The 115343-nt window shown below is 60.3% G+C and carries 105 protein-coding genes, 1 other RNA gene, 2 pseudogenes and 1 riboswitch (1 of these 109 running past the window's edge); of the genes and pseudogenes, 39 read left to right on the top strand and 69 right to left on the bottom strand.

Features of this window, described 5'->3' with window-relative positions; all coding sequences use genetic code 11:
• A protein-coding gene (gene purL, locus F8N80_RS12755) for a phosphoribosylformylglycinamidine synthase (RefSeq protein ID WP_150783971.1) crosses the window boundary here: on the bottom strand, positions 1-1351 show its 5' portion. It extends 2546 nt beyond the left edge of the window; the window shows 1351 of its 3897 coding nt (coding positions 1-1351); it begins with the start codon at positions 1349-1351; the stop codon falls past the left edge of the window.
• 286 nt (positions 1352-1637) lie between these two features.
• Here purL and mltF point away from each other — a divergent pair, with 286 nt between their 5' ends.
• Positions 1638-3098, top strand: a complete 1461-nt coding sequence (gene mltF / locus F8N80_RS12750) for a membrane-bound lytic murein transglycosylase MltF (protein ID WP_150746882.1) — start codon at positions 1638-1640, stop codon at positions 3096-3098.
• Between the two features lie 105 nt (positions 3099-3203).
• On the opposite strand, the gene pdxJ is transcribed toward mltF, so the two are convergent.
• From pdxJ to lptF, 8 genes are all read right to left on the bottom strand, one after another.
• Positions 3204-3950, bottom strand: a complete 747-nt coding sequence (gene pdxJ / locus F8N80_RS12745) for a pyridoxine 5'-phosphate synthase (RefSeq protein WP_150746883.1) — start codon at positions 3948-3950, stop codon at positions 3204-3206.
• An 81-nt stretch (positions 3951-4031) separates the two neighbouring features.
• Positions 4032-4721: a DNA repair protein RecO gene (recO, locus tag F8N80_RS12740; protein WP_150746884.1), complete on the bottom strand. Its 690-nt coding sequence runs from the start codon at positions 4719-4721 to the stop codon at positions 4032-4034.
• 174 nt (positions 4722-4895) lie between these two features.
• Positions 4896-5798 carry a GTPase Era gene (gene era / locus F8N80_RS12735; protein WP_150746885.1) on the bottom strand — a complete coding sequence of 301 codons (903 nt, stop codon included), beginning with the start codon at positions 5796-5798 and terminating at the stop codon, positions 4896-4898.
• A complete protein-coding gene (gene rnc / locus F8N80_RS12730) occupies positions 5791-6480 on the bottom strand; it encodes a ribonuclease III (RefSeq protein ID WP_150746886.1) in 690 nt (229 codons plus the stop codon). Before rnc ends, era begins: the two co-directional genes overlap by 8 nt.
• Before the next feature lie 184 nt (positions 6481-6664).
• Complete coding sequence (gene lepB / locus F8N80_RS12725; protein ID WP_150746887.1) at positions 6665-7519, bottom strand: signal peptidase I; 855 nt, start codon at positions 7517-7519, stop codon at positions 6665-6667.
• A 5-nt stretch (positions 7520-7524) separates the two neighbouring features.
• Entirely contained in the window at positions 7525-9324 is a 1800-nt protein-coding gene (gene lepA, locus F8N80_RS12720) for a translation elongation factor 4 (RefSeq protein WP_150746888.1), read from the bottom strand.
• Between the two features lie 171 nt (positions 9325-9495).
• Positions 9496-10557 carry an LPS export ABC transporter permease LptG gene (gene lptG, locus F8N80_RS12715; RefSeq protein WP_150746889.1) on the bottom strand — a complete coding sequence of 354 codons (1062 nt, stop codon included), beginning with the start codon at positions 10555-10557 and terminating at the stop codon, positions 9496-9498.
• Positions 10550-11671, bottom strand: a complete 1122-nt coding sequence (lptF, locus tag F8N80_RS12710; protein ID WP_150746890.1) for an LPS export ABC transporter permease LptF — start codon at positions 11669-11671, stop codon at positions 10550-10552. The genes lptG and lptF overlap by 8 nt, the downstream gene beginning before the upstream one ends.
• 390 nt (positions 11672-12061) lie before the next feature.
• Here lptF and F8N80_RS12700 point away from each other — a divergent pair, with 390 nt between their 5' ends.
• The 5 genes from F8N80_RS12700 (at position 12062) to rlmF (ending at position 18892) form a co-directional block, all read left to right on the top strand.
• The gene (locus F8N80_RS12700) at positions 12062-13552 is read left to right on the top strand and encodes a leucyl aminopeptidase (protein ID WP_150746892.1); all 1491 of its coding nucleotides are present in this window, start codon (positions 12062-12064) and stop codon (positions 13550-13552) included.
• A 160-nt stretch (positions 13553-13712) separates the two neighbouring features.
• On the top strand, positions 13713-14141 hold the full coding sequence (locus F8N80_RS12695; RefSeq protein WP_150746893.1) for a DNA polymerase III subunit chi: 429 nt from the start codon (positions 13713-13715) through the stop codon (positions 14139-14141).
• Positions 14142-14149: 8 nt separating this feature from the next.
• Complete coding sequence (locus F8N80_RS12690; RefSeq protein ID WP_150783970.1) at positions 14150-14533, top strand: DNA polymerase III subunit chi; 384 nt, start codon at positions 14150-14152, stop codon at positions 14531-14533.
• 222 nt (positions 14534-14755) lie between these two features.
• Positions 14756-17602, top strand: coding sequence for a valine--tRNA ligase (locus F8N80_RS12680; RefSeq protein WP_150783969.1), 2847 nt, complete (start codon positions 14756-14758; stop codon positions 17600-17602).
• A 267-nt stretch (positions 17603-17869) separates the two neighbouring features.
• Complete coding sequence (gene rlmF / locus F8N80_RS12670; RefSeq protein ID WP_150746895.1) at positions 17870-18892, top strand: 23S rRNA (adenine(1618)-N(6))-methyltransferase RlmF; 1023 nt, start codon at positions 17870-17872, stop codon at positions 18890-18892.
• Between the two features lie 193 nt (positions 18893-19085).
• Here rlmF and F8N80_RS12665 read toward each other — a convergent pair whose 3' ends face one another.
• Positions 19086-19367, bottom strand: coding sequence for an HU family DNA-binding protein (locus F8N80_RS12665; protein WP_007905514.1), 282 nt, complete (start codon positions 19365-19367; stop codon positions 19086-19088).
• 394 nt (positions 19368-19761) lie between these two features.
• Between F8N80_RS12665 and yejK the strand changes: the two genes are divergently transcribed.
• Entirely contained in the window at positions 19762-20766 is a 1005-nt protein-coding gene (gene yejK / locus F8N80_RS12660) for a nucleoid-associated protein YejK (protein WP_150746896.1), read from the top strand.
• A 153-nt stretch (positions 20767-20919) separates the two neighbouring features.
• Here yejK and F8N80_RS12650 read toward each other — a convergent pair whose 3' ends face one another.
• The 9 genes from F8N80_RS12650 to F8N80_RS12610 all read right to left on the bottom strand — a co-directional run bounded on the left by F8N80_RS12650 (position 20920) and on the right by F8N80_RS12610 (position 29321).
• Entirely contained in the window at positions 20920-21855 is a 936-nt protein-coding gene (locus tag F8N80_RS12650) for a glutathione S-transferase family protein (protein WP_150783968.1), read from the bottom strand.
• Positions 21856-21943: 88 nt separating this feature from the next.
• Positions 21944-22255 carry a GIY-YIG nuclease family protein gene (locus F8N80_RS12645; RefSeq protein WP_150746898.1) on the bottom strand — a complete coding sequence of 104 codons (312 nt, stop codon included), beginning with the start codon at positions 22253-22255 and terminating at the stop codon, positions 21944-21946.
• Positions 22256-22295: 40 nt separating this feature from the next.
• A complete protein-coding gene (locus F8N80_RS12640; protein ID WP_150746899.1) occupies positions 22296-22766 on the bottom strand; it encodes a nuclear transport factor 2 family protein in 471 nt (156 codons plus the stop codon).
• Positions 22767-23006: 240 nt separating this feature from the next.
• Positions 23007-24323 (bottom strand): CynX/NimT family MFS transporter, encoded by a 1317-nt coding sequence (locus F8N80_RS12635; protein WP_150783967.1) that lies wholly within the window; start codon positions 24321-24323, stop codon positions 23007-23009.
• Entirely contained in the window at positions 24313-24972 is a 660-nt protein-coding gene (locus tag F8N80_RS12630) for a FadR/GntR family transcriptional regulator (RefSeq protein ID WP_150783966.1), read from the bottom strand. Before F8N80_RS12630 ends, F8N80_RS12635 begins: the two co-directional genes overlap by 11 nt.
• 190 nt (positions 24973-25162) lie before the next feature.
• On the bottom strand, positions 25163-25927 hold the full coding sequence (locus tag F8N80_RS12625; RefSeq protein WP_150746902.1) for an amino acid ABC transporter ATP-binding protein: 765 nt from the start codon (positions 25925-25927) through the stop codon (positions 25163-25165).
• 10 nt (positions 25928-25937) lie between these two features.
• Positions 25938-27035, bottom strand: a complete 1098-nt coding sequence (locus tag F8N80_RS12620) for an amino acid ABC transporter permease (protein WP_150783965.1) — start codon at positions 27033-27035, stop codon at positions 25938-25940.
• A 10-nt stretch (positions 27036-27045) separates the two neighbouring features.
• Entirely contained in the window at positions 27046-28227 is a 1182-nt protein-coding gene (locus F8N80_RS12615; RefSeq protein WP_150746904.1) for an amino acid ABC transporter permease, read from the bottom strand.
• A gap of 65 nt (positions 28228-28292) precedes the next feature.
• Positions 28293-29321: an amino acid ABC transporter substrate-binding protein gene (locus tag F8N80_RS12610; RefSeq protein WP_150746905.1), complete on the bottom strand. Its 1029-nt coding sequence runs from the start codon at positions 29319-29321 to the stop codon at positions 28293-28295.
• A gap of 467 nt (positions 29322-29788) precedes the next feature.
• On the opposite strand from F8N80_RS12610, the gene F8N80_RS12605 reads away from it, so the two are divergent.
• From F8N80_RS12605 to F8N80_RS12585, 5 genes are all read left to right on the top strand, one after another.
• Complete coding sequence (locus F8N80_RS12605; RefSeq protein WP_150746906.1) at positions 29789-30445, top strand: alpha/beta hydrolase; 657 nt, start codon at positions 29789-29791, stop codon at positions 30443-30445.
• 98 nt (positions 30446-30543) lie between these two features.
• Positions 30544-32031: an ATP-dependent RNA helicase RhlB gene (rhlB, locus tag F8N80_RS12600; protein WP_150783964.1), complete on the top strand. Its 1488-nt coding sequence runs from the start codon at positions 30544-30546 to the stop codon at positions 32029-32031.
• A gap of 126 nt (positions 32032-32157) precedes the next feature.
• Positions 32158-33105, top strand: a complete 948-nt coding sequence (locus F8N80_RS12595) for an ornithine cyclodeaminase family protein (protein WP_191632916.1) — start codon at positions 32158-32160, stop codon at positions 33103-33105.
• A 151-nt stretch (positions 33106-33256) separates the two neighbouring features.
• A complete protein-coding gene (locus F8N80_RS12590) occupies positions 33257-34384 on the top strand; it encodes an NAD(P)/FAD-dependent oxidoreductase (RefSeq protein ID WP_150746909.1) in 1128 nt (375 codons plus the stop codon).
• A gap of 90 nt (positions 34385-34474) precedes the next feature.
• Positions 34475-35131, top strand: coding sequence for a helix-turn-helix transcriptional regulator (locus F8N80_RS12585; protein ID WP_150746910.1), 657 nt, complete (start codon positions 34475-34477; stop codon positions 35129-35131).
• Positions 35132-35492: 361 nt separating this feature from the next.
• Here the strand turns inward: F8N80_RS12585 and hmpA are convergent, their stop codons facing one another.
• A complete protein-coding gene (gene hmpA, locus F8N80_RS12580) occupies positions 35493-36674 on the bottom strand; it encodes an NO-inducible flavohemoprotein (RefSeq protein WP_150783962.1) in 1182 nt (393 codons plus the stop codon).
• Between the two features lie 154 nt (positions 36675-36828).
• On the opposite strand from hmpA, the gene norR reads away from it, so the two are divergent.
• From norR to F8N80_RS12555, 5 genes and pseudogenes are all read left to right on the top strand, one after another.
• Positions 36829-38379 carry a nitric oxide reductase transcriptional regulator NorR gene (gene norR / locus F8N80_RS12575; RefSeq protein WP_150746912.1) on the top strand — a complete coding sequence of 517 codons (1551 nt, stop codon included), beginning with the start codon at positions 36829-36831 and terminating at the stop codon, positions 38377-38379.
• Between the two features lie 73 nt (positions 38380-38452).
• Positions 38453-38611 (top strand): annotated as a pseudogene (locus tag F8N80_RS12570) (chemotaxis protein CheV); the annotation flags it as partial.
• Positions 38612-38638: 27 nt separating this feature from the next.
• Positions 38639-39097 carry a GNAT family N-acetyltransferase gene (locus tag F8N80_RS12565; RefSeq protein ID WP_150784002.1) on the top strand — a complete coding sequence of 153 codons (459 nt, stop codon included), beginning with the start codon at positions 38639-38641 and terminating at the stop codon, positions 39095-39097.
• Between the two features lie 174 nt (positions 39098-39271).
• Positions 39272-39598 (top strand): hypothetical protein, encoded by a 327-nt coding sequence (locus F8N80_RS12560; RefSeq protein WP_150746913.1) that lies wholly within the window; start codon positions 39272-39274, stop codon positions 39596-39598.
• A gap of 83 nt (positions 39599-39681) precedes the next feature.
• Positions 39682-40431, top strand: a complete 750-nt coding sequence (locus F8N80_RS12555; protein WP_150746917.1) for a YkgJ family cysteine cluster protein — start codon at positions 39682-39684, stop codon at positions 40429-40431.
• A 157-nt stretch (positions 40432-40588) separates the two neighbouring features.
• Here F8N80_RS12555 and F8N80_RS12550 read toward each other — a convergent pair whose 3' ends face one another.
• Entirely contained in the window at positions 40589-40846 is a 258-nt protein-coding gene (locus F8N80_RS12550; protein ID WP_150746914.1) for a hypothetical protein, read from the bottom strand.
• Between the two features lie 368 nt (positions 40847-41214).
• On the opposite strand from F8N80_RS12550, the gene F8N80_RS12545 reads away from it, so the two are divergent.
• The 6 genes and pseudogenes from F8N80_RS12545 (at position 41215) to F8N80_RS12520 (ending at position 49768) form a co-directional block, all read left to right on the top strand.
• Positions 41215-42375: an efflux RND transporter periplasmic adaptor subunit gene (locus F8N80_RS12545; RefSeq protein WP_150746172.1), complete on the top strand. Its 1161-nt coding sequence runs from the start codon at positions 41215-41217 to the stop codon at positions 42373-42375.
• A pseudogene (locus F8N80_RS12540) lies at positions 42372-45472 on the top strand (multidrug efflux RND transporter permease subunit). The gene F8N80_RS12545 and the pseudogene F8N80_RS12540 overlap by 4 nt, the downstream one beginning before the upstream one ends.
• A 9-nt stretch (positions 45473-45481) precedes the next feature.
• Positions 45482-46159, top strand: coding sequence for a heavy metal response regulator transcription factor (locus tag F8N80_RS12535; protein ID WP_150783961.1), 678 nt, complete (start codon positions 45482-45484; stop codon positions 46157-46159).
• Positions 46149-47513: a heavy metal sensor histidine kinase gene (locus F8N80_RS12530; protein ID WP_150746175.1), complete on the top strand. Its 1365-nt coding sequence runs from the start codon at positions 46149-46151 to the stop codon at positions 47511-47513. Before F8N80_RS12535 ends, F8N80_RS12530 begins: the two co-directional genes overlap by 11 nt.
• A gap of 226 nt (positions 47514-47739) precedes the next feature.
• Positions 47740-47964: a hypothetical protein gene (locus F8N80_RS12525; protein WP_150746176.1), complete on the top strand. Its 225-nt coding sequence runs from the start codon at positions 47740-47742 to the stop codon at positions 47962-47964.
• 307 nt (positions 47965-48271) lie between these two features.
• A complete protein-coding gene (locus F8N80_RS12520; RefSeq protein WP_150746177.1) occupies positions 48272-49768 on the top strand; it encodes a GGDEF domain-containing protein in 1497 nt (498 codons plus the stop codon).
• A gap of 204 nt (positions 49769-49972) precedes the next feature.
• On the opposite strand, the gene lpxC is transcribed toward F8N80_RS12520, so the two are convergent.
• The 18 genes from lpxC to rsmI all read right to left on the bottom strand — a co-directional run bounded on the left by lpxC (position 49973) and on the right by rsmI (position 69490).
• Positions 49973-50884: a UDP-3-O-acyl-N-acetylglucosamine deacetylase gene (gene lpxC / locus F8N80_RS12515; RefSeq protein WP_095079844.1), complete on the bottom strand. Its 912-nt coding sequence runs from the start codon at positions 50882-50884 to the stop codon at positions 49973-49975.
• A 112-nt stretch (positions 50885-50996) separates the two neighbouring features.
• Positions 50997-52190 (bottom strand): cell division protein FtsZ, encoded by a 1194-nt coding sequence (ftsZ, locus tag F8N80_RS12510; RefSeq protein WP_150746178.1) that lies wholly within the window; start codon positions 52188-52190, stop codon positions 50997-50999.
• A gap of 71 nt (positions 52191-52261) precedes the next feature.
• Positions 52262-53521 carry a cell division protein FtsA gene (gene ftsA, locus F8N80_RS12505; protein WP_128873758.1) on the bottom strand — a complete coding sequence of 420 codons (1260 nt, stop codon included), beginning with the start codon at positions 53519-53521 and terminating at the stop codon, positions 52262-52264.
• Positions 53522-53536: 15 nt separating this feature from the next.
• Positions 53537-54406, bottom strand: a complete 870-nt coding sequence (locus F8N80_RS12500; protein ID WP_150746179.1) for a cell division protein FtsQ/DivIB — start codon at positions 54404-54406, stop codon at positions 53537-53539.
• 4 nt (positions 54407-54410) lie between these two features.
• Positions 54411-55391, bottom strand: a complete 981-nt coding sequence (locus F8N80_RS12495) for a D-alanine--D-alanine ligase (RefSeq protein ID WP_150746180.1) — start codon at positions 55389-55391, stop codon at positions 54411-54413.
• Positions 55388-56848: a UDP-N-acetylmuramate--L-alanine ligase gene (gene murC / locus F8N80_RS12490; protein WP_150746181.1), complete on the bottom strand. Its 1461-nt coding sequence runs from the start codon at positions 56846-56848 to the stop codon at positions 55388-55390. The genes F8N80_RS12495 and murC overlap by 4 nt, the downstream gene beginning before the upstream one ends.
• Positions 56841-57911 (bottom strand): undecaprenyldiphospho-muramoylpentapeptide beta-N-acetylglucosaminyltransferase, encoded by a 1071-nt coding sequence (murG, locus tag F8N80_RS12485; protein WP_150746182.1) that lies wholly within the window; start codon positions 57909-57911, stop codon positions 56841-56843. Before murG ends, murC begins: the two co-directional genes overlap by 8 nt.
• The gene (ftsW, locus tag F8N80_RS12480; RefSeq protein WP_150746183.1) at positions 57901-59118 is read right to left on the bottom strand and encodes a putative lipid II flippase FtsW; all 1218 of its coding nucleotides are present in this window, start codon (positions 59116-59118) and stop codon (positions 57901-57903) included. The genes murG and ftsW overlap by 11 nt, the downstream gene beginning before the upstream one ends.
• Positions 59115-60461 (bottom strand): UDP-N-acetylmuramoyl-L-alanine--D-glutamate ligase, encoded by a 1347-nt coding sequence (gene murD / locus F8N80_RS12475; RefSeq protein ID WP_150746184.1) that lies wholly within the window; start codon positions 60459-60461, stop codon positions 59115-59117. Before murD ends, ftsW begins: the two co-directional genes overlap by 4 nt.
• A gap of 5 nt (positions 60462-60466) precedes the next feature.
• Positions 60467-61549 carry a phospho-N-acetylmuramoyl-pentapeptide-transferase gene (gene mraY / locus F8N80_RS12470; protein WP_128873751.1) on the bottom strand — a complete coding sequence of 361 codons (1083 nt, stop codon included), beginning with the start codon at positions 61547-61549 and terminating at the stop codon, positions 60467-60469.
• Complete coding sequence (locus F8N80_RS12465) at positions 61549-62916, bottom strand: UDP-N-acetylmuramoyl-tripeptide--D-alanyl-D-alanine ligase (protein WP_150783960.1); 1368 nt, start codon at positions 62914-62916, stop codon at positions 61549-61551. The genes mraY and F8N80_RS12465 overlap by 1 nt, the downstream gene beginning before the upstream one ends.
• A complete protein-coding gene (locus F8N80_RS12460) occupies positions 62909-64372 on the bottom strand; it encodes a UDP-N-acetylmuramoyl-L-alanyl-D-glutamate--2,6-diaminopimelate ligase (RefSeq protein WP_150783959.1) in 1464 nt (487 codons plus the stop codon). The genes F8N80_RS12465 and F8N80_RS12460 overlap by 8 nt, the downstream gene beginning before the upstream one ends.
• Positions 64372-66111 carry a peptidoglycan D,D-transpeptidase FtsI family protein gene (locus tag F8N80_RS12455; protein ID WP_191632914.1) on the bottom strand — a complete coding sequence of 580 codons (1740 nt, stop codon included), beginning with the start codon at positions 66109-66111 and terminating at the stop codon, positions 64372-64374. Before F8N80_RS12455 ends, F8N80_RS12460 begins: the two co-directional genes overlap by 1 nt.
• The gene (gene ftsL, locus F8N80_RS12450) at positions 66111-66404 is read right to left on the bottom strand and encodes a cell division protein FtsL (protein WP_150746188.1); all 294 of its coding nucleotides are present in this window, start codon (positions 66402-66404) and stop codon (positions 66111-66113) included. Before ftsL ends, F8N80_RS12455 begins: the two co-directional genes overlap by 1 nt.
• The gene (gene rsmH / locus F8N80_RS12445) at positions 66401-67348 is read right to left on the bottom strand and encodes a 16S rRNA (cytosine(1402)-N(4))-methyltransferase RsmH (RefSeq protein ID WP_440131185.1); all 948 of its coding nucleotides are present in this window, start codon (positions 67346-67348) and stop codon (positions 66401-66403) included. The genes ftsL and rsmH overlap by 4 nt, the downstream gene beginning before the upstream one ends.
• Entirely contained in the window at positions 67345-67800 is a 456-nt protein-coding gene (mraZ, locus tag F8N80_RS12440; RefSeq protein WP_150746189.1) for a division/cell wall cluster transcriptional repressor MraZ, read from the bottom strand. Before mraZ ends, rsmH begins: the two co-directional genes overlap by 4 nt.
• 355 nt (positions 67801-68155) lie before the next feature.
• An RNA gene (gene rnpB, locus F8N80_RS12435) (RNase P RNA component class A) lies at positions 68156-68509 on the bottom strand.
• Between the two features lie 75 nt (positions 68510-68584).
• Complete coding sequence (gene rsmI, locus F8N80_RS12430) at positions 68585-69490, bottom strand: 16S rRNA (cytidine(1402)-2'-O)-methyltransferase (RefSeq protein WP_191632910.1); 906 nt, start codon at positions 69488-69490, stop codon at positions 68585-68587.
• A gap of 175 nt (positions 69491-69665) precedes the next feature.
• Between rsmI and F8N80_RS12425 the strand changes: the two genes are divergently transcribed.
• The 4 genes from F8N80_RS12425 (at position 69666) to F8N80_RS12410 (ending at position 73112) form a co-directional block, all read left to right on the top strand.
• Positions 69666-71477 (top strand): penicillin-binding protein activator, encoded by a 1812-nt coding sequence (locus F8N80_RS12425; RefSeq protein WP_150746191.1) that lies wholly within the window; start codon positions 69666-69668, stop codon positions 71475-71477.
• Positions 71477-71839, top strand: a complete 363-nt coding sequence (locus F8N80_RS12420) for a YraN family protein (RefSeq protein ID WP_150746192.1) — start codon at positions 71477-71479, stop codon at positions 71837-71839. The genes F8N80_RS12425 and F8N80_RS12420 overlap by 1 nt, the downstream gene beginning before the upstream one ends.
• Before the next feature lie 104 nt (positions 71840-71943).
• Positions 71944-72537, top strand: a complete 594-nt coding sequence (locus F8N80_RS12415; RefSeq protein ID WP_007972584.1) for a phosphoheptose isomerase — start codon at positions 71944-71946, stop codon at positions 72535-72537.
• Positions 72534-73112 (top strand): BON domain-containing protein, encoded by a 579-nt coding sequence (locus F8N80_RS12410; RefSeq protein ID WP_150746193.1) that lies wholly within the window; start codon positions 72534-72536, stop codon positions 73110-73112. The genes F8N80_RS12415 and F8N80_RS12410 overlap by 4 nt, the downstream gene beginning before the upstream one ends.
• A 231-nt stretch (positions 73113-73343) precedes the next feature.
• Here the strand turns inward: F8N80_RS12410 and F8N80_RS12405 are convergent, their stop codons facing one another.
• The 7 genes from F8N80_RS12405 to rplM form a co-directional block, all read right to left on the bottom strand.
• Positions 73344-73757, bottom strand: a complete 414-nt coding sequence (locus F8N80_RS12405) for a ClpXP protease specificity-enhancing factor (RefSeq protein WP_128873741.1) — start codon at positions 73755-73757, stop codon at positions 73344-73346.
• Between the two features lie 16 nt (positions 73758-73773).
• Complete coding sequence (locus F8N80_RS12400) at positions 73774-74391, bottom strand: glutathione S-transferase N-terminal domain-containing protein (protein WP_007905304.1); 618 nt, start codon at positions 74389-74391, stop codon at positions 73774-73776.
• A gap of 150 nt (positions 74392-74541) precedes the next feature.
• A complete protein-coding gene (locus tag F8N80_RS12395; RefSeq protein ID WP_150746194.1) occupies positions 74542-75324 on the bottom strand; it encodes a cytochrome c1 in 783 nt (260 codons plus the stop codon).
• Positions 75324-76535 carry a cytochrome b gene (locus F8N80_RS12390; protein ID WP_150746195.1) on the bottom strand — a complete coding sequence of 404 codons (1212 nt, stop codon included), beginning with the start codon at positions 76533-76535 and terminating at the stop codon, positions 75324-75326. The genes F8N80_RS12395 and F8N80_RS12390 overlap by 1 nt, the downstream gene beginning before the upstream one ends.
• The gene (gene petA / locus F8N80_RS12385; RefSeq protein WP_150746196.1) at positions 76535-77128 is read right to left on the bottom strand and encodes a ubiquinol-cytochrome c reductase iron-sulfur subunit; all 594 of its coding nucleotides are present in this window, start codon (positions 77126-77128) and stop codon (positions 76535-76537) included. Before petA ends, F8N80_RS12390 begins: the two co-directional genes overlap by 1 nt.
• 266 nt (positions 77129-77394) lie before the next feature.
• Positions 77395-77787, bottom strand: a complete 393-nt coding sequence (gene rpsI, locus F8N80_RS12380; protein WP_003205364.1) for a 30S ribosomal protein S9 — start codon at positions 77785-77787, stop codon at positions 77395-77397.
• Positions 77788-77801: 14 nt separating this feature from the next.
• Positions 77802-78230, bottom strand: coding sequence for a 50S ribosomal protein L13 (gene rplM, locus F8N80_RS12375; protein WP_007905295.1), 429 nt, complete (start codon positions 78228-78230; stop codon positions 77802-77804).
• Positions 78231-78475: 245 nt separating this feature from the next.
• On the opposite strand from rplM, the gene F8N80_RS12370 reads away from it, so the two are divergent.
• Positions 78476-79516 carry an NADP(H)-dependent aldo-keto reductase gene (locus tag F8N80_RS12370; RefSeq protein WP_150746197.1) on the top strand — a complete coding sequence of 347 codons (1041 nt, stop codon included), beginning with the start codon at positions 78476-78478 and terminating at the stop codon, positions 79514-79516.
• Between the two features lie 164 nt (positions 79517-79680).
• Here the strand turns inward: F8N80_RS12370 and F8N80_RS12365 are convergent, their stop codons facing one another.
• On the bottom strand, positions 79681-80817 hold the full coding sequence (locus F8N80_RS12365) for an acyl-CoA dehydrogenase family protein (RefSeq protein ID WP_150746198.1): 1137 nt from the start codon (positions 80815-80817) through the stop codon (positions 79681-79683).
• Between the two features lie 244 nt (positions 80818-81061).
• On the opposite strand from F8N80_RS12365, the gene F8N80_RS12360 reads away from it, so the two are divergent.
• Complete coding sequence (locus tag F8N80_RS12360; protein ID WP_191632913.1) at positions 81062-81958, top strand: GlxA family transcriptional regulator; 897 nt, start codon at positions 81062-81064, stop codon at positions 81956-81958.
• A 250-nt stretch (positions 81959-82208) separates the two neighbouring features.
• Here the strand turns inward: F8N80_RS12360 and zapE are convergent, their stop codons facing one another.
• The 3 genes from zapE to F8N80_RS12345 form a co-directional block, all read right to left on the bottom strand.
• On the bottom strand, positions 82209-83303 hold the full coding sequence (gene zapE / locus F8N80_RS12355) for a cell division protein ZapE (protein WP_150746200.1): 1095 nt from the start codon (positions 83301-83303) through the stop codon (positions 82209-82211).
• Between the two features lie 90 nt (positions 83304-83393).
• Positions 83394-84749, bottom strand: a complete 1356-nt coding sequence (locus tag F8N80_RS12350; RefSeq protein WP_150783958.1) for a tryptophan--tRNA ligase — start codon at positions 84747-84749, stop codon at positions 83394-83396.
• A 24-nt stretch (positions 84750-84773) separates the two neighbouring features.
• Positions 84774-85418, bottom strand: coding sequence for an alpha/beta hydrolase (locus F8N80_RS12345; RefSeq protein ID WP_150746229.1), 645 nt, complete (start codon positions 85416-85418; stop codon positions 84774-84776).
• A gap of 144 nt (positions 85419-85562) precedes the next feature.
• Here F8N80_RS12345 and F8N80_RS12340 point away from each other — a divergent pair, with 144 nt between their 5' ends.
• Positions 85563-85997: a YhcB family protein gene (locus F8N80_RS12340; protein ID WP_150746202.1), complete on the top strand. Its 435-nt coding sequence runs from the start codon at positions 85563-85565 to the stop codon at positions 85995-85997.
• Between the two features lie 136 nt (positions 85998-86133).
• On the opposite strand, the gene F8N80_RS12335 is transcribed toward F8N80_RS12340, so the two are convergent.
• From F8N80_RS12335 to F8N80_RS12305, 7 genes are all read right to left on the bottom strand, one after another.
• Positions 86134-86862 (bottom strand): OmpA family protein, encoded by a 729-nt coding sequence (locus F8N80_RS12335; protein ID WP_150746203.1) that lies wholly within the window; start codon positions 86860-86862, stop codon positions 86134-86136.
• A gap of 114 nt (positions 86863-86976) precedes the next feature.
• Positions 86977-87618, bottom strand: a complete 642-nt coding sequence (locus F8N80_RS12330; RefSeq protein ID WP_128873716.1) for an MBL fold metallo-hydrolase — start codon at positions 87616-87618, stop codon at positions 86977-86979.
• A gap of 86 nt (positions 87619-87704) precedes the next feature.
• Complete coding sequence (locus tag F8N80_RS12325) at positions 87705-90443, bottom strand: LuxR C-terminal-related transcriptional regulator (protein ID WP_150783957.1); 2739 nt, start codon at positions 90441-90443, stop codon at positions 87705-87707.
• Positions 90444-90702: 259 nt separating this feature from the next.
• Positions 90703-92067 (bottom strand): DUF1329 domain-containing protein, encoded by a 1365-nt coding sequence (locus tag F8N80_RS12320; protein ID WP_150746205.1) that lies wholly within the window; start codon positions 92065-92067, stop codon positions 90703-90705.
• 28 nt (positions 92068-92095) lie between these two features.
• The gene (locus F8N80_RS12315; RefSeq protein ID WP_150746206.1) at positions 92096-94033 is read right to left on the bottom strand and encodes a DUF1302 domain-containing protein; all 1938 of its coding nucleotides are present in this window, start codon (positions 94031-94033) and stop codon (positions 92096-92098) included.
• A 336-nt stretch (positions 94034-94369) separates the two neighbouring features.
• Complete coding sequence (locus F8N80_RS12310; protein ID WP_150746207.1) at positions 94370-96052, bottom strand: fatty acid--CoA ligase; 1683 nt, start codon at positions 96050-96052, stop codon at positions 94370-94372.
• 247 nt (positions 96053-96299) lie between these two features.
• Positions 96300-96929 carry a LysE family translocator gene (locus F8N80_RS12305; RefSeq protein WP_150746208.1) on the bottom strand — a complete coding sequence of 210 codons (630 nt, stop codon included), beginning with the start codon at positions 96927-96929 and terminating at the stop codon, positions 96300-96302.
• Between the two features lie 91 nt (positions 96930-97020).
• Here F8N80_RS12305 and F8N80_RS12300 point away from each other — a divergent pair, with 91 nt between their 5' ends.
• The 3 genes from F8N80_RS12300 (at position 97021) to F8N80_RS12290 (ending at position 99970) form a co-directional block, all read left to right on the top strand.
• The gene (locus F8N80_RS12300; RefSeq protein ID WP_150746209.1) at positions 97021-97986 is read left to right on the top strand and encodes a 2-hydroxyacid dehydrogenase; all 966 of its coding nucleotides are present in this window, start codon (positions 97021-97023) and stop codon (positions 97984-97986) included.
• A 33-nt stretch (positions 97987-98019) separates the two neighbouring features.
• Complete coding sequence (locus F8N80_RS12295; RefSeq protein ID WP_150746210.1) at positions 98020-99018, top strand: class I SAM-dependent methyltransferase; 999 nt, start codon at positions 98020-98022, stop codon at positions 99016-99018.
• A gap of 154 nt (positions 99019-99172) precedes the next feature.
• Positions 99173-99297, top strand: a riboswitch (yybP-ykoY riboswitch).
• An 88-nt stretch (positions 99298-99385) separates the two neighbouring features.
• A complete protein-coding gene (locus F8N80_RS12290) occupies positions 99386-99970 on the top strand; it encodes a TMEM165/GDT1 family protein (protein ID WP_150746211.1) in 585 nt (194 codons plus the stop codon).
• 174 nt (positions 99971-100144) lie between these two features.
• On the opposite strand, the gene F8N80_RS12285 is transcribed toward F8N80_RS12290, so the two are convergent.
• The 4 genes from F8N80_RS12285 to F8N80_RS12270 form a co-directional block, all read right to left on the bottom strand.
• Positions 100145-100963, bottom strand: a complete 819-nt coding sequence (locus tag F8N80_RS12285; protein ID WP_150746212.1) for a M48 family metallopeptidase — start codon at positions 100961-100963, stop codon at positions 100145-100147.
• Between the two features lie 280 nt (positions 100964-101243).
• Positions 101244-101867, bottom strand: a complete 624-nt coding sequence (locus F8N80_RS12280) for an SOS response-associated peptidase (protein WP_150746213.1) — start codon at positions 101865-101867, stop codon at positions 101244-101246.
• Between the two features lie 35 nt (positions 101868-101902).
• Entirely contained in the window at positions 101903-102163 is a 261-nt protein-coding gene (locus tag F8N80_RS12275) for a putative signal transducing protein (RefSeq protein WP_150746214.1), read from the bottom strand.
• 13 nt (positions 102164-102176) lie between these two features.
• Complete coding sequence (locus F8N80_RS12270; protein ID WP_008153387.1) at positions 102177-102359, bottom strand: CPXCG motif-containing cysteine-rich protein; 183 nt, start codon at positions 102357-102359, stop codon at positions 102177-102179.
• Positions 102360-102498: 139 nt separating this feature from the next.
• On the opposite strand from F8N80_RS12270, the gene F8N80_RS12265 reads away from it, so the two are divergent.
• Positions 102499-103665, top strand: a complete 1167-nt coding sequence (locus F8N80_RS12265) for a 1-acyl-sn-glycerol-3-phosphate acyltransferase (protein WP_150746215.1) — start codon at positions 102499-102501, stop codon at positions 103663-103665.
• Positions 103666-103710: 45 nt separating this feature from the next.
• Here the strand turns inward: F8N80_RS12265 and F8N80_RS12260 are convergent, their stop codons facing one another.
• Positions 103711-103989: a hypothetical protein gene (locus F8N80_RS12260; protein ID WP_150746216.1), complete on the bottom strand. Its 279-nt coding sequence runs from the start codon at positions 103987-103989 to the stop codon at positions 103711-103713.
• Between the two features lie 293 nt (positions 103990-104282).
• A complete protein-coding gene (locus F8N80_RS12255; protein ID WP_150746217.1) occupies positions 104283-104867 on the bottom strand; it encodes a YajG family lipoprotein in 585 nt (194 codons plus the stop codon).
• A gap of 200 nt (positions 104868-105067) precedes the next feature.
• Between F8N80_RS12255 and F8N80_RS12250 the strand changes: the two genes are divergently transcribed.
• A complete protein-coding gene (locus F8N80_RS12250) occupies positions 105068-105301 on the top strand; it encodes a hypothetical protein (protein WP_150746218.1) in 234 nt (77 codons plus the stop codon).
• Positions 105302-106040: 739 nt separating this feature from the next.
• A complete protein-coding gene (gene mqo, locus F8N80_RS12245) occupies positions 106041-107549 on the top strand; it encodes a malate dehydrogenase (quinone) (RefSeq protein ID WP_150746219.1) in 1509 nt (502 codons plus the stop codon).
• A 204-nt stretch (positions 107550-107753) separates the two neighbouring features.
• Here the strand turns inward: mqo and F8N80_RS12240 are convergent, their stop codons facing one another.
• The 4 genes from F8N80_RS12240 to F8N80_RS12225 form a co-directional block, all read right to left on the bottom strand.
• On the bottom strand, positions 107754-108041 hold the full coding sequence (locus F8N80_RS12240) for a PA4642 family protein (protein WP_150746220.1): 288 nt from the start codon (positions 108039-108041) through the stop codon (positions 107754-107756).
• Between the two features lie 63 nt (positions 108042-108104).
• Complete coding sequence (locus F8N80_RS12235) at positions 108105-108590, bottom strand: hypothetical protein (RefSeq protein WP_150746221.1); 486 nt, start codon at positions 108588-108590, stop codon at positions 108105-108107.
• Between the two features lie 173 nt (positions 108591-108763).
• Entirely contained in the window at positions 108764-109237 is a 474-nt protein-coding gene (locus F8N80_RS12230; protein WP_150746222.1) for a WbuC family cupin fold metalloprotein, read from the bottom strand.
• Positions 109238-109241: 4 nt separating this feature from the next.
• Positions 109242-109799, bottom strand: a complete 558-nt coding sequence (locus F8N80_RS12225) for a hypoxanthine-guanine phosphoribosyltransferase (protein WP_150746223.1) — start codon at positions 109797-109799, stop codon at positions 109242-109244.
• A gap of 163 nt (positions 109800-109962) precedes the next feature.
• Here F8N80_RS12225 and upp point away from each other — a divergent pair, with 163 nt between their 5' ends.
• On the top strand, positions 109963-110601 hold the full coding sequence (gene upp / locus F8N80_RS12220; protein ID WP_064675925.1) for a uracil phosphoribosyltransferase: 639 nt from the start codon (positions 109963-109965) through the stop codon (positions 110599-110601).
• A gap of 2 nt (positions 110602-110603) precedes the next feature.
• Positions 110604-111878, top strand: coding sequence for a uracil-xanthine permease family protein (locus tag F8N80_RS12215; RefSeq protein WP_150746224.1), 1275 nt, complete (start codon positions 110604-110606; stop codon positions 111876-111878).
• 104 nt (positions 111879-111982) lie between these two features.
• Here F8N80_RS12215 and hemH read toward each other — a convergent pair whose 3' ends face one another.
• Both hemH and F8N80_RS12205 read right to left on the bottom strand, forming a co-directional pair.
• Complete coding sequence (hemH, locus tag F8N80_RS12210) at positions 111983-113005, bottom strand: ferrochelatase (protein ID WP_150783956.1); 1023 nt, start codon at positions 113003-113005, stop codon at positions 111983-111985.
• 13 nt (positions 113006-113018) lie between these two features.
• Positions 113019-113921 carry a TIGR01777 family oxidoreductase gene (locus F8N80_RS12205; RefSeq protein ID WP_150746226.1) on the bottom strand — a complete coding sequence of 301 codons (903 nt, stop codon included), beginning with the start codon at positions 113919-113921 and terminating at the stop codon, positions 113019-113021.
• 197 nt (positions 113922-114118) lie between these two features.
• Here F8N80_RS12205 and F8N80_RS12200 point away from each other — a divergent pair, with 197 nt between their 5' ends.
• Entirely contained in the window at positions 114119-115105 is a 987-nt protein-coding gene (locus tag F8N80_RS12200; RefSeq protein ID WP_150783955.1) for an NAD(P)/FAD-dependent oxidoreductase, read from the top strand.
• Positions 115106-115343: the final 238 nt, after the last annotated feature.

Genomic DNA, 115343 nt, shown 5'->3' with positions numbered 1-115343 from the left:
CCGCGCCGCCGCCCAGGCCGATCAACATCGCCGGGCCGCCGAGCACGATCAGCTTGGAACCGACGGTGATCTCGCCCTTCTGCACGTGTTCGGCACGGATGTTACCCATGCCGCCGGCCAGCATGATCGGCTTGTGGTAACCGCGAACTTCGTCGCCACGGGGGGTGGTGATCGACTGTTCGAAGGTACGGAAATAACCGGTCAGGGCCGGACGACCGAATTCGTTGTTGAACGCGGCGCCTCCCAGTGGGCCTTCGATCATGATGTCCAGCGCGGTCACGATGCGCTCAGGCTTGCCGTACGGCACTTCCCACGGCTGTTCGAAGCCCGGGATCTGCAAGTTGGATACGGTGAAACCGGTCAGGCCGGCCTTTGGCTTGGCGCCACGACCGGTGGCACCTTCGTCGCGAATCTCGCCACCGGAACCGGTGGATGCGCCCGGGAACGGGGCAATCGCGGTCGGGTGGTTGTGGGTCTCGACTTTCATCAGGATGTGCACCGGCTCCTGCACCGCGCCGTACTGGCGGGTTTCAGGGTCCGGGAAGAATCGGCCGGCGACGTTGCCGACGATCACCGAAGCGTTGTCCTTGTAAGCCGACAGCACGCCTTCGCTGTGCATCACGTAGGTGTTCTTGATCATGCCGAACAGGCTTTTTTCCTGGCTCTGACCGTCGATGTCCCAACTGGCGTTGAAGATCTTGTGACGGCAGTGCTCGGAGTTCGCCTGGGCGAACATCATCAGTTCGATGTCATGCGGGTTGCGCTTCAAGCCGACGAAGGCGTTGACCAGGTAGTCGATCTCGTCTTCGGCCAGGGCCAGGCCCAGCTCGGTGTTGGCTTTTTCCAACGCGGCGCGGCCTCCACCCAGCACGTCGATCGCGGTCAGCGGCTTGGGCTCGGCGTGGCGGAACAGACCGGCAGCCTGTTCGAGGCTATCGAGGACGATCTGGGTCATGCGATCGTGCAGGGCATCGCAGATCAGCTGCGCTTCGGCGTCGCTGAACTGGCCGGCGACGTAGAACGCGATGCCGCGCTCCAGACGCTGGATCTTCGTCAGGCCGCAGTTGCGAGCGATGTCGCTGGCCTTGCTCGACCATGGCGAAATGGTGCCGAAACGCGGCAATACCAGAAACAGACGACCGGTCGGCTCTTGTACCGGAACACTTGGGCCGTACTTCAGAAGGCGCGCAAGCACCTGCTGTTCGTCGCCGGTCAGGACGCCGGTAACTTCGGCGAAGTGAGCGAATTCAGCATACAAGCCGCTGACAGCCGGGACCTTCTGGCTCAGTTGCTCAAGGAGTTTGCTGTGGCGAAAGGCAGAAAGGGCAGGAGCGCCGCGCAGGATCAACATCTTCGGGACAGCCTCGGGAAGGGGTGTGCTTTGAGGCCGTGCATTCTAGCCTAAACAGGCCGCGACATCACTCGAAACGGTACGCACGGCCGTACCCGGACGTCGGAGCGCCTGCGCAGTGCCGTAACACAAGCTCTGCGGGAAGCGCGCCAAGGGTTATTTTTTGTGTCATGAAGTGCCGTGCAAGCCCATTCCTGCGGGCGCCGGACGAGTTTTTCACCCTCTAGCAGACAAGCCCTTCGCTGTCGAGATATGGCGCTCGTGGTCCTTTGCGTATACTGCGCAGATGTTTTCCCCAACGGCTTTGCGTCCGCGGTACGCCAAATGGCTGATCGCAACCGGACTCTTCCTGATGCTCAGTGGCTGTGTTGATAAACCCAACACACTCGAGCGCGTAAAGGAGGATGGCGTGCTGCGGGTGGTTACCCGAAACAGCCCGGCCACCTACTTTCAGGATCGCAACGGTGAAACCGGCTTCGAATACGAGCTGGTGAAGCGCTTCGCCGACGATCTGGGGGTCGAGCTCAAGATCGAAACCGCCGACAACCTCGACGACCTGTTCAACCAGGTGGGCAAGCCCAACGGCCCGGTGCTGGCTGCCGCCGGCCTGGTCGCCAGCGAGCAGCGCAAGAAGCAGGTGCGGTTTTCCCACTCCTACCTGGAGGTCACCCCTCAGATCATCTATCGCAACGGCCAATCGCGGCCGACCGGCGCGAAGGATTTGGTGGGCAAGAAGATCATGGTGCTCAAGGGGAGCATCCACGCCGAGCAGCTGGCGGAACTGAAAAAGAAATATCCGGGCATTCAATACGAAGAGTCCGACGCGGTGGAAGTCGTCGACCTGCTGCGCATGGTCGATGAAGATCAGATCGACCTGACCCTGGTCGACTCCAACGAAGTCGCGATGAACCAGGTCTACTTCCCCAACGTGCGAGTGGCCTTCGATCTCGGCAATGCCAGCAATCAGAGCTGGGCCGTAGCGCTTGGCGACGACAACAGCCTGCTGAACGAGATCAACAGCTACCTCGACAAGGTCAAGAAGAACGGCACCCTGCAACGTCTCAAGGACCGTTATTACGGGCACGTCGATGTGCTCGGCTACATGGGCGCCTACACCTTCGCCCAGCACTTGCAGCAACGGCTGCCCAAGTACGAGAAGCACTTCAAGGCCTACGCCAAGGTAGAGAAAGTCGATTGGCGCCTGCTGGCCGCGGTCGGTTATCAGGAATCCCTGTGGCAAGCGGCCGTCACCTCCAAGACCGGTGTGCGCGGGCTGATGATGTTGACCCAGAACACCGCACAGGCCATGGGCGTGTCCAATCGCCTCGACCCCAAGCAGAGCATCATGGGCGGCGCCAAGTACCTGGCCTACATGAAGGAACAGCTGGACGACTCGATCCAGGAACCGGATCGCACCTGGTTTGCCCTGGCGGCCTACAACGTTGGCAGCGGTCACCTGGATGACGCGCGCAAACTGGCGGCCAAGGAAGGGCTTAACCCGGACAAGTGGCTGGACGTGAAGAAGATCCTGCCGCGGCTGTCCGAGAAGAAGTGGTACAGCAAAACCCGCTACGGCTACGCCCGGGGTGGCGAGCCGGTGCACTTTGTGGCCAACATCCGTCGTTACTACGACATCTTGACCTGGGTCACGCAGCCGCAGCTTGAAGGCAATCAGGTGGCTGAAGGCAACCTGCATGTGCCGGGGGTCGACAAGACCAAGCCCAGCCAGGAAACCCCGCAGCTCTAGATTTTTGGTGTAGTCGAGGACGCCTTCGCGGGCAAGCCTCGCTCCTACAGGATCTGCGTCGGCCCTGTAGGAGCGAGGCTTGCCCGCGAAGGCAGCACCGCCGATCTAACCCTTCAACGCGGCGGCCAGGATCAGCGCTTTCATCTCGGAAACAGCCGACTTGAACCCGACAAACAACGCATGGGCCACCAGCGCATGGCCGATGTTCAGTTCGTTAATGCCCTTGATTGCGGCAACCGCTTCCACGTTGTGATAGTGCAGACCGTGACCGGCATTGACGATCAGGCCCTGGGCCAGGCCAAACGCCACGCCATCGGCGACACGCTTGAGCTCTTCAGCCACTTGCGTCGGCGTCTCGGCGTCTGCATAACGGCCAGTGTGCAATTCAATCGCCGGCGCACCCACACGACGGGACGCTTCGATCTGCCGCTCGTCAGCATCGATGAACAGCGACACCTCACAGCCGATCTGCGCCAGGCGATCCACCGCCGCCTTGATCCGCGCTTCCTGCCCCGCTACGTCGAGGCCACCTTCGGTGGTCAGTTCCTGGCGGGTTTCCGGGACCAGGCAAATGTGCGCCGGGCGGATGCGCTCGGCGAACGCCATCATTTCTTCGGTGACGCCCATTTCGAAGTTCATGCGGGTTTGCAGTACATCCTTGAGCAGCAACACGTCGCGCTCCTGGATGTGCCGGCGGTCTTCACGCAGGTGCACGGTGATGCCGTCAGCGCCCGCCTCTTCGGCGTCGAGTGCTGCCTTGACCGGATCCGGGTAACGAGTGCCCCGGGCCTGACGCAGGGTGGCAACGTGGTCGATGTTCACGCCAAGAAGAATGCGATTGCTGGTGGTCACGGAAGCGCTCCTGAAGAAGGGAAAGTTCGGTGCACAGCATACACGGGGAGCCAGGATCTGTTGACGTTTGGTCAACAGATCCTACGGCTTGCGAAACAACTCGCGACTGACCAGCGGACGACCGCCCAGGTGTACGGCCAGCGCCTGGCGCATCAGACGCTTGGCGGCGGACAACGCGCCGGGCGCGGACCAGTCGGCGTCCGCCATGGCCAGCAGTTCGATGCCATTGAACAGACCGGGTTGCAGCAGATAGACCCGCTCCAGGCCCGCATCGACCTGCAAGCGATAGAGACCGTCCGGTGCGATGGGTTCGCCGTGGATGTCGCAGGTGAGCGTAAAACCGTAGCCGAGATCGTCCAACAGCCGCCATTCGAAGGAGCGCAGTAGCGGCTCCAGCGGACGGCCTTCAGCCAGGGCGAGCAAGGTGGCGGCATAGTGATCGAAGACGGCGGGATGCGGGTCTTCGGCGGGCAACAGGCGAATCAACAGTTCGTTGAGGTAGAGACCACTGAACAACGCCTCACCATTGAGCCAGGTGGAAACGCCGGCACTTTCCATGCGCCCGACGTTCTTCAGCTCGCCACGCCCCCGGAATTCGACTTCCAGTGGCACGAACGGCCGCGCCAGTGTCCCCGCCTTGCCCCGTGCACTGCGCAATACCGCCCGCAGCCGACCTTGCGGCGTGAGGAAGTCCACCAGCGCGCTGTTTTCGCGGTAGGCGCGGGAGTGGAGGACGTAGGCGGGTTGGCCGGTGGGTGGGGTTGGGGACATGGGCGTCGAGTATCTCTAAAGGGAGAACACAGCCAGTGAAAACAGCGCCATCCAATGTGGGAGCGGGCTTGCTCGCGAAAGCGGTATGACAGTCAACAAATAGGTTGAATGTTAAGCCGCCTTCGCGAGCAAGCCCGCTCCCACATTGGATCTTTGTGCATCCAGGTCAAGCGATTACAGGTCGCCGTAACCCAGCGAACGCAGGGCGCGTTCGTCGTCGGACCAGCCACCTTTAACCTTGACCCAGAGGTTGAGCATGATCTTGGAGTCGAACAGCAGCTCCATGTCCTTGCGCGCTTCGGTGCCGATGCGCTTGATGCGCTCGCCCTTGTCGCCAATGATGATCTTCTTCTGGCCGTCACGTTCGACGAGGATCAACGCATGAATGTGCAGGGTTTTCCCCTGCTGCTTGAACTCTTCGATTTCCACGGTGATCTGGTACGGCAGCTCGGCGCCGAGCTGGCGCATGATCTTCTCGCGCACCAGCTCAGCAGCGAGGAAGCGGCTGCTGCGGTCGGTGATCTGGTCTTCCGGGAAGAAGTGATCGTTTTCCGGCAGGTGCTCGGCGATCACCCGCTCCAGCGTGTCCAGGTTGTGTCCGTGCTGAGCCGAGATCGGCATGATCTGCGCGTTCGGCAGCTGTTCCTGCAACCAGGTCAGGTGCGGCATCAGCTCGGATTTGTCTTCGATGCGGTCGGTCTTGTTCAACGCGACGATCAGCGGACCGGTGACGTACTGGACGCGCTCGAGGACCATCTGGTCTTCGTCGGTCCACTTGGTGCGGTCAACCACGAAGATCACCACGTCGACGTCTTTCAACGCCGCCGAAGCGGTCTTGTTCATGTAGCGGTTCAGCGCCTTCTCGCCACCTTTGTGCATGCCGGGGGTGTCGACGTAGATCGCCTGAACGGCGCCTTCGGTCTTGATGCCCAGCATGTTGTGACGGGTGGTCTGCGGCTTGCGCGAGGTGATCGCGAGCTTCTGGCCAAGGATGTGGTTCAGCAGCGTGGACTTGCCCACGTTGGGACGGCCGACGATGGCAACATAGCCACAGCGTGTTGCGGTTGAATCAGTCATTGCCATTCTCCACACCCAGGGCAATCAGTGCTGCGGCGGCCGCTACCTGTTCGGCAATACGACGACTCACACCCTGACCTCGGCTTTTTTCATTCAGTAAGGTGATTTCACATTCGACGAAGAACGTCCGGCAATGCGGTTCACCCTGGATATCCACCACTTCGTAACGCGGCAGCTCACAACCCCGGGACTGCAGGAATTCCTGCAGGCGGGTTTTTGGATCTTTGTTGGTGTCGACCAGCGTCAGCCCTTCGAACTCCCCGGCCAGCCAGGCCAACACGCGTTCGCGCGCCATTTCCATGCCGGCGTCCAGGTAGATCGCGCCAATCAGTGCTTCCAGGGCATCGGCCAGAATCGACTCGCGACGGAAGCCGCCGCTTTTCAACTCGCCGGAACCCAGGCGCAGGTATTCGCCCAGATCGAAACCACGGGCCAATACGGCCAGGGTCTCACCTTTCACCAGGCGTGCGCGCAATCGCGACAACTGGCCTTCGCGGGCCAGCGGGAAGCGATCGAACAGCGCCTCACCGGCGACGAAGTTGAGGATGGCATCACCGAGGAATTCCAGGCGTTCGTTGTTGCGCCCGGCAAAGCTGCGGTGAGTCAGGGCCAGGACCATCAGTTCCTGGTCCTTGAAGGTGTAACCGAGCTGACGCTCGAGACGGCTTAAGGAGACGCTCACGGTTTACCCACGCTGAGTTCGTGGCTGGATTCCACCGCCATCGCCGTGGTGCGGCGCAGGCTTGGGACAATTAACGCTGTGTTCAAAAATTACGTCCTGAATTTCATTGTTTTCATGCATCTGGCACCGATTGTACCGGTTCCAGAAATGCATTCGGCGCTGTGTTCAACAGCGCCGTGCGTGATTACTTGATCAGGCCAACCCGCGAGAAATTCGGCAGGTGACTGAGTTTGGGTTCCGGCCAGCTCATCCAGACTGCGAAGGCCTTGCCGACGATATTCTTGTCGGGAACCATGCCCAGCAGATCCTTGGGAATGCTCGGATCATCCCAGAAGCGACTGTCGTTCGAGTTGTCGCGGTTGTCGCCCATCATGAAGTAGTGCCCGGCGGGCACGGTCCACGAATGGTCCGGTGCAGCGCGGTAGCGGCTCATCTCCTTGCGGATCAGGTGCTCGGCAATGCCGAGTTTTTCCTTGTAGAGCTCGGCGCTGCCCAGCGTGCCCGGTTCGGAACCGACCAATTGCTCGGCAATCGACTCACCGTTGACGAACAGACGCTTGTCGGCGGTGTAACGAATCTGGTCACCCGGCAGGCCCACTACACGCTTGATGTAGTTGACGTTCGGATCGCTCGGGTAGCGGAACACCATCACATCGCCCCGCTGCGGCTCACCCACTGCGATGACCTTCTTATCGATCACCGGCAGGCGGATCCCGTAAGAAAACTTGTTCACCAGAATGAAGTCGCCAACGTCCAGGGTCGGTTTCATCGAGCCGGAAGGAATCTGGAACGGTTCCACCAGGAACGAACGCAGCACCAGCACGATGAACAACACCGGGAAAAACGACTTGCCGTATTCGACCAGCAGCGGCTCTTTGTTCAGTTTCTCGACCACCACCCCGTCAGGCTGGCTGACGCTGCCCTGATAGGAGGCAATGGCAGCACGCCGACGCGGCGCCAGGAAAACCAGGTCGAGCAACGCCAACAGGCCGCAGACGAATACGGCGATGACCAGCAACAGCGGGAAATTTAGTGACATAGGACCTAACTATCCAACCTGAGCACTGCAAGGAAGGCTTCCTGTGGAATTTCCACGTTGCCGACTTGCTTCATGCGTTTCTTACCGGCCTTCTGCTTTTCCAACAGCTTGCGCTTACGGCTAACGTCACCGCCGTAGCATTTGGCCAATACGTTCTTTCTGAGTGCCTTGACCGAGGTCCGCGCAATGATCTGCCCGCCAATGGCGGCCTGGATCGCGACGTCGAACATCTGGCGCGGAATCAGTTCTTTCATCTTCTCGGTCAACTGGCGACCTTTGTAATGCGCGTTATCCTTGTGCACGATCAGCGCCAGGGCGTCGACCTTGTCACCGTTGATCAGCACATCCAGTTTCACCAGATTAGCCGATTGATAACGATCGAAATGGTAGTCCAGCGAAGCATAGCCGCGGCTGGTGGATTTCAGACGATCGAAGAAGTCCAGCACCACTTCGTTCATCGGCAAATCGTAGGTCACCTGGACCTGGGTACCGAGGAACAGCATGTCGTGCTGCACGCCACGCTTCTCGATACACAGGGTAATGACGTTACCCAGGTGCTCTTGCGGCACAAGAATGTTGGCCCGCACGATCGGCTCACGCATGTCTTCGATCGAGGACAGGTCCGGAAGCTTCGATGGGTTGTCGACGTAAATCGTTTCACCGGTTTTCAGCAACAGCTCGAAAATCACCGTCGGCGCCGTAGTGATCAGGTCCAGGTCGTACTCGCGCTCCAGGCGCTCCTGGATGATTTCCATGTGCAGCATGCCGAGGAACCCGCAACGGAAGCCGAAGCCCAGGGCGTCGGAGCTTTCCGGGGTGTACTGCAGGGACGAGTCGTTGAGCGTGAGCTTTTGCAGGGCTTCACGGAAATCTTCGAAGTCGTCGGAGCTGACCGGGAACAGGCCGGCGTAAACCTGCGGCTGGATGCGCTTGAAGCCGGGCAGCACGTCAACGTCGGGGGTGGAGCTCAAGGTCAGGGTGTCACCGACCGGCGCACCGTGAATGTCCTTGATGCCGGCGATGATGAAGCCCACTTCGCCGGCCTTCAGGTCAACGGTGGCAGTGTGTTTCGGGTTGAACACACCGACGCTGTCCACCAGGTGGATCTTGCCGGTGGATTTGACCAGGATCTTGTCGCCCTTCTTCACACGACCGTGACGCACGCGTACCAGGGACACAACGCCCAGGTAGTTGTCGAACCAGGAATCGATGATCAACGCTTGCAGCGGATCTTCGTAGTTGCCGGTCGGTGCAGGAATGGTCTGAACCAGACGTTCGAGCACTTCGTCGACGCCCAGGCCGGTCTTGGCACTGCACTCGACCGCATCGGTCGCGTCGATGCCGATGATCTTTTCGATTTCTTCCTTGACGCGGTCCGGATCGGCCTGCGGCAGGTCGATCTTGTTCAGGACGGGCATGACTTCCAGGCCCTGCTCGATCGCCGTGTAGCAGTTGGCAACCGACTGCGCTTCAACACCCTGACCGGCATCGACCACCAGCAACGCACCTTCACAGGCCGCCAGCGAGCGGCTGACTTCGTAGGTGAAGTCGACGTGGCCGGGGGTGTCAATGAAGTTCAGCTGGTACTTGATGCCATCGCGAGCGGTGTAATACAGGGTGACGCTGTGGGCCTTGATGGTGATCCCGCGTTCACGTTCCAGGTCCATGGAGTCCAGGACCTGGGCTTCCATTTCGCGCTCGGCAAGGCCGCCACACATCTGGATGAAGCGATCGGCCAGCGTCGACTTGCCATGGTCAATGTGGGCGATGATGGAGAAATTGCGGATATGACTCAAATCACTCACGGATCAACACTCAAAAAGGCTGCAGGCATAGCCCGCCGAAAAATAGCCGGGAATTGTACCTGATCCACGGCGCAAGCGTCACGTTTGCAGGTCAGACGGCATGTACAAAAACGCCCCGGCCGTGCGGCAGGGGCGTTTCTTTGTCATCGACTGAACGGGAAATACCCGGGTTCAACCGGCCCGGCGCAGCAACCAGAGCCCGGCCAGGGCGCAGATACCGGCCGGTAACAGCACCGCAAGTAGCGGCGGAAAACCGAACACCAGGCTCGAAGGCCCCAGCAGATCCTGGACAATGCGGAAGGTAAAGCCCACCAGCACGCCCGTGAACACCCGCTGGCCGAGGGTCACCGAACGCAACGGACCGAAGATGAAGGAAATCGCCATCAGCACCAGGGCAGCGGTAACCAGTGGCTGCAACACCTTGACCCAAAATGCCAGCCAATAACGACCATTGCTCAGGCCCTGGTCACCCAGGTAGTGGATGTAACCCCACAGGCCGGTGATCGACAGCGAATCGGGGGACATCACCACAGTACTGAGCAATTGCGGGCTCAGCGCCACGTTCCAGCGCTCGACCGGGGCAGTCACCACTTCCGTGCTTTTTTCATGGAATACCGTGGTCGTGACCTCGCTCAACTGCCAGTGATCCTTGTCGAACTCCGCGCGCTTGGCGAAGCTCGAAGACAGCATGTGGCGTTGATCATCGAAGCGATAACGGGTCACGCCATACAGCAGGCCGTTGGGCTGCACCGAGTTGACATGGATGAACTCGTCACCCTGGCGGTGCCACAGACCGTGCTTGGCGCTTTGCGCATCGCCACTGCCCTGAGCCAGGGAGCGATTGGCCTGGGCAGTGACTTCCGTAGCCGGGGCGACGTACTCGCCAATCAGCAGTCCCACGACCATCAGCACCAGCATCGGCTTCATGACCGCCCAGACGATCCGTCCGACCGACACACCTGCCGCGCGCATGATGGTCAGCTCGCTGTGGCTGGCCAGGCTGCCGAGACCGATCAGGCAACCGATCAGCGCCGCCATCGGCAACATGTCGTAAAGACGGCGCGGCGCGGTCAGCAGCACGTAACTCAACACATCGACCAGGGTGTAGGTATCGCTGACGTCCCCCATCTCGTCGATAAAGGCAAACAGCGTCGCCAGACCGAGGATGATCCCCAGTACGGCCAGGATCGCCATGAACACACTGCTGCCGATGTAGCGATCGAGCTTAACCACGGGCCACCTCCAGCGCGCTGCGGCGACTCGCCATCTTCAAGCGCAATGGCTCCCAATAGAGCAGGCCCAGGCCGATCACCAGGAAGATCCCATGCACCCACCACAACCCCAGCGCCGGCGGGATCTTGCCCTTCTCGAGGGCGCCGCGAGCGGCAATCAGGATCGACAGGTAAGCCATATAAAGAAGAATCGCCGGCAACAGCTTGAGGAAACGGCCCTGGCGCGGATTGACCCGCGACAGCGGCACGGCCATCAGGGTCACGATGAATACCAGCAACGGCAATGACAGGCGCCACTGCAATTCGGTGCGGGAACGGATATCGTCACTGCCCAGCAGGGAGCTGGTGGGCATCGCGTCACGGTCGGTGACTTCGTCGCTGACGTCCGGCTTGGGCAGCAACACGCCGTACTCGCCGTACTTGATCGCCCGGTAGTCGGCCTGGCCCGGATTGCCGTCATAGCGATAGCCGTTCTCGAGAATCAGGTAGCGGTTGCCATCGGGACGGATTTCCTGACGCCCCTTCTCGGCCACCAGCACGGAAATCCCGCGATCCTTCTTGTCGTCCGTCGAGACGTTCTTCTGCGAAATGAATACGCCGCCGAGGTTGACGCGGTCATCCGACAGCGTTTCGGTGTAGGTCACCCGCGTCCCGTCACGCAGGGCTTGGAAGCGACCCGGCTCAAGGGTGTCGAACTCAGTCAGGGCGTCCTGTTTGTTCAGCAGCAGCTGGAACTGATTGGCCCCTTGTGGCGCCAGGCTCAGGCTCAACCACGCCACCACCAATGCCACCAGGGTGGCCGGAAACAACGTCATGGCCAGCAGCCGCTGCTGGCTCATGCCGGTGGCCGACAGAACGGTCATTTCGCTTTCAAGGTACAAGCGACCGTAGGCCAGCAGGATGCCGAGAAACAACCCGAGGGGCAGGATCAGTTGCAAGAAACCCGGCAAACGAAAACCCATGATCAGAAACAGTGAGCCAGGGTCCAGGAGACCGGCAGCCGCCTGGGCGAGGTATTTGATGAAGCGTCCACTCATGATGATGACCAGCAGCACCGCACTGACGGCGCTCAAGGTCAACAGGACTTCTCGGGACAGATAACGAAAGACAATCAAACCAGACACTCCAGGGCTGTCAGGCTAAAGCGGCCAAACAAGCAAACGTATCAGACAGCCCGCAGGGCGGAGCCGCCGAAAAAGTTGGCGCATTATCCTGTGATTGGGTGCGCCTGTCACTGCGCAATGGCGCGGGGGGTGTAGGAGCGCGCTTGCTTGCGATGGTCGTCAACGATAACGCGGGAAGCCTGACACTCCGCGGCGCTCTCAGGTTTTTCGTCGGAACGCCGCCCGGAGCAAGCTTGCTCCTACGATCGTACAACCGAGGGTTGTCAGGCGCCGGTAGCGAGGTTCAAACTGCGGCCTTTGTCGCAGACCGCGTCTTGCGTCTTTCTATTTATAAGCAAGTTCATAAGCTTGCGTGTTGACCATTCATTCAGGGACCCGGACATGGAACTGGTTGTAAAAAGCGTTAGCCCAGAAACGTTGAAGACCGCCACTCTGGTGGTCGCCGTCGGCGAAGGCCGCAAGCTCGGCGCCACCGCCCTCCAACTCGACGAACTGTGCGGCGGCGCCATCAGCGCGGTGCTCAAGCGCGGCGACCTGGCCGGCAAGGTCGGCCAGAGCCTGTTGCTGCACAGCCTGCCGAACCTCAAGGCCGAGCGGGTATTGCTGGTGGGCGTGGGCAAGGACGAAGAGCTGGGCGACCGTCCGTTCCGTAAAATCATTGCCGGGGTGCTCAACACCCTCAAAGGCCTGGGCGGCAGCGATGCCGTACTGGCCCTGGACGAAGTCGTGATCAAAGGCCGCGACAGCTACGGCAAGACCCGCCTGCTGGCCGAAACCCTGGTGGACGGCGAATACACCTTCGACCAGTTCAAGAGCCAGAAAGCCGAGCCTCGCACCCTGAAGAAAGTCACCCTGGTGACCATCAAGGCAGCACAGGCCGAAGTCGAGCGCGCCGTGGCCCATGCCACCGCCATCGCCAATGGCATGGCGTTTACCCGCAACCTGGGCAACCTGCCGCCAAACATTTGCCACCCGACCTTCCTTGGCGAACAGGCGAAGAGCCTGGGTAAAGAGTTCAAGAGCCTGAAAGTCGAAGTCCTCGACGAGAAGAAGATCAAGGACCTGGGCATGGGCTCGTTCTATGCCGTTGGCCAGGGCAGCGCCCAGCCACCGCGCCTGATCGTCATGCAGTACAACGGCGGCAAGAAATCCGAGAAGCCGTACGCACTGGTCGGCAAAGGCATTACCTTCGACACCGGCGGCATCAGCCTCAAGCCTGGCGCCGGCATGGATGAAATGAAGTACGACATGGGCGGCGCCGCCAGCGTCTTCGGCACCCTGCGTGCCGTGCTCGAACTGAAGCTGCCGATCAACCTGGTGTGCATCCTGGCCTGCGCCGAGAACATGCCGAGCGGCAACGCTGCGCGCCCTGGCGATATCGTCACTACCATGAGCGGCCAGACCGTGGAAATCCTCAACACCGACGCCGAAGGCCGTCTGGTGCTGTGCGATGCCCTGACCTACTCCGAGCGCTTCAAGCCGCAAGCGGTGATCGACATCGCCACCCTGACCGGCGCTTGCGTCGTCGCACTGGGCTCCCATACCTCGGGCCTGCTGGGCAACAACGACGAACTGATCGGCCAACTGTTGAGCGCCGGCCAATCCGCCGACGACCGCGCCTGGCAATTGCCGTTGTTCGATGAGTACCAGGAACAGCTGGACAGCCCGTTCGCCGACATCGCCAACATTGGGGGCCCGAAAGCCGGCGCTATCACTGCGGCCTGCTTCCTGTCGCGCTTCACCCAGAACCTGAATTGGGCGCACCTGGACATCGCCGGCACGGCCTGGACCAGCGGCGGCAAGGACAAGGGCGCCACTGGCCGTCCGGTTCCACTGCTGACCCAATACCTGCTGGACCGCGCCAAAGCCTAACCCTGCAACCCTGTGGGAGCGAGACCGGCTTGCTCGCGAAGGTGGTTAACGATAACGCGGGAAACCAGAATAACCGCGGCGTCTTTGAGTTTTTCGCGAGCAAGCTCGCTCCTACAATTCCCGGGTCAGTTCTTTGGCTGACTCGGGCTCAGGAACCGCAATGACCAAAGTCGACTTCTACGTCCTGCCCAGCGCCGATCCGTCGGCGCGGCTGGATTTCGCCTGCAAGCTCACCGAGAAGGCCTGGCGCATGGGCCACCGCATCTACCTGCATTGCAGCGATGCCGCCCAGCGTGACGATCTCGATGCGCGCCTGTGGGCTTTCAAGGGCGAAAGCTTCGTGCCTCACGGTCCCGCCGAGAGCGAGCCCGAGGGGGTGATCGTACTGGGCCTTGGCGCTGACTGCGGTCTACACCAGGATCTGCTGATCAACCTCGACCTGAAAGTCCCGACTTTCGCCGGGCAATTCGCCCGCGTGGCGGAAGTGGTGGTTGAAGATCCGACGATTCGCCAGGCCGCGCGGGAGAGTTTCCGCTTTTACCGCGAACAGGGCTATCCTCTGCAAGATCACCGTCTACAGCGACTCTGAGCATTCCGATGGACACTCCAAAACAGCAACAGTCCGCGCACCTGCTGAACGACCTCGAGTCGATCCGGCAACTGCTCGGCGACGACAACCTGCAACCGCCCCTGCTAACCGATACGGTCGAGGACGATGATCAGGAACAAATTCCGATGTTGTACGATACGGTCGGCGCTTCCCAGCCTACCGTCGAACCGACACCGCCCACCCCTGCCGCCAAGCCTTCACCGGCTACCGGTAAAGGCTCGGACGCCCTGCTGCATCTGGACGGCGAACTGCGCTCCGCCGCCATGCTGATCATGCAAGACGTGATCGACGACTTCGCCCCGCACATCGAGACCGAAGTCAAACGCCGGCTCGCCGCGCGGATGGATCGGTTGCTCAGCCAATACGAATAAACACCACCATTCTAATGTGGGAGCGGGCTTGCTCGCGAAGAGGCCGTAACATTCAACATTAGTGTTGGATGACATGCCGCCTTCGCGAGCAAGCCCGCTCCCACATTGTTTTTGTGCAATGGCTGATGGTCAGCTCATCCCGCGATCAACTCGCCCTGCGCCCCATGCCCCGCTATACTTGCCGGCTTTTCCTGAATAAATGCCAATAGGGTCCCGCCGCGCATGGATAAGACCTACCAGCCGCACGCCATTGAAACTTCCTGGTACAACACCTGGGAGTCAGAGAATTACTTCGCCCCGCAAGGCGCGGGCGAGTCCTACACCATCATGATCCCGCCGCCGAACGTTACCGGCAGCCTGCACATGGGGCACGGCTTCAACAACGCGATCATGGATGCCCTGATCCGTTTCCGCCGCATGCAGGGTCGCAACACCCTGTGGCAGCCGGGCACCGACCACGCCGGTATCGCCACGCAAATGCTGGTGGAGCGTCAACTCGAAGCCCAGGGCCAGAACCGCCATGACCTGGGCCGCGAAAAATTCCTCGAGAAAGTCTGGGAGTGGAAGGATCAGTCCGGCGGCAACATCAGCCGTCAGATCCGCCGCCTCGGCTCGTCCGTGGACTGGGGCCGCGAGCGCTTCACCATGGACGACGGCCTCTCGGAAGCCGTAAAAGAAGCGTTCGTGCGCCTGCACGAAGACGGCCTGATCTATCGCGGCAAGCGCCTGGTCAACTGGGACACCAAGTTGCACACGGCGATTTCCGACCTCGAAGTGGAAAACCACGACGAGAAAGGCTTCCTGTGGAACCTGAAGTACCCGCTGGCCGACGGCGCCAAAACCGCTGAAGGCAACAACTACCTGATCGTCGCGACCACTCGCCCGGAAACCATGCTCGGCGATGCCGCCGTGGCCGTTAACCCGAACGATGAACGCTACAAAGCCCTGATCGGCAAATTCGTCGAGCTGCCGCTGGTCGGCCGCCGCATCCCGATCATTGCCGACGATTACTGCGATCCCGAATTCGGCACCGGCTGCGTGAAAATCACCCCGGCCCACGATTTCAACGACTACGAAGTCGGCAAGCGCCACAACCTGCCGTTGCTGAACATTTTCGACAAAAACGCCGAAGTGCTGGCAGCAGCTCAGGTATTCAACCTCGATGGCAGCGTCAACGAAGAGATCGACGGCACACTGCCGGCTGAATACGCCGGCCTCAACCGTTTCCAGGCCCGTAAGGAAATCGTTGAAGCGTTTGAAGCAGCAGGCCTGCTGGTCAGCGTCGACGATCACGCCCTGAAAGTACCGAAAGGCGATCGCTCCGGCACCATCATCGAGCCTTGGCTGACCGACCAGTGGTACGTATCGACCAAACCATTGGCCGAACCTGCGATTGCCGCCGTTGAAGACGGTCGCATTCAGTTCGTGCCCAAGCAGTACGAAAACATGTATTTCTCGTGGATGCGCGACATCCAGGATTGGTGCATCAGCCGTCAGCTGTGGTGGGGCCACCGGATTCCGGCCTGGTACGACGAGTCGGGCAAGGTCTATGTCGGTCGCGACGAAGCCGAAGTACGGGCCAAGCACAACCTCGGCCCGGACGTTGCGCTGCAACAGGACAACGACGTACTCGACACCTGGTTCAGTTCGGGGCTGTGGACTTTCTCCACCCTCGGCTGGCCCGAGCAGACCGAATTCCTGAAGAAATTCCACTCCACCGACGTGCTGGTGACTGGCTTCGACATCATTTTCTTCTGGGTTGCCCGGATGATCATGCTCACCATGCACCTGGTGAAAAACGAAGACGGCACGCCGCAGGTTCCGTTCAAGACCGTTTATGTGCACGGCCTGGTACGCGATGGCCAGGGCCAGAAGATGTCCAAATCCAAGGGCAACGTCCTGGACCCACTGGACATCATCGACGGCATTGAACTCGAAGACCTGGTGCAGAAACGCACCTCCGGCATGATGCAGCCGAAACTGGCGAAGAAGATCGAAAAGCAGACCCGCGACGAGTTCGCCGACGGCATCGCCAGCTACGGCACCGACGCCCTGCGTTTCACCTTCTGCTCGCTGGCCTCCACCGGCCGCGACATCAAGTTCGACATGGGCCGCGTCGAAGGCTATCGCAACTTCTGCAACAAGATCTGGAACGCCGCGCGCTACGTGCTGGACAAGGGCGAAGACTGCGGCCAGAACGGCGAAACCTACGAGCTCTCGCTGGCCGATCGCTGGATCATTTCGCAGCTGCAACGCACTGAAGCCGAAGTGACCCGTCAGCTCGACCAGTTCCGCTTCGACCTGGCGGCACAAGCCTTGTACGAGTTCATCTGGAACCAGTATTGCGACTGGTACCTGGAACTGTCCAAGCCTGTGCTGTGGGACGAAAACGCACCGGTAGAGCGTCAGCGCGGTACACGTCGCACGCTGGTTCGGGTGCTGGAAGTCGCGTTGCGCCTGGCGCACCCGTTCATGCCATTCATCACCGAAGAAATCTGGCAGCGCGTTGCGCCGCTGGCTGGCATCGAAGGCAAGACGATCATGCTGCAACCTTGGCCAGTGGCCAACGAAGCACGCATCGATCAGGGCGCCGAAGATGACATCGAGTGGCTGAAGACGCTGATGCTCGGCACGCGCAACATTCGCGCCGAAATGAACATAGGTCCAGGCAAGCCGCTGAACCTGTTCCTGAAAAACGTCAGTGCCGAAGATCAGCGTCGCCTCACCGAGAACGAAGCCTTGCTGAAAAAGCTGGCCCGCCTGGAGTCGATCACCGTATTGGCGGCCGGCGAAGAAGCGCCACTGTCCGCTACCGCGCTGGTTGGCGAGATGGAAGTGCTGGTGCCGATGGCCGGCCTGATCGACAAAGATGCTGAGCTGGCGCGCCTGGACAAGGAAATCCTGCGTCTGCAGGGCGAAGTTCAGCGCGTGGGCGGTAAGCTGTCTAACGCCGGTTTCGTCGACAAGGCCCCGGCCGAAGTCATCGAGAAGGAACGCGCCAAACTGGCTGAAGCTGAACAGGCTTTGGGCAAGCTGGCGGAGCAGCATGCGCGGATTGCCAGTCTGTAACGGCTAATCGCACTGAAAAAGGGAGGCCCGAAACGGCCTCCCTTTTTTGTGCCCGACGCTTTCTCCCAAACACCTCAAACCTAATGTGGGAGCGGGCTTGCTCGCGAAAGCGGAGTGTCAGCCAATATCCATGCTGAATGTTAAACCGTCTTCGCGAGCAAGCCCGCTCCCACATTGGCCTCTCATCGGTCATCAGATCGCAGGCAACACCGACCAAGTGTGGGACAATACCCGCCACTTTCAGCCATACCCGAATCGACAACGCCCATGAACGCCCCCCGCACCCCCAGACCTGCGCGCAAGAAGCCCGAATCCGCGTCCCCGGCCAAAGCCGTGGAACCACGCGAAAAGGCCAGCCTGCATCCGCGCAACCGCCATCAGGGTCGCTACGACTTCCCGGCACTGATCAAAACCACGCCGGAACTGGCGAAGTTCGTGATCCTCAACCCGTATGGCAAGGAAAGCATCGACTTCGCCAGCCCCGACGCGGTGCGTGTGTTCAACCGGGCCTTGCTCAAGTCGTTCTATGGCATCGCCCATTGGGACATCCCGGCCGATTACCTCTGCCCGCCGGTTCCGGGCCGCGCCGACTACGTGCACTTCCTGGCCGACCTGCTGGCCAGCGTCAACGACGGTGAGATCCCTCGCGGCGCGCCGGTCAAGGTGCTCGATATCGGCATGGGCGCCAACTGCGTCTATCCGTTGATCGGCTACAGCGACTACCGCTGGCACTTCCTCGGTTCGGAAATCGACCCGACGGCCGTGGCCGCCGCCAAGGCCATCGTGCAATCCAACGGGCTGAACAAAGCGATCCAGTTGCGCCAGCAGACTAATCCCAAGCACATCCTGCTGGGCCTGCTCGAACCCGGCGAACGCTTTGACCTGACCATGTGCAACCCGCCATTCCACGCGTCGATGGATGAGGCCACCAAGGGCAGCGAGCGTAAATGGCGCGCGCTGGGCCGTGCCGACCCAAAACGCAAACTGCCGGTGCTGAACTTTGGCGGTCAGTCGGCGGAATTGTGGTGTGAAGGTGGCGAAGCCCGCTTCGTGACGCAACTGATCGCCGAAAGCGCGCATTTTCAACACAAGGTCCTGTGGTTCAGCACCCTGGTGTCGAAAGCCTCCAACCTGCCAGCCATCCAGACAGCCCTGAAAAAGGCCGGTGTACTGGAAAGCCAGGTGGTGGAAATGTCCCAAGGTCAGAAGCAAAGCCGTTTCGTCGCCTGGACCTTCCAGACCAAATCCGAGCAACAGACCTGGCGCGAACGCTGGGTTCGCAAGGGCTAACGCAGGTCAACTGTGGGAGCGGGCTTGCTCGCGAAAGCGGAGTGTCAGTCACTATATAATCGACTGATAGACCGCCTTCGCGAGCAAGCCCGCTCCCACATTGGTTTTTGCGGTGTTCTTGGCAATCGCCAAATCGCAGACACAAAAAAACCGTGCCCGGATCGCTCCGCTGCACGGTTTTTTTCAACAAGTCTTACTTGTTGACAGCGTCGGTCAGGCCTTTGGCCACAACCAGCTTGATCACTTTCTTGGCAGCGATTTCGATGGCAGCGCCAGTCGACGGGTTACGGCCAGTACGGGCAGGACGCTCAGTCACTTTCAGCTTGCCGATACCTGGCAGGGTGATTTCGCCGCCGTTTTCCAGCTGATCGGCAACGATTTGGCCCAGTTGGTCCAGAGCGTTACGCGCGGTGGTTTTCGGCGCGTCGATAGCTTCAGCGATGTCGGCGATCAGTTGGTCTTTAGTAAGAGCCATGTAGTGTTCCTTCCCTATCAAATTCATATGGATTGCAGAGTGCAGTGTCAGCCATCGAGCCCGATCTTCTGGATCTGGCACCCTCGGCCAATAACCACGGGATCGGGGTTATAGATACCGAAATCAGGGTTTGGTTCGACCTGACAAATGCTGAATGCACGCTTAACGCAGTGACTTCGCGCAAGACCGGGCAAAACTAGCACAGAGACGGGGAAATATCCGCCTCTTGCTACCCATTTGGTCAGCTTTATTACACTAAAACTGCAAAAAACTGCATAAGCCCTGTCGCAGGGCCTGGAATTGCCCTTCATGCCGCGCCATAACCAGTGGTTGCGGTACACTGAGCGCTTTTTCGGGGAGCACGCCCTCCTCTCTTCAACCAGCCGAGAAGCCCATGCCGATCCGTCATTGCATCGTCCACCTGATCGACAAAAAACCCGACGGCACACCTGCAGTTCTCCACGCCCGCAACGAAGAACTGCCCGAGTCGAGCGCCATCGAGAACATGCTTGCCGACCTCAACGAGAGCTACAACGCCAAACAAGGCAAGGCCTGGGGTTTCTTCCATGCCGAGTCCGGGGCACATCCGTTCAGCGGCTGGCTGAAGGAATACCTCGATGGCGGCAAGGATTTCACGGCGTTCAGCCGGGTGGCGGTGGAACATCTGCAGAAGCTGATGGAAGAGTCCAACCTCTCTGTGGGCGGCCACGTGCTGTTTGCGCATTATCAGCAAGGCATGACCGATTACCTGGCCATCGCGCTGCTGCACCACAGTGAAGGCGTCGCAGTGACCGAACAGCTGGACGTGACACCGTCGCGGCACCTGGACTTGGGTCAGTTGCACCTGGCGGCGCGGATCAACGTTTCCGAGTGGCAGAACAACAAGCAGTCCAGGCAGTACATTTCGTTCATCAAAGGCAAGAACGGGAAAAAGGTTTCGGAGTATTTCCGCGACTTCATCGGCTGCCAGGAAGGCGTCGACGGTCCGGGCGAAACCCGCACCTTGCTCAAGGCATTCAGCGACTTCGTCGAAAGCGAAGACCTGCCGGAAGAGTCTGCCCGCGAGAAAACCAAAACCCTGGTCGACTATGCCAGCAGCCAGGCCAAAATGGGCGAGCCCATGGGACTGGAAGAGCTCTCGGAGCTGATCGATGAAGAAAGGCCGAAAGCCTTCTACGATCACATCCGCAACAAGGACTACGGTCTGTCACCGGAGATACCGGCGGATAAACGCACCTTGAACCAGTTCCGCCGCTTCACGGGCCGCGCCGAAGGCCTGTCGATCAGCTTCGAAGCACACCTGCTGGGCTCGAAGATCGAATATGACGAAGAAGCCGGCACGCTGATCATCAAAGGCCTGCCGACCCAACTCACCGACCAGCTCAAGCGCCGCAACTGATGCAGCCCCCCCTGTAGGAGCGAGGCTTGCCCGCGAAGAACGATGACACGGTTTAACAGACATGCTGCGTCATCGTTCTTCGCGGGCAAGTCGGATCGCCGCACCGCTCGCTCCTACAGGGGTCGGTGTATGACTGGGGATTCGTGATGGCGCTTATTGCGCTTCGATACGGAATCCGAACCGCGGAAAATGCACATGCACCACGCCGGCCCGCTCGTCTTCGCGACGCACGATCAATTCTTCGCAGCCTGCAAACAGCAATTCACCGGCCACCGGGTCAACGCCGTAATCGGTTGCGGCAATCACGACCTGTTGACCAGCCTCGAATCCATTCGGCTCCTCAAACTGCTCATCCGGCAATGCGGCCGCTGTGGCATTGCGCGCGACCTCCAGCGCCTCACCGGAGGTCATCTCGCTGAACGCACCATGACCGAAGCCCATCACGCGCCCCAACCACGCCGAAACCGCCGGATAGGCGTCGACCAAGGGTGAAGTCACCGGCGCCGCCTTGAGGAACCACAACGGATGTGCCAGGGCAAAGTCGGCTAGCGATGGCTCACCAAACAGGAAGTCGCCCTGCTCACGCTGAAGCTGCTGCTCCAGGCGTGCCATGATCGTTGGCCATTGATGCCGGGCCTGCTCGGCCGACAAGCGTGTGGCGCTGCCACCGCTGAACAACCCGGCCCGATCGGCAATGAATGCCTTTATCGCTTCCGGCGGCATAGTGCCGAAGCGTACGGCGATCGATTCCGGCTGAAACACCAGGCTCACCGCATGCTGGAACACCACCGAGTCAGCCCAGGCCGCAAATGCCGCGACGATCATTTCCTGACCTTCCGGAAAGAACGCCGGCAAGGCTTTTTCCTGTTCCAGACGACGGGCGATCAGTGCAGTGTCGCAATAAACATCAGCGCCGATCTGCAACACCGGCGTCTTGCGATAGCCGCCGGTCAATGCCGTCAGATCGGGTTTTGGCATCACCGGCGAAATCTTCACCGAGCGCCAGGACAGCCCCTTGAAGCCCAATAGCAAGCGGGCCTTTTCAGCAAAAGGGGACGTCGGGTAATGATGAAGAATCAACTCGGACATGCTCGGCTCCGCCGCACGGGTAAGGAGTCCGCAGCTTAGCGCGCAATCCACACGCAGCCCACCCATCTGCCTGATGGGCACTTATCAGTCAGATTGATAAGCCCGCCGTCGCACTCGCCACCAGGCACTCCTTGGCGCTTTTTTTCAGTTTTTTGATCAGCCGCTCCTGCCGCAGGGCCTCGCTTTTGTCGCGGCAGACTTCGGTATACACCAATGCCACGGCCGGGCTGGACAGGAAAAACCGCGCGCCTTTGCCACGCTGGTGAGCGGCAAAGCGGCGGACCGGATCGTCGCTGACCCCGCAGTAGAGCGAACCGTTGGCCGCGCGCACGAGGTAGACGAACCAGGATTTGCTCGCCGGAGTATCGGCGACGACAGGATTTTCGCTGAGGCTGGTCACGTAACGATCAAGGCTGGAAAGTAAACAAGCGCTGATCTTATCAGCGACTGGCCTGGAATGCCTTCAGCCCCTTCAAGGCCTGCGCGCGAACGGCGTGTCTCACCGCGGGTGTCCAGCCCAGCAGCAGCCCCTTGAAACCCAGCGCCTGTCGGGACCAGGCCCACAGATCGAAGCTGTCATGATGCTCGCAAATCTTGCCGTCGCGAAAAACGAAACGCGCCTGAATGTCATTGACCACGGTGTTGCCGGTCTGGCTGAACAGGTAGGTCGCCACCCAGTGCGCACCGCCAGTGCGCTCATCACTGCGGACATTATCGAATGTCAGGGAGAAATCCTTGGCCCGGGTGGTGAGCATGCGCCACATGTCACCGGCATCACGGCCGCGCAATTCACCGAACGCCGGATCACTGAACACCACATCGTCGGTGTAGCACGCAGCCATGGCCTCGGCATCAAGGCGCTGGAAGGCTTGGTAGAACCGGTTGATCAATGCAGCGTGGGCGTCACTCATGGGCAAACTCCAAAAAATGGACAGATTGCCAGCACGATAATCTGCAAACTGTGGAAACTCTATCGGCATTCGAATTCCAAATACCACGCAAATCTACGGCAGCCACAAAACCTGTGGGAGCGAGCTTGCTCGCGAATAGGCCGGCACATTCAACATCGTCTGAGCCTGAACCACCGTCTTCGCGAGCAAGCTCGCTCCCACATTGATTTTCGCTTAATCAATAGAGTGAGGGTTTCAGCCTCAGATCTTTTCGCTTTGCACTTGCACATAAAGCGAACGCCCGGCACCGAGACCGGCAATGATCGCGCCGAGGCCGATCACGCCGAAAATCCAGCCCAGGGCCGTCCAGCCGCCAGTCCAGTCATGCACGATACCGACCGCGAACGGTCCCATGGACGCCAGGGTGTAACCGAAGCCCTGGGCCATGCTCGACAGGTTGGCTGCGACATGGGCGTCCCGCGAGCGCAGCACGATCAGGGTCAATGCCAGGCTGAACGTACCGCCCTGCCCCAGACCCAGCAGGATCGCCCAGCCCCACAGACCTTCGATCGGTGCATAGAGGCAACCGAACAGACCACCGAGGGTCAGCGCCATGACGATCACGATGGCCAGGCGCTGGTCCTTGCCACGCGTCGCCAGCCAGGGGGCGGCAAGCGAGCTGGCCAACTGGACGATTACCGAACCGGACAGCACCAGGCCCGCCTGGGTCGGTGTCAGGCCGCGACCGATCAGGATCGACGGCAACCAGCCAAACACGATGTAGGCCAGGGACGATTGCAGGCCCATGTACAGGGTTACTTGCCAGGCCAACGGGTCGCGCAACAGACCGCGCACCCGGTAGGCAACGTGGTGCGCGCCCTGTTTCTGGCCGACTTGCGGCAACCAGAACATCGCGGCCCCCAGCGCCGGAACCACCCAGAAACCAAGGCCCAATGCCCAGCTCTTGTCGAAATGCTCGCTCAATGGCACGGTGGCGCCGGCCGCCATCGCGGCGCCCAGGCACAGGGCCATGGTGTAGACGCCGGTCATGGTACCGGCCTGTTTCGGGAAGTCGCGTTTGACGATGCCTGGCAGCAATACGCCGATCACCCCGATGCTGGCGCCTGCCAGCACGCTGCCGGCAAACAGACCGATCTCGCCGAACGAGCTGCGCAAAATGATCCCGCCGGCCAGTATCAGAAGAATCCCCAACACCACTCGCTCGGCACCAAAACGTCGTGCCAGCACCGGCGCCAATGGTGCGAACAGACCGAGGCAAAGTACTGGCAAGGTCGTCAATAATCCGGCCTGCGCCGCGGACAACCCGAGCGTCTTCGAGACCTCGCTGAGCATCGGCGCCATGCTCGACAATGCGGGACGTAAATTCAGCGCCACCAGAATCAGGCCGAGCAACAACAACCCTGGCCGCCGCAGGACCGGGTGCGCTTGCTGAACCTGTTCATCATCGGCCTCGGCGTCGATCAACAGCTCTTCGAGATCCCCCGTACGCTTGCGCTCGGTTTTACCGCTGTTGCTGGCCTGCTGGGTGGACATGGGGTTCTCGGTTTCAAGGTTCATTGATCAACTGCCTCGACAGGGCTTTGGCCCGTTCCGGGTCGCGTTGCTCGACGGCATCGAGCAGTTCGACATGAAGGTCGAACACCGCTTGGCGTCGGGGTGAGATGTTCAGGGTCTGGCGCAAATGCGCACCGACGATGCTGGAAAAATAGCGATACAACTCGCTGAGGGTCGGATTGTGCGCGGCCTCCACCAGACGCCGGTGGAACACCAGATCGCAGGCGATGTAAGTGTCGAGATCACCGTGGTAGTGACTGCCACTGACGCCCAACGCTTCGCGCAATGCCACCAGGTCTTCATCGGTCCGGCGCAACGCCGCCAGGCCGATGGCTTCGACTTCCAGGATGTGCCGGGTCTCCCGCGCCTGCTCATGGGAGCAGCGGGACAAGGCTTTCATCGTGTCCAGCGGGTCAAATGCCGCCCGCAGGTAACTGCCGTCGCCCTGGCGGATTTCGATCAAACCGGAAAACGCCAACACGCGCATGGCTTCGCGCACGGTGTTGCGGCTGATGCCCAGCTCGGCGGACAGCTCAGGCTCGGTGGGCAAGCGTTGGCCGATGGTCCAGACGCCTTGGGTGATACGCAGGCGCAACTGATCGAGGGCCTGATCGACCAAGGAACGTTTAATTAATGGAGAAATATCTGACATGGGATTCGCCCTTTTCATCCAATCATAGGATGAATTTTTTGACATGTTAGTCAGCTTTGTCCGTGCGGGCAACCCGGATTCTGCGAAAGACACTTGTAGGAGCGAGCTTGCTCCTACAGGGGAATGCGCGTTTCTTCAGGCAAAAATAAACCCGGAACAGGTCCGGGTTTATTTCACTGCCAGGCGTCGATCAATGCAGAATCTGGCTCAAGAACAGCTTGGTCCGCTCATTCTGCGGGTTATCGAAGAAGTCGTTCGGCGCCGCCTGTTCGACGATTTCGCCCTTGTCCATGAAGATCACCCGGTTGGCCACGGTGCGGGCGAAGCCCATTTCGTGGGTCACGCAGAGCATGGTCATGCCGTCTTCGGCCAGGCCGATCATGGTGTCCAGTACCTCTTTCACCATTTCCGGGTCGAGTGCCGAGGTCGGCTCGTCGAACAACATGATTTTTGGTTTCATGCACAGCGCACGGGCAATTGCCACCCGCTGTTGCTGGCCGCCGGACAGTTGCCCCGGGAATTTATGCGCCTGCTCCGGAATGCGTACACGCTCCAGATAGTGCATGGCGATTTCCTCGGCCTTGCGCTTGGGCATCTTGCGCACCCACATCGGCGCCAGGGTGCAGTTCTGCAGGATGGTCAGGTGCGGGAACAGGTTGAAATGCTGGAACACCATGCCGACTTCACGGCGGACCGATTCGATCTGCTTGAGGTCGTTGGTCAGTTCCACGCCATCGACCACGATGCGGCCCTGCTGGTGTTCTTCCAGACGGTTGAGGCAGCGAATGGTGGTGGATTTGCCGGAACCCGACGGGCCGCACAGCACGATACGCTCGCCCTGCTTGACGTTGAGGTTGATGTCCTTCAACACGTGGAACTGGCCATACCACTTGTTCACGCCCTGCATCTGAATGATGCCTTCAGGGCTCGCTGGCTGTTTGATTGCTTCGCTCATGACAGAACTCCTAACGCTTGTGGCCAGTGTCGAGCTTGCGTTCCAAATGCATGGAATAGCGCGACATGCCAAAACAGAAAATCCAGAACACCAGGGCCGCGAACACATAGCCTTCAGTGGCCATGCCCAGCCATTTCGGGTCGGCGGCGGCTTGTTTGACGCTGTTGAGCAGGTCGAACAGACCGATGATGATCACCAGGCTGGTGTCCTTGAACAACGCAATGAAGGTGTTGACGATGCCGGGGATCACCAGCTTCAGGGCTTGCGGCAGGATCACCAGGCCCATGCTGCGCCAGTAACCCAGGCCCATCGCTGCAGCCGCTTCGTACTGGCCTTTGGGAATCGCCTGCAGACCGCCACGCACCACTTCGGCCACGTACGCCGACTGGAACAGGATCACGCCGATCAGGGCCCGCAGCAGTTTGTCGAAGTTCATGCCTTCAGGCAGGAACAGCGGCAGCATCACCGAGGACATGAACAGCACCGTGATCAACGGCACGCCGCGCCAGAATTCGATGAAGGTCACGCAGACCACTCGAATCGCCGGCATGTTCGAACGCCGTCCCAGCGCCAGGACAATCCCCAGCGGCAAGGCACCGGCAATGCCGACGGTGGCGATCACCAGGGTCAGCATCAGGCCGCCCCACTGGCTGGTCGCCACGGTGGTCAGGCCGAAGACGCCGCCATGCAACAGGAAGTAGGCAATGATCGGGTACAGCACCAGGAAACTCAGGCCGTACACCGCTTTATGGTGAAAACGCGAGATGAACAACGGTGCCACGCCGATCACCGCCAGCCACACGGTCAGGTCCACGCGCCAGCGCAATTCCGGCGGGTAGTAGCCATACATGAATTGGCCGAAGCGCTGCTGGATGAACACCCAGCAGGCGCCGTCCCTGGTGCAGTCGGCCTGGCTGGTGCCGACCCAGTTGGCGTCGAGGATCGCCCAGCCCAGGATCGGCGGGACCACCAGGTAGATCAGGTAGAACGCGAACAGGGTCAACAGGGTGTTGAGCCAACTGGAGAACATGTTGGCGCGCATCCACGCCACCACGCCAATGCTGCGGTTCGGCGGCGGCATGTCAGGTTTGAAAGTATGAGTACTCATGCGCTTTTCCTTACCGCTCGATCAGCGCAATGCGCTTGTTGTACCAGTTCATCAGCAGGGAAATGCTGATACTGATCGCCAGGTACACGCTCATGGTGATGGCAATCACCTCGATCGCCTGCCCGGTCTGGTTCAGCACCGTACCGGCAAACAGCGAGACCATTTCCGGATAACCGATACCGGCCGCCAGCGAGGAGTTCTTCGCCAGGTTCAGGTATTGGCTGGTCAGCGGCGGGATGATCACGCGCAAGGCTTGCGGGATGATCACCTTGCGCAGGGTCGGACCGTTGCGCAGCCCCAGCGAATGCGCCGCTTCGGTCTGGCCGTGGCTGACCGACTTGATGCCCGAACGCACGATCTCGGCGATGAACGCCGCGGTGTACACCGTCAGGGCCAGGGTCAGCGCCAGCAGTTCCGGGATCAGCACCCAGCCGCCGACGAAGTTGAAGCCTTGCAGCTTCGGCATTTCCCAATGCACCGGCGCGCCAAAGATCAATGCGCACAGCGCCGGGATCAGCAGAAACAGCGCCAGGCTGGCCCAGAACTTGCGGAACGGCACGCCGGTCGCTTCGAAGCGCTTGGTGGCCCAGCGGTTCATCAGCACGATGGCGACAATGGCCACGACAATGCTCGCCACAAACGGCCAGAAACCGTCCGAGGTCAACGCGGCCGGCATGTTCAGGCCACGGCTGCTGACGAAGAAGGTGTCGCCGAAGTTATGGCTGTTGCGCGGCCCCGGCATGGTCAGGAACACCGCGAAGTACCAGAACAGGATCTGCAGCAGCGGCGGAATGTTGCGGAAAACTTCTACATACACCGTCGCCAGCTTGGAGATGATCCAGTTTTTCGACAGCCGTGACACACCGACGATGAACCCGAGGATCGTCGCCAGGATCACGCCGATGAAGGTCACCAGCAGCGTGTTGAGCAGGCCGATGACAAACACCCGGGCATAGCTGTCCGATTCGGTGTAGTCGATCAGGTGTTGGGCGATGCCGAAACCGGCACTGCGCTCCAGAAAGTCGAAACCGGAGGTAATGCCCCGGTGCTGAAGGTTGGTCTGCGTGTTGTCGAACAGGTACCAGCCCATCGAGACCACCGCGACAATGGTGATGATCTGAAATAGCCACGCACGCACTTTGGGATCGCTGAGGCTGAGCCTCTGCTTGGGTGCGCCGATTGAATTTTGCATGAAGTGCCCCGCAAATAATGGAACAGAACATCACCCGGCGGTTGGCCCACCGGGTGATAGAACCATCAGCGCACTGGTGGTGCGTATTGAATGCCGCCGTTGTTCCACAGGCCGTTCAGCCCGCGGTCAATGGCCAGCGGAGTGCTCTTGCCGAGGTTTCTCTCAAACACTTCACCGTAGTTGCCCACTTGCTTGACGATCTGCACGACCCAGTCTTTCTTCACTTTCAGGTCCTTGCCATATTCACCGTCAGCGCCCAGCAGACGAGCAACGTCCGGGTTCTTGGTGGATTTGGCTTCAGCTTCGACGTTTTTCTGGGTGATGCCCATTTCTTCGGCGTTGAGCATGGCAAACAGGGTCCACTTCACGATGCTGAACCACTCTTCGTCGCCTTTACGCACGACCGGGCCCAGGGGCTCCTTGGAGATGGTTTCCGGCAGAACGACGTAGTCGGTCGGGGTCCCGAGCTTGCTGCGCTGTGCGTAGAGCTGGGATTTGTCGGAGGTCAGCACGTCGCAACGACCGGATTCGAGCGACTTGGCGCTTTCATCGGAGGTGTCGAAGGTGATCGGGGTGTATTTCAGACCGTTGCCGCGGAAGTAGTCGGAAACGTTGAGTTCGGTGGTGGTACCGGCTTGAATGCAGATGGTGGCGCCGTCGAGTTCTTTAGCGCTCTTCACGCCCAGCTTGTTATTCACCAGGAAGCCGATGCCGTCGTAGTAAGTCACGCCGGCAAACACCAGGCCCATGCCCGAATCGCGGGAGCTGGTCCAGGTGGTGTTACGCGACAGCACGTCGATTTCCCCGGACTGCAGCGCGGTGAAGCGTTCTTTGGCGTTCAACTGGCTGAATTTGACCTTGGTCGCGTCGCCGAAAACGGCAGCGGCCACAGCGCGGCAGACGTCGGCGTCGATACCGATGATCTTGCCAGTGGAGTCCGGAACCGAGAAGCCCGGCAGACCGTCACTGACACCGCACTGTACGAAACCTTTCTTCTGCACTGCATCCAGGGTTGCACCCGCCTGAGCGAACCCACTGACGCCGAGCACTGCGGCTGCAGTCACGACGGCCAGGGTGGATTTCAACATCTTCATTCAAACCTCCAGTTTTGCTCTTGTTGTGTCGGAGCGTAGGTCCTGTCGCACCCTTATGAGGCGTTGTAGACCCGTGTTGGCTTTTTTTAGGGTCAACCGACGTCGGACCTGCGCTATGAGTCTAGTAGGAGAAAATCCACATCATGGACCTCTCACTTCTCACCAATCGGCCGAACGGGCTGTAGCCCTTTCACGTTCGCGAAGCCCGTGGCGGCCACTGGCGAACTTCCATCACCGGATTTTTTGCTATCCCACAGCCAGCAGTACACTGATAGTGTTACCGCCAGGCGCGGGATCGGTTGTACCGATTCCCCATAGCAAAGCCCGTACCAGAGCGCTCAAGAAAGCGCTTGAGCGACAGGTCAATAGCAAAACTTGTAGCCTTGCGACATCTTCTTAACTGATCAACCAGACGCGCCCCCAGATCTCGCACTTAATGGGAGCGCACGCACATATATGGAGCACCCATGACCGAGCCCTTGATTCTTCAACCCGTCAAGCCCGCAGACGCGTGCGTTATCTGGCTGCACGGCCTGGGCGCCGACCGCTACGACTTCCTGCCGGTGGCCGAAGCGCTGCAGGAAACACTGCTGACCACCCGCGTTGTCCTTCCCCAGGCACCGACTCGCGCCGTCACCATCAATGGTGGCTACGAGATGCCGAGCTGGTACGACATATTGGCCATGAGCCCGGCGCGTGCGATCAGCCGCGAGCAGCTGGAAGCGTCCGCGCAAAGGGTCTTTGATTTGATCGAAGAACAGCGCGCTAGCGGGATAGACGCCTCGCGTATCTTTCTGGCCGGTTTTTCCCAGGGCGGTGCCGTGGTGTTGCACACCGCGTTTGTGAAATGGCAGGGGCCGTTGGGTGGCGTACTTGCCCTGTCGACTTATGCACCGACCTTCAGCGACGAACTGGAGCTTTCCGCCAGCCAGCAGCGCATTCCCGTGCTGTCCTTGCACGGCCAGTACGATGACGTGGTGCAAAATTCCATGGGCCGGACCGCCTACGAGTATTTAAAGCAGCGTGGTGTCACCGCGACATGGCAGGAATACCCAATGGGTCACGAAGTGTTACCCGAGGAGATTCGCGACATCAGTGCCTGGCTCGCCGAGCGTTTGCGTTAACTGTTTGGCCGAAAAGCCGCCCATTGATCCATCCCCCTACGCCGCGTCCGATTCTTGCATTACACTGGCCGGCGTATATTCCTTAATCAATTGATGAGATGACCGTGCTCAAAGCACTCAAGAAAATGTTCGGTAAAAGCGAGACTGAGCAACTCGCGCCAGTCTCCAGCGCTCCGTCTCACCTCCCCAGTCACCGCACCGACGGTAATCAGTCTGGCCGGACCGCAACCGTCGCGGCATCGAAGCACGAGCCGATGACCCCATCGGCCACCCCCTCTGCCCCGGCCATCGCCTGCGAACAGCCGCACAGCGAAGCACCGAAACCGGCAAAACCGCGTCGCGAACCCAAACCGAAGGCGCCGGTCATTCCCTGGAAACTCGAAGACTTCGCCGTCGAACCCCAGGAAGGCAAGACCCGTTTCCACGATTTCAAACTCGCCCCGGAACTGATGCACGCCATCCAGGACCTGGGCTTCCCGTATTGCACGCCGATCCAGGCGCAGGTGCTCGGCTTTACCCTCGCCGGCAAAGACGCCATCGGTCGCGCCCAGACCGGCACCGGCAAAACCGCCGCGTTCCTGATCTCGATCATCACCCAGTTGCTGCAAACCCCGCCGCCGAAAGAGCGCTACATGGGTGAACCGCGGGCACTGATCATCGCGCCGACCCGGGAACTGGTGGTGCAAATCGCCAAGGACGCGGCCGACCTGACCAAGTACACCGGCCTCAACGTCATGACGTTCGTTGGCGGCATGGACTTCGACAAGCAGCTCAAGCACCTCGAAGCCCGTCATTGCGACATCCTCGTCGCCACTCCGGGCCGCTTGCTGGACTTCAACCAGCGCGGCGACGTGCACCTGGACATGGTCGAAGTCATGGTCCTGGATGAAGCCGACCGGATGCTCGACATGGGTTTCATCCCACAAGTGCGTCAGATCATTCGCCAGACTCCGCCGAAGAACGAGCGTCAGACGCTGCTGTTCTCCGCGACCTTCACCGAAGACGTGATGAACCTGGCCAAGCAATGGACCACCGACCCGTCGATCGTCGAGATCGAGTCGCAGAACGTGGCCAGCGAAAACGTCGAACAGCATATCTACGCCGTGGCCGGTGCCGACAAATACAAACTGCTCTACAACCTGGTCAACGACAACGGTTGGGAGCGGGTGATAGTGTTCGCCAACCGCAAGGATGAAGTGCGACGCATCGAAGAGCGTCTGGTGCGTGATGGCGTCAATGCCGCGCAGCTGTCCGGCGATGTGCCGCAGCACAAACGCATCAAGACCCTGGAAGGTTTCCGCGAAGGCAAGATCCGCGTGCTGGTCGCCACCGACGTGGCCGGTCGCGGCATTCACATCGACGGCATCAGCCATGTGATCAACTTCACCTTGCCGGAAGTCCCGGACGACTATGTGCACCGCATCGGCCGTACCGGTCGGGCCGGCGCCGATGGCGTGTCCATCAGTTTTGCCGGTGAAGACGACTCCTACCAGCTACCGTCCATCGAGGCGCTGCTGGGCCGCAAGATCAGCTGTGAAACGCCGCCAACGCATCTATTGCGGGCAGTTGAGCGCAAGCGTCCGTAACGGGTCCCTTGCAGAAAGAGGCGCAGCCGGAAACGGACTGCGCTTTTTTTTCGCCCGGAGATTGCCAGAGATGACTAAAAGTCCATAATGGACAAATTAGTTTACTTCCAGTTCCCGGAGCCGACCATGCCCAGTACGCCTTACGTGATCACCCAACATCAGGCCCACGAACTGCTGACCCAGGTTGATGTGCCGCAGATCCTGCGCAAGCTGTTCCGCGACCTGGCTGCCGGGCAAGCGGTGCAACCGGCGCAGCAACTGGTGGAATTTCCGCAGGGTGCCGGGGACTTCATCAACTACCTGGGCGTGCTGGCGGAAGAGGGTGTTTACGGGGTCAAGACCTCGCCTTACATCGTGCGCGAAGAAGGCCCGCTGGTGACGGCCTGGACGCTGTTGATGTCGATGCAGACCGGCCAGCCGCTGGTGCTGTGCGATGCCGGCGAACTGACCACCGCCCGCACTGCGGCGACGACGGCGGTGGCGGTCGATGCTCTTGCGCCGTTGAACGCGCAGCGCCTGGCGATTATCGGCAGCGGCAAGGTGGCTCAGGCGCACCTGCATTACGTCAAGGGATTGCGCGACTGGCAGAGCATCAGCCTCTACTCGCCGAGCCTGAGCGGCAAGAATGCCCAGGCACTGGCTGCGCTGCGTGCGCTCGACCCACGCCTGACCATCGTTGACAGTCGCGAAGCGGCCGTTCAAGACGCCGACGTGATCATGCTCTGCACCTCGTCAGCAGGCCCGGTGATCGACCCTTCTGACTTGAGCAAGCCGGCGCTGATCACCTCGATCAGTACCAACGCCCCGCGTGCCCACGAAGTGCCGCCGCAGAGCCTCAATGACATGCAGGTGTTCTGCGACTATCGTCTGACCACACCGGGCTCGGCTGGCGAAATGCTGATTGCCGGCGAACAGCATGGCTGGGACAAGAGCGCCATTGTCGGCGACCTGCCCGATCTGCTCAGCGAAAAAATCCAGCGTCCCGGTTACGACCGTCACGTGTTCTTCCGCTCCATCGGCCTGGGCCTGGAAGACATTGCGCTGGCCAATGCCATCTACCACCTGCAGCACTAACCCCATCCCCCCTGTAGGAGCGAGGCTTGCCCGCGAAGAACGATAACGCGGTAGGCCTGACAGACCGCGGCGTTCCTTTTCGCGGGCAAGTCGGATCGCCGCACCGCTCGCTCCTACAGGAAACTCGATTTGCGCACTAGAGGAGACGTTCATGAACCAGGCAGACTTCATCATCATCGGCGGCGGGATCGCCGGCGCTTCCACCGGTTTCTGGCTGTCCCGGCACGCCCGGGTGATTGTGCTCGAACGCGAATCCCATCCGGCCTACCATTCCACCGGACGTTCGGCCGCGTTGTACACCGCAGCCTATGGCACACCGCAGGTTCGGGCGCTGACCCAGGCCAGCCGTGATTTCTTCGACGCCCCACCCGCCGGTTTCTGCGAGCATCCGCTGCTGACCCCGCGCGGCGAGATGACCGTGGACTTCACCGGTGATCTGGCCGAGTTGAACAATCAATACCTGAGCGCCAAAGCCACAGTGCCCGAGATGCAACGGCTCAGCGCCGACGAAGCCTGTGCGCGCCTGCCGATCCTGCGCCGGGAAAAAGTCCACGGCGCGATCTACGACCCGACCGCCAGCGATATCGATACCGATGCCTTGCACCAGGGTTACCTGCGCGGTATCCGCCGCAACCAGGGTGAAGTGCATACCGACAGCGAAGTCCTGAGCCTGACCCGTGATGCCGAAGGCGTGTGGCAGGTGCAAACCAACGGCCAGACCTTCAGCGCGCCGATCATCATCAACGCCGCAGGCGCCTGGGCCGACAAGATCGGTGAACTGGCAGGTGCCCAGCCACTGGGGCTGCAACCGAAGCGGCGCGCGGCCTTCATCTTCGCCGGCCCCGAAGGCGTGGACATCCACCACTGGCCGATGCTGGTCAGCCTCGACGAGTCGTTCTACATGAAACCCGACGCCGGCATGTTCCTCGGTTCGCCAGCCAACGCCGACCCGGTGGAACCTCATGACGTGCAGCCCGAAGAGCTGGACATCGCGATGGGCATCTATCAGATCGAAGAAGCCACCACCCTGACCATCCGCCGTCCGACGCGTACCTGGGCCGGCCTGCGCAGCTTCGTTCCTGACGGTGATTTGCTGTCCGGCTTCGATCCGCAGGTGCCGGGGCTGTTCTGGGTCGCGGCACAAGGCGGCTACGGCATCCAGACTTCGCCCGCCATGGGCCAGGCGAGCGCCGCACTGGTTCGCGGTGAAGCCTTGCCCGAGCAACTCACTCGCTTCGGCCTGAGCGCCGGGATGCTCTCCCCCGCTCGCCTGGGCTGATTTTCGTCCTCAGGTGACGTGTCGATACGATTGCGGCAAACTTCCAGCACCCTTTTTCACAGGGTGCCGATGCTGCCTGGAGCTCCACTTATGAACGCCCACGAACAAGATCCGGCCCTGGATGCCTCTGCGCTGGCGAGTTCGCCGCTGGACAACTTCCGGGCGATTGCCGATGCCATCGCCACGCTGTTCTTCCCTCACGCCGAGGTGGTGTTGCACGATCTGCGCACGCAAAAAGTCGACTACATCGCCAACAACCTGTCGAAACGGGCAATCGGTGACGATTCGGCACTGGAGGACATGCTCAGCGACGACATCAGCGAACGAAACATCGGGCCGTATGAAAAACTCAATTGGGATGGCCAGAAAATTCGCAGCCTGAGCAGCGTGTTGCGCGACAGCGCAGGTCATCCGCTGGCCGTGCTGTGCATCAATCTGAATATTTCGCTGTTCGAGAATGCCAAGGCGGCGCTGGATCTGTTCCTGTCGCCGAGCAAGTTGATTCCGCAGCCGGATTCACTGTTTCGCGATGACTGGCAGGAGCGGATCAATACCTTCCTCCACACCTGGCTGCGCGAGCGCCAGCTGAGCCTGAACCTGCTGACCCGCGACCACAAGCGCGAACTGGTGCTGGCCCTGCACGCCGAGGGTGCCTTCAAAGGCAAAAGCGCCGCCAATTATGTGGCGAACGTGCTGAACATGGGGCGAGCGACGGTGTACAAGCACTTGAAGGAATTGAAGGGCTGAAAACCAATACGCATCCGTAGGAGCCAGGCTTGCCGGCGAAGGCGCCTCAAGATCGACACCCACCTGTAGGAGCCAGGCTTGCCGGCGAAGGCGCCCTCAAGATCGACACCCACCTGTAGGAGCCAGGCTTGCCGGCGAAGGCGTCCTCAAGATCGACACCTATCTGTAGGAGCCAGGCTTGCCGGCGAAGGCGCCTCAAGATCGACACCCACCTGTAGGAGCCAGGCTTGCCGGCGAAGGCGTCCTCAAGATCGACACCCACCTGTAGGAGCCAGGCTTGCCGGCGAAGGCGTCCTCAAGATCGCCTTCGCCGGCAAGCCTGGCTCCTACGAGAGATCGTACGATCTCTTGGTGTCAGTGGTTATTCCAGTGCCGAAGCCGGCCCGAAGAACTCGTAACGGCTTTGTTTCTCCGGTACACCCAAGGCCTTGAGGTGACGCTTGACCGCCGTCATGAAACCTTTAGGTCCAAGGAAATAAGCGTCCAGGTCGCGCTGCTGCGGCAACCACTCGCCCAGTTGCTCCTGGCTCAACAACCCGACCTTGTCCGCCGCCGGGCTGACCCCGTCATCTTCGTCGTAGCAATAGAAGCGCTTGAGCTGCGGATGACGCTCGACCAAGCCGTCGATCCAGTCGCGGAAGGCGTGGACGCTACCGTTGCGGGCGCAGTGGATAAAGTGCACCGGGCGTTCGGTTGCCAGCGCGGCTTCGAGCATCGGCAGGGTCGGGGTGATGCCCACGCCGCCGCTGATCAGTACCAACGGCTTGTCGCTGGCCGTCAGGGTGAACTCGCCCGATGGCGGAAACAGCTGGATGGCGGAGCCGACATGCAGCTGATCGTGCAGGTGGTTGGAAGCGCGGCCGCCCTCTTCGCGCTTGACGCTGATGCGGTATTGGCCTGTGTTGGTCAGGGCCGACAGCGAATAGTTACGGCGAATCTCTTCGCCATCGAGGATCAGCTTCATGCCGATGTACTGGCCTGGTTCTGCCGCCAGAATCGCGCCTTTGTCAGCCGGTTCGAAATAGAACGAGGTGATTTGCGCGCTCTCTTCAACCTTGGCCGCCACGATGAATTCCCGCGCGCCACGCCAGCCACCGGGTGCCTGTTCTTTCTGATCGTAAATGCTGGTTTCGGCACCGATCAGGATGTCGGCCAATTGACCGTAGGCCGCGCCCCAGGCCGCCATCACTTGCGGCGTGGCGATCTCGTCACCCAGCACTTCGGAAATGGCGCGCAGCAGGCAGCTGCCGACGATCGGATAGTGCTCCGGCAAAATTTGCAGGGCCACGTGCTTGTTGATGATCTTGGCCACCAGGTCGCCCAGTTGGTCGAGCTGGTCGATGTGTCGCGCATACATCAAGACGCCGTTCGCCAGGGCGCGGGGCTGATCGCCGCTGGCCTGGTGAGCCTGGTTGAACAGCGGGCGTACTTCCGGGTATTCGGAGAGCATCATGCGGTAGAAGTGAGTGATCAAGGCTTCGCCGCCGCTTTCCAGCAACGGCACGGTAGATTTGACGATTGCACGGTCTTGAACGCTAAGCATTAAGTGACTCCTGAGCTACGGGTTTCTAACTGGATAGCCTAGACATATCAGTTTTCATGCCAACAATTAAAACCTTACAAATCAATAAGTTAAAAAGTATATAGTCATAACGACACAGTCTGACTTATAGTCATATCGACTACACGGAGTCACTATGACTGCAAAATCCCTGCTGACCGCCCTGCTGCCACTGGTCTCCGACCTGTCCCGCGAACTGCCCGAAGGCGAGCGCTATCGGCGCCTGCTCGAAGCCATGCGTGCCCTGCTGCCTTGCGATGCTGCCGCCCTGCTGCGCATCGATGGCGGATGGCTGGTGCCGCTGGCCGTCGACGGGTTGAGCACCGACACCCTCGGTCGACGTTTCAAGATCAGCGAGCACCCGCGATTCGAAGCCTTGCTCAGCAGCCCGGGGCCGACCCGGTTTGCCGCCGACAGCGACTTGCCCGACCCCTACGACGGGCTGGTCGATGGCCTCGAGGAGCATCTGGAAGTCCACGATTGCATCGGCTGCCCGCTGTTTATCGACGAGCGTCCATGGGGCTTGCTGACCCTGGATGCCCTCGACCCCGAGCGCTTCGAACCGATCGAACTGGATGCCCTGCAAGCCTTCGCCAGCCTCGCCGCCGCCACGGTCAACGCCGCCGAACGCATCGAGCGCCTGGCCAATCGTGTCGAAGACGAACATCAGCGCGCCGAGGTTTATCGCCAGGCCAGCGGCCTGCAGAACCGCGAAATGATCGGCCAGAGCAAGGCCCACAAACGGTTGGTGGAAGAGATCGATCTGGTGGGCGGCAGCGATCTGACCGTGCTGATCACCGGCGAAACAGGAGTCGGCAAGGAGCTGGTAGCCCAAGCCATCCACGCCGCCTCGCCCCGGGCCGACAAGCCGATCATCAGCCTCAACTGCGCCGCGCTGCCGGAGACGCTGGTGGAGAGTGAACTGTTTGGCCATGTCCGCGGGGCCTTTACCGGGGCGATGAACGATCGGCGCGGCAAGTTCGAGCTGGCCAATGGCGGCACGCTGTTTCTCGATGAAGTCGGCGAACTGTCCCTGACGGTGCAGGCCAAATTGCTGCGCGTCTTGCAAAGCGGTCAGCTGCAGCGCCTGGGTTCGGACAAAGAGCATCAGGTCGACGTGCGATTGATTGCCGCGACCAACCGCGATCTGGCCGAGGAAGTGCGCAACGGTCGCTACCGCGCCGACTTTTACCATCGACTGAGTGTCTACCCCTTGCGGGTGCCGGCATTGCGCGATCGCGGGCGCGATGTACTGCTGCTCAGCGGGTTTTTTCTGGAACAGAACCGCTCACGCATGGGGCTCAACAGCCTGCGCCTGAGCAACGATGCCCAGGCTGCACTGCTGGCGTATGCGTGGCCAGGGAACGTGCGGGAGCTGGAGCACTTGATCGGCCGCAGCGCGCTGAAGGCTTTGGGTAACTGCAAGGAGCGGCCGAAGATCCTCAGCTTGAGTGCGGCGGACCTGGATTTGCCCAATGGCAGCGTTGAAGTCGCCTCCGAGCGACCGACCGCCGCCCCCCTGGTATTGGTGTCGGGGGATTTGCGTGAGGCCACCGAAAATTATCAGCGCCAATTGATCAGTGCTTGCCTGGACCGCCACCATGACAACTGGGCGAGTGCGGCCCGAGAGCTGGGCCTGGACCGGGCGAACCTTGGAAGGATGGCCAAGCGATTGGGCATGAAGTGAGTGCCCCCGACAAGTCGATAACCCGGCTGCCGGAATCGCACCCCCACGTCAAAGGCATCGCCACCCTGCGCGGTACCTTTATGTGCTGCTGCACACCTCACTGGACAGTGCCATGAACAGCGAAAAAGCCCGACTGGCCGGAGCCAATGCGGTACTGACCAAATTCTCCTCGCCAGAACTGACCCAATGCCTGATCGAAGCGGCCAAGGCCGTAGCCGAACAAGGTCATTGAGCCTTGGCCGAGCAATTTTGCTTTCTGCTGCGGCGCAACCTCGCTGAAGTTGTGCCTGCGATCACGTGGCCTCAGGGACTCGTCCTCAGCGCATACCGCCCCGAACTGGCGCACGCCGTGCATCACTTGATGCAGCTGGGCTATCAGGAAGGTGGCGGTCGCGTGCCGACGCTGGATGCCTGGCAACAGCGTTTCGAAACCGACCCCGAGTACGATCCGACCCTGTGCTTCATCGCCCTGGATGCCGAGGGTATCGTTGGCGTGTGCCAGTGCTGGACCAGCGCCTATATCAAGAATCTGGTGGTGCATCCGCGAGCTCAGGGCCAGGGATTGGGGCGTGCCTTGCTGCTGCATGCTTTCAGCGTGTTTCAGCAGCGGCGCGAAGGGTTTGTGGATTTGAAGGTATTGGAGGGCAATCTTCGGGCACAGCGGCTGTATGAAAGTGTCGGGATGTATGTGGTCCGCAGGGAAGCGATTACTGCCTGACATACCGCCTTCGCGGGCAAGCCCGCAATGGATTTTCGTCGTACGCAAAATCTGTGTCTCATGAAGATCAAATGTGGGAGCGGGCTTGCCCGCGAAGAGGCCGACACATTCAACACAAAACCGTCAGGCATACTCCAAACCTCGGCCAACCAACTGCCCAAGGATGCTTCAACCATGAAAGCTGCAACCCTGACCGTCCTCTGCCTCACCGCCCTCGCCCCCCAGGCCCACGCCTCCAGCCCCGACGCCTGGGCCGCCCATGACAAAGCCGTGCTCGCCGGTTGCACCAAGGCCAGCGGGCTGAAGAATGCCAAACCCGTCGGCAACGCCGCACAGTTCGATGACCGGGTTGGCTATACCGCGCTTCTGCTGCAAGGCCAATACCCGCAAAAACACATGAAAGGCCAGCAAGGCACCGAGCTGTGTCTCTTCAACAAAAAAAGCAAAACCGCCTACGTGACCGAGTGGGACTCCATCCGCCCAACCGCCAAGGTGCAGTGACTGGCGCATTACTTGCTTTGACACCCGCCTTAACGGTGGCTTTCTGTCGCCATTTCATGCCTTCACCTGCGACCGACTGCTCAATGAATACGACGTTTTCCTGCGTAGGGTGTGGCAAATGCTGCAACGACCACCACGTGCCCCTGACCCTGGCCGAGACCCGGATGTGGGCAGCCGACGGCGGTCAAGTCATCGTGCTGGTGGAAGGCTTCCTGGGCAATGGCCTGGGCTTGCCCGTGCAGCAACGCGAACACGCCGAACGCCGTTCGGTGAGGGTCCGCAGTGGCGAATCCGAGGCCTGCGTGGCGATCACCTTTGCCGCTTACAACGTCGGCCCCTGCCGGAATCTTGACGAAGACAACCTCTGCCGAATCTACGAACGCCGGCCGCTGGTGTGCCGCATTTATCCGATGGAAATCAATCCGCACATTCCGCTAAACACCAAGCTGAAGGAATGTCCGACCGAGTCATGGGAAAAAGGACCGGATCTGATTGTGGGTGGCGAATTGGTGGATCAGGCGCTGGTGGAATTGATTCAACGCTCCCGTCAGGCGGATCGCGATGATATTCAGACCAAGGATGCGATTTGTGCGTTATTGGGTATTCGGACGACAGCGCTGAAGGGTGATGGGTTTACTGCTTATTTGCCGGACATGGCTGCTTTTGTTTCAGTGTTTGACCAGGTGGCTGGAAAGACGCTGGATGACTGGGGCAGCGAATGGCTGTTCCATGTGTCGGGCGACGACATCGCCGGGCAAGTGCTGGAGGCCGGCGCGCAAGTGGAGACTGATGCGCCGCTGAATTATGCGTTTATTTCGTTGCGGGCTGCTTGATTCAACAGGTGTGTCGCCTGTGATGGCCCCTTCGTCGGAACGCCGCCCGGAGCAAGCTCGCTCCCACAGTTGACCGCGTTCCAAGGGTGGGATGCGGTCAGAATTGTGGGAGCTTGCTCGCGAAGGCGGCAGATCAGCCACCACAAAAAATCAAACCTTAACGCTTACCCATCGAACGACGAGTCCCAGGAGGCGCAGCGCCCGGGGTCTTGGTATGGCCATTCTTCGCGCCATTCTTGTACCAGGGCTGACTGGCATTCTTGGCTGCGGCCAGTTCACCCGGTTTGAACGGGAACTTGAATGCTGGAATTACGGCTTTGGTTTCGCTGTCTGCGCTGGAGTCGACGCTGTCTGGCAGGTCTGCCTGGTCGTCGCTCAAGGCGTCGGCAACCGGCGGTTGTGTCGGGGAAGTCATGAAAGCTCCGGGTGATGCAAAAGAGTCGGGCCCGGTCAGCGAGCCGCGAAAGGCGGCAGTATACCTGTCTCGGGAGCTGCAAGCTTCTAGCCACTGGGAAGTCTGTCGGGTTTTGTGGTGACTGGTCTGATGCCTTCGCTGGCAAGTCTGACGCCTTCGCTGGCAAGCCAGCTCCTACACGGGATTGGTGTACACCACGAACCCCTGTGGGAGCTGGCTTGCCAGCGAAGAGGCCAGAACAGACAACCCCAAGCCCCAAACTGACAGCGCCGTCAGTTAGCCGTCACCTTCCTGACCGGCGAACAGGTTTATAAAGGAAGGTATAAACCTGACAAAACTCCGACCACCCAGCCCGGCGCCCCATCCGCATGCGAATTCAGAAAAAAACCGCCCTGATCGCCGGTCTGCTGATTGTCCTGGCAGCGCTGGGCACCTGGCACCTCACCAAGCCCGCCACGGCAAAACTGGCCGCCCCCACCGCCATCCCCGTGCGTGTGGTCGCCGTCGCCGAAAAAGACGTCCCTCGCTACGTCAGCGGCATTGGCTCGGTATTGTCCCTGCACAGCGTCGTGGTGCGCCCTCAGATCGATGGCATTCTCACCCAAATCCTGGTCAAGGAAGGGCAGCTGGTGAGCAAAGGCGACCTGCTGGCGACCATCGACGACCGCTCGATCCGCGCCAGTCTCGACCTGGCCCGGGCGCAACTGGGCGAAAGCCAGGCGCAGTTGCAGGTAGCGCTGGTCAACCTCAAGCGCTACAAACTGCTGAGCGTCGACGACGGCGTTTCCAAACAGACCTACGACCAGCAACAAGCCCTGGTCAACCAACTCAAGGCCACCGCGCAGGGCAATCAGGCCTCGATCGACGCCGCTCAGGTGCAGCTTTCCTACACACAGATTCGTTCCCCGGTCAGCGGTCGCGTCGGGATTCGTACGGTGGACGAAGGCAACTTCCTGCGAATGAGCGACACCCAAGGCTTGTTCACCGTGACCCAGATCGACCCCATCGCCGTCGAGTTTTCCCTGCCGCAGCAAATGCTGCCGACCCTGCAAAGCTTGATCAACGATCCACAGCGCGCCCGGGTCAAGGCCTACATCGGCGCCGACACCGACGGCGAAACCGGCAACCTGTTGGGCGAAGGCCATCTGACCCTGATCGACAACCAGATCAATGCCAACACCGGGACCATCCGCGCCAAGGCCGAATTCAACAACACCGGGCAGAAACTCTGGCCCGGCCTGCTGGTGACGGTAAAGATTCAGACCGCGCTGGATAAAGATGCGCTGGTGGTACCGCCCACTGTCGTGCAACGCGGACTCGATCAACATTTCGTCTACCGGATCAACGGTGACAAGGTCGAAACCGTCCAGGTGCAGATGGTCTACCAGGGCAGCGGCCAGGACATCATCAAAGGCGTCAAGCCGGGCGATGTGCTGGTCAGCGATGGCCAATCGCGCCTCAAGCCAGGTTCCACCGTCCAGGTACTGACTGACCCGCCGCAAGTGGTCCGGTCGCAGGCGCAACCATGAAGGGGCACGGCTCGGTTTCGGCGTGGTGCATCGATCACCCGGTGGCGACGATCCTGCTGACCTTCGCCCTGGTATTGCTCGGTGTCATCGCCTTCCCGCGACTGCCGATCGCGCCGCTGCCGGAAGCTGAATTCCCGACCATCCAGGTGGCCGCGCAACTGCCCGGCGCCAGTCCGGAAACCATGGCGTCGTCGGTCGCCACACCGCTTGAAGTGCAATTCAGCGCCATCCCCGGCGTGACCCAGATGACCTCGAGCAGCGCGCTGGGCTCGACCAACCTGACCCTGCAGTTCACCCTCGACAAAAGCATCGACACCGCCGCCCAGGAAGTCCAGGCGGCGATCAACACCGCCGCTGGCAAATTGCCCAAGGACATGCCGACCCTGCCCACCTGGCGCAAGGTCAACCCGGCCGACAGCCCGGTGCTGATCCTCAGCGTCAACTCGACCCAGATGCCCGGCACGGAACTCAGCGACCTGGTCGAAACCCTGCTCTCCCGTCAGATCAGCCAGATCGATGGCGTAGGCCAGATCAACATCACCGGTCAGCAACGTCCGGCCATTCGCGTTCAGGCTTCGGCGGACAAACTCGCCGCCATCGGCCTGACCCTGGCGGACATTCGCCTGGCGCTGCAGCAGACCAGCCTCAACCTGGCCAAGGGTGCGTTGTACGGTGAGTCGAGCATTTCGACCCTGTCCACCAACGACCAGTTGTTCCACCCTGAGGAATACAGCCAACTCATCGTTTCCTACAAAGACGGTGCACCGGTTCATCTCAGAGATGTCGCGAAAGTGGTCAACGGCTCGGAAAACGCCTACGTCCAGGCTTGGGCGGGCGATCAACCGGGCGTCAACCTGGTGATCTTCCGGCAACCGGGGGCCAACATCGTCGAGACCGTGGACCGGGTTCAGGCGGCCTTGCCGACGCTGGAGGCCATGCTGCCCGCCTCGGTCCAGGTCGGGGTGCTGGTCGACCGGACCCAGACCATCCGCGCCTCGTTGCATGAAGTGGAATCACCTTGCTGATCGCGATCATGCTGGTGGTCGCGGTGATGGCCATGTTCCTGCGCCAACTGTCGGCGACCTTGATCGTCACCGCAGTGCTCGGAGTGTCGTTGATCGCCAGTTTCGCCCTGATGTACATCATGGGCTTCAGCCTGAACAACCTGACGCTGGTGGCGATTGTGGTGGCCGTGGGGTTTGTGGTCGACGATGCGATAGTGGTCGTGGAAAACATCCACCGGCACCTGGAGGCGGGCGACGGCATGCGCGAAGCGGCGATCAAGGGCGCCGGCGAGATCGGGTTTACCGTGGTCTCGATCAGTTTCTCGCTGGTGGCGGCGTTTATTCCGCTGCTGTTCATGGGCGGCGTGGTCGGGCGGTTGTTCAAGGAGTTCGCCCTGACCGCGACCTCGACCATCATGATTTCGGTGGTGGTGTCCCTGACGCTGGCGCCGACCCTTGCGGCGTTGTTCATGCGTGCGCCGGTGCACCATGCCCACGACAAACCGGGGTTCGGCGAGCGTTTGCTGGCGTGGTACGAGAAAGGCCTGCGTCGCGCCCTCGCCCATCAGACATTGATGATCGGCGTGTTCGGCCTGTCCCTCGTGCTGGCCATCACCGGTTACATCTTCATTCCTAAGGGCTTCTTCCCGGTGCAGGACACCGGCTTCGTGCTGGGCACCACCGAGGCGGCCGCTGATATTTCCTACGGTGACATGGTGAAAAAACACCTGGCGATGGCCGAAATCGTCGCTGCCGACCCGGCCGTGGAAGCTTTTTCCCACTCGGTCGGCGTCTCGGGCAGCAACCAGACCATCGCCAACGGACGCTTCTGGATCTCCCTGAAAAAACGCGGCGACCGCGATGTCTCTGCCAGCGAGTTCATTGACCGGATTCGCCCGCAACTGATGAAAGTCCCGGGCATCGTGCTGTACCTGCGCGCCGGTCAGGACATCAACCTCAGTTCCGGCCCGAGTCGCGCCCAGTACCAATACGTGCTCAAGAGCAACGACGGCGCGACCCTCAGCACCTGGACCCAGCGCCTGACGGAAAAACTGCGCGGCAATCCGGCCTTTCGCGACATTTCCAACGACTTGCAACTGGGCGGCAGCATTACCCACATCAGCATCGATCGTAGCGCGGCAGCACGTTTCGGCCTGACTGCCAGTGATGTCGACGAAGCGCTGTATGACGCCTTCGGTCAGCGGCAAATCAATGAATTCCAGACCCAGACCAACCAGTACAACGTGATCCTGGAACTGGACACCCGACAACGCGGCAAAGCCGAAAGCCTTAACTATTTCTACCTGCGCTCGCCGCTGAGTGGAGAGATGGTGCCGCTCTCGGCACTGGCGAAATTCGATGCGCCGACCATCGGTCCGCTGTCCATCGCCCATGACGGCATGTTCCCGGCCGCCAACCTGTCGTTCAACCTGGCACCCGGCGTGGCCTTGGGCGATGCGGTGATCATGCTCGATCGGGCCAAGGCCGAAATCGGCATGCCGGCGGCCATCAGCGGCAACTTCCAGGGCGCGGCCCAGGCGTTCCAGAGTTCGCTGGCCAGCCAGCCCTGGCTGATTCTGGCGGCGCTGGTGGCGGTGTACATCATTCTCGGCGTGCTCTACGAGAGCTTCGTGCATCCGCTGACGATCATCTCGACCCTGCCGTCGGCGGGGCTCGGCGCGGTGATCATGCTGTGGATCTGGGGCCAGGACTTTTCGATCATGGCGCTGATCGGGCTGGTGCTGCTTATCGGCATCGTGAAGAAAAACGGCATCCTGATGATCGACTTCGCCCTCGAAGCCCAGCGCAAAGGCGGCCTGGCTCCGGAAGAGGCGATCTACCAGGCCTGTATCACCCGGTTCCGGCCGATCATCATGACCACCCTCGCCGCCCTGCTCGGCGCGCTGCCGCTGATGCTCGGTTACGGCACCGGCGCCGAACTGCGCCAGCCCCTGGGGATCGCGGTCGTCGGCGGCCTGCTGGTGAGCCAGGCGCTGACGCTGTTCACCACTCCGGTCATATACTTGTGGCTCGAGCGGCTATTCCATCGACCTGAACCCGCACCGGTACCGGTGCTGGCGACCACAGACTGAGGCGAGGTCATGCGCGTTCTGATTATCGAAGACGAAGAAAAAACCGCGGACTATCTGCATCGCGGCCTGACGGAACAGGGATACACCGTGGACCTGGCGCGCGACGGCGTCGGCGGCTTGCACCTGGCGCTGGAAAGCGACTACGCGGTGATCGTCCTCGACGTCATGCTGCCGGGCCTTGACGGCTTCGGTGTACTGCGCGCATTGCGTGCTCGCAAGCAAACCCCGGTGATCATGCTCACTGCCCGCGAGCGTGTGGAAGACCGCATCAAAGGCCTGCGCGACGGCGCCGACGATTACCTCGGCAAACCTTTTTCCTTCCTGGAGCTGGTGGCGCGCCTGCAAGCCTTGACCCGCCGCAGCGGCGGCCATGAACCGGTGCAAGTCAGCGTCGCCGACCTGTGGATCGACTTGATCAGCCGCAAGGCCACCCGCGCCGGCATTCGCCTGGACCTGACCGCCAAGGAGTTCTCGCTGCTCAGCGTTTTGGCCCGGCGTCAGGGTGAGATCCTGTCGAAAACCGCCATCGCCGAGATGGTCTGGGACATCAACTTCGACAGCGACGCCAACGTCGTCGAAGTCGCGATCAAACGCCTGCGGGCCAAGCTCGACGGGCCGTTCGAAGAGAAACTGCTGCACACCATCCGCGGCATGGGTTATGTGCTGGAGAGCCGTGGTGTCCAGTAACAGCATTGCGCTGCGCTTGAGCGGGATGTTTACGCTGGTGGCGCTCCTGGTGTTTCTGTTGATCGGCTGGGCCTTGTACCAGCAGGTCGATAAAGGCCTGGGCCTGTTGCCCGAAGCCGAGCTGGATGCACGCTACAGCGTGCTCGAATCCACCGTCGGCCGTTACGGCACGCCGGAGCATTGGGTGAAGATCAACAACAAGCTCAAGCTGCTGGGCGAAGAAGACAAGCGCATCAGTTTCTGGATCGTCAGCGGCGACCCCCATTACGAATATGGCAACCTGACACCGCAGATTCGCGCCTTTGCCCAAGGGCCGCTGGGCATGCGAGACCTGAAACTGCCGGATCAGCCTTATCCATTGAAGGTGCTGGTCAGCCAGTTTCCCGCCAAGGATCAGCGACCGCCGCTGCGTTTCATGATCGGCATCGACACCGAAACGTTTTTCCAGACTCAGCACCATTTGTTGATTGCCCTGATCAGCCTGGCGATCATCGGTGTGCTGCTGGCCTCGGCACTCGGCTATTGGGTGGCGCGGATCGGCCTCAAGCCATTGATCAAGCTGTCTCAGGAAGCCCAGCGCCTGGCCCCGCCATTGCGTTCCGGGCGGTTGCGACTGGCCTCACTGCCGCCGGAACTCAATCAGTTCGTCAACTCGTTCAATTCCACCCTCGAACGGGTCGAACAGGCCTACTCGCGCCTGGAATCATTCAATGCCGACGTCGCCCACGAACTGCGCTCGCCACTGACCAATCTGATCGGCCAGACTCAAGTGGCACTGACCCGCGGCCGTTCAGCCGAACACTACTTCGAAGTGCTGCAATCGAACCTCGAAGAGCTTGAGCGGCTGCGTTCGATCATCAATGACATGCTGTTTCTCGCCAGCGCCGACCAAGGCAGCAAGGCCACCAAGCTGACGTCCACCTCCTTGGCGGATGAAGTGGAAACCACTCTGGAATACCTGGATTTCATCCTCGAAGACGCCCAGGTCCAGGTGCAGGTCAGTGGCGATGCCCAGGTGCGGATCGAAATCGCTCATCTGCGGCGCGCGTTGATCAACCTGCTGAGCAATGCCGTGCAGCACACCGAACCCGGGCAAGTGATTCAGGTGCGGATCGAGGTCGAGGAGCATCAGGTCAGCATCGGTGTCGCGAACCCGGGATCGCCGATTGCCAGCGAGCATCTGTCGCGACTATTCGAGCGTTTCTATCGGGTCGATGCTTCGCGCAGCAACAGTGGCAACAACCACGGCCTGGGCCTGGCGATCGTCAAGGCGATTGCACTGATGCATGGCGGAGACGTGTTTGTGCGAAGTGATCACGGCATGAATACCTTCGGCATCCACCTCCCCGTCTGACGCCCCCCCTGTAGGAGTTGGCTTGTCGGATCGCCGCACCGCAGCGAAAACGCCCTCGAGCCTTGCACCACCCATGAAGACGCCTTCGCCAGCAAGCCGGCTCCTGCAGATGCGATCCTTGTGCTTTCCGCAACAGTCCTTTCATGAATCCGCTCTTTTTCCCCGCCTCATTGCGCCTTATCGTTGCCGCACCAAACAGCACTTGCCAAGCAAGAAGGTTTTAAAGATGTCCAACACAATGGGTATTGCCAGCGCTTTCGTTTTGTCCTCGTTGTTCCTGACTCCGGTCGCCATGGCTGAAGAGTCGCAGACTTTCGCCGCGCAAAACAATGCACGAGCTGCAGCGTTCGAAGAGTATCAGAGCGAAATGACGGCCAAGGCTCAGGATGCCGCGCAAACCCCTCAGGCGTCGACCAATCGGGCCCAGACAGGCCTGGAGAAAGACAGCTGACTGTTAGAAAGCACTCTGTTTCCCTCGACACTTTCATCGGCTCTTACCTTTGGAAAGTTGTCTTCAAGCCGCTGCTCTCAGCGGCTTTTTTTCGCCGGTTCGTTGCAATCGCTGTAACGAAAACCGAGTGATAATCGACTGCCCCATCCACTTCTCTGACTCCGGCAACAAAAAAGGCCAGCATGTTTCTCTGGCCTTTTCTTTTATCGGGATTTATACAGGCGCTGTGAACGCAACGGTTTCCGCAGAGCTCTGCTGATTTGAGCACTAGAAATCTCATTACGCCTAATCAGTAGAAGTCAGAACCATGAGTGTGCGCCATGCGATACCTCGCCACCCGATCCGTTCGGCGCGACCGGAACGGATTCTGATTCTCGGCAGTTTGCTGTTGGTGATTGCAATACTGAGCATTGTCGCCTTCCTGCTGATCCGTGAACGCGCCAACGCCGAGTTGTCGGCCACTCGCGCAGCATCCAATATCGTGCAATTGATCGACGCCGACGTGCTGCGCAACGTACAACTCTACGATCTGTCGTTGCTGGGTTTGATTGCCGCCTCGCAGCGTGAAGACCTCAAATCCGTATCCCCGCTCATCCGCCATCTGGCCTTGTTCGACCGCGCCACTGCTGCGCCCTATAAAGGCGACATTTTGTTGCTCGACAACCGGGGCGACGTGATTGCCGACTCGGCCTCGGTGGAACCCAGAAAGGGCAACTTTGCCAACCGTGAATATTTCCAGTCCCATGTGAATGATCGGACCCCGGGGATGTTCATCAGCCGCCCGTTCAGGCCGGCAGAGGCTGAACATGAATGGCGTATCAGTTTCAGCCGCCGGATCAGTGGCACCCAAGGCGAATTCCTGGGCGTGGCCGAAGCCGCCATGCGTTTGAACTACTTTGATCAGTTGTTCAACAGCTTGAACATCGGTCGAGACAGTACCGTCACCCTGATCAGCAAGGACGGTATTCTCCTGGCCCTGGAACCACGTCCGGCCGAAGAGCTGATCGGCAAGGATTTCAGTAACCGTCCCAACTTCCAGCGCATCGTCAAAGAAGGCAACGGCAGCTTCACCAGCATTTCAAGCCGCTATCAGGATGAACGCCTGTACACGTTTTCCCAGGTCGGCAACCTGCCGTTGATCGTCATCGTTGCGCTGTCCAGCGATGAAGTCTATGCGTCGTGGAAGCGCACGGCGCTGGTGGTCAGCCTGGCGACCCTGGCCCTGTGCGTGAGTCTGCTCTGGCTGACCTGGTTGTTCAGCCGGGAATTGCGCCTGCGCCATAACGCCGAGCAGGAGCTGGCGCAACTGGCGGCCACGGATGCGTTGACCGGTCTGGCCAACCGCCGGACCCTGGATCAGGTCCTGCGCCATGAATGGTTTCGTGCCCAACGCTCGGGCATGCCGTTGTCGCTGCTGATGATTGATGCCGACCACTTCAAGGCGTTCAACGATCGCCATGGGCATCAGGGTGGCGATGCTGCGTTGCGCTCGGTGGCCGAAGTGATCAGCGCCCACGTCCGACGTCCGGCGGATCTGGTCGCGCGTTATGGCGGCGAGGAGTTTTCGGTGGTTCTCGCGGAAACCGACAGCCAGGGTGCGCAGCGAATTGCCGAACATATCCGTTCAGCGGTCGAGCAGTTGCCGTTGACGGGGGTTGCAGGGTCGCCGATGACTGTCAGTATTGGTATCAGCACCTGGACCACAAAGAGCGACTTCAGCCTGGAGCAATTGCTGTTTGCCGCGGACAAGGCGTTGTATCAGGCCAAGGACAGTGGGCGTAATCGGGTGGTGGCTGCTGACTGAGACTCTGTGTTACTGCAACTGACGCCTTCGCGAGCAAGCCCGCTCCCACATTGGACCTGTATCGCTCACGGAATTTGTAAACACTGAAGATCCAATGTGGGAGCGGGCTTGCTCGCGAAGAGGCCGGCCCAAACACCACAAAAAACCGGGGCATAAAAAAAGGCCACCCGAAGGCAGCCTTGAAAAACTAGAGAGGTTTTTTGCTTACACCGCCGCAACAGGGCGCATGTAAGAGATCGGTGCAGTGCTGGCGTCTTCGAAAGTCACGACTTCCCAGGCATCTGTCTGCTCAATCAACTTGCGCAGCAACTGGTTGTTCAATGCATGTCCGGACTTGAAGCCCTTGAACTCACCAATCAGGCTATTGCCCAACAGGTAGAGGTCACCAATTGCGTCAAGGATCTTGTGCTTCACGAATTCGTCTTCATAACGAAGGCCATCTTCGTTCAGTACACCATCCGCGTCGACCACAATAGCGTTCTCAACGCTGCCGCCGAGTGCGAGGTTGTGCTTGCGCAGATACTCGATGTCACTCATGAAACCAAAGGTACGGGCGCGGCTGACTTCTTTTACGAACGAAGTGCTGGAAAAATCCACGCTTGCACTTTGTGTGCGGTCACGGAAAACCGGGTGATCGAAATCGATCTCGAAACTCACCTTGAAGCCTTCGAAAGGGACAAAAGTGGCGCGCTTGTCGCCGTCTTCCACTGTCACTTCCCGCAGGATGCGGATGAATTTCTTGGCGGCGTCCTGTTCTTCCAGGCCGGCCGACTGAATCAGGAATACGAAAGGTCCAGCGCTACCATCCATGATCGGAACTTCGGACGCGGAGAGCTCGACGTAGGCGTTATCGATGCCCAGGCCAGCCATGGCCGAGAGCAAGTGCTCCACCGTATCCACTTTGGTATCACCACTGACCAATGTGGTCGACATCGTGGTTTCACCAACGTTTTCCGCGCGGGCAGGAATCTGCACCACAGGGTCGAGATCGGCACGAACAAACACAATGCCGGTATCGACAGGTGCGGGCTTGAGGGTCAGGTATACCTTCTCCCCGGAGTGCAGGCCTACACCTGTAGCACGGATAATATTTTTCAGTGTGCGTTGTTTAATCATGGCTTGGGCCGCTTCAGCGCAAATTGCGAACTGGTATCAACAAAGGCTGGCGATAATAGCAGACCACGCCTTTGCTGAACACCAATCACCTTCATAGCCCTGATACATTCCATCAATCGGCCTGACGACGCAGGAAAGCCGGAATGTCCAGGTAGTCTAGGTCGTCTTGCGGATTCATCTTCGCGGCAGCCGCAGCACCAGCCTGAGCCTGGTTGCGCATGACGGTCGGACGGTCCAGGTCACGGTAGTTTACCGCAGGCGCTTCGTGGCGTGCAGCGGCTTGTTGTTGCGGCTGGGAAGCCATGGAAGTATGAACGGTATTGTCGATGATCTTCACAGGTTTCTCGATTTTCGCGCCCAGACCGGTGGCAACCACCGTCACGTGCAGCTCGTCGCGCATGTCCGGATCGATAACGGTACCGACCTTGACCATCGCGTGCTCGGAAGCGAAGGCTTCGATAATGCTACCCACGTCGGAGTACTCACCCAGGGACAGGTCAGGACCGGCGGTGATGTTCACCAGGATGCCGCGTGCACCTTGCAGGTTCACGTCTTCGAGCAACGGGTTGCGAATGGCCGCTTCGGTGGCCTCGCGTGCACGGTTCGGACCGCTGGCGCAGCCAGTGCCCATCATTGCCATGCCCATTTCGCTCATCACGGTACGCACGTCGGCAAAGTCGACGTTGATCATGCCCGGACGCTTGATGATGTCGGAGATACCGCGAACGGCACCGGCCAGTACATCGTCGGCCTTGGCGAAAGCCGACAGCAGGCTGGCGTCCTTGCCGAGGATGGTCAGCAGCTTCTCGTTAGGAATGGTGATCAACGAGTCAACGCTTTCAGACAGCAGACGGATACCTTCGTCGGCGATCTGCATGCGCTTGCGGCCTTCGAACGGGAACGGACGGGTCACCACCGCAACGGTGAGGATCCCCATTTCCTTGGCCACTTCAGCAATGATCGGCGCAGCACCGGTACCGGTACCGCCGCCCATGCCGGTGGTGATGAACACCATGTTGGTGCCTTGCAGGACTTCGGCAATGCGCTCACGGTCTTCGAGAGCGGCCTGACGACCTACTTCAGGGTTGGCGCCAGCGCCGAGACCTTTGGTCACGCCGGTGCCCAGTTGCAGGATGGTCCGCGCGCCGATGCTTTTCAGCGCCTGGGCATCAGTGTTGGCGCAGATGAATTCAACGCCTTCAATGTTGCTCTTGACCATGTGGTTGACGGCGTTGCCGCCGCCTCCGCCAACACCGATAACTTTAATAACCGGGCTTGCGGGGATGTTGTCTACGAGTTCGAACATTTTCCCTCTCCTCTCATTTCTCTAGTTTTTGCGCCTACTGCCTGTATCTACAACGGTGCTGCGGTAAATCTTTAGAAATTGCCTTGTACCCAGCTCTTGAAGCGATCGAGCAAGGCGACTTTCGGTTCTTCATTGCTGTAGCTGTCGCGGCTGCTGATGCCCGAGAACGAAATCCCGTCGGACTGCTTCTGCAGGCCGTACATCAGCAGGCCCACGCCGGTGGAATAGATCGGGTTGCGGACCACGTCGTCCAGGCCCTTGACGCCATGGGGCACGCCCAGGCGGACCGGCATGTGGAAGATCTCTTCGGCCAGTTCGACCGCGCCTTCCATTTTCGAGGTACCGCCGGTCAGCACGATGCCGGCCGGGATCAGGTCTTCGTAGCCGCTGCGACGCAGTTCGGCCTGAATCAGCGTGAACAGCTCGTCGTAACGCGGCTCGACCACTTCGGCCAGCGCCTGGCGGGACAACTCGCGCGGCGGACGGTCGCCGACGCTTGGCACCTTGATGGTTTCACCGGCACCGGCCAGCTTGGCCAGGGCGCAGGCGTAGCGAATCTTGATTTCTTCGGCGTACTGGGTCGGGGTGCGCAACGCCATGGCGATGTCGTTGGTGACCTGGTCGCCCGCAATCGGAATCACCGCGGTGTGACGGATCGCGCCTTCGGTGAAGATCGCGATGTCGGTGGTGCCGCCGCCGATGTCCACCAGGCACACGCCCAGCTCTTTCTCGTCGTCGGTCAGGACCGAATAGGCGGAGGCCAGCTGTTCGAGAATGATGTCGTCGATTTCCAGGCCGCAGCGACGCACGCATTTTTCAATGTTCTGTGCGGCGTTGACGGCGCAGGTGACCACGTGGACCTTGGCTTCCAGGCGCACGCCGGACATGCCCAGGGGCTCACGCACGCCTTCCTGGTTATCGATCACGTAATCCTGCGGCAGGGTGTGCAGCACGCGCTGGTCAGCCGGGATCGCCACGGCCTGGGCGGCGTCGAGCACGCGCTCAAGGTCGGCGGCGCTGACTTCGCGATCGCGAATCGCCACGATGCCGTGGGAGTTCAGGCTGCGGATGTGATTGCCCGCCACGCCGACGAATGCCGAGTGGATCCGGCAACCGGCCATCAACTGCGCTTCTTCGATCGCGCGCTGGATCGACTGCACCGTGGACTCGATGTTCACCACCACGCCTTTCTTCAGGCCCCGGGACGGATGGGTACCGATCCCGACGATTTCCAGCGTGCCGTCGTCCGAGACCTCGCCGACCAGCGCCACCACCTTGGAGGTGCCGATATCGAGACCGACGATCATTTTGCCGCTTTGCACGTTTGCCATGGGTCCTGCCTCTTCTTAATTCTTCGCGACAGCGGGTTGGGCCGTCGTGGGCGCTACAGGTTCCCGCCAGCCAACAGCGAGGCCGTTGGCGTAGCGCAGATCGATGCGCGCAATGTTCGTAATCTGTTCTTTGAGCGTCTTGTCATAGATGGCAATGAAGCGGCGCATCTTTTCCACCTGGTTGCCGCGTCCCAGCAGCAGTTCGATCCCCGGACCCGCGCTGCCGGCGCCGGTGGTCAGGAACCAGCTGCCTCGATCACGCAACTCCAGGCGTGCGATCGAGAAGCCCAACGGCCTGAGCATCTGGCTCAGCACCTGGTATTGCTGCATCACTTTCTGTTGAGCCCGTTGTGGGCCGAACAGCTGTGGCAAGTGTTCGTAGTTCGCCAGTTCACGCGGGGTGAACGCCTGCCCCTGGTTGTTCAACAGCGATTCATCGCCCCAACGGGCCACCGGCAGTTGTTCTTCCAGGCGGATCACCACTTGATCCGGCCACACCCTGCGCACTTCGGCGTGGGCAATCCATGGCATCTGTTCCAGCTCGGTGCGCATGCCCGCCAGGTCGATGGTGAAGAAACTCGACGCCACGAATGGGGCGATTCGTTGCTGCACCGCTTGCTGGCTGATGTAACTCAAATCGCCCTGCACGGCGATTTTGCTGATCGGCCGATCGGCGTACGGCAGCAAGCGCTGCGCGCCTTCGTAAGTGCCGAAACCCAGTGCTACCAGCAGCACTGGCCAGAACAGGCTTTTGATAAAAGCAAAATTGGCTTTGGGCAGGCGCGCGGACATCGGCTCTTTGGCCACCATTCGGCTGGCACCCCGCGGCACCGGCTTGCGGCCGGTCGGTGCGGGAGGCTGATGTCTCAGCTGGGCGCCTTGCATGGTCTTAACCTCGCGGCTCGTTGTTACTGGCAGCGTTACCGGCAACACTGGCCGCCAGAATCGCCAATACCAGTTGCTGGAAATCCAGGCCGGCGGCACGGGCGGCCATCGGCACCAGGCTGTGATCGGTCATGCCCGGTGCGGTGTTGACTTCCAGGAACCAGAACTGCCCATCGGCGTCCTGCATCACGTCCGCCCTGCCCCAACCGGCAATACCCAGCGCCTCACAGGCTTTGGCCGTGAGGTCCATGAGTTCTTGTTCTTTACTGCTGTCGAGGCCACACGGGATCCGGTACTGGGTATCGTTCGCCACGTACTTGGCGTCGTAGTCGTAGAAGCTGTGCGTCGTGCCCAGGGCAATCGGTGGCAACACCTGGTCACGCAGGGTGGCGATGGTGAACTCCGGACCTTGAATCCATTGCTCGACCAACACTTGCGAATCGTAGGTACTGGCCGCTTTCCAGGCGTCGATCAACTCAGGCGCGGAGGTCACTTTGGCCATCCCGATACTTGAACCTTCATGGGCCGGTTTGACGATCAAAGGGAAGCCCAGTTCCATCGCTGCCGAAATACAATCGGCCTCGCTGCTCAGTACGGCGTGACGTGGCGTCGGAATACCCAGGCTGTGCCAGACCTGTTTGGTGCGCAGCTTGTCCATCGCCAGTGCCGAGGCCAGGATGCCGCTGCCGGTGTACGGAATGCCCAGGCATTCGAGCAGGCCCTGCATGCTGCCGTCTTCACCGCCACGACCGTGGAGGATGATGAAGGCGCGGTCGATCTTTTCATTCAGCAGGCGCTGCAACAGGTCATCGCCGACGTCGAGACCGAACGCGTCGACGCCGGCACTGAGCAGCGCGTCGAGCACCGCGTTCCCCGACTTCAGGGACACCTCACGCTCGGCGCTCTTGCCGCCAAACAGCACGGCGACGCGGCCGAAGTCTTTCGGCGCGACAGTGGAGACGAGGTTGGCGTAAACAGCAGTCATTTCAACTTCCCCACGCTCGGCGCGACAACGGCGCCAGCGAACAACGGACTCTTCATCAGCTTCGGTGCGAGACCACCGATATCACCCGCGCCCTGGCACAGCAGGATGTCGCCGGCACGCAGCAGCGGCTTGACCAGCGGCGCGAGATCGACGCCACGCTCGATGTAGATCGGATCGAGCTGACCGCGCTGGCGGATGCTGTTGCACAGCTTGCGGCTGTCGGCCCCGGGGATCGGCTCTTCGCCTGCGGGATAGACTTCCATCAGCAGCAGGACGTTGGCATCGGCCAATACATTGACGAAATCGTCGTACAGGTCGCGGGTGCGGCTGTAACGGTGCGGCTGGTAGACCATCACCAGACGGCGCTCCGGCCAGCCACCGCGCACGGCTTTGATGACCGCGGCCACTTCGGTCGGGTGGTGACCGTAGTCGTCGACCAGCATCACGTTGCCGCCTTCTACCGGCAATTCGCCGTAGACCTGGAAGCGTCGGCCGACCCCCTGGAACCCGGACAGGCCCTGGACGATGGCTTCGTCGCTGACGCCCTCGTCAGTGGCGATGCAGATGGTGGCCAGCGCGTTGAGCACGTTGTGGTTGCCCGGCATGTTCACCGAGACATCCAGCGGATCGCGATCGGGACGCAGCACGGTGAAGAAGGTCTGCATGCCTTGCTGGCGCACATTGATCGCGCGCACGTCGCAGTCGTCGCCGAAGCCGTAAGTGACGGTCGGACGTTTCACCTGCGGCAGGATTTCACGCACCACCGGATCGTCCAGACACACCACCGCCAGACCGTAGAACGGCAGGTTGTGCAGGAACTCGACGAAGGTTTTCTTCAGTTTGTTGAAGTCACCGTCGTAGGTCGCCATGTGATCGGCGTCGATGTTGGTGACCACGGCCACCAGCGGCTGCAAGTGCAGGAAACTGGCGTCACTTTCATCGGCTTCGGCAATCAGGTAGCGGCTGGTGCCGAGCTGGGCATTGGTGCCTGCCGCATTCAGACGGCCACCGATCACGAACGTCGGGTCCAGGCCACCGGCAGCGAACACCGAAGCGATCAGGCTGGTGGTGGTGGTTTTGCCATGGGTACCGGCGACGGCGATGCCGTGGCGGTAGCGCATCAGCTCAGCCAGCATTTCTGCGCGAGGCACCACCGGAATTCGGCGTTCCAGAGCAGTGGCGACTTCCGGGTTGGAGGTGTTCACGGCACTGGAGGTGACCAACACATCGGCGTTCGCGGCGTTCTCGGCACGGTGACCGATAAAGATCTGGGCGCCGAAGGACTCGAGACGCTCGGTCACCGGCGAAGCTTTCAGGTCGGAACCGGACACTTCATAGCCCAGGTTCAGCAACACTTCGGCAATGCCGCACATGCCCACGCCGCCGATTCCGACGAAGTGGATGCGACGGATGCGGCGCATTTCCGGATGCGGCACGGCTTTCTGATTCTCAACCATGGGCCACCTCCAGGCAGGTATCGACCACGTTACGGGTGGCATCGGGTTTGGCCAGGCGGCGTGCGGCGGTGGCCATGTCAGCGAGTCGTTGTGGTTGCATCAGGACCTCTGTCAGGCGTGCGGCAAGATCCGCTGCGCCAGTCGTTCTTTGTGGCATCAGGAAGGCAGCGCCTTCACGGGCCAAATAATCGGCGTTGCGGGTCTGGTGATCGTCGATCGCGTGGGGCAAAGGCACCAGCATCGAAGGCAGACCGGCGGCCGCCAGTTCACTGATGGTCAACGCGCCTGCGCGGCACACCACCAGGTCGGCCCAGCCGTAGGCTTGGGCCATGTCTTTGATGAAAGGCTGCACTTGCGCCTCGACGCCAGCCGCGCGATAGCGCTCTGCAGTCACTTCATCGTGATTTTTGCCAGCCTGATGAAACACTTCCGGGCGCAGGTCGGGGGCGACTTGCGACAGGGCTTCAGGCAGCAACTTGTTCAACGGTTCTGCGCCCAGGCTTCCGCCCAGGATCAGCAAACGCGCCTTGCGACCGGCCAGGGCAGGTCGCGATGTCTCGAGGAACAGCTCGGTGCGCACCGGATTACCGGTGGTCCGGCGGCTGTCCGACAGGGTAAAGGTGTCGGGGAACGCTTCACAGACTCGGGCGGCAAACGGCACCAGCAACCGATTGGCGGTACCGGCCACGGCGTTCTGTTCGTGAACAATCACCGGCACGCCGGCCAGTTTGGCTGCAACGCCACCGGGGCCGGTCACAAATCCACCAAAGCCGACCGCACACACCGGCTCCAGCTGGCGAATGATCGCCCGTGCCTGCCAAATGGACTTGAGCACCATGAACGGGGCCTTGAGCAGGGACAATTTGCCCTTGCCCCGCAGACCGCTGGCGTTGATCCGGTGCAGCTCGATACCGGCCAGCGGCACCAGCTCGTTCTCGATGCCACGCGGAGTGCCGAGCCAGTGCACGGTATAGCCGCGCGCCTGGAACTCGCGGGCACAGGCCAGCGCCGGGAACACGTGTCCACCAGTGCCGCCGGCCATGATCATGACGTTAGCGCCCATGGTTCGGCTCCTCGGCGAAGTCGCTTTCATGGAACTCCATCTCTTCACTGCCCAGGTGGGTTCGACTCTCCCACTCGATGCGCAGCAACAAGCCGAGACAGGCACAGCAGATCACCAACGAACTACCGCCATAACTGAGGAACGGCAGGGTCAGACCCTTGGTCGGCAGCAGACCGACGTTCACGCCGATGTTGATCAGGAACTGACCGATCCACAGGAACGACAGACCGTATGCCACGTAAGCAGCAAAAAACTGCTTGGCCTTTTCAGCCCATAGTCCGATGTACATGCCACGAACACACACGAAGACGAACAGTGCCACGGTGCACAACGAACCCACCGCACCCAGCTCTTCGGCCAGGACCGAGAACACGAAGTCAGTGTGGGCTTCCGGCAGGTAGAACTGTTTCTGCACGCTGTTGCCCAGACCGACGCCAAGCCATTCGCCGCGACCGAAGGCGATCAATGCCTGGGACAACTGATAGCCGGCGCCGAACTGGTCGGCCCACGGGTCGGCAAAGTTGGTCAGACGCGCCATTCGATAGGGCTGCATCTGAATCAACAGCACCACCGCGCCGACGGCCAGCACCACCATCAGGGAAAAACGGAACAGCCCGACACCGCCAAGGAACAGCATCGCCGCCGCCGCTCCCATCATCACGACGGTGGCACCGAAGTCCGGCTCCATCAGCAGCAGACCCGCCATCGGCAGCAGCACGATGAACGGCTTGAAGAAGCCCATCCAGCTTTCACGCACTTCTTTCTGGCGACGCACCAGATAACCGGCGAGGTAGATCACCACGAACACCTTGGCGATCTCGGAAGGCTGGACGTTGAAGAAACTGAAGCCGATCCAGCGCATCGAACCGTTAACCTCACGGCCGATCCCCGGAATGATCACCATCACCAGCAAGCCGAAGGCACCCAGCAGCATCAGCCAGCCCAGGCGTTGCCAGGTGGCAATCGGGATCATCATGGTGACGATGCAGGCACCCAGGCCCAGCACCACGTAAATAAGGTGGCGAATCATGTAATACAGGGCGCTGCCCGACTGCACGGCCGCCACTTCGGTCGACGCCGAGGCGATCATGATCAGCCCCAGGCCGAGCAGCGTCAGGCAACCGGCGAGCATCGGGAAGTCGAGGTCGATACCGCGCCCGGTGATGAGCGGCGATGGATACGGCTTGATGATGCCTCTCAGGCTCATGCCAGATCCTCCACGGCTTGGACGAACTGGTGACCACGGTCTTCGTAGTTCTTGAACATGTCGAAACTGGCGCAGGCTGGCGACAGCAGCACTACGTCGCCCGGCTGGGCTGCGGCACGGCATTGCTCGACGGCTTCGACCAGGGAGCCGGCGCGGATCAGCGGTACGGTATCGCCGATGGCTTCGCCGATCTTGTCGGAATCGCGGCCCATCAGGACCACGGCGCGGCAGTTGGCCGCCACCGGATCGCGCAGGTCCTTGAACTCGGCACCCTTGCCGTCGCCACCGGCGATCAGCACGAGCTTGCCGTCGATGTCCGCGCCCAGGCCTTCGATGGCCGCCAGTGCGGCGCCCACGTTGGTGGCCTTGGAATCGTTGTAGTAGCCCACGCCGTCGAGGTCGCGGACCCACTGGCAGCGGTGCTCGAGACCGGCGAAGGTGCGCAGGCTCGACAGCATGGCATCGAACGGCAGGCCGACGGCATGGCCCAGGGCCAGGGCTGCCAGCGCGTTGGACTGGTTATGCGCGCCGCGAATCTTCAACTCGCGCACCGGCATCAGGTTCTGGAATTCGAAGGCCAGGTATTTCTCGCCGTCTTCTTCACGGATACCGAAAGCCTTGAAATCGGGTTTGCTCAGGCCGAAGGTCCAGCATGGCTGCCCTTCGCCTATCAACGGACGACTCAGGGCATCCTGACGGTTGACCACGAATTGTCTGGCACCCCGGAAAATCCGGTGCTTGGCCAGGTGATAGGCCGGCAGACCGCTGTAGCGATCCATGTGGTCTTCACTGACATTGAGCACAGTCGCCACTTCAGCGCCGAGGTTATCGGTGGTCTCAAGCTGGAAACTCGACAGTTCCATCACGTACAGCTCGACATCATCGCTGAGCAGGTCCAGCGCCGGCGTGCCGAGGTTGCCCCCGACCGCAACACGCTTGCCCGCCGCAGCCGCCATCTCGCCGACCAGGGTGGTGACGGTGCTTTTCGCATTGGAACCGCTGATGGCGACAATCGGCGCTTTCGCGTTACGCGCGAACAGCTCGATATCGCCGGACAATTTCACGCCACGGGCGGCGGCAGCCTGCAGGGCCGGGGTCGCCAGCGCCAGGCCGGGGCTCACGTAGAGCTCGTCGGCGCGGCACAGGAATTCGACGTCCAGCTCGCCACAACGCACTTCCACGTGCGGATAGTCACGCTTGAGCGTGGCCAGTTCCGGTGGATTTTCCCGCGTATCGGCCACGGCAAACGACACGCCCCGGTTCGCCAGGAAGCGAACCAGGGACATGCCGCTCTTGCCGAGGCCGACAACGATGCGGAAGTGGTCAGAAGCGATCAGAGACACTCGTTCTACCTCAGCTTCAGGGTGGCAAGGCCGACCAGTACCAGAATCACGGTGATGATCCAGAAACGGACGATCACACGCGGCTCGGGCCAGCCCTTGAGTTCAAAGTGGTGGTGAATCGGTGCCATGCGGAACACACGGCGACCGGTCAACTTGAAGGATGCAACCTGGATGACGACTGACAGGGTCTCCATCACGAACACGCCGCCCATGATGAACAGGACGATTTCCTGACGGACGATCACCGCGATAGTGCCCAGGGCCGCGCCCAGCGCCAGCGCGCCAACGTCACCCATGAAAACCTGTGCCGGATAGGTGTTGAACCAGAGGAAGCCCAGGCCCGCGCCGATCAGCGCGCCGCAGAATACGATCAACTCACCGGCGCCCGGTACATAAGGAATCAGCAGGTATTCGGCGAACTTCACGTTACCCGAGAGATAGCAGAATATCCCCAGCCCGCCGCCAACCATCACGGTTGGCATGATCGCCAGGCCGTCGAGGCCATCGGTCAGGTTGACCGCGTTGCTCGACCCGACGATCACGAAATAAGTCAGCACGATGAAGCCTGCACCCAGCGCAATGCTGTGGTCCTTGAGCATCGGCAGGATCAGGGTGGTTTCCACCGGCGTTGTTGCGGTCATGAACAGGAAAATCGCCGCCCCCAGGCCGAACACCGATTGCCAGAAGTATTTCCAGCGACTCGGCAGACCACGGGAGTTCTTCTCGATCACCTTGCGATAGTCGTCGACCCAACCGATGGCGCCGAACAGCAACGTCACCAGGAGTACGGTCCAGACATAACGGTTGCTCAGGTCAGCCCAAAGCAAGGTGCTGACGCCGATGGACGACAGAATCAGCGCGCCGCCCATGGTCGGGGTGCCGGATTTGGACAGGTGCGATTGTGGGCCGTCGTTGCGAACGGATTGACCGATCTGACGGTTCTGCAAAGTACGGATCATCCACGGGCCATAGCACAGCGACAAAACCAGCGCGGTCAGCACACCGAGGATCCCGCGCAGGGTCAGGTACTGGAAGACCGCGAAGCCTTTGTAGAACTGTTGCAGATACTCCGCTAGCAGCAGCAGCATTAATGTTTCTCCAGACGGGTCCCGCACAAAGCGGCGACGATGTTTTCCATCGCCGCGCTGCGCGAGCCTTTGATCAAAATGGTGGTGTTTGTGTCTTGCTCGGCGTCGAGGGCCTTGATCAGTTCAGCCTGTGTGCTGAAGTGCCAGGCCTGCTCACCGAAAGCGTTCACGGCGTGAGCCATCATCGGCCCGACGGCATAAAGCGCGGATACCTTGCCGCGGGCGTACTCGCCCACATCGCGGTGCCCCTGCTCCGCCCATTCGCCCAATTCGCCGATATCCCCGAGCACCAGGACGGTGCGACCGGAAAAGCCGGCCAGTATATCAACGGCGGCGCACATGGAGGTGGGATTCGCGTTATACGTGTCATCGATCACGCGCATGCCATTGCTGGCCAGTTGCGCGACAGTACGGCCCTTGACCGGTTGCACCGCGCCAAGGCCGGCGACGATCCCGGACAGCGATACGCCCAGCGCATGGGCTGCCGCTGCGGCGGCCAGGGCGTTGGCGACGTTATGGGTGCCAAGCAGATTCAGCTGAACCCGCGCCTCGCCTTCAGGACTGTGCAGATTGAAGGCCGGGCAACCGCGAGCATCGCGGTCCAGGTCGCTGGCATAGAAGTCGGCACCGACATTGCTCAAGGCGAACGTCAGCACTTTGCGACCGCCAGCGCGGGCCTTCCAGATGGCGAACGCCTTGTCGTCGAGATTGAGCACGGCGACGCCATCGGCCGCCAGCCCTTCAATGATCTCGCCCTTGGCCTCAACGATTTTTTCCGGCCCGCCGAACTCGCCGACGTGGGCCGTACCTGCGTTGTTGAGCACGGCCACATGCGGCTTGGTCATGGCGACGGTGTAGGCAATTTCACCGAGCCGCGAAGCGCCAAGCTCGATCACTGCAGCGGTGTGTTCCGGCGCGAGTTCGAGCAGGGTCAGCGGCACGCCGAGGTCATTGTTCAGATTGCCACGGGTCGCCAGTACCGAACCACGCGTGCGCAGGATGCTGGCGAGCATTTCCTTGACCGTGGTCTTGCCGCTGGAACCGGTGATGGCGGCCACGGGATGGGTGAACGCGGCACGATTCATCGCGCCCAGTTGCCCAAGGGCCTGGCGGGTATCCTTGACCAGCAATTGCGGCAGTGCGCTGTCGGCGACTTCACGCTCGACCAATGCACCGGCGGCGCCCAGGTTGGCCACATCGCTCAAATAGTCATGGCCATCGAAGCGCGGACCGGTCAGGGCAATGAACAGTTGGCCGGGCTCGATGGCGCGACTGTCGATACTGACGCCATCGAACGTGGCATCGGCCATCAGCAGTTGGCCGTTCAGCGCGCCGGTCAATTCGCTCAGCTTCAACGCTTTAAGCATGGGCCACCTCCCACGCGGTCAAGGCATGATCGGCCTCGACCAGATCGGAGAACGCGTGACGCTGGCCGTTGATTTCCTGATAGTCCTCGTGACCTTTACCGGCCAGGACAATCACGTCATCCACCGACGCACCTGCGATCAACCGGGCAATCGCCTGGCCACGGCCGGCGACGAAAGTGACTTTATCCACAGCCGTGAAGCCGGCGCGGATGTCATCGAAAATCACGGCGGGGTCTTCCGTGCGCGGGTTGTCATCGGTCACCAGCACGCCGTCGGCCAGGCGCTCGACCACTTCGGCCATCAGCGGGCGCTTGCCCCGATCGCGATCGCCGCCGCAACCGAACAGGCACAGCAAGCGACCTTTGGCGTGAGGACGCAGGGCCATCAAGACTTTTTCCAGCGCGTCCGGCGTGTGGGCGTAATCGACCACCACCAGCGGCTGGGAACCACCGCCGAGCCGCTGCATGCGACCGACCGGGCCTTCGAGTTTCGGCAGCACCTTGAGAATTTCGTCCAGCGCGTAATCCAGACCGAGCAAGGCACCCACGGCCGCCAGTACGTTGCTCAGGTTGAAGCGACCGAGCAAGGTGCTGCGCAGATGGTGTTGACCCTGCGGGGTAACCAGTGTGGCGCGCACGCCTTCGTCGTCGAACTGCGCTTCACGGCAATAAAGATAGGCGCTGGAATTTTCCAGGCTGTAGGTGATCAGCCGCGATTCGCGTTTTTCCGCGACCAGTCGCCGGCCGAAATCGTCGTCAAGGTTGACCACGCGGCATTTCAGATCGCTCCAGGCAAACAGCCTGGCCTTGGCTTCGCCGTAGGCCTGCATGGTGCCGTGGTAATCCAGGTGATCGCGGGACAGGTTGGTCATCACCGCCACATCGAACGCCAACGCAGTCACGCGGCCCTGATCCAGACCGTGGGAAGAGACTTCCATCGCCACGGCTTTGGCACCGGCCTTTTTCAGGTCGGCGAGGGTCGCTTGCACGGCGATCGGGTTCGGGGTGGTGTGCAGGCCGCTTTGCAGCGCGCCGTAGAAACCGGAGCCCAGGGTGCCAACGATGCCGCAATGCTGACCGAGCAAATCCAGCGCTTGCGCGACCAACTGCGTTACGCTGGTTTTACCGTTGGTGCCGGTGACGCCGATCAGATTCAGATGGCGGCTCGGTTCACCGTAAAAACGCCCCGCGATGTCCGACAACTGCGCCGCCAGCCCCTTGACCGGAATCAGCGGCACCTCGGTGATCGGCAGCACGGTTGCGCCTTCGACTTCGTAAGCCACCGCCGCGGCACCGCGCTGCAAGGCGTCGGCGATGTGCGCTCGACCGTCGAACTTGCCGCCAGGAACGGCGAGAAACAGATCGCCCGCCCGCACATTTCGGCTGTCCAGGGTCAGTTCGCGGATCAGCAGATCGTGACCGGCGTGGGCGAAAATCTTATTCAGGCTCAGAGACATCAGCCGCGCCCTCCATTGGCTTTTAGCGGAACGACCGGTGTTGCGTTCGCTTGTTGAACAGGTGGCAGATTGTCCGGCGTGATGTTCATCAGACGCAGGGTCCCGGACATCACTTTGCTGAACACGGGCGCCGATACCAGGCCACCGTAGTAACCGGCCTTGGTCGGTTCATCGATCACCACGACTATCGCGTAGCGCGGATCGTTCATCGGACCGAAGCCGGCAAACAGCGAGCGGTAGGAGTTCACGGCATAGCCTTTGGTACCGACCGACGTTTTACGCGCGGTACCCGACTTGCCGCCCACGTGATAGGCCGGCACCTGCGCACGGAATACACCGCGGGGGGCCTCGATCACTTGCTGCAGCATGGTCTGCATGGTTTTCGCGACCGCTTCTGGCAGCACTTCAGTGGATTGCGGCACCTTGTCGGTTTTGATCAGCGTCAGCGGCGCGAGGCGACCGTTGTTGGCCAGGGCCGAGAAGGCGTGGACCAACTGGATCGCGGTTACGGAAATGCCGTAGCCGTAGGACAACGTGGCGGTTTCAGCCTTGCGCCATTCGCGGTAGTTCGGCAGGTTGCCGACGCGCTCGCCCGGAAAACCCAGACCGGTGTCCTGGCCAAGACCTACTTTCTGTGCCAGACGGAAAATGGTTTCGCCGCCGATGTCGAACGCGACCTTACTCATGCCCACGTTACTGGAATTGATCAGAATCCCGGTCAGGTCGAGGACCGGACCTTCGGATTTGGAAACGTCACGAATGGTGTACTTGCCCAACTGCAGCGTGCCCGGGTAAACCTCGACGGTATCGCTTGGTTTCCAGCGACCGGTTTCGATAGCGGCGCTCATGGAGATCGCTTTCATGGTCGAACCCGGCTCGAACACATCGATCATCGCGCGGTTACGCATCATCGCCGGTTGCAGGTTGCGCCGGTTGTTCGGGTTGTAAGTCGGCTGGTTGACCATGGCGAGGATCTCGCCGGTCTTCACGTCCATGATCACCAGGCTGCCAGCCTTGGCGCCGTTCTCGATGATCGCGTTTCGCAGTTCACGGTTGGCCAGATATTGCAGGCGCAGGTCAATGGACAACGCCAAGGGCTTTCCGGCCTTGGCGTTTTTGGTGACCTGGACATCCTTGATCAGTCGGCCGCGCCGGTCCTTGATGACCTGTCGCTTGCCCGGCACCCCGGCCAGCCATTCGTCGTAGGCCAGTTCGACCCCTTCTCGACCGTGGTCGTCGATGTCGGTAAACCCGACCATGTGTGCGGTGACTTCACCGGCCGGGTAGAAACGCCGAAATTCTTCAATGCCATAAACGCCCGGCACTTTCAGATCGAGCACGGACTGGCCTTGCTCGGGGGTGAGCCCGCGCACCAGGTAAATGAATTCTTTATTGGCCTGAGCTTCGAGACGCTTGGCCAGGGCGTTGGGATCCTGACCCAGCGCCGCGGCCAGTGCTGGCCACTTCTCTTTGGCCAGCTGCATTTCCTTGGCATTGGCCCACAGGGTGGTGACCGGCGTACTCACGGCCAAAGGCTCGCCATTACGGTCGGTGATCAGGCCACGGTGAGCCGGAATCGGGATATGTCGAACGCTACGCGCATCGCCCTGACCTTTCAGGAAGGCACGGTCGACTACTTGCAGGTCGATGATGCGCCAGGCAATGGCCGCGACCATGACGCCGAGCAAACCCAGCACCAGGCGAAAACGCCACGGGAAGAGCGCGCCTTCGAGTTTCATCATGGCGCCACCATCTGCACTTCAGCGGCACCGGGAATGCGCATCTTCAGTTGCTCGGTTGCCAGGACTTCGATACGACTGTGGGCGGTCCAGGTGCTCTGCTCGAGAATCAACCGGCCCCATTCCGCCTGTGCCTTGTCGCGTACGCTCAACTCGTTGTACAGCGAGTTCAGCAGCTGACGGTTCCAGTGGGCGCTGTAGGACACGCCGACGGCAGACACGAGCACGCCGACAAACAGCAGCAGCATGAAAAAGCTTCCGCCAGGAAGTGGCTTGGCGAAAAGCTTGCTCACCGCAGCTTCTCCGCGACACGCATGATGGCGCTACGGGAACGTGGGTTGGCTTTGAGTTCGGCCTCGGACGCGGACTGCGCTTTGCCATGGACTTTGATTTTCGGTTCGAAGGCGACGTGACGGACCGGCAGGTTGCGCGGCAGGTTGTCGGTTTCGCCTTTCACCAGTTTGCGCATGAACAGTTTGACGATGCGGTCTTCCAGCGAATGGAAGCTGATGACCACCAGACGACCGCCGACGTCCAGGCACTCCAGGGCGGCTTCGAGGCCGGCCTCCAGATCGCCCAGTTCGTTGTTGACGTGAATACGCAGGCCCTGGAACGCACGGGTCGCCGGGTTCTTGCCCTTTTCCCACGCCGGGTTGGCGACTTTCAGGACTTCAGCCAGATCGGCAGTGCGCTCGAACGGCTTGATGTCGCGACGCTCGGCCACGGCACGGGCCATGCGACCGGAGAAACGTTCTTCGCCGTATTCCTTGAACACCCGGGCAATTTCTTCCACCGGCGCGGTGTTGACGAATTCGGCAGCGCTGATCCCGCGAGACGGGTCCATGCGCATGTCCAGCGGGCCATCGTTGAGGAAACTGAAGCCGCGCTCAGGGTCGTCGAGCTGCGGCGAAGAGACGCCCAGATCGAGCAGAACGCCACTGACCTTGCCCGCCAGGCCGCGTTCGGCGACTTCCGAACCGAGCTCGGCAAAGCTACGCTGTACAACGACAAAGCGGCCATCTTCGGCCGCTAGCGCTTGCCCGGTGGCAATCGCTTGAGGATCTTTATCGAATCCGAGCACCCGACCATCGGGACCGAGCTGGCTGAGGATCAACCGGCTGTGTCCGCCGCGCCCGAACGTACCGTCCAGATAGCAGCCATCAGGTCGTACGGCGAGAGCCTCGACGGCTTCGTCAAGCAGTACGGTGATGTGGTTAAAGCCGCTATCAATAGTCACAGGATCAAATCACGCAGTTCATCAGGCATGGCGCCCGGTTGTTGAATAGCAGCCAGGTCAGCGGCAGAAACCGCATCCCAGGCATCCTCGTCCCACAATTGGAACTTGTTCAGTTGGCCTACCAACATCGCGCGCTTATCCAACCTGGCATATTCACGAAGACGCGGCGGAACCAAAAAACGACCACTGCCATCGAGCTCGAGGTCGACGGCATTACCGATCAGTAAACGTTGCAGACGACGGTTCTCTTCGCGAAACGAAGGCAGTGTGCGCAGTTTGGTTTCAATAATTTCCCACTCATCGAGGGGATAAACGCACAGACACGGATCAACAGCATCGATGGTGACGATCAACTGACCGGAACTGCGCGCAACCAGCTCGTCACGGTATCGGCTCGGCATAGCGAGACGGCCCTTTGCATCGAGACTGATTGCATTAGCTCCGCGAAACACGTCAGCGGTTCTCCAAATTGTAGCGCTTATAGCTCAAAAAACCCACTTCATGCCACTTTCCGCCACTTGTGCACACTATAGGAATGCGGCTACCGCACCGTCAAGGCGCACATCAAAGGAAAACCCTTACAGAACTTGGATTTAGGAGCATAAAGGAGGGTGCAACGAGGATCGGGCAGGTGAAGCCGCTCAATAACTTGATCCAGCACAGAAGGCTAGGCTCAGAAGTTAAAGTAGTTTGTTAAGAGTAAGACTGTTTCGGTATTACGAAAGCGCTTCTGCTGACGATTCTGAAAGGAGGGAAATTGCCATCACGACACCCCTGCTCAATGGGTTAAGCAGAGGTCAAAAAAAGGTGGAGAGTCGATCTGTAAGCCGGGTTCTGTCTTGAACAGTCATTCGTCTACGATGGCCATCACTGGACATCTTTAGCAACCTACCCGGTCCCAGCGCGGGCCACGCCTTGGGACCCTATTTGGTCTTGCTCCAAGTGGGGTTTACCTAGCCACGAACTGTTGCCAGTCGTGCGGTGCGCTCTTACCGCACCTTTTCACCCTTACCGGCGCCGAAGCGCTTAGGCGGTTATTTTCTGTGGCACTTTCCGTAGGCTCACGCCTCCCAGGCATTACCTGGCACTTCGCCCTATGGAGCCCGGACTTTCCTCCCCCCCCTAATTTTCATAGAGGGCAGCGACTGTCCGATCGACTCTCCGCCGCGAAGGTTAACGGTAGAGCGGCCGAAGAACAAGCGCTAAAAGCCTTTGGCCATGCCTTCGCGTCGGGTTTTACTCGCCCTTCTGTTTATCCAGCGCGACCTGGTAGAGCACATTCTTGCGCTCGCCGGTAATCTGGGCCGCCAACGCGGCGGCACGCTTGAGCGGCATTTCCTCGAGCAACAGATCGAGGATACGCATCGCTTCACTGCTGACGGCATCCTCGGTTTCGGGCGCCGACCAGCCTGCCACCAACACGACGCATTCGCCGCGCTGCTGATTACTGTCCGACTCGACGAACTCGCGAAGCTCGGCCAACGGCAAGCCCTTGAGCGTTTCAAACGTTTTAGTCAGTTCGCGCGCCAGCAATGCCGGACGCTCCGGCCCGAAGACCAGCTCCATGTCTTGCAGGCATTCCAGGATGCGGTGCGGCGCCTCATAGAAAATCAACGTGCGCGGCTCTTCCTTTACCAACTCCAGACGAGCACGGCGACCCACGGCCTTGGCCGGGAGGAAGCCTTCGAAAATGAAACGATCCGACGGCAGGCCCGCGGCCGACAACGCCGCAATCAATGCGCAGGCACCAGGAACCGGCACCACATTAATGCCCGCGGCACGGGCCTGACGCACCAGGTGATAACCCGGATCGGAAATCAGCGGCGTCCCGGCGTCGGAGATCAGCGCCACATCGTCACCGGCAAGCAGGCGGGTAATAAAGCGGCTACCTTCATCCCGTTCGTTGTGTTCATGGCAGGCCGCCAGCGGCGTGGGAATGCCGAAGTGCTGCATCAATCGCTGCGAGTGACGGGTGTCTTCGGCGGCAATCAAGGCCACCTCGCGCAGGATCTTCAGTGCACGCGCACTGATGTCGTCCAGGTTGCCGATGGGCGTCGCCACCACATAAAGCGAGCCAGCAGCGGAATTCAAAGCACCTGGAGCAGTCAAAGCGCACACCTCATGATCGGTAAAAACCGCCATTGTAGCGCGTAGCGACGTTCGCGATACGCGCAAGCCATCCTCGGTTTTTCTGCCTTTTTGCCGTACTGCAACATTTGCATGAGCTAAATTGATCGATTCACACCAGTAACATCGCGCCCCGGCCAGCGCTTGGGTACAATTCCACGCTAATTTGATCGAGTATCAGGAACACTACATGATCGCTTGCCTGCGGCTGTTCACTGCCCTCTGCCTCGCTGCCTTGCTGGCGGCTTGCGCCAGCTCGCCCTCCTCCAGCCTTGGCGAACTTCCACGGACCCCTGATGCCAGTATCGAGCAACTGCTCCAACAGGCCGCTCAAAGTAAAGACTCGGAAAAAGCCGCATTGCTGCGCCTGAGTGCGGCAGACCTGGCCTATCGTCAAGGTAATGCCGGCCAGTCCGCGCAAATCCTGCAACAAGTGCCCGTCGAGCAACTCAAGCCTGGCCCGCAGATTTTCGCCAGCACCCTGGCGGCTGAACTGGCGCTGGTGCGCAATCAGCCGAAAGCGGCGCTGGCGGCCTTGAGCCATCCGAGCCTGCAACGCCTGGGCGAACTGCCGGTCGAGCAACAAATCCGTACCAGTACCGTTCATGCCCGCGCCCTTGAGGCCGATGGCCTGATCGTGGCCGCCGCACGGCAACGCATCTTTATCGCCCCGATGCTTGAAGGTGAAGCTGCCAGCAAGAACCACGAAGCGATCTGGACCCTGATCTCATCGCTGCCAATCGATCAATTGCAGCCGGCCGCCACCGAAGACCTCGGCGGCTGGATGCGCCTGGCCCAGGCCGTGAAAACCGCCGGCACCCTGGAACAGCAGCAAGCCGCGATCGACAACTGGCGCGCCCAGAACCCCAAGCACCCCGCCGCCATTCAACTGCCATTGCCACTGACCAAACTCAAGGAACTGGCCAGCCAGCCCCTGGGCAAGATCGCCCTGCTGCTGCCGCAGGACGGCCCGCTGGCTACGGTCGGCAAAGCGTTGCGCGAAGGGTTCATGGCCGCTCACTACCAGGCGCAACAGGCCGGCCAGCAACCACCTGCCATCGAGTTCTATGACAGCTCGCGCCTGACGTCCCTGGACGAGTTCTATCGCAAGGCCCAGGCCGATGGCGTGCAACTGGTCGTCGGCCCGCTGGAGAAGCCGCTGGTCAAGCAGCTCAGCACTCGCCCGCAATTGCCGATCACCACCCTGGCGCTGAACTACAGCGAAGGCGAACAAGGTCCGGGACAGCTGTTCCAGTTCGGCCTGGCCGCCGAAGACGAAGCCCGGGAAGTATCCCGTCGCGCTCGCGCCGATGGCCTGCATCGCGCCGCCATCATGGTGCCGAAAGGCGAATGGGGCGATCGTGTCATGAGGGCTTTCAGCCAGGATTGGCAAGCCAACGGCGGCGACATCGTCGCGACCGAACGCGTCGATCAGCCAGTGCAACTGGCCCAGCAGATTGCCGACATGTTCCAGCTGCGCCAGAGCGAAGGTCGCGCCAAGAGCCTGCAGAGTACCGTTGGCGCGCAGGTCGCTGCCCAGCCTTCGCGTCGCCAGGACATCGAGTTCATCTTCCTCGCGGCAACGCCGCAGCAAGCCCAGCAGATCAAGCCGACCCTGAACTTCCAATACGCCGGCGACGTCCCGGTCTACGCCACCTCCCACGTGTTCAGTGCCAGCGGCGACCAGAACCAGTACAACGACATGAATGGCGTGCGCTTCTGCGAAACCCCCTGGTTGCTGGACGCCAACGATCCACTGCGCCGCCAGGTGACCGCTCAATGGCCACAAGCCGGCGGCAGCCTGGGTCGCCTGTATGCGATGGGTGTCGACGCTTATCGCCTGGCGCCACGCCTGGGGCAACTCAAGGCTTTGCCGGACAGCCGTATCGAAGGTCAGTCGGGCAGCCTGGGCATGACGCAAAACCAGCGCGTGGTGCGCCAGTTGCCATGGGCCCAGTTCGTCAATGGCCAGGTTCAACGCCTGCCGGACACCCCACGCTGATGCCTGACAGGTCACGCCAGCAAAGCGGAAAAGATGCCGAGCGCCATGCGCTCGAGCACCTTGAGCAACAGGGTCTGCGCCTGCTGGCGCAGAACTGGTTGTGTAAGCGCGGCGAGCTTGATCTGGTCATGCTTGATGGCGATACAGTAGTATTCGTGGAAGTCCGCTACAGAAAAAACACCCAATGGGGTGGCGCACTCGATAGCATCGATGGGCGCAAACGGCAGAAACTGATTTTCGCCGCGCAGTATTTTCTTCAGCGCGAGTCGCGTTGGGCCAATTCCCCCTGCCGCTTCGACGTGGTTGCCATCGACAGCAACCTCGATCAGTTGAACTGGTTGCAGAATGCCTTCGACAGCTGATCGCCAGTGCCGCGAACCGGGCACTTTTACCCAACACTTTTGCTCTTTGCTTTGCGGGCTGCACATTCATGTGCCCAGTAGCCGCGCTAATTAAGGTCACACAGATGGACATGCAATCGCGAATTCGCCAGCTTTTTCAGGCCAGTATCGACACCAAGCAACAGGCGATGGAAGTACTTGCACCGCACATCGAGCAAGCCAGCCAGGTCATGGTCAACGCCCTGCTCAACGAGGGCAAAATGCTCTCCTGCGGCAACGGCGGTTCTGCCGGCGATGCCCAACACTTCTCTTCGGAGTTGCTCAACCGTTTCGAACGTGAACGCCCGAGCCTGCCAGCCATCGCGCTGACCACCGACAGCTCGACGATCACCTCGATCGCCAATGACTACAGCTACAACGAAATTTTCTCCAAACAGATCCGCGCCCTCGGCCAGCCGGGCGATGTATTGCTGGCGATTTCCACCAGCGGCAACTCGGCGAACATAATTCAAGCGATCCAGGCCGCACATGACCGCGAAATGATTGTCGTAGCATTGACGGGGCGTGACGGCGGCGGCATGGCGTCGCTGCTTTTGCCCGAGGACGTCGAAATTCGCGTACCGGCCAACGTCACCGCTCGTATTCAAGAAGTCCACCTGCTGGCGATCCATTGCCTTTGCGACTTGATCGACAGCCAACTGTTCGGGAGTGAAGAATGACCCCTAATCGCCTAGGCCTACTGGCCTTGACCCTGTGCCTCGGCATCAGCGGCTGCACCTCGGTGGTTAACGCCAGCCGTGAAGCGCCGATCGATGATGACCGCGGCACCCGCACCTTCGGCAGCAAGATCGACGACTCCCTGATCGAAACCAAGGCCGGCGTGAACATCGCCAAGGCCGACCCTGCCCTGGACAACGATTCACACATCGTCATCACCAGCTTCAACGGCGTGGTGCTGCTCGCGGGCCAAACGCCCCGCGCAGACCTCAAGGCCAAGGCCGAGCAGGTCGCCGCTGCGGTTCAGCGCGTGAAAAAGGTTCACAACGAACTGCAGGTGCTGCCACCCTCAAGCTTCCTTGCTCGCCAGAACGACACCTGGCTAACCTCCAAGATCAAGACCCAGATGCTGGCCGATGCGAGCATTCCGGGTTCGCGCATCAAGGTTGTTACCGAAAATGGGATCGTTTACCTGCTGGGCCTGCTGACCAAACAGGAAGCGGCCCAGGCGACCAATTTGGTACAAGGCGTTTCCGGCGTGCAGAAGATCGTAAAATTGTTCGAATACATCGACTGACCCCTCGCCCCGTAGGAGCCAGGCTTGCCGGCGAAGGCGCCCTTGAGATCGCCATCGCCCCGTAGGAGCCAGGCTTGCCGGCGAAGGCGTCCTCGAGATCGCCATCGACCTGTAGGAGCCAGGCTTGCCGGCGAAGGCGGTTTCAAGGGCGCCTTCGCCGGCAAGTCGGATCGCCGCACCGCTGGCTCCTACAGTAATAAAAAAGGCGATCCTTTCGGATCGCCTTTTTTATTACTTCACCACCTTCAAACTCGGTCGACCGCTGGGACGCGGCGGCTCACTGTCGGGTGGCGGAATATCATCATCCGGCTCGATCTCCTCCTCGCCATCCATAGGCGATTCCAGATCGAACACCATGCCTTGACCGTTCTCCCGGGCGTAGATGCCCAGGATCGATGCGATAGGCACGTACAGCGTGTGCGGTACGCCACCGAAGCGCCCTTCGAAGCTGACGGCCTCGTTGTCCATGTGCAGATGGCGCACAGCCGCCGGTGATACATTCAGGACAATTTGTCCGTCACTGGCAAAACCCTGAGGCACCTGCACCGACGGATACTCGGAATTGACCAGCATGTGCGGGGTGCAATCGTTGTCCACAATCCACTCGTAGAGCGCGCGGACCAGATAAGGTCGACTGGAGTTCATAGCGGCTCCTTAAGCCTTAGCGCATATCGCGTTCGACACCAGACAGACTCGCCTGGAATGCCTCACGCGCAAACGAGCGCTCCATGTAATCAAGCAGCGGCTTGGCAGGCCGCGGCAGTTCAATGCCCAGAATCGGCAATCGCCAGAGTATTGGCAAGAGGCAGCAGTCCACCAGACTCTGTTCCTCACTGAGGAAAAACGGCTTGTCGGCGAACAACGGCGACACGCCGGTCAGGCTTTCGCGCAGCTCTTTACGAGCCACGACACGGGCCGCTTCCTTGGTCCGCGAATCCAGGATCAGATCCACCAGACCACACCAGTCACGCTGAATGCGATGAATCAGCAGACGGCTGTTGGCACGCGCCACGGGATAAACCGGCAGCAAGGGCGGGTGCGGGTAACGCTCATCCAGATATTCCATCACCACGGTCGACTCCCACAAGGCCAGGTCACGATCGACCAGGGTGGGCAGGCTGCCGTAAGGGTTCACTTCAATCAGTTTAGGCGGCTGGCGACCAGCTTCCACATAAATGATCTCGGCGCTGACACCCTTCTCTGCAAGTACGATACGCACTCGGTGGGAATAGTGGTCGGCGGGGTCGGAGTAACAGGCCAACCGATTGGTCACGCCCATGGCGGTCCTCCTCGCTTGTTGAAATTATCGGAAGCGGAAAAACGAGCGCGCCCAGAGGACGTCTCCCGTAACGCCTGGATCACCAGGCTCGTTACACCTTCAGAGACGCCCTTGGGCGCGCGCGATTAACAGCCATTGCTTGAAGCTTTATCAGTGCACGTCTTTCCAGTACTCACGCTTGAGCAAATAGGCGAATACGAAGAAGAACGCCAGGTACAGCAATACGTAGGTACCGATGCGCTGATGTTGCAGCTTAACCGGGTTAGCCGAGTAAGCGAGGAAGGTTACCAGATTCTTGACCTTCTCATCGAACTGCTCTTCGGTCAGGGCACCGCTTTTCGGCACGATGGTCAGCTGATCGCACGCTTCATGAGTCAGCGGCGTACCGGTCAGCGGATCATATTGCTTCTTGCCGCCTTCGACGATCTGGACCTGTTTGCAACCGACTACCTGACGACCTTGCAGGCCGACCAGAACGTTAGGCATCCCGACATTCGGGAACACCTTGTTGTTCACGCCCCAAGGACGCGACGGGTCCTCGTAGAACGATCTCAGGTAACCGTAGAGCCAGTCGGTACCACGAACACGAGCCACCAGGGTCAGGTCGGGCGGCGCGGCACCGAACCAGGTCTTGGCGTCAGCCGGCTGCATGCCGATGCTCATGTGGTCGCCGATCTTGGCGCCAGTGAACACCAGGTTCGAGAGCATCAGCTCGTGAGGAATACCCAGGTCATCGGCGACACGCTCGTAGCGCTGGAACTTGGCGCTGTGGCAGCCCATGCAGTAGTTGGCGAACGTACGCGCGCCGTCCTGCATGGCGGCCTTGTCGGACACGTCGATGTCGACCTTTTCCAGCTCGGGACCACCGTGTTCGGCCGCGAAGGACAGTACAGGCATGGCAGCAAGAATCAGTACAGCAAATAGCTTTTTCATCAGCCAGTCACCCTTTCCGGAACCGGTTTGGTCTTCTCGAGCCTGGTGTAGAACGGCATCAGAATGAAGTAGGCGAAGTACAGGAAGGTACAGACCTGCGACAGCAAGGTACGGCCTGGCGTCGGAGCCAGAACACCCAGGATGCCGAGGATCACGAACGAGATGCAGAACACCACCAGCCAGATTTTGCTCAGCCAGCCTTTGTAGCGCATCGATTTGACCGGACTGCGGTCCAGCCATGGCAGGACGAACAGCACGGCAATGGCTGCACCCATGGCGATAACGCCGAGAAGCTTGTCCGGAACCGCCCGCAGAATCGCGTAGAACGGCGTGAAGTACCAGACCGGAGCGATGTGCTCTGGGGTCTTGAAGGCGTTCGCCACTTCAAAGTTCGGCTTCTCGAGGAAGTAGCCGCCCATTTCCGGGAAGAAGAACACGATCGAGCAGAAGATGAACAGGAACACCACCACGCCGACGATATCTTTGACGGTGTAGTACGGGTGGAAAGCAATGCCGTCCAGCGGTACGCCGTTTTCGTCTTTGTGTTTCTTGATGTCCACGCCATCCGGGTTGTTCGAACCGACTTCGTGCAGCGCCAGAACGTGCAGCACCACCAGACCGAGAATCACGATCGGCAGGGCCACGACATGCAAGGCGAAGAAGCGGTTCAGGGTAATACCGGAAATCAGGTAGTCACCACGGATCCACTGGGTCAGGTCGTTGCCGATGACCGGGATCGCACCGAACAGCGAGATGATGACCTGGGCACCCCAGTAGGACATCTGGCCCCACGGCAGCAGGTAGCCCATGAAGGCCTCAGCCATCAGCGCCAGGTAAATCAGCATGCCGAAGACCCACACCAGCTCACGTGGCTTCTGGTACGAACCGTAGAGCAAGCCACGGAACATGTGCAGATAGACGACGATGAAGAACATCGAAGCGCCGACGGCGTGCAACAGACGCAGGATCGAACCGTACTCGACGTCGCGCATGATGTATTCGACGGAAGCAAAGGCTTCTTCCGCCGACGGGGTATAGCTCATTGTCAGCCAGACACCGGTGACGATCTGGTTGACCAGAACGAGCAGCGCCAGGGAGCCAAAGAAGTAGAAGAAGTTGAAGTTCTTCGGGGCGTAGTACTTGCTGAGATGGTCTTCCCACATTTTGGTCGCGGGAAAGCGCGCATCAACCCAATCCATGAACTTGCTCATCACGCTTTCTCCGTATCGACGCCAATGACAATAATCTCATCGGTCTCATAGGAATGCGGGGGAACTGGCAGGTTCAAAGGCGCAGGTTGCGACTTGTAGACGCGGCCAGCCAGATCGTAGTGGGAACCGTGGCAAGGGCAGAAATAACCACCCACCCAATCCTTGCCCAAGTCAGCAGGCGCCACTTCTGGACGGAAGGTCGGCGAGCAACCCAGGTGCGTGCAGATGCCGATCAGCAGCAAAACTTCTGGCTTGATCGATCGCGTTTGCGGGTCGACATAGGTCGGTTGTGTCGAGTTCTTGGAGGTCGGGTCAGACAGCTGGCCCTCGATCTTTTTCAGATTCCCCAGGATTTCCTCGGTACGGCGGACGATGAACACCGGCTGACCGCGCCACTCAGCAATCATCTGCTGGCCTGGCTCGATTTTGCTGACATTCACTTTCACCGGTGCACCTGCGGCTTTCGCCTTGGCACTGGGAAACCATGACCCCACGAACGGGACCGCAGCCCCCACCGCTCCTGCAGCACCCACCACGGATGTGGCTGCTACCAAGAAGCGACGCCGGCCTGCATTCACGCCGTCATTGCTCATTCAGTCCTCTCCCATCAGCTTTGTGGCCTGTTAAATCAGGCATCTACTAAGTAAAACCATGTACTTATAAAAATTTTGCCGAATGGTAATGAAAACCCCCAATTCTGACAAGGTAATTACCGTGAGGCCTCACTGCCAAGCCTTGCAGTATAGGGCCTCTACGGATGTGGCAAGTTGTCACAGCGCAATTTCATGATAAATCGCACCCATAAAAAAACGCCCGGCTCCGCAAGGAGCTGGGCGTTCTTTTTGAACGCGAAAGCGAATTAACGCTTCGAGTACTGCGGACGCTTACGCGCTTTACGCAGACCGACTTTCTTACGTTCAACTTCACGTGCATCACGGGTTACGAAGCCGGCTTTGCGCAGAGCACCACGCAGAGTTTCGTCGTAATCCATCAGAGCGCGAGTGATACCGTGGCGGATTGCGCCAGCTTGACCACTCACACCACCGCCGATCACGGTGACGTAGATGTCGAATTTCTCGACAGTCTCAGTCAATTCCAGCGGCTGACGAACTACCATGCGGGCAGTTTCGCGGCCGAAGAAATTATCCAGCGAACGGTTGTTGATGGAGATGTTACCAGTGCCCGGACGCAGGAAAACGCGTGCGGTTGCGGTCTTGCGACGGCCAGTGCCGTAATTTTGAGTCGCCGACATAATGAACTATTCCGTTAAAACTTCAGTTCTTGGGGCTGCTGAGCAGTATGAGGGTGTACAGCGCCCGCATAGACTTTCAGCTTACGATACATGTCGCGACCCAGCGGGTTCTTAGGCAGCATGCCTTTGACCGCGGTCTCGATCACGCGCTCAGGGGCTTTAGCGATCAGCTTTTCGAAGTTGATCGACTTGATGCCGCCCGGGAAACCGGAGTGGGAGTAGTAGATTTTGTCGGTGGTTTTAGCACCGGTTACACGAATCTGCTCGGCATTGATAACGACGATGTAATCGCCGGTGTCAACGTGAGGAGTGTACTCAGCTTTATGCTTGCCACGCAGACGGCTCGCGATTTCGGTGGCCAGACGACCCAGGGTCTGACCTGCAGCGTCGACGACAAACCAGTCGCGCTGTACTGTTTCCGGTTTAGCAGTAAAAGTTTTCATTCTTTATAGCCTCAGGGGCCGCCCTGTAAATTAGACGGCGGATCTTACTGAATAGTGCGTACTTTGACAAGTCAAAGGCAGCCGGATACAGACGCTTTCGGGGGCTCGGGTCGGCGCGTCCGTTCAACGGCAAGATTCTTCGGCGGCGGCGCATCACTTCCACTGCAGAAAGAGGTGCGCAATTATGCAGATTGCGAAAAATATTTCAACCTGCTTTTATGATTGTTTTGCCCAAGGAGCACCCGATGGACTATCGCCAGCTAGGCCGAACCAATCTGAACGTGAGCGCCATCTGCCTCGGAACCATGACCTGGGGCGAGCAAAACAGCGAGGCTGAAGCCTTCGCCCAGATTGAAAGGGCCAAGAGCGCCGGGATCAATTTCATCGACACCGCCGAAATGTACCCGGTGCCGCCCAAGGCCGAAACCTACGCCACCACCGAACGCTACATCGGCAATTATTTCAAAAGTCGCGGCGATCGCGCCGACTGGATCCTGGCCAGCAAGATCGCCGGCCCCGGCAACACCATTGATTACATCCGCGACAAAAACCTGCGGCACAACCGCCAGCACATCACCGAAGCCGTGGATGCCAGCCTCAAGCGCCTGCAGACCGACTACATCGATCTCTATCAACTGCACTGGCCGGAGCGCAGCACCAACTTTTTCGGTCAACTGGGTTACAAACACCAGACCGAAGCCAACCTCACCCCGCTGGAAGACACCCTCGAAGCCTTGGACGAACAGGTCAGGGCCGGCAAGATCCGGCACATCGGCCTGTCCAATGAAACCCCTTGGGGCACCATGCGCTTTCTCGCCCTGGCCGAAGCCCGTGGCTGGCCACGTGCGGTGTCGATCCAGAACCCCTACAACCTGCTCAACCGCAGCTTCGAGATCGGCCTGGCGGAAATTGCCATCCGCGAACAGTGCGGATTGCTCGCCTATTCGCCGCTGGCATTTGGTTTTTTGTCGGGCAAGTACGAAGGTGGCGCCCGTCCGCCCAAAGGCCGCCTGAGCCTGTACAGCCGCTTCAGCCGTTATTTCAATCCACAGTCGGAAGCGGCGTGCAGCCGGTATGTGGCACTGGCCCGCGAACATGGCCTGGACCCGGCACAAATGGCGTTGGCCTTCGTGACGCAGCAACCGTTCGTCACCAGCAACATCATTGGCGCCACGACGCTGGAGCAGCTTGACAGCAATATAGCGAGCTTCGAGCTGAAACTTTCCGATGAAGTGCTGGCGGGGATCGAGGCGATTCACAAGGATCACCCGAATCCGGCACCTTGATCGATAGGTGAAACGTTTTCGCGAGCAAGTCGAATCGTCGCACCGCCGCTCCCACAGTCGATCTGTGTTGATGTACACATTTGTGATCGACACAGCCCCCCTGTGGGAGCGGCGGTGCGACGATTCGACTTGCTCGCGAAGGCGATCTCGAACTCACCACGCCATCAAAGCGACCGCGCAATAATCTCCTTCATGATCTCATTGGTCCCGGCATAGATCCGCTGCACCCGCGCATCCGCCCAGGCCCGGGCGATCGGGTACTCCCACATGAACCCGTACCCGCCATGCAACTGCACGCACTCGTCGAGCACCTTGCATTGCAGGTCCGTGCCCCAGTACTTGGCCATCGCCGCCGTCGGCACGTCGAGCTTGCCTTGCAGGTGCAGTTCCAGGCAACGATCGACAAATACCCGGCCGATCTGAATCTCCGTCGCCATCTCCGCCAGTTTGAAACGCGTGTTCTGGAAATCGGCAATCGCCTTGCCAAATGCCTTGCGCTCGCGGGTGTAATCCAGTGTCCATTGCAGCGCCGCCTCAGCCGAGGCCAATCCGCCGATGGCAACAGTAAGCCGCTCCTGGGGCAGCTCCTGCATCAGATAAGCAAAACCCATCCCCGCTTGCCCCAGAAGGTTTTCCTTGGGCACCCGGACGTCCTGGAAGAACAGTTCCGAGGTGTCCTGCGCCTTCATGCCGACTTTTTCCAGGCGCTTGCCCTTGTCGAAGCCCGGCGTATTCGCTTCGACCAAAAACAGACTGGTGCCCTTCGCGCCGGCCTTCGGATCGGTCTTGGCCACGACGATCACCAGATCAGCCAGAAACCCGTTGGTAATGAATGTTTTCGAACCGTTGATCACATACTCATCGCCGTCCAGCACTGCGGTGGTCTTTACCCCTTGCAGGTCGGAACCGGCGCCCGGTTCGGTCATGGCAATGGCGGTGACCATTTCGCCGGACACCAGTTTCGGCAGGTATTTATGCTTCAGCGCTTCACTGCCGTAATGCAGGATGTAAGGCGCAACAATGTCCGAATGAAGAGAAAAACCGATCCCGGTCAGGCCCAGGCGACCCACCTCTTCGATCACCACCGCGCTATACAGAAAGTCCGCCCCCAGCCCGCCATATTCTTCCGGCAGATGCGAACACAGCATCCCCGCCTCCCCCGCCTTGTTCCAGAGCTTGCGGTCGATGTAGCCCTGTTTTTCCCATTGCCCATGAAACGGCACGGCCTCTTTTTCGAGGAAGGTTCGCACGCTGTCGCGAAACAGTTCGTGCTCGGGACTGAACAAGGTTCTGGGGATCATGCGGCACCTGTCGTTATTGCTGGGTGGAGTTGTCCTTCAGAGACTAAGCCTCGCCTCCGATACAGGACACTGGACACATCAGCCAAAAAATAAGACGATCCAGCCGTCTGGTGACCACTTTCCCCTATAAGAATAAAGTTGAATTATGTCTAACCGAGCCTCCACGCCCCTGCGGCGCGTCAGCATCCTGGCTATCGACCGGGTTTTCGCTTCCACCCTCATGCAAGCCAAGGATTTCTTCCACCTGGCCAGCCTGCGTTACGGCAAACAACTGGGCCACGGCCTGACACCGGCGTTCGAAACGCGACTGGTCAGTCCCGACGGCAAACCGGTGAACAGCTTCAGCGACGTGATCATCCCGGTGGACGGCGGCCTGGAAAATGCCGAGATCATTATCCTTCCCGCCTTCTGGGACGACTTCGAAACCCTTTGCCAACGTTATCCCCAGGTCCTGCCGTGGCTGCGCCAGCAACATGCGCGTGGCGCGGTGCTGTGTGGCGAGGCCACCGGGGTGTTCTGGCTCGCCGAGGCCGGCTTGCTCGACGGCAAGGAAGCAACCACTTACTGGCGGTTCTTCAACGCCTTTGCCGAGCGCTTCCCGCAGGTACAGCTCAATCAGGACAAACACCTGACCGACGCCGACAACCTGTATTGCGCCGGCGGCACTACCTCGGCCTGCGATCTCTATGTTTACCTGATCGAGCGCTTCTGTGGCGCCAATGTGGCCCAGGCCGTGGCCCGCGACATTCTCTACGAAGTGCAGCGCAGCTACTCGCCAGGCCGCATCGGATTCGGCGGGCAGAAACTGCACCAGGACGTGATCATCCTGCAGATCCAGCACTGGCTCGAAGACCACTTCGCCGACAAATTCCGCTTCGAAGACGTCGCCCGCGAACACGGCATGAGCATCCGCAACTTCATGCGCCGCTTCCAGACCGCCACCGGCGACAAGCCGCTGCACTACCTGCAACGCCTGCGCATCGAAACTGCCAAGGGCCTGCTGTCGGGTAGCCGCAAGAGCATCAAGACCATCAGTTATGAGGTGGGCTACGACGATGCGAGCTTCTTTGCACGGCTGTTCCGCCAGCATACGGAGTTGTCGCCGAATCAGTATCGGCAGCAGTTTCAGCAGGCTGCATAAACCTTCGAATCCAACACAAATCAAAACTGTGAGAGCGGGCTTGCTCGCGAATGCGGACCGACATTCAACATTGTTGTCGACTGACCCACCGCTTTCGCGAGCAAGCCCGCTCCCACAGGGTATGGGGTGTGCCAGATAGTTTCGGGCTGCCTGTTCCCCCACAGGGTTCGGCGGCGCACAAAAAAAGGGCCTGCATTTGCAGGCCCTTTTTTATTTTCCGAATCGTTCTACTTTTTTAATCGCTTATGGCTTATGGCTTGTGCGCCCGCGACAGAAACTCGTGGGACTGCATTTCCAGCAGGCGACTGAGGGTACGCTGGAACTCGAAGTTCAGGCGACCGCCGGTGTAGAGGTCTTTGAGCTCGACTTCGGCCGAAATGATCAGTTTCACGTTACGGTCGTAGAACTCGTCGACCATGTTGATGAAGCGTCGGGCGATGTCGTCGGTGGTGACGCTCATCTGCTCGACATCGCTGAGCAATACGGCGTGGAAGATCTTACCCAGTTCGATGTAATCGTTCTGGCTGCGCGGGCCGTCGCAGAGTTCGCGGAAGTCGAACCAGGCCACGTCATCGCAGGTGCGCACGGCACGGATTTCGCGGTTCTCGATCATCAGCACATCGTTCTCGATGGCTGCCGTGCATTCTGGCGTCAGGGCGCGGAAGCTCTTGCGCAGGCTTTCCTGGGCGGCTTCGTCCAGCGGGAAGTGAAACAGTTCCGCTTGTTCGAGGTGACGCAGACGGTAATCGACGCCGCTGTCGACGTTGACGATCTCGGTGTTCTGCTTGATCAGCGCAATGGCCGGCAGGAAACGCGCACGCTGCAGGCCGTCCTTGTACAGGCCGTCCGGCACGATGTTCGACGTCGCGACCAGGGTCACGCCGTTCTTGAACAGCTCTTCCATCAGCGTGCCAAGGATCATGGCGTCGGTGATGTCGGAGACGAAGAATTCATCGAAACAGATCACTCGCGACTCATCGGAGAAGCGCTTGGCGATGATGGTCAGCGGGTTTTTCTCGCCGCCCAGGGTCTTCATCTCTTCATGCACGCGCTTCATGAAGCGGTGGAAGTGAGTGCGAGTCTTTTCCTTGAACGGCAGGGCTTCGAAGAAGGTGTCGACCAGGTAAGTCTTGCCGCGACCAACGCCGCCCCAGAAGTACAGGCCCTTGACCGGCGCCTGGTCTTTTTTGCCAAACAGCTTGCCGAGCAGGCCTGGCTTGTTCTGCGAGGCCGCGACCAGATCGTCGTACAGGCGCTGCAAATGACGCACCGCCGTTTCCTGCGCAGCATCGTGGAAGAATTCCGGGCGTTTCAGATCAGCTTGATATCGTTCTAGGGGCGTCATAATTCGTTAGCAAGGCAACAAAAACGGGCCGTCACTGTAGCGACGGCCCGTGGGAATGGCAATCAGCCCTTGGTCGGACCGAGCCGTCGATTATTCCTGAACCGGGGTCAGGGCAACTCGCAAGGCATCGATGGCGACGTCGCGAGCGGCGTTGTCAGCAAAAGTCGGGCTGTCGGCCACGCACTCGCCTTCCAGCCAGACGCTGAAGCTGCGGTCTTCACTGCGCACATCCAGTGGTTGGCCCGCTTGCAGCTGCTTGGTCACCTGGCCTGCGGTTTTGCCGTCGGCAAAGTTGCGCGACAGCAGCAGTTGCTCGCCATCGGCCGCCAGCAGACGGAAACGGAAGCTGCCGTCTTCTTCGCGGAAACTGACGAAACGCGCGGCTTTGGCGGCTTTCTTTTTGGTAGTCGCTGCGACTTGGGTCTGGGCGACGAAAGAGCGCAGGCCAACCGCTTCACGCAGTTCGTGAAGGAAGGGTGTGGCGACCGAGCGGGCTTTTTTCGCACCGATTTGCAGGATGTCTTCCAGGTCCGCGGGGCGTTCGATCAGCTGGTAGTAACGCTCGCGGGACTCGCCCAATTCGCTGTCGAGCAGTTGGAACAGGCGATTCTTCGCCTCGCCCCAACCCAGGCCCTGCAGCAGTTCGCTGCGGAACTCGGCGGACTGCGCCGGGGTGGCGAAGGCCTGGAACAAGGTGAACAGGTGCGAATTGTCCGGATCTTTGGCTTCGCCCGGCGCCCGGGAGTCGGTCACGATCCGCGAGATCGCGTCCTTCATTTCCTTGGCGCTGCTGAACAACGGAATGGTGTTGTCGTAGCTCTTCGACATCTTGCGACCGTCGAGACCTGGCAGCGTGGCGACGCTTTCTTCGATCAGCGCCTCGGGCATGGTGAAGAACTCTTTGCCTTGGCCGAACAGGTGGTTGAAGCGCTGACCGATGTCCCGGGCCATTTCCACGTGCTGGATCTGGTCACGACCGACCGGCACCTTGTGGGCGTTGAACATCAGAATGTCCGCCGCCATCAGCACCGGGTAGCTGTACAGGCCCATGGTGATCCCGGCGTCCGGGTCTTCGCCGGTCTCGACGTTCTTGTCCACCGAAGCCTTGTAGGCGTGGGCGCGGTTGAGCAGGCCCTTGGCGGCGACGCAGGTCAGCAGCCAGGTCAGTTCAGGGATTTCCGGGATGTCGGACTGGCGATAGAAGGTCACGCGCTCCACATCCAGGCCTCCGGCCAGCCAGGTCGCGGCGATTTCCAGGCGCGAGCGCTGGATGCGCAGCGGGTCATCGCATTTGATCAGGGCGTGGTAGTCGGCCAGGAAGTAGAACGAATCGGCATTGCTGTCGCGACTGGCAAGGATCGCCGGGCGGATGGCGCCGGCGTAATTGCCCAGGTGCGGCGTGCCGGTGGTGGTGATGCCGGTGAGGATACGGGTACGAGTCGTCATGGGTAATCGCTTGTCAGACTGCAATCAATTCGAGAGACGCGGCAGGATCAGATCCTTGAGATCGGTCAGCTTGCCATGAAAAAAGTGTCCGCATTCTGCCACTTTCAGCAGCTCATGGGGGCGCTCGAGTTTTTCGGACCAGTCATAGACCAGTTGCGGATCGATGACTTCATCGGTTTCAGGCTGGATCAGGGTCAGTTCGCCCTGCTGTGGCAGCTGATCCTGATCGCCCAGGCGCATGACCGCAGGCGCGATCATGAACAGATGCTTGAGCGACTCGCCCTTGGCTTCCAGGCGTCCGCCGAGACTTGCTGCTACAAAACCGCCGAAGGAAAAACCGAACAGGGTCAGGGGCAAGTCAGGGTATTTGGCTCGCAGCCATTGGGCTACCGCTTGAGCATCGTCGACTTCACCGGTGCCCATATCGTGCGTGCCTTCACTGGCGCCGACGCCACGGTAGTTGAAACGCAAGGTAATAAAACCGGCATCCCGCGCGGTACGCTGCAAGGTCGAGACGACCTTGTTGAGCATGGTGCCGCCCTGCACCGGGTTCGGGTGGCAGATCAGCGCCAGGCCGCGGGGCGGGTTATTGTCCATACTGTTGTTTTCCAGAAGCAGGGCTTCCAGTTGACCGACCGGGCCATCAATCACTACAGGGGTTTCGCGCATAAGCAAGGAAGGAACTCCGTGACCTCGAATCGGGTCGACTCGTCTAGCAAATTGTCTGTGCCAATCTATTGCGAGTGAATCGCGGTATACAGCGCAGGTTCGAGCCGTTAACGTAAAGCAAAGCCGTTTATAGAGGAAGGACTCGTGGAACACTCGCTCTTAGTTTGGTTGTTGCCGACTCTTGCCCTGGTTGTGGGTGTCGCCATTGGATTCCTGATCGCTCGCCTGGTGCCGAATGCCGCGCCTAACCGCACGCAACGTCAGCTGGATGACGTTCAGGAACGTTTCGACAGTTATCAGAACGAGGTGGTCACCCACTTCAACAGCACTGCGACACTGGTCAAGAAGCTGACTGCGAGCTATCAGGAAGTGCAGGACCATCTCGCCGAGGGTGCCAATCGCCTGGCCCTGGACGAGCAGACCCGCCAACGCTTGCTGGCCGCCCTGCACGCTGACGCGGCGGTGGCTCCACGGGAACGCCTGACGCCGCCGCGCAATCAGGAGCCGCCTCGCGACTACGCGCCCAAAGCCCCGAACGCGCCGGGCATGCTCGATGAGCATTATGGCCTGAAGAAGTAATCAGGTTTCGCGCAACAAAAAACCTCGGACAAGTGATTGTCTGAGGTTTTTTTGTTTGTGATCCAATATTTGTGCTGACTGTCAGGGCCTCTTCGCGAGCAAGCCCGCTCCCACATCAGTTTTTATTGCGCAGGTATTACGGGTATTGCTGAACGGTGCCTTGCTGTTGGGCACCATACTGCTGACCCGGAATCGCCTTCAGGTTGACCTCGACCCGACGGTTCTGCGCCCGGCCATTGACGTCACCGTTGCTGGCAACGGGGTTATCCGGACCGGCGCCACGGGCGCTCAAGTTGGTACCGCTGACACCCTGCGACGTCAGGTAGGTCGCCACGCTTTGGGCGCGACGCTGGGACAGGTCCATGTTGTGCTGGCGGCTGCCGGTGCTGTCGGTGTAGCCGACGATCTCGATCTGGTTCTGACTGAACTCCTTGAGCGAACCCGCCAGGTTGTTCAGCGGCTGATAGAAGCTCGAGGCGATGTTCGCCGAATCAGTGGCAAAGGTGATGTTGCCCGGCATGATCAGCTTGATCTGATCGCCCTGACGCTGCACTTCAACCCCGGTATTGGCCATGCTTTCGCGCAGCTTTTTCTCTTGCTGGTCGGCGTAGTAACCGTAACCGGCAGCGGAAGCACCCACCACGGCGGCGCCGATCAGCGCGCCCTTGCCACGGTTGTTGTGGTCGATGGCCGCACCGGCCAACGCACCGGCCAGCGCGCCGAGCCCGCCGTACTTGGCGGTTTTGCTCATGCCCGTGGAACCACTGTCGGCCTGGCCCTGGTTATCGTAAGGGTTAGGCGAGGCGCAGCCAGACAGCAAGGCCACAGCCGTAGCGACAATAATCAAACGCTGCTTGGTGAACATTCAGAGCTCCTACTTTTTTCATTCTGTGGTGCAACGGACCAAGGCATCGGCCTTTGCGGGCGTTGGATCATATTTACGGGAAAAGATTCCACCCGGACTGTACACAAATGCAGATCAAGCGCGCACAAACGGGTTCTCGCGCATTTCCTCGCCCAGGCGAGTGTCAGGACCATGCCCCGTCACCACCGTCGCTTCTTCATCCAGGGTATACAGCCGCTGCTTGATCGAACGCACGATGGTCGCCTGATCGCCACCCCACAAATCCGTGCGCCCTACTCCACGCCGAAACAAGGTGTCACCGGCAATCAGCAACTTGGCCTCGGCAAACCAGAAGCTCATGGACCCCGGGGTATGCCCCGGCGTGTGCAAGGCCACGCCACAGCCGCAGGCCAGTTCTTCATCGTCGGCCAACCAGCGATCCGGCGACGGCACCGGCGTGTAGGGCACCCCGAACATCTGGCATTGCATCTCCAGGTTGTCCCAGAGGAATTGATCTTCCTTGTGCAAATGCAGGGTCGCGCCGGTTTTCTCCTTCAACTGGCCGGAAGCCAGGAAGTGATCCAGGTGCGCGTGGGTGTGAATGATACTGACCACCTTCAGGCCCAGGGCGTCGAGGCGCGCCAGGATCAGCTCATGATTGCCGCCTGGGTCGACCACGATGGCTTTCTTCGTGATCGGGTCGCCGATGATCGTGCAGTTGCACTGCAACGGGCCGACGGGGAAGGTTTCACGGATGAGAGTCGGTTGCTGGGACATCTGGGCTGCTCGGTAAACGGGGACGGGAGATTTTTGCATAAAATGGCCATCAAGCCATTTACAGCGATGTGTATCGTCGAATTAGCTCAGGCCAACACCCCCAACGCCTTCGCCCGTGCCACAGCCTGCGTGCGTCGCTCGACCCCCAGCTTACTGTTGATATGACTGGCATGGGTTTTCACCGTATGCAGGGAAATGAACAGCTGATCGCTGATTTCCTGGTTCGAACAGCCTTGGGCGATGAGCTTCAGGACTGCCAGTTCACGGGAACTGAGCTGCTCGCAGGCTGCCAAGGGCTCCGGGGCAGTGCGGGCAGCGACGGCGGGCAGGCGCTCTGACAGGTTTTGTGCAATCGTCGTTTTCGCACAATGCTGGAGCTGCTCACGCAGCCAGTCAGGGTATTTGCTCAGCAGGCCGTCGAAGGGTTGCAGGACACCGCCACTGGCCGCTTCCAGGGACTGGGCGAAGGCTTGCCGGGCTTCCGGCTCGCGGTTGTGCGCCAGGAGCAGTTCGGTTTTCTGGGTCAACACCATCACGCTGAACAACTGCCGGCCTGTCTGCTGACTATTCTCGAGCAACGCATTCAAGCGCCCTTCAGCCCGCATCGGTTGCCCCTGGATCACTTCCAGCAAGGCCTGCTGCAATTCGATGTGCAGCGCCAGCTGTGGATGGAATTCCGGAGGCGCAGCGGGATGCTCGCCGTTGTAGGTCTGGCCCAACCGCGTCAGCCAGGCTTCGGCCAGGTCGGTACGGCCCTGGGCCAGCCACAGTTCGCATTTGACCAGGGTGATCATCGCCAGGTAGTAGATCGGCGGCACGTCCCAGATATGCATCAGGCGTTCGGCTTCGGCGAGCTCGGCAAAGGCTTTGGCGAATTCGCCGCTGCAGCCTTCGAGCCTGGCGATCACGCAGTGGCCGATCAGTACGCTGATATCGCGACAGGCCCGCGCCTCGGTCAAACCCGCCTGCAATCGCAGCCGCGCAGTGTGTGGTTGCAAGTGCAGGGCCAGCAGGAACCCTTCGTACAGTGTCAGGCGAGCGCGTACGGCAAACAGCCGTTGCGGGGACAACCCTTGCAGGCGTTGCAGCCCTTGGTGGACCTCTTCCAGTGAACGCAGGATCTCTCCCCGCGCCTGCAACACTCGGGCGCGGTCGTAATGGGCCAGCGCTTCGAACAACGGGTTGCCGACCCGCTGTGCCAACTCCAGGGAGTCACGGTTCAAGCCCCGTGCACGCCATAGGTCACCGTCGGCAATGGCCAGGTTGGACAAGGTCGAGAGGCACATCAGGCGTTGGCCGTAACGCCTGGAGGGAAGACTCTCCAGTGCTTCGGTGCAGTAGAGCAACGTCAGCTCGCGATTGCCGCGGCCGCGAGCGATGATTCCGCTCAAGGCCAGCCATTGCGCCAGCATGGATTTCTGCGCCGTGGCCGACGGGGCCGGCAGGAAGCGGTTCAAATGACTGGCCAGCTCCTCGGCGGCGTCCAGCTGACAGGCCAGTCCCAACGCCCAGCTGTACAGCACGATCAGCCGTGGTGTACTGATCAGCAGGCTGTCGGGCAAGTCCATTTTCCAGCGCAGCAACATGCCGACATTCTGTTCCGCCAGCAGTTGCTCTTCCGAGAGGTTTTGCACCAGGTTCGCCGCGACATCCAGGTGCCCGGCCCGCAACGCCTGCTCCACCGCCTCATCCAGCAATCCCTGGGCATTGAACCAGCGACAGGCGCGCAGGTGCAGGCTCGCCGCCGGCACCATCGCCTGTGTGGCAGGCCGCGTGCGCAGCAGGTCGGAAAACAGATGGTGATAGCGATACCAGTGACCCTGTTCGTCCAGCGGTACCAGGAACACCTGATGGGCCGAGAGAAAACCCAGGATCTCGGCACTGTCGTGGGCTTCGCGAACGGCGTCGCACAGCTCGCTGCAAAAGCGCTCCTGAGGCGCGGTGTCGTACAGGAATGCCTGCACCTCGGCGGGCAGGCAATCGATGACCTCTTCGAGCAGGTAATCGCGGATCAGTCCTTCCCCGCCGTGCAGGGACTGGGGTAATGCGCCAGCGGTGCCCGCTTCGGAGGCCGCCAGCAGCCAGAAACGCAGGCCTGCGACCCAGCCTTCGCTGCGCAGGATCAGGTTCTCCAGCGCTTCGCCGCGCAAGGAGGTGCTGTGCCGATCGAGCAGGGTCACGGCTTCATCGTGGGTCAGGCGCAGGTCCTGCTCATGCAACTCGAGCAGCTGCCGCGACAGCCGCAGGCGCGCCAGGTGCCAGTCCGGACGCTGGCGACTGGTAACCATCACCAGCAAGCCGTCGGGAAGGTGATTGAGGAAAAACTGCAGGCAACGATCGAGCACCGGGCCCTGGGCCAGATGGTAATCATCGAGTACCAGTAGCAGCGGCGCCGTCGGCGACACATGCACGGCCAACTCGTCGAGCAAACCGTCCAGCCATTCTTCGAAGGCGAAGGGTTGATGCCGCTGGCGCATTTTCAGCAGTCCCAGGGACTGTCTGCCCAGTTGCGGAAAATAATCCTGGAGGCCTTCGAGCAACCGCTCGAGAAAACGCCCGGGGTCGCTGTCGCGCGGACTCAACCCCAGCCAGAGACTTTGCCAATGAACCGGCAACCCCTGACAGAACTCCACCGCCAATGAACTCTTGCCGAACCCGGCCGGGGCACTGACCAGCAACAGCCTGCCACCGAGACCGGCACTCAGGCGCTCGCACAAACGCGGCCGCAGCACGTGGCCGTCAGGCAACGGCGGCCGAAAAAAGCGCCCGCCCAGTGCTGCGACGGTGACGCTTGCAGGGCCTGGGAGTGGGGACAGATCAGTCATGGCCGGCTCTTGTTTGAAAGGCTGTTGGCGGCGTTGCAGATGTCCGCAGACTAGCGGTAAACGAAGAGGGAATGAAGGTTATTGCTACAAATGGCTACAAAAAGACTACACCCCTGCGACCAGCGTAATGCGGAGTGTCCTGAAACAGGTGGCGCCGGTGGTGACGCCATCGCGAGCAAGCTTCGCTCCTACAGAAAAAAAACGCCCCGAACCAGTCGGGGCGTTTTTTTCGAGGATGCGGCCTCTGTTTCAGTGCAGGTCAGCGAACACCCTCCTGACGCAACGCCGCCGGAGTGAAGTCGCTGGTGGTCGCCGTGAAGCCGAAGTCATACGCCGACTTCTCTTCGTTTTTCATGCCCAGCGCCAGGTAACGACCCGATTGCAGGTCATACAGGGTTTCCAGGGTGTACCAGGGCACCTGGACGTTGTAGTAGTTCTGAGCGTGCGCTTCCGCCACCCGCCACAGTTGATTACGACCGTCGTAATGGTCGATCACCGCGGCTTGCCAGGTGTCTTCGTCGATGTAGAAGTCGCGCTTGGCGTAGATATGACGCTGGCCTTCCTTCAGGGTAGCCACCACATGCCAGACCCGGCGCAGCTCGTAGCGAGCCAGGTCCTGGTTGATGTGACCGGCCTTGATGATGTCGGCGTACTTCAGCTTCGGATCGTCGAGCTTGTAGCTGTCGGAGGCGATGTACATCTCTTTCTTGCCTTCGAGCTTCCAGTCGTAACGATCCGGCGCACCGTTGTACATGTCCAGGTTGTCGGAAGTACGCAGGCCATCGGCAGCGGTACCCGGCCCGTCATAGGACACTTGCGGCGCACGGCGCACACGACGCTGACCGGCGTTGTAGACCCACGCCGAACGTGGCTCCTTGACCTGGTCGAGGGTCTCGTGCACCAGCAGCACACCACCGGCCAGACGTGCCGGCGCGGTCACTTTCTGCTTGAAGTAGAACAGGATATTGCCCGGGTTCGCCGGATCGTAGTCCTTCATCTTGTCGCGGAACACGAACTGGTCCTGGAAGTACACCAGGCTGTACGAGCCGTTAGGCTGCGGCGTGGCCTGGGTGACCAGACGGGTCACGCTGCCACCGCGATAGCGGGTGATGTGGTTCCAGATGACTTCCACACCGGTTTTCGGAATCGGGAACGGTATCGCGGTCTCGAAGTTTTCCAGGCCATTGCCGCCGGACACCAGCTTGGTGCTGGTGGCGTTTTTCTTGATGGAGGCGAACACCGCATCCGGCACGGTAGCGCCGCGATGGGACGGGTAGACCGGCATCTTGAAGGTTTCGGGGTAGCGCTTGAACATCGCGTACTGGCCCGGGGCAAGCTTGCCCTTGTACTGGTCGACGTTCTGCGCCGTGATGGTGAACAGCGGTTTTTCACTGGCGAACGGGTCGGCCAGGAAGCCTTTGCCGTCAACGCTACCGGCGTTTTTCGCCATGGGTTTCCAGGCAGGGATCGAACCGTCGGCGTTGCCCGCCATCTCGGCGCCCATCGGGGTCAGGCTCTTGCCCAGCTTGTCCGCTTCGGCCGCAGGGACCGCCGCCATCACGCCGCTCGCCAGCAGCGAAAGCCCCAGGACACCGACGTGGAACAGACTCTTTGTTATTTTCATATAGGTGTTCGTCCTGAAAATACAGTGCTTAGAAGTTCACGCCGAAGCTGAGCGCAACAAAGTCGCGGTCATCCGTGGTGGTGTACTTGCCGTCGAAGAAGTTGGTGTACGCAAGGCTTGCGGTGTAGGTGTTCTGGTACTCGGCATCGACGCCCAGGCTGACCGCTTTGCGACCTTCCTCGAAGTTGCCGCCAGGGCCTGGCGAGTAACCTTCCACGTCATGGGACCAGGCCACGTTCGGCTTGAGGTTCACCCCGGCGAATACACTGTTGTATTCCCAGATGGCACGACCGCGATAACCCCAGGAGTTTGCGGTGGTAAAACCATCGTTTTCGCAATAGCGACTGACGTTGTTTTGCGGACCGCCCGCCAGGGTGGAAGTGTTCAATGCCACGCACTGGCCACTTGGCAACGGACCAGGACCGTAGCTCGGGTCACGGCCGTAACGCGCCTTGGACGTGCTTTCCAGGCCGCCGACGTGAGTAAAGCCGACCTCGCCCACCAGGGTCAGTCGATCGGCGCCCATCACCTGGTCGAAGAAGTGGGTCAAGGTGGTCTGGAGCTGGGTCACTTCCTTGCGGCGATAGCCTTGTTGATCCTGCCCTGGCTGTCCTTGAAGCACGGAAACATTAGGGTTGAGTGGCGTCAGACCGGAAAAGAGGATGTCGGTGGTGTTGAGCTGAACCGGAGCATTCGGCCGGTAGCTGACTTCACCACTCCAAGCTGTACCGGTGGGCAACGTAGTAGAGAAGCTCAGACCATACAGGCGAATGTCCTCAGGGTATTCGACGTAGTAGCTGGAGTTGCCCGCCACCACCAACGGCAGCAAGGTCGGCGCCAGGCCGGCCGCAACGCCGAGCGGAACACCGGCGCCCACCAGCCCGCCCACCAGGCCTGCTCCACTGTAGGCGCTCGCCGGCGCACCATGGCCGCTGAAAATCGGCGCACGGCTGTGGTAGTTCATGAAGTAGGCACCGAATTCGGTGTCCAGTGGATCGAACATGTATTTGAAGGACACGCCGAACTGGCCGCTGTCCCGTGCATCGCGATCCGGACCACGACGAACGATCACACCTTCATCCGGGTCGCCCCAGGTCACGCCCCTGGCAGCGAGGGTGTTGATGCTGGCATTACGCAAACCAGCCGGCAGTCCCGCAGCCGCCAGTGCACCGTTGAGGCCATTGCGGGTACGCAATACCGCGAGGTTATTGTCGCAACCATCGGAGATCACGTCCGGTTGCGAGAAGAACGTGCCGCAGTTGTCGGTAACGGTCTGGTCCCATTCCAATTGATAGAAGGCTTCGGTCGAGAGGTTCTCGGTGAGGCTCTGGGATACGTAGAACATGTTGACCGGGATCAGGCCTTCCTTGATCTCGGCACCTGGACGACGGAAAGCGGAAACGTCGATCGGGTTGATCGAGTTGATGCCGCCACCGATAAAGGTACTTTCGCCCCAGCTCACGACCTGCTTGCCCAGCCGCACTGAGCCCGGCTGATCGGCGATCGCATAGTTGTGGTAGACGAAGGCATCCAGGATCTGCCCGCCCGCGGACTTGGCGCCTTCCTTGCGGTTGCTGTCGCTGATGTCCTTGAACGGACGGCTTTCGTCCTTGAGTTCGAAGTCGTACCAGTATTTGCCACGGACGAAAACGCCGGTGTCGCCATATTTCAGTTCAAGGTCATGGATCCCCTTGAAGATCTTCGAGAACGTTTCCCCGCTCTTGAAGTTCAAGTGACCATCATCGGAGGTCTGGGACAGGCCGCGACCACCGTTGTTGACGCCGATGAGGTTCTTGTTGGCACTCTCGGTAGACCAACTGGCTCCGATCGACAGGGATGAGTCGAACTGACCTTCGATTTCACCAACGTTGAAACTGACGCCGAATGCTGGCCCGGCGAGCGTAGAGGCAAGACTGACCGCCAGGGGCAGTTTCGCCCTGCGCCAGAACTGGTTTACTGATGTCATCGACGCTACTCCATGTGCATTATTGTTATGGCAATTAGCACTCTTAAAAACGCTATGGATGACTGGGCGCCAAGGTGGCCCTAAGTCATTCCAAAGTTGCATCGCCCCGGTCTGTGCGTTTGCTCCGTCCTTAAAAATCCTTGAGCGGACTATAGCCAGCAGGTAGTACTGCTTGATCCCTCTAAAGTGTGATTTGCAGCGGCCAACCACTCTGGAACAGTCCCTTGCCAATCCGACACCTGTCGGCCCGGCAAGGATGGCTGAAAATCCGCATTTCACAAGCCAAGCGCTTGCTTGGTGGGCCTGGCGTGCCCTTTCGGGCACGCCAGGAGACGCTTAAAGCGTCGAGAGGAAGGTGCTGTTATTGGCTTGCCATTCGGTGATGTCGACGCGAATCCGCTTCTTGTCGAGTTTGCCGACACTGGTCTTGGGAATTTCAGTAACAAGGGCGATCTGGCTCGGGATGGCCCACTTGCTCAGGTGCCCCTGCTCCACGAACGGCTTGAGGTGCTCCTTGAGTTCCCTGGCCCCGATAACCTGGCCTTCGCGGATCACCAGCAAGGCAAACGGCCGCTCGCCCCACTGCGGATCGGCAATGCCCACCACTGCTACTTCGCGTACCGCCGGGTGGCGACTGATCAGGTCTTCCAGGTCCAGTGAGGAAATCCACTCGCCGCCGGTCTTGATCACGTCCTTGATCCGGTCGCGAATGTCGATTACCCCCATGCTGTCCAGGGTCGCCACGTCACCGGTGTGCAGCCAACCCCCGGCCCAGAGCTCGGCGCCCTTTTGCGGTTCGTTGAAATAACCCTCGGTGAGCCACGGCGCACGCAGCACCAGCTCACCCTGGGTCTCACCATCGGCGGGCAGGAAGTTGCCGTCGGTGTCGACGATCGCCGCCTCCACCAGGGGCCCCGGCACACCGGCCTTGATCCGATACGTGGTGCGTTCGTCTTCGGTGCCGGCCATCAGCTCATCGTTGAGGTGCGCGCACGACACCAGCGGCCCGGTTTCCGACATGCCGTAGGCGGCGGTCAGCTGAATGCCCTTGGCCTTGGCCGCCTCGTACAGCGCACGGTTCAGCGCACTGCCGCCGATGACGATTTTCCAGCCACCGAAGTCGGTGCCTTGCGCAGCCTTGGCGTTGAGGATCATCTGCAGAATGGTCGGCACGCAGTGGGAAAAGGTGACCTTCTCTTTGCGCCACAGTTCCACCAGGTATTCCGGATCGTAGCGACCGGGATAGACCTGCTTGAGGCCGAGCATGGTCGCCACATATGGCAGGCCCCAGGCGTGCACATGGAACATCGGGGTGATCGGCATGTACACGTCGTTGGTGCCCAGCAGCCGGACGCTGTCGATGGCGCCCATGATCGTCGACACCCCCATGGTGTGCAGCACCAGTTGCCGATGGGTGAAATACACGCCTTTGGGATTACCGGTGGTGCCGGTGGTGTAGAAGGTGGTCGCGACCGAGTTTTCATCGAAGTCCTGGAACTCGTACTGCGTGCTCGCGGCCGCCAGCAACTGCTCGTACTCGCCGATGAGGTTCGGCAAATCGGCGGTTTTTTCCGGCAGGTCGGTCAACAGCAGGGTTTTCTCTACCGTGGTCAGGTGCCCGGCAATCGCGTTGTACAGCCCGATGAATTCGCTGTTGACCAGCACGAAGCGGTCCTCGGCGTGGTTCATGGTGTAGAGGATCTGTTCCGCAGACAAGCGCACGTTGATGGTGTGGATCACCGCACCGATCATCGGGATGGCAAACATGCACTCCAGGTATCGATGGCTGTCCCAGTCCATGACCGCCACGGTATCGCCGGCCTTGACACCGGCTGCAGTGAGTACGTTGGCCAGCCGTGCGACCCGTTCGATCAGGGTCGGATAGCTGTAGCGCAACTGGTCGCGGTAAATGATCTCGCGGGTTTTCTCGTAACGCGCGCCGGACATCAACAACCGTTTGATCAACAGCGGATACTGGTAAGCGCCTTCGGCTGGGGGGATAACGCGAGTCTGCAACATAAGAATCCCTTTTCTGACTGCACGGTCGTGGCTGAAAGTAAGCACTCTAGTGCCCTTGGGCGCCAGCCAAATCAGCCAAAGGAATGATTTGCAGAACCGAGCAGTTGCTAGCGTTGCGCCAGCACTTGTGCGTACCCGGCCCAGGCACAGCCCGCTGTAGGAGCCGGCTTGCTGGCGAAAGCGTCACCGCGGTGTATCTGAATAACCGCGGTGATGCCATCGCCAGCAAGCCGGCTCCTACAAGGGATCAATGCATCTCGGTAAACGCCAGTTTCACGCCGATGGCGATCAGCACCGCGCCCATGGTCCGGTCGAACCAATGGCCCATGCGGGCAAAACCGGCGCGTACACGCTGCTGGCTGAACAGCATCGCCACCAGGCAGAACCATACGGCGGTAGCCACCGCCAGATAAACGCCGTATCCGGCCTGTACCGCCAGCGGCGTGTGCGGATTGATCACCACGGTGAACAGCGACAGAAAGAACAGCGTGGCTTTCGGGTTCAGGCCGTTAGTCACGAAACCCGAAGTGAAGGCGCCACGAGCCGTACGCTCGCCTGCTTCCTTGTGCAGATCGTCCGTCACCGGTCTGGCCGGCTGCGCACGTAGGGCCTTGAAGCCGATATACAACAGATAAGCGGCGGCGGCCCACTTCAAGGCGTTGAACAACACGATCGACTGCGACACGATCAGGCCGATGCCGAGCAACGAATAACCGACGTGCAGGAAAATCGCCGTGCCGACGCCCAGCGCCGTCCAGGTGCCGGCGCGACGACCGTGGGTCACGCTTTCACGCACCACCACGGCAAAGTCCGGGCCGGGGCTGGCCACCGCCAGCAAATGAATCAGGGCAACGGTCAAGAACTCTGTCCAGTACATGGGAACTCCTTTTGGCCAAGCGTAACTGTTTGTTTCATCTGGTAGGCTCGGCAGATTACGCCTTCAGTTCAATGCACAAAAGGTACAGTTGATGACGAACTCTTGCCGCGCCGTTTTCCTCGACCACCCCTCCCTGGACCTGGGCGATCTCGACCTCAGCCCGTTGCGCGCCTGTTTCAGCGAACTGCAACTGTTTGCACAGACCACGCCTGACCAGGTCATCGAGCGCCTCAAGGGCGCCACCGTCGCCATCAGCAACAAAATCCTGATCGATGCTGAGACCATCGCCGCCAGCCCCGGGCTGAAGCTGATCCTGATCACCGCTACCGGCACCAACAACGTCGACCTCGCGGCAGCCCGTGCCCATGGCATTACCGTATGCAATTGCCAGGGTTATGGCACGCCGTCGGTGGCCCAGCATACGATCATGTTGCTGCTCAATCTGGCGACACGCCTGGCCGACTATCAGAAAGCCGTCGGTGAAGGCCGCTGGCAGCAAGCCAAACAGTTCTGCCTGTTGGACTATCCGATCGTCGAACTGGAAGGCAAAACCCTCGGCTTGCTCGGTCACGGCGAATTGGGCGGCGCGGTCGCGCGACTGGCCGAAGCGTTCGGCATGCGCGTGCTGCTGGGGCAGATTCCGGGACGCCCGCCCCGGCCGGATCGCTTGCCACTGGATGAACTGCTGCCGCAAATCGACGCGCTGACCCTGCACTGCCCGCTCAACGAACACACCCGCCACTTCATCGGTGCCCCGGAACTTGCGTCGATGAAACCCGGCGCCTTCGTGATCAACACCGCGCGCGGTGGCCTGATCGACGAACAGGCCTTGGCCGATGCCTTGCGCAACGGTCATCTGGGCGGCGCCGCCACCGACGTGCTGAGCGTCGAGCCACCGACCGCTGGCAACCCGCTGTTGACCCATGACATCCCGCGGCTGATCGTCACTCCGCACAACGCCTGGGGCAGTCGCGAAGCGCGGCAGCGCATCGTTGGCCAATTGACCGAAAACGCTCAGGGATATTTCAGCGGTAAAGCGCTGCGGGTCGTCAGTTGATAAACTGCGGCACTTTTTTTCAAGGAGCAGATTATGGATCCGCGCAGTGAAGTACTGCTTCGTCAGGCTGAATTATTCCAGGGTTCGGTGTTGCTGGCCGGCTTGCCCGCCGACGATCTGCTGGGCCGTCTGCCCGATGCCCATGGCTGGTGCTGGCATGCCGGCGATCAAGCGGCGCTGGACGCGCGTTTTGCCGAGCGCAGCCATTTTGGCGTAACGGTGCCGGAGCGCGAGTTCGACGCCGCCGTGGTGTTTCTGCCCAAGTCCAAGGACCTGACCGATTACATCCTCAATGCCGTCGCCTCGCGCCTGGCCGGTCGCGAGGTGTATCTGGTCGGCGAAAAGCGCAGCGGCATCGAGGGCGCGGCCAAGCAACTGAACCCCTTCGGCAAACCGCGCAAACTCGACAGCGCGCGGCATTGCCAGCTATGGCAGGTCACCGTGGCCAATGCGCCGCAAGCCAAATCGCTGGAAAGCCTGGCCCAGGAATATGAACTGCCGCTGGCCGAAGGTCCGTTGAAAGTCATCAGCCTGCCAGGCGTGTTCAGCCACGGCCGGCTGGATCGCGGCAGCGCCTTGCTGCTGGAACATCTGGACAAGTTGCCGAGCGGCCATCTGCTGGACTTCGGTTGCGGCGCCGGGGTGTTGGGCGCGGCGGTGAAACGGCGCTACCCGCACAATCTGGTGACTTTGCTGGACGTGGATGCGTTTGCCGCTGCCAGCAGTCGTCTGACATTGGCCGCCAACGGCCTCGAAGCGGACGTTATCACCGGTGACGGAATCGATGCCGCGCCCATGGGTTTGAGTGCCATTTTGAGCAATCCGCCCTTCCATGTCGGGGTGCATACCGATTATCACGCCACGGAGAACTTGCTGCGAAAAGCGGCCAAACATCTGAAAAATGGTGGCGAACTGCGCCTGGTAGCGAATAGCTTCCTGAAGTACCAGCCGCTGATCGAAGAGCACCTTGGTGTGTGTGCGATCAAGGCCGAAGGGCAAGGATTCCGGATCTACCGGGCCAAGCGCGGCTGAAAATCGGCCCCGTAGGAGCCAGCGGTGCGGCGATCCGACTTGCCGGCGAAGGCGCCCTCAAGAGAGCCTTCGCCGGAAAGTCGGATCGCCGCACCGCTGGCTCCTACGAAAAGCGTCATTGGGGCTTGCTCAATCGGATTTGCCTAGGCAGAATCCGCTCCGTCCTAGGGGAGTAGTCTCCCACGAGCGCCATGCTCGTCCGGCATACGTCAACATACTTGGTCAAAAGACCATGGCGTATGCGACCCAAGCGTCCGCATCAGACGGAACGCAGGGTTTGACAAGACCTATGACACGAACACCTTACCCGGGGCGGGAAGGCTGTACGTGTCATAGCCGTGTCGACCCGCCCCTTAGGAAAACCCTGATGCTGGATTCTCTGCTCGTTCCCACCGCAATCGTTGCCTTGGCCGAAATCGGCGACAAGACGCAACTGCTCGCGCTCATTCTCGCCGCCCGTTTTCGCAAACCCTGGCCAATCATCGCCGGCATCGTCGCCGCGACCCTGGCCAACCATGCGGCAGCCGGTGCGGTAGGCGCCTGGTTCGGCAGTTTCTTCTCGGATGCGACGCTGCACTGGATCCTCGCCGCCAGCTTCGCCGCGACGGCGCTCTGGACCCTGGTGCCGGACAAGATGGACGACGACGAAGCCAGCACCGCCCGCAAGTTCGGACCGTTCCTGACGACGCTGATCGCGTTTTTCCTCGCGGAGATGGGTGACAAGACCCAGGTCGCCACCGTGATGCTGGCAGCGCAATACCCGGAACTGTGGCTGGTGATCATCGGCACCACCCTCGGCATGCTGATTGCCAACGTGCCGGTGGTACTGGCGGGTAACTTTGCCGCAGACAAACTGCCATTGACCTTGATCCGTCGCCTGGCGGCGTCGGCGTTCCTCATCCTGGCCCTTGTCGCGGTGTACAAGGCGATGCAGAGCAGTGGGTGGGTTTGATGCGTTTAGTCAGTAGCACCGCGTAATCGTTCTTCGCTGTAGGAGCGAGCGGTGCGGCGATCCGACTTGCCCGCGAAGAACGAAAACGCGGTATATCAGGCGGACCGCATCGATCCCTTCGCGGGCAAGCCTCGCTCCTACAGCGAAAGCGTCAGCAGCTGCGCAATATGAACTTCAGGATTTCCTGGCCTGCTCGTACAACGGCATGACCTTCGGAATCGCCGCCTGCAACGCAGCGATACGACTCGACGAAGCCGGGTGAGTGCTCATGAACTCCGGAGGCGAACCTTCCGAGGCCTTGCTCATCTTGTTCCACAGGGTGATCGCGGCATTCGGGTTGTAACCACCGCGCGCGGCCAGTTCCAGGCCGATCAAGTCCGCCTCGTTTTCATTGGAACGGCTGTTGGGCAGGGTCATGCCGTAGTTGGCCACGGTGTCCGCCAGCGCCAGGCTGTCCTGGCCCAGGCCGAACAAGGCACCGGCCCCCTGCTTGGCCATCTCGATACCGTAGGCCTTGGACATCGCTTCCCGACCGTGCTCGCGCAGGGCGTGGGCGATTTCATGACCCATGATCGCGGCAATTTCATCGTCGGTCAGCTTCAGGCTGTCGATCAGCCCGGTGTAGAAAATGATCTTGCCACCCGGCCCGCAGTTGGCGTTGAGTTCGTCGCTCTTGATCAGATTGACTTCCCAGTTCCACTGAGCCGAATCCGGACGAAATTTCGGTGCCTGGGCAATCAGCCGGTCGGCAATCGCCTGGACGCGCTTGGCGTCGCTACTGGTCTTGTCCAGCACACCTTTGCTGGTCGCCTCGCCCACCGTCTTTTGATAAGACTGGGCGTACATCTGGTTGACCTCATCAGTCGACAACATGCTGAACATGTACTGTTTGCGCTCAACGCCCACAGCGCCACCGCTGGTGGTATTGACCGACTGACAACCGGCGAGCAGCAAACCTGCGCTCAGCGCACACAAAACCAATGTCTTGCTCATCAAAAAACTCCCTGAAAACGTGCCGGGTATCCTAGGCGTGGATGGGTATCGGCGCCAGATACAACAGACATGCAGACTGATATTTCGGATAAACCTCCCATCGCTGCAGCAAAAAAACTTTACAGCGGATGAGCCCAGTGCGGCGGGAGCAGGCCATAGACCCATCAGTTCATGGCCAGACAGTAGGGCCCCTTCGCGGGCAAGCCTCGCGCCTACAGGAGGAATGCATTTCTCTGTAGGAGCGAGGCTTGCCCGCGAAGGGGCCGGCACAGGCGCCGAATCAACCCGGCGTCAGACACTCCGGCCCATTGAGCTTCGGATCATTCACCATGTTCGCCAGCACCCGCTCGCGCAACGCCGTGGGCTCGCTGGCAAGCAACGCCTGCAACCCATGCAAGGGTGTCTCGGGATTGAGCCACGCCTCCTGCCCCGCTGCGTCGAGCATCAACGGCCGACGCTGACTCGCCGCCGGCTGGGTAATCACCGCCGTACTCAGCCATACCTGTTCCTGCACCGGATAGGCCTCCCAGATCGCCGCAAAAAACAGCGCCGAGCCCTCTGCCGGGGTGAGCCAGTACGGGCGCTTGCGGGTGGTGCCGCGCCATTCGTAGAAACCGTTGGCCGGTAGCAGACAGCGGCGCGAACGCAGGGCCTCACGGAACATCGGCTGTTCGGCCACGGTTTCGGCGCGGGCATGGGCCGGGGTGCGGGACAGGTCGGTCAGCCACGGCGGGGTCAGTCCCCAACGGGCACGGGCCAACTCACGCTGGCCATCACTGCCGGCGCGCAGCATCAACACCGAATCGTTGGGAGAAATATTCCACTGGGCCTGTTGATCGGCGGGGAAACCAGGCAACGCCGCGAAGGCGGGGTTCCAGCGAAACAGGGCATAACGTCCACACATGGGGCAATACAACTCTGGATAAAACGAACACCAGCCTAACAGACCAGCGTGCCGGGAAAACTCTCCGGTTCATCGCCGTACATCGGCAGTGCTGCATTGTACGCAGTGATCAGTTCCCTGGCGTAGTCAGCCTGATCGTTATCGACCGATAGCCCCAGCAGACCGAAGATCGGCAATTCGCCGGTGCCCCCGAGCAAATCTCGACCCACCAGATGCGCCTCGACGCCCTCGCTGGCCAGCATGCTTTGCAACAACTCCCCTTCCATCAGGTTTTCCGGCTCGTAGATTCGCTGCATGGGGCGCCCCTTTTCATTCGTTTTCGCTGTGGACTTCGAGCAACCATTCCTGACCGTCGGTCTGCAGGACAAACGTAATGGGGCGACAACACACCGGGCAGTCTTCGATATACGTCTGATCGCCGCCGGACAAGTCCAGAACAGCTTCAGCCTCTTCACCACAATACGGACATTCGTAGCGCTCGGTTTCCAGCATCGCGGTCTCCCAGGTGACTTGTGCGTATAATCGCCGGTCTATTTGCAGGGCTATTTTTGTCTGGCTACCTTTTCAGACCGTGCCCCGTTGGTTTTCGATCAAAACCTTTACTTACCCTAGCCGTTTCCAACAAGAGAGCATGATGGGCGAATTCGATGCCATCCGACCTTACGACGATAGCGAAGTCCCGGCAGTGCTGAACCGGCTGCTTGGTGACAAGGCGTTTCTAGATATTCTCATCCACTTCCGCTTCCCGCGTTATGCCGGTGCCTTCGGCTGGATGCTCAAACCTCTTATAGCTCATCGGCTGCGCCGTGAGTTCGCCGGCGTCAATTCGGTGGCCACGTTGCAGGACAAAGTCGAGTTCTACGTCGACCACACCATTGAGCGGGCCACCGACGGCGTGACGTACACCGGCGTCGAGCAGTTCAAGTCCGGCAGCGCCTATCTGTTCATCGCCAATCACCGCGACATCGTGATGGACCCGGCCTTCGTCAACTACGCGGTGTACCACGCCGGCCTGCCGACACCCCGCATCGCGATTGGCGACAACCTGCTGCAAAAGCCCTTCGTCAGCGACCTGATGCGACTGAACAAGAGTTTCATCGTGCACCGTTCGATCAGCGGTCGGCGCGAGAAGATGGCGGCCTATCAATTGCTGTCGGCCTACATCAACCACTCGATCCGTAACGATTGCGCGTCGATCTGGATCGCACAGGCCGAAGGTCGCGCCAAGGACGGCGACGATCGCACCGAATCGGCGATCCTCAAGATGTTCCACATGAGCCGCAAGGGCGAGCCGTTCGGCGAAGTCATCCGCTCGCTGAACCTCACTCCGGTGTCGATCAGCTACGAGTACGACCCGTGCGACCAGGCCAAGGCCCGCGAGCTGTTCATCCGCGCCACCACGGGCAGCTACACCAAAGTGCCGGGCGAGGACGACGTGAGCATCGCCAAGGGCATCACCGGCTACAAGGGCCGTGTCCATGTGAACTTCGCCGCACCGATCACCCAGCTGTTCGATGACACCAAGCAATTGGCGATCGAGATGGACAAGCAGATTCTCGGCGGCTACCGGTTATTCCCGGTGCATTACCTGGCGTATGCGCAGTGGAAAGACGCCGACCCGCAATTGCAGGTACCGAAAGCCACCGAAGTGTTCGCGACCGATGAACTGGCCAAGGCACAGGAGGAATGGCAACGACGTCTGGAGGCATGCCCGGAGGAACATCGCCCGTTCCTGGTGCTGCAATATGCGACGCCGGTGCGTAATCAGTACCGGGTCAAGGCGGGATTGCCTTTGTAAGGTAATGGCTGGATGTGGCGAGGGGGCTTGTCCCCTCGCCACACATCAGACCTGTGTGCTGATCCACGACACCAAGAGCGCCAACCCCAGGCAGGCGAAACCGAAGCGGTAGAAAAACCGGTTCATGCGCAAGGTCGCCCAATCCAGATTGGGCTCTTCGCCAGGACGACGCTGGCGTTGCGCGTCGATGCTCGCCAACGCACGCTGCTCACGACGACGGGTCGCATGCAGCAACCAGCTGCCAGGGAAGGCAAACAGCAAGGCCAGCAGGTTGATCAATTTGGCGGGATGGGCGGTAAACAGCGTCATCAAATGCAGCGACATCACGAACCTCGGAAAAAACAGCTGTGGCAGACGCCGGACCGACGACCGCGGCGCGGATTCTACCGAAACCCTCCCCCTGCTGCCCCGCCCTTTGCGACAAATAACTCACCATCTGGCAGATTACTGTCCTGTGTCAATCTGCCGTCCGCTACACGCCGAACCCAACGCCCCCGCTGTAAGGAGCTGGCTTGTCGGATCGCCGCACCGCAGCGAAGGCGTCAGATCAGTCAACACTTGCGTTGAATGGGACGGCCTCTTCGCTGGCAAGCCAGCTCCGACAAGGAGGGTTCGCATCATTCGTTGAGAATCTGACCAATCGTCGGATCCTTGAACAGACGCGTCAACGCATCGCTCAACACATCACTGACCAGCTTGGTATTGGTTTCCTGGTTGGGCGCCATACCGAAACGCTGGTCCAGGGATGCACCGTAGCGGCCGCTGTAACGGCGGTTGGCGTTCTGCACATCGGAGCGGAAGGTCGCGCCAATGGTCGCCTCGGTCACGTACATGCCTTCCTTGGGTGACTGATACTTAAGCTCCGCCAGGGTCACGGTCAGCTGCGGCGCATTCAGCGCGTTGGACGTCGGGGTAAAGCCCAGCAGACGCACGGCCGCTTCGGCCTGAGCCTGCAACTTCGGCAGAATCTGCGCGCCCTGCACAGTGATCGCGCTGGTCTCCGGATACAAGCCACCACGGGTGCCCAGGGTTGGCGACGGACGACCGTCCACCACGCGCACCACCACTGGCTGGCCACGGCCGACCGGCGCCAGCTGCGTCGTCAGCTTGGGTTCCGGATTCAGTTGTTGCGGGCTGTGGGCGCAGCCGACCAGGGTCAAACTGGTCACAGTAATCAAACCGAACAACAGGCGCTGCAACATGCTTTTCTCTCCAGAATTCAGGCACAAACAAGCCCGCAGTATAGCGGTGCGCCACCGCAGCGAACCAGCGCAACAATCTCGGAAAAGTCCGACAAACCTTTCAGATCGCGCTACCTGTCACACACCTGTCATCGCTCATACACTTTCGCGTCACGACTCAATGCCAATCTTCACAGCAGGCTCCCCCTAGGTACTTCGCCATGCGTCATCTGATCTCGCTGTTCGCGCCACGCCCGCTGCATCGCTGCTTCGTCCTGCTCGACCGCAATGGCCATTGCCAGGCATTCAAGCAGTGCAGCCTCCAGCCCATGGGCGATGGCTGGGTCGAAATCGAAGAAATCCGCCTCAACTGGCTGCACCATCCCCTGCCCGCCACTGCCCGCGTCAACCAGCGCCAACCGCGCGCGCGGGTGCAACATCTGTTGACCATCTGACCGAACGCCTAATAAAACTCATCAAACTCGACCATTTCCCTGCGTTTCTTCGCTACAATCTGCCCCCGATTATAAGGACGTCTCCTGATCGGGCCTCGCAGCATCGTCAATGCCCAGGTATTGGCACCCCGCACCGCCCACAGAGAGCCGCCCACACAGATCGAGTGAAGCTGGCGCGCTTGCTGTCCCTTAAGCAAAAACCCCACTTTTCGCGAATCTGCAGAGCTGTCATTACGCTCGGTCACTGAGCTGTTTGCCCGTTTTGACTGTCATGTATTGCATGGCGGCCATCCATCCGGGCACGGTGTGCCAGGCTGGGGCAGCCCTTTTTGAGGTTCACGTCTTCAAAAGAGCGTGAAAAAAACGGGTTTTCACAACTTCACAAGAGTGTGGCGAGCAAATGAATAGTTTTGCGTCTGAACATGCACCATTAGCGTCTCAAACAGCCCAACGACACAGGACCGAGTATTCCTCGAACACCGGAGCCTGAAGCCTGTCCGCTACGGATTTGGTTGCACAAACGGATGTATCGACCATAAGTCGAATTGCCAGCCGCGCGTTGAAGTGAGTTCATGTAACTCTTTTAGACCGGCAGGTAGCGTCCGTCGAAGTTGCGAAAAATTGCGAAGATTCGGACATGGCGACACTGCCATGGGTACCTGGGGCATCACTGACACGCCCCGCAACGCCTGGCAGCCATGCCGACAATTTGGTGCTGCAGATTTTGGAGACGCGTTAAATGGCGCATAACGAAGCAGTCGACGTAGTACTGGTTGGGGCCGGCATCATGAGTGCCACCCTGGCTGTACTGCTCAAAGAGCTCGACCCCGCGATCAAGCTGGAAGTCGTCGAGCTGATGGATTCCGGTGCCGCGGAAAGTTCCAACCCGTGGAACAACGCCGGGACCGGCCACGCCGGGCTGTGCGAGCTGAACTACACGCCACAGGCCGCCGACGGCAGCGTCGACATCAAGAAAGCCGTGCACATCAACACCCAGTTCGAGGTGTCAAAGCAGTTCTGGTCCTACCTGACCAAAAAAGGCACGTTCGGCTCCTGCAAAACGTTCATCAGCCCGGTGCCGCACCTGAGTTTCGTGCAAGGCAACGATGGCGTTTCCTTCCTCAAGGAACGCTTCAAGACGCTGAGCAAGCACCACGCCTTCTCGGACATGGAATACACCGAAGACAAGGCCGCCATGGCCGAGTGGATGCCGCTGATGATGCCTGGCCGGCCGGCCGACGAAGTCGTCGCCGCCACTCGCGTCATGAACGGCACCGACGTCAACTTCGGCGCCCTGACCAATCAATTGCTCAAGCACCTGACCAGCGCACCCGATGCCCAGGTCAAGTACTGCAAGCGCGTCACCGGCCTGAAGCGTAACAACGGTGGCTGGACCGTCAGCATCAAGGACGTCAACAGCGGCAACACCCGTGAAGTCGATGCCAAATTCGTCTTCCTCGGTGCCGGTGGCGCGGCACTGCCGCTGTTGCAGGCTTCGGGCATCGAAGAAAGCAAAGGCTTCGGCGGCTTCCCGATCAGCGGCCAATGGCTGCGTTGCGACAACCCGGAAGTGGTCAAGCACCACCAGGCCAAGGTCTACAGCCAGGCTGCAGTCGGTTCGCCACCGATGTCGGTGCCGCACCTGGACACTCGCGTGGTCGATGGCAAGAAGTCCCTGCTGTTCGGGCCTTACGCCGGTTTCACCACCAAGTTTCTCAAGCACGGTTCCTTCATGGACCTGCCGATGTCGGTTCGCGCTGGCAACATCGGCCCGATGCTGGCCGTGGCGAAAAACAACATGGACCTGACCAAGTACCTGGTCAGCGAAGTCATGCAGTCGATGGAGCAGCGCCTGGAATCCCTGCGTCGCTTTTATCCACAGGCGAAAGCCGAAGACTGGCGCCTGGAAGTGGCCGGCCAACGGGTGCAGATCATCAAGAAAGATCCGAAAAAGGGCGGCGTCTTGCAGTTCGGTACCGAACTGGTTGCAGCCAAGGACGGTTCCCTGGCGGCACTGCTCGGCGCTTCGCCAGGCGCTTCGGTGACGGTTTCGATCATGCTTGAGCTGATCGAAAAATGCTTCCCGAACAAAGCAAAAGGTGAATGGGCTGCCAAACTGGCGGAAATCTTCCCGGCTCGGGAAAAGGTTCTGGAAACCGACGCTGCGCTGTATCGCAAGATCAATGTGCAGAACAACATCGCGCTGGAACTGGTTGAAGCAAGCAGCGAGACCGAAAGCTACGCTTGATTCGGTCCCATGAAAAACGCCCCGTTCTCATTGAAAACGGGGCGTTTTTTTATGGGCGGTGAAACTAATGGCTCTAAGATCTTCGGTGTTAATTACACCGCTTTCGCGAGCAAGCCCGCTCCCACATTAGACCGCGATCAGAAGGTGGGAGCGGGCTTGCTCGCGAAGGGGCCAGCACAATCACTACCCCAGTCAGGGCAATAATTAGCCGCGCGCCTTGGCGATCAACTCGATGTATTCGGCCGCATTGCGCTGATCCTTGATCAGGGCAACGAAGTCATTACCGTGCTCATCCTTGCCGCCCAGGTCAAAACCGGCCTCGACGAAGAACGTCAGAAAACGCTCGAAATCATCGATGCGCAGGCCGCGGTAAGCCTTGATCAGCTTGTGCAGCGACGGCGAAGTGGCGTCGACCGGCTCAAAATCGAGGAACAGCTTGATCTGCGCATCGCCGATCTCGTCACCAATCACTTGTTTCTTATCTTTACGCATTGCCGACTCCAGCTCGCAGACATTTCACGGGGCGGGCAGTTTACCCCTCACTTGCCGCCAGGCTCAACGCGGACGAACGCTACCGGTGTGCAGATCGGCCCAGACATGGCCGTTGGCGTAGCTGAGGAACTGGCAATACACCATGTCATTGCGCAACAGGTCGATCAACACGCGGTACTGGGCCATCGGGTAAAACAGCGTCAGGGTTTTGCTCTTGTCGTCGTAGATCGGCTTTTTCAGGCTTTTGCTTTCGCCATCGAAGTTGACCAGTACCTGATTGATGGTCGCGCCCTTGTTCAGGGGTTTGCCCTTGAGGCGGATCAGCAACGGGGAAGTGACCGGAATGGGCTGCTGGTTGGACTGGCGCTGGCTGCCCACCACCACGGCGTATTCGGTGACCTGCAGCAATTGTTGCTGCTCGGGAGGCGCGTCACGCAGGGCCAGGTCGTCCGGCGGCAGGAACTGCGCGTGCATCGGCGCCGGAGCAGCAGACAGGGGCAAACTGAGGGTCAGCAACAGGGCGGCGCAGCTGCGGATCAAAAGGCTCATGACGGGCTCCGGAGACGGGGCCGAGCACTCTAGCATGGCTGACCGAGGTGATTCGGTGTACACCGCCCCTGTAGGAGCGAGGCTTGCCCGCGAAGGCGGTGTGTCAGTCAATGAGTGTTTGACTGACACGCCGCCTTCGCGGGCAAGCCTCGCTCCTACAAGGTGGGTGGAGATCAATCGAACTGCGCGCGCATCCAGGCCTGATACTCGGCGACGCCGGGCTCGCCTTCACGCGGCGCCCAATGTGGAAGCTCACCCTCACCGACCGGGCGATAAGGGCCAGCCTTGCACTCGAACATCAGGCTGTCAGCTTCCAGCACCACCAGGCCATGAAACACGCCCGTTGGCAGGTCCACGCCGACACAGTCGCCACCAGCCGCAAGGACTTGCTTCTTCAGTACCACACCGGCCTCATCGAAGATCAACACGCCAAGCCGCCCCTTGAGGACCAGCAAGGTTTCAGCCTTGTTCTCGCCCAAGTGCCGGTGAGGCGGGATGTACGTGTTTGGCTGCAAGCCTACGGCCATGCGATGACAGGCATCTTCCATCTGATGGAAGTTGTGATGCTGACGCCCGCGAGGATTAGCCGCGGCTTTCTCGGCCAATTCAGTGAACAGGGTTTGATCAAGAAAGCTCGGCGTGGTCATGTTCTTACATTCCTTTAACAGCAAAAATCCCGTTGGCGTTACGCCAGTAGCCTTTGTAGTCCATGCCGTAACCGAAAATGTAACGGTCGACGCACGGCAGGCCGACGAAATCGGCTTTCAGGTCCGGGCGGGCCTTGCGGTCGTGGTCCTTGTCGATCAGCACGGCGGTGTGCACCTGGCGCGCGCCGGCGTGTTTGCAGAAGTCGATGATCGCGCCCAGGGTGTGACCTTCGTCGAGGATGTCGTCAATGATCAGCACGTCACGATCGATAAAGGAGACTTCCGGCTTGGCTTTCCAGAACAGGTCGCCGCCGCTGGTTTCGTTGCGATAACGGGTGGCGTGCAGGTAGGACGCTTCCAGTGGGAATTGCAAATGGGTGAGCAGCTTGCCGGCGAAGATCAGCCCGCCGTTCATCACGCAGAACACCACCGGATTGCTCTCGGCCAGCTGGTCGTTGATGTGTGCACCGACGCGGGCGATGGCCGCCTCGACTTCAGCTTCGGTGTACAGGCAGTCAGCCTCTCGCATGATTTGACGGATATGCTCGAGATCAGCGGACATGGCGCTCTCCGGGGGTTGGGGAATCAGGAAAAGCGGGCAAAGGTACGCATCCCGCACGGCCAGATCAAGCGTTTGTGGACTAACGTTCTGTATGTCTATAGGACAACACCCTCGGATAGATTAATCTAGGCCGGTTTTTTTGCCCGCCGCCGGAGCCTTTCCCATGCCCATCCTCGAGATCCGCCATCCGCTGATCCGTCATAAACTCGGCCTTATGCGCCGCGCCGACATCAGCACCAAGAACTTCCGTGAGCTCGCTCAGGAAGTCGGTGCCCTGCTGACCTATGAAGCCACCAAAGACCTGCCGCTGGAAACCTACGATATCGAAGGTTGGGCCGGCACTGTGTCGGTCGAGAAAATCGCCGGCAAGAAAATTACCGTGGTGCCGATCCTGCGCGCCGGTATCGGCATGCTCGAAGGCGTGCTCAGCCTGATCCCGGGCGCCAAGGTCAGCGCCGTGGGCGTGGCCCGCAACGAACAAACCCTGCAGGCTCATACGTACTTGGAAAAGCTGGTTCCGGAAATCAACGAACGCCTGGCGATGATCATCGACCCGATGCTCGCCACCGGCAGTTCCATGGTCGCCACCATCGACCTGCTGAAGAAGGCCGGTTGCCGCGACATCCGCGCCATGGTGCTGGTCGCGGCGCCAGAAGGCATCGCCGCCGTGGAGAAGGCTCACCCGGACGTGACCATCTACACCGCGTCCATCGATGAAAAATTGAATGAACACGGCTACATCATTCCAGGCCTGGGCGATGCCGGTGACAAGATCTTCGGTACCAAGCAGAAGGACGCTTGACCATGCAGGATGAGTTCAACGATCCGCTCTGGCGCACGGTACTATCGGGTGCGCAGATGCTGTTCGTGGCGTTCGGGGCATTGGTGTTGATGCCGCTGATTACCGGTCTCGATCCGAACGTGGCACTGTTCACGGCAGGCTTGGGGACGATTCTGTTTCAGATCGTCACCGGGCGTCAGGTGCCCGTGTTCCTGGCGTCTAGCTTTGCCTTTATCACCCCGATCATTCTCGCCAAGGGCCAGTTCGGCCTCGCAGCGACCATGGGCGGTATCATGGCGGCAGGCTTCGTCTACACCTTCCTCGGCCTGGCCGTGAAAATCAAAGGCACCGGTTTCATCGACCGTTTGCTGCCCCCGGTGGTGATTGGCCCGGTCATCATCTCCATCGGCCTGGCCATGGCGCCGATTGCCGCCAATATGGCGATGGGCAAGGCGGGCGACGGCACCGAGCTGATTCATTACCAGACGGCGATGCTGATCTCGATGCCGGCGTTGCTGACCACCCTGATCGTCGCGGTATTCGGCAAAGGCATTTTCCGCCTGGTGCCGATCATCTCCGGCGTGCTGGTGGGTTTTGCGATGGCATTCTATTTCGGCGTGGTCGATACCGCGAAGATCGCCGCAGCCCCCTGGTTTGCCATTCCGCACTTCACCGCGCCGGAATTCAACTGGCAGGCAATCCTGTTCATCGTTCCGGTGGCCCTGGCCCCGGCCATCGAGCATATCGGCGGCGTGATTGCCGTGGGTAGCGTGACCGGCCGCGATTACCTGAAGAAACCCGGCCTGCACCGCACCCTGCTCGGTGACGGGATAGCCACCACCGCAGCCGGCCTGTTCGGTGGCCCACCTAACACCACGTACGCCGAAGTGACGGGTGCGGTGATGCTGACCAAGAACTACAACCCGAAAATCATGACCTGGGCGGCGATCTTCGCCATCAGCCTGGCGTTCGTCGGCAAATTCGGTGCGCTGCTGCAAAGCATCCCGGTGCCGGTGATGGGCGGGATTCTGTGCCTGTTGTTCGGCTCGATCGCGGCGGTGGGGATGAACACGCTGATTCGCCATAAAATCGACCTGGGCGAGGCGCGCAATCTAGTGATTGTCTCGGTAACCCTGGTGTTCGGGATTGGCGGCGTGCTGGTCGGCACCGGCACTGGTCCGGACGACTTCGGCCTCAAGGGCATTGCGCTGTGCGCGGTGACGGCGATTGCGCTGAACCTGTTGCTGCCGGGTAATGACAGCTGGAAGCACAAGAAGGCGGGTGAGTCGTTGTTGTAACCAGTCTTGAGAATGCCTTCGCGGGCAAGCCTCGCTCCTACAGGATGTGGTCGTTCCATTGATCGACACAAAACCTGTAGGAGCGAGGCTTGCCCGCGAAGCTCTTATAGCGCCAGCGGCGCTCGCTCGCACAAGGCACTCAATGCCCGCGCCCACTGCGGATCATCATTGAGACATGGCACCAATACCAATTCATCTCCCCCCGCCTCGCGAAACTGCTCCAGCCCGCGATCGCCGATCTCTTCCAGCGTCTCGATGCAATCGGCGACAAAAGCCGGGCACATCACCAGCACCTTCTTCACGCCCATTCCAGCCAACTCATCAAGGCGCGTTTCAGTGTAGGGTTCAATCCATTTGGCCCGACCCAGCCGCGACTGGAACGACACCGACCACTTGCCGTCCGGCAGCCCCATACGCTTGGCAAACTCGGCTGCAGTACGCAGGCACTGACCGCGATAACAGGTCGCGACCACTTCCGGTGGCGCCCCGGCACAGCAATCGCCGCCGCCCTCAAAACTGTGGCCGGGGTTGAGTTTTTTCAGGTGCCGCTCGGGCAAGCCATGGAAGCTCAACAACAAGTGATCGAAATCCTGCTGCACATGAGGCTTGGCACTGGCCACCAGCGCATCAAGGTATTCCGGTTGGTCGTAGAACGGCTGAAGAATCGAGAACTGCACATCGAGGTTGTTCTCACGCACGACTCGCTTGGCTTCTTCGATCACCGTGGTCACCGTGCTGTCAGCGAACTGCGGGTACAGAGGCGCCAAGGTGATACGTTTGATCCCCTGCCCTGCCATGCGAACCAGCGTCGACTCAATCGACGGCTCGCCGTAGCGCATCGCCAGTTCCACCGGGCCGTGGGTCCATTGCGCGGTCATGGCCTGTTGCAGGCGACGGCTGAGCACCACCAGCGGCGAGCCCTCCTCCCACCAGATCGAGGCATAGGCGTGGGCCGATTGCTCCGGGCGCTTGAACAGGATCAGCGAAACCAGCAACCGTCGCACCGGCCATGGCAAATCGATCACATAAGGGTCCATCAGAAATTGATTGAGGTAACTGCGCACATCTGCCACCGAGGTGGAGGCAGGCGAGCCCAGGTTGACCAGCAGCAATGCGTGATCGGTCATGCAACGTCCTATTTCAGAGGCGGCTGGACAACTCGTCCAGAGCCGCGCGCAAATCAGTGAACCGGAAGGTGAATCCCGCTTGCAGCAAGCGAGCCGGTACGGCCTTCTGACCGCCCAGCAACAGCAATGACAACTCGCCCAGACACACTTTCAAAGCCAGGGCCGGCATCGGCATGAACGTCGGGCGATGCAACACGCTGCCCAGCGCCTTGGCAAACTCACCATTGCGCACCGGGTTGGGCGAGCAGGCATTATAAGGACCGCTGGCGTCTTTCTGATGCAGAAGAAAATCAATCAGGGCGATTTGATCGTTGATATGGATCCACGGCATCCACTGGCGTCCGTTGCCGATCGGCCCGCCCAGCCCCAGTTTGAACGGCAGCACCAGCCGCGACAAAAAGCCACCCTCCGCCGACAACACCAGGCCCGTACGAATCAGGATCACGCGAATGCCCAAGGCTTCGGCGCGTTGTGCGGTCTCCTCCCAGGCAATGCACAACTGACTGGCGAAATCATCGATGACGGGAGGCGATTGCTCAGTCAATTCCCGTTCGCCACCGTCGCCATACCAGCCAGCGGCCGAGCCCGAAATCAATACCTGCGGTTTCTGCTCGCGGCTTTCGAGCCAGGCCAGCAGGGTTTCGGTCAAGGTGATCCGGCTGCTCCAGAGCAGCGCTTTGCGCTTGGAGGTCCATGGCCGGTCGGCAATCGGTGCGCCCGCCAGATTGATGATGGCATCGACCGTTTCTTGCCCGATTTCTTCGAACAGTGCGACGCCACGCACCTGCGTCCCGCAAATCTTCGCGACTTTTTCCGGCGTGCGGCTCAAGACAGTCAAACGATGTCCCTGACTCAACCAGTGTCGGCAAAGTTGACGTCCTATCAAACCAGTACCGCCGGTCAGCAATATGTGCATGACTTCTTCCTCGCGTGGCGTCTTACCCTGATCACTAGTCTATTTTTATAAGCAGGGATCTTTGGTATCGGGCAGGCTCTGTGTTTTAACAATAGGCCAAGCTGTCAGAACGAGGACACTAAAAGTTATACCAAAAAACAATATTGTACAGGTTTAATCCACGGCGTAGTCTGTACAGAAAGGTAAACGAGGCCCCTATGACTGTACCTATCGCAATCATCGGCACCGGCATCGCCGGGCTCTCAGCCGCCCAGGCCCTTACAGAGGCCGGGCATGTCGTTCAGCTTTTCGATAAAAGCCGCGGCAGTGGCGGGCGCATGTCGAGCAAACGCAGCGAGGCGGGGGCTCTGGACCTGGGCGCGCAATATTTCACCGCGCGCGATCGCCGCTTCGTCACGGAAGTCCAGCGCTGGCAAGCCAACGGCTGGGTCGCCGAGTGGACGCCGCAGCTCTACACCTATCACGGCGGTCAGCTCAATCTGTCGCCGGACGAACAGACCCGCTGGGTCGGTACGCCACGCATGAGCGCCATCACCCGCGGCCTGCTTGGCGATCTGGAAGTGCAATTCGCCTGCCGGATCACCGAGGTCTATCGTGGCGAAGAGCACTGGCATCTGCAGGATGCCGAAGGCTTCACCCACGGCCCGTTCGGCCATGTGGTGATCGCCACGCCGGCGCCGCAGGCCACCGCGCTACTGGCCTCCGCGCCGAAGCTCGCCGGGGCCGCCGCCGGGGTGAAAATGGACCCGACCTGGGCTGTCGCACTGGCCTTCGAAACGCCACTGGATACGCCCATGGAAGGCTGTTTCGTGCAGGACAGCCCACTCGACTGGCTGGCCCGCAACCGCAGCAAACCCGGGCGCGACAACACCCTGGACACCTGGGTACTGCATGCCACCAGTGCCTGGAGCCGGCAGCATATCGACCTGCCCAAGGAAGCAGTGATCGAGCAATTGCATGGCGCGTTCGCCGAACTGCTGCACGACGCCATGCCCCCTCCAACCTTCAGCCTTGCCCATCGCTGGCTCTACGCCCGCCCTGCCAGCAGCCATGAATGGGGCGTGCTGGCCGATGCCGATCTGGGCCTCTATGTATGCGGCGACTGGTGCCTGTCCGGGCGCGTCGAAGGTGCCTGGCTCAGCGGCCAGGAAGCGGCCAGGCGGCTGCTTGCACACTTGCAGTAGACCGCTTTAGATCCCCCTGTAGGAGCTGGCTTGTCGGATCGCCGCACCGCAGCGAAGGCGGCGGAACGGTCAACATCATTGTCGAAGCTGAAATCGCCTTCGCTGGCAAGCCAGCTCCTATGTATGGACTCGCCCCCACTGTCTACCCGCTTTCAAAAAAACTGCCGCCCCGTTGCATCTATGTATTAGGCCTATTCGAGGAAGCCGTCATCGGCTTCTGGCCAAAATTGGAAGAGCT

Origin of the sequence: Pseudomonas fluorescens (assembly GCF_902497995.1) — a bacterium.
In the GTDB taxonomy this organism is placed as follows: domain Bacteria; phylum Pseudomonadota; class Gammaproteobacteria; order Pseudomonadales; family Pseudomonadaceae; genus Aquipseudomonas; species Aquipseudomonas fluorescens_BK.
The sequence above is the reverse complement of the archived record's forward strand: the minus strand, read 5'-3'. Positions and strand labels throughout refer to the sequence as shown.

Excerpts from the sequence above, each read along its gene's own strand:
- F8N80_RS12265 (WP_150746215.1), top strand. The coding sequence starts at position 102,499 with ATGATGGGCGAATTCGATGCCATCCGACCTTACGACGATAGCGAAGTC.
- ftsW (WP_150746183.1), bottom strand. The coding sequence starts at position 59,118 with ATGAGCCTGAGAGGCATCATCAAGCCGTATCCATCGCCGCTCATCACC.
- F8N80_RS12590 (WP_150746909.1), top strand. The coding sequence starts at position 33,257 with ATGAACCAGGCAGACTTCATCATCATCGGCGGCGGGATCGCCGGCGCT.
- F8N80_RS12615 (WP_150746904.1), bottom strand. The coding sequence starts at position 28,227 with ATGCAAAATTCAATCGGCGCACCCAAGCAGAGGCTCAGCCTCAGCGAT.
- F8N80_RS12290 (WP_150746211.1), top strand. The coding sequence starts at position 99,386 with ATGCTGGATTCTCTGCTCGTTCCCACCGCAATCGTTGCCTTGGCCGAA.
- lepB (WP_150746887.1), bottom strand. The coding sequence starts at position 7,519 with ATGTCACTAAATTTCCCGCTGTTGCTGGTCATCGCCGTATTCGTCTGC.
- norR (WP_150746912.1), top strand. The coding sequence starts at position 36,829 with ATGACTGCAAAATCCCTGCTGACCGCCCTGCTGCCACTGGTCTCCGAC.
- F8N80_RS12390 (WP_150746195.1), bottom strand. The coding sequence starts at position 76,535 with ATGAGCAAGTTCATGGATTGGGTTGATGCGCGCTTTCCCGCGACCAAA.
- F8N80_RS12295 (WP_150746210.1), top strand. The coding sequence starts at position 98,020 with ATGGATCCGCGCAGTGAAGTACTGCTTCGTCAGGCTGAATTATTCCAG.
- F8N80_RS12300 (WP_150746209.1), top strand. The coding sequence starts at position 97,021 with ATGACGAACTCTTGCCGCGCCGTTTTCCTCGACCACCCCTCCCTGGAC.
- F8N80_RS12700 (WP_150746892.1), top strand. The coding sequence starts at position 12,062 with ATGGAACTGGTTGTAAAAAGCGTTAGCCCAGAAACGTTGAAGACCGCC.
- F8N80_RS12455 (WP_191632914.1), bottom strand. The coding sequence starts at position 66,111 with ATGAAACTCGAAGGCGCGCTCTTCCCGTGGCGTTTTCGCCTGGTGCTG.
- rsmI (WP_191632910.1), bottom strand. The coding sequence starts at position 69,490 with ATGGCGGTTTTTACCGATCATGAGGTGTGCGCTTTGACTGCTCCAGGT.
- F8N80_RS12410 (WP_150746193.1), top strand. The coding sequence starts at position 72,534 with ATGACCCCTAATCGCCTAGGCCTACTGGCCTTGACCCTGTGCCTCGGC.
- ftsA (WP_128873758.1), bottom strand. The coding sequence starts at position 53,521 with ATGGCAAACGTGCAAAGCGGCAAAATGATCGTCGGTCTCGATATCGGC.
- mqo (WP_150746219.1), top strand. The coding sequence starts at position 106,041 with ATGGCGCATAACGAAGCAGTCGACGTAGTACTGGTTGGGGCCGGCATC.
- F8N80_RS12280 (WP_150746213.1), bottom strand. The coding sequence starts at position 101,867 with ATGTGTGGACGTTATGCCCTGTTTCGCTGGAACCCCGCCTTCGCGGCG.
- era (WP_150746885.1), bottom strand. The coding sequence starts at position 5,798 with ATGACTGATTCAACCGCAACACGCTGTGGCTATGTTGCCATCGTCGGC.
- F8N80_RS12285 (WP_150746212.1), bottom strand. The coding sequence starts at position 100,963 with ATGAGCAAGACATTGGTTTTGTGTGCGCTGAGCGCAGGTTTGCTGCTC.
- F8N80_RS12560 (WP_150746913.1), top strand. The coding sequence starts at position 39,272 with ATGAAAGCTGCAACCCTGACCGTCCTCTGCCTCACCGCCCTCGCCCCC.
- F8N80_RS12250 (WP_150746218.1), top strand. The coding sequence starts at position 105,068 with ATGCGTCATCTGATCTCGCTGTTCGCGCCACGCCCGCTGCATCGCTGC.
- F8N80_RS12425 (WP_150746191.1), top strand. The coding sequence starts at position 69,666 with ATGATCGCTTGCCTGCGGCTGTTCACTGCCCTCTGCCTCGCTGCCTTG.
- F8N80_RS12535 (WP_150783961.1), top strand. The coding sequence starts at position 45,482 with ATGCGCGTTCTGATTATCGAAGACGAAGAAAAAACCGCGGACTATCTG.
- F8N80_RS12235 (WP_150746221.1), bottom strand. The coding sequence starts at position 108,590 with ATGAGCCTTTTGATCCGCAGCTGCGCCGCCCTGTTGCTGACCCTCAGT.
- F8N80_RS12400 (WP_007905304.1), bottom strand. The coding sequence starts at position 74,391 with ATGGGCGTGACCAATCGGTTGGCCTGTTACTCCGACCCCGCCGACCAC.
- F8N80_RS12330 (WP_128873716.1), bottom strand. The coding sequence starts at position 87,618 with ATGTCCCAGCAACCGACTCTCATCCGTGAAACCTTCCCCGTCGGCCCG.
- hemH (WP_150783956.1), bottom strand. The coding sequence starts at position 113,005 with ATGACCGATCACGCATTGCTGCTGGTCAACCTGGGCTCGCCTGCCTCC.
- F8N80_RS12680 (WP_150783969.1), top strand. The coding sequence starts at position 14,756 with ATGGATAAGACCTACCAGCCGCACGCCATTGAAACTTCCTGGTACAAC.
- F8N80_RS12325 (WP_150783957.1), bottom strand. The coding sequence starts at position 90,443 with ATGACTGATCTGTCCCCACTCCCAGGCCCTGCAAGCGTCACCGTCGCA.
- murC (WP_150746181.1), bottom strand. The coding sequence starts at position 56,848 with ATGGTTGAGAATCAGAAAGCCGTGCCGCATCCGGAAATGCGCCGCATC.
- F8N80_RS12500 (WP_150746179.1), bottom strand. The coding sequence starts at position 54,406 with ATGCAAGGCGCCCAGCTGAGACATCAGCCTCCCGCACCGACCGGCCGC.
- F8N80_RS12225 (WP_150746223.1), bottom strand. The coding sequence starts at position 109,799 with ATGTCCGCTGATCTCGAGCATATCCGTCAAATCATGCGAGAGGCTGAC.
- rplM (WP_007905295.1), bottom strand. The coding sequence starts at position 78,230 with ATGAAAACTTTTACTGCTAAACCGGAAACAGTACAGCGCGACTGGTTT.
- ftsZ (WP_150746178.1), bottom strand. The coding sequence starts at position 52,190 with ATGTTCGAACTCGTAGACAACATCCCCGCAAGCCCGGTTATTAAAGTT.
- F8N80_RS12555 (WP_150746917.1), top strand. The coding sequence starts at position 39,682 with ATGAATACGACGTTTTCCTGCGTAGGGTGTGGCAAATGCTGCAACGAC.
- F8N80_RS12640 (WP_150746899.1), bottom strand. The coding sequence starts at position 22,766 with ATGAGTGACGCCCACGCTGCATTGATCAACCGGTTCTACCAAGCCTTC.
- F8N80_RS12635 (WP_150783967.1), bottom strand. The coding sequence starts at position 24,323 with ATGAACCTTGAAACCGAGAACCCCATGTCCACCCAGCAGGCCAGCAAC.
- hmpA (WP_150783962.1), bottom strand. The coding sequence starts at position 36,674 with ATGCTTAGCGTTCAAGACCGTGCAATCGTCAAATCTACCGTGCCGTTG.
- F8N80_RS12585 (WP_150746910.1), top strand. The coding sequence starts at position 34,475 with ATGAACGCCCACGAACAAGATCCGGCCCTGGATGCCTCTGCGCTGGCG.
- F8N80_RS12495 (WP_150746180.1), bottom strand. The coding sequence starts at position 55,391 with ATGACTGCTGTTTACGCCAACCTCGTCTCCACTGTCGCGCCGAAAGAC.
- F8N80_RS12665 (WP_007905514.1), bottom strand. The coding sequence starts at position 19,367 with ATGGCTCTTACTAAAGACCAACTGATCGCCGACATCGCTGAAGCTATC.
- F8N80_RS12420 (WP_150746192.1), top strand. The coding sequence starts at position 71,477 with ATGCCTGACAGGTCACGCCAGCAAAGCGGAAAAGATGCCGAGCGCCAT.
- F8N80_RS12240 (WP_150746220.1), bottom strand. The coding sequence starts at position 108,041 with ATGCGTAAAGATAAGAAACAAGTGATTGGTGACGAGATCGGCGATGCG.
- rhlB (WP_150783964.1), top strand. The coding sequence starts at position 30,544 with ATGACCGTGCTCAAAGCACTCAAGAAAATGTTCGGTAAAAGCGAGACT.
- F8N80_RS12525 (WP_150746176.1), top strand. The coding sequence starts at position 47,740 with ATGTCCAACACAATGGGTATTGCCAGCGCTTTCGTTTTGTCCTCGTTG.
- F8N80_RS12610 (WP_150746905.1), bottom strand. The coding sequence starts at position 29,321 with ATGAAGATGTTGAAATCCACCCTGGCCGTCGTGACTGCAGCCGCAGTG.
- F8N80_RS12310 (WP_150746207.1), bottom strand. The coding sequence starts at position 96,052 with ATGTTGCAGACTCGCGTTATCCCCCCAGCCGAAGGCGCTTACCAGTAT.
- F8N80_RS12620 (WP_150783965.1), bottom strand. The coding sequence starts at position 27,035 with ATGAGTACTCATACTTTCAAACCTGACATGCCGCCGCCGAACCGCAGC.
- F8N80_RS12405 (WP_128873741.1), bottom strand. The coding sequence starts at position 73,757 with ATGAACTCCAGTCGACCTTATCTGGTCCGCGCGCTCTACGAGTGGATT.
- F8N80_RS12260 (WP_150746216.1), bottom strand. The coding sequence starts at position 103,989 with ATGTCGCTGCATTTGATGACGCTGTTTACCGCCCATCCCGCCAAATTG.
- F8N80_RS12345 (WP_150746229.1), bottom strand. The coding sequence starts at position 85,418 with ATGCGCGAAACCCCTGTAGTGATTGATGGCCCGGTCGGTCAACTGGAA.
- F8N80_RS12605 (WP_150746906.1), top strand. The coding sequence starts at position 29,789 with ATGACCGAGCCCTTGATTCTTCAACCCGTCAAGCCCGCAGACGCGTGC.
- rpsI (WP_003205364.1), bottom strand. The coding sequence starts at position 77,787 with ATGTCGGCGACTCAAAATTACGGCACTGGCCGTCGCAAGACCGCAACC.
- F8N80_RS12200 (WP_150783955.1), top strand. The coding sequence starts at position 114,119 with ATGACTGTACCTATCGCAATCATCGGCACCGGCATCGCCGGGCTCTCA.
- F8N80_RS12415 (WP_007972584.1), top strand. The coding sequence starts at position 71,944 with ATGGACATGCAATCGCGAATTCGCCAGCTTTTTCAGGCCAGTATCGAC.
- recO (WP_150746884.1), bottom strand. The coding sequence starts at position 4,721 with ATGTCCCCAACCCCACCCACCGGCCAACCCGCCTACGTCCTCCACTCC.
- F8N80_RS12630 (WP_150783966.1), bottom strand. The coding sequence starts at position 24,972 with ATGTCAGATATTTCTCCATTAATTAAACGTTCCTTGGTCGATCAGGCC.
- F8N80_RS12275 (WP_150746214.1), bottom strand. The coding sequence starts at position 102,163 with ATGCAGCGAATCTACGAGCCGGAAAACCTGATGGAAGGGGAGTTGTTG.
- F8N80_RS12315 (WP_150746206.1), bottom strand. The coding sequence starts at position 94,033 with ATGACATCAGTAAACCAGTTCTGGCGCAGGGCGAAACTGCCCCTGGCG.
- rlmF (WP_150746895.1), top strand. The coding sequence starts at position 17,870 with ATGAACGCCCCCCGCACCCCCAGACCTGCGCGCAAGAAGCCCGAATCC.
- F8N80_RS12305 (WP_150746208.1), bottom strand. The coding sequence starts at position 96,929 with ATGTACTGGACAGAGTTCTTGACCGTTGCCCTGATTCATTTGCTGGCG.
- mraY (WP_128873751.1), bottom strand. The coding sequence starts at position 61,549 with ATGCTGCTGCTGCTAGCGGAGTATCTGCAACAGTTCTACAAAGGCTTC.
- F8N80_RS12395 (WP_150746194.1), bottom strand. The coding sequence starts at position 75,324 with ATGAAAAAGCTATTTGCTGTACTGATTCTTGCTGCCATGCCTGTACTG.
- F8N80_RS12650 (WP_150783968.1), bottom strand. The coding sequence starts at position 21,855 with ATGTCCGAGTTGATTCTTCATCATTACCCGACGTCCCCTTTTGCTGAA.
- F8N80_RS12690 (WP_150783970.1), top strand. The coding sequence starts at position 14,150 with ATGGACACTCCAAAACAGCAACAGTCCGCGCACCTGCTGAACGACCTC.
- F8N80_RS12545 (WP_150746172.1), top strand. The coding sequence starts at position 41,215 with ATGCGAATTCAGAAAAAAACCGCCCTGATCGCCGGTCTGCTGATTGTC.
- F8N80_RS12350 (WP_150783958.1), bottom strand. The coding sequence starts at position 84,749 with ATGACGACTCGTACCCGTATCCTCACCGGCATCACCACCACCGGCACG.
- F8N80_RS12215 (WP_150746224.1), top strand. The coding sequence starts at position 110,604 with ATGCAGGATGAGTTCAACGATCCGCTCTGGCGCACGGTACTATCGGGT.
- F8N80_RS12520 (WP_150746177.1), top strand. The coding sequence starts at position 48,272 with ATGAGTGTGCGCCATGCGATACCTCGCCACCCGATCCGTTCGGCGCGA.
- F8N80_RS12595 (WP_191632916.1), top strand. The coding sequence starts at position 32,158 with ATGCCCAGTACGCCTTACGTGATCACCCAACATCAGGCCCACGAACTG.
- F8N80_RS12460 (WP_150783959.1), bottom strand. The coding sequence starts at position 64,372 with ATGTCTCTGAGCCTGAATAAGATTTTCGCCCACGCCGGTCACGATCTG.
- F8N80_RS12230 (WP_150746222.1), bottom strand. The coding sequence starts at position 109,237 with ATGACCACGCCGAGCTTTCTTGATCAAACCCTGTTCACTGAATTGGCC.
- lpxC (WP_095079844.1), bottom strand. The coding sequence starts at position 50,884 with ATGATTAAACAACGCACACTGAAAAATATTATCCGTGCTACAGGTGTA.
- petA (WP_150746196.1), bottom strand. The coding sequence starts at position 77,128 with ATGAGCAATGACGGCGTGAATGCAGGCCGGCGTCGCTTCTTGGTAGCA.
- F8N80_RS12550 (WP_150746914.1), bottom strand. The coding sequence starts at position 40,846 with ATGACTTCCCCGACACAACCGCCGGTTGCCGACGCCTTGAGCGACGAC.
- murG (WP_150746182.1), bottom strand. The coding sequence starts at position 57,911 with ATGGGCGCTAACGTCATGATCATGGCCGGCGGCACTGGTGGACACGTG.
- F8N80_RS12270 (WP_008153387.1), bottom strand. The coding sequence starts at position 102,359 with ATGCTGGAAACCGAGCGCTACGAATGTCCGTATTGTGGTGAAGAGGCT.
- F8N80_RS12205 (WP_150746226.1), bottom strand. The coding sequence starts at position 113,921 with ATGCACATATTGCTGACCGGCGGTACTGGTTTGATAGGACGTCAACTT.
- F8N80_RS12320 (WP_150746205.1), bottom strand. The coding sequence starts at position 92,067 with ATGAAAATAACAAAGAGTCTGTTCCACGTCGGTGTCCTGGGGCTTTCG.
- upp (WP_064675925.1), top strand. The coding sequence starts at position 109,963 with ATGCCCATCCTCGAGATCCGCCATCCGCTGATCCGTCATAAACTCGGC.
- yejK (WP_150746896.1), top strand. The coding sequence starts at position 19,762 with ATGCCGATCCGTCATTGCATCGTCCACCTGATCGACAAAAAACCCGAC.
- zapE (WP_150746200.1), bottom strand. The coding sequence starts at position 83,303 with ATGACGCCCCTAGAACGATATCAAGCTGATCTGAAACGCCCGGAATTC.
- F8N80_RS12625 (WP_150746902.1), bottom strand. The coding sequence starts at position 25,927 with ATGAGCGAAGCAATCAAACAGCCAGCGAGCCCTGAAGGCATCATTCAG.
- F8N80_RS12370 (WP_150746197.1), top strand. The coding sequence starts at position 78,476 with ATGGACTATCGCCAGCTAGGCCGAACCAATCTGAACGTGAGCGCCATC.
- F8N80_RS12365 (WP_150746198.1), bottom strand. The coding sequence starts at position 80,817 with ATGATCCCCAGAACCTTGTTCAGTCCCGAGCACGAACTGTTTCGCGAC.
- F8N80_RS12695 (WP_150746893.1), top strand. The coding sequence starts at position 13,713 with ATGACCAAAGTCGACTTCTACGTCCTGCCCAGCGCCGATCCGTCGGCG.
- F8N80_RS12255 (WP_150746217.1), bottom strand. The coding sequence starts at position 104,867 with ATGTTGCAGCGCCTGTTGTTCGGTTTGATTACTGTGACCAGTTTGACC.
- F8N80_RS12465 (WP_150783960.1), bottom strand. The coding sequence starts at position 62,916 with ATGCTTAAAGCGTTGAAGCTGAGCGAATTGACCGGCGCGCTGAACGGC.
- F8N80_RS12335 (WP_150746203.1), bottom strand. The coding sequence starts at position 86,862 with ATGTTCACCAAGCAGCGTTTGATTATTGTCGCTACGGCTGTGGCCTTG.
- mltF (WP_150746882.1), top strand. The coding sequence starts at position 1,638 with ATGTTTTCCCCAACGGCTTTGCGTCCGCGGTACGCCAAATGGCTGATC.